We start from the raw sequence: 113,288 nt of genomic DNA on the forward strand, positions 1-113,288 counted from the left end.
ATGAACCCCGTCAAGCGCCGCGGCGCGGTCCGAGGAGTGGTCGAGGATCGTGTGGACATGTCCGTACGTCTACGTCCCCGCAGAGGGACACACGGTTGTGCGGACACCACCGACGCCAGTGACCGAAATTCATCTCCCCCCGACCGCCTTCCTCGATACACCCACTGAACTGCGGCGATAAAAAATCATCCGGACCGAAACCCGTGCAGCGCGGTTCGGTCGGTGGTTCGGTCGCCTCGGTGACCGAAAACGGCGGCTCGCGACGATGACTAGCCCGCTCGTGGCCGGCATGGCTCCAATGGGTCAAAAGAAGACGATTCCTTGACCTGATCACGGCACCGGGAGTAGACACGGATGCAGCCCGGACGCCCGGACCCGGCCAATCCCTCACCGAAAGCGACACAAAGTACAAAAATTCACTTTGCATGACAAGTTTCACAAAGTATGCTTTTTGGGTTCCGTGACTCTCTTGTGATGAATACCCTCGGTCGCGGCGGCCTACCTGAATACTCCCAGTTCAGAGCCGCTCACACCGCCCACCCCCTGCCCCGGGTGGCTCGCTGCGCCTCGCGCCGCCCCCAGCCGACAGACCTCCTGTAGCGCGCAGCTCTTCCTGTCGCCTCTCAAAGGACTCCTTGCCGTGGGCCACCACAAACCCCGCCCCTCCCTGGGCGCACGCCTCAAATCCAAGCGCGTGCTCGTCGTCTCCACCGCCACCCTCGGCGTGCTCGCCCTGGGCGGCGCGGCCGGCGCCTACGCCCTCAGCGGCCAAGGCGGCGCCCCCGAATCGGCGGTCGGCGCAATCACCATCCCCGACGCCCAGACCAGTGCGCCCGTGGCCCCCTCCTCCACCGATCCCAAGACGCGCGAGCAGGCCCGGAGCCAACGGGCCGACGCCGTCGAGCAGGCGTCCACGACCACCCAGGCCCAGGCCGAGCAGGCCAAGGAAGAACCCGAGCCCGAGGAGAGCGCCGCGGCCGACTCCGGATCCGCCGACAACCAGGGCAGCGGCTCGACCCTCACCCCCAGCGGCGAAGGCGGCCAGTGCGAGGCGTCCATGTACGGCGACCCCCAGCCCACCGCCTCGGGCGAGACCTTCGACCCCTCGGCCATGACCGCCGCGCACAAGACCCTGCCCTTCGACACGATGGTCGAGGTCACCAACACCGCCAACGGCAAGTCGGTGACCGTGCGCATCAACGACCGCGGCCCCTTCATCTCCGGGCGCTGCCTGGACCTGAGCACCGCGTCCTTCACCCAGATCGCCTCCGCCAACGCCGGCGTCGCCCAGGTCCAATGGCAGGTCGTGAGCTAGACCTCGACCGCGACGACACACGCGGTCCACTCACCGCCGGCGAGGGGACCAACTCCACCCCGACCAGGCGCGACTCTCCCTTCACCGGCCACGACACCCCCTGACGGAGCCGTCCTGCCGGTCCACGGCGGACCCGAAAACCCTTATTCATCGGCACACCCGTGCAAGAATGCCCCGCAAGTCTCGACAGTGGCGGGGGTGGCTGGTGTTCCGTACCGGGTCAGGGTGGGTGGTCTCACCCACCGACCTCGTGGACGCAATGGAGTGCGAGCACCGCAGCGCACTCAAGGCCGCCCTGTCCGCAGGAGTCGAGGGCGCACCGCTGCCCGCCGCCGTGGACCCGCTGGTGGCCCAGAACGGCGCCGTGCACGAACGTGCCGAACTTCAACGGCTGACCGACCTCTTCGGAGACGGCGTGGTCACCATCGACGCTCCCCGCCCCACGGAAACCGGCCTCGCCGCCGCGGCCGAGGCGACCCGCACCGCCATGCTCAGCGGCGTTCCCGTCGTCTACCAGGGCGTGTTCTACGAACCGGTCCGCCCCGGCGTCGCGTTCCACGGCCGCGCCGACTTCCTGATCAGCACCGCCGTCGACCCCGCCACCGGCGGGGCACGCACGGGGGCTGCTCCCGGCTACGAGCCCTGGGACACCAAACTCGCCCACCACGCCCGCCCCAGCGCCGTACTCCAACTGGCCGCCTACGCCGAAGCGCTGGGGCGCACCGGCCTGGGCGAACCCGAACTGATGTACCTGCTCACCGGCGACGGCACCACCCACCCCCTGCGCGTGGCCGAATACCTGCCGTTCCTGCCGGGCGTACGCGAACGGCTGCTGAAACGCCTCAGCAGCGACCAGGCGCTGCCCAGCCCCCTGTGGGGCGAGCCCTGCCACTCCTGTGAGGGCTGCGCCTACTCCGCGCTGTGCGCCGAAGGCCGCTCCCGGGCCCGACACCTGTCCCTGGTGGCCGGAATCCGCAGCGACCAGAGCGCCAAACTGCGCGACGCCGGCATCGACACCATCGACGCCCTGGCCGTCGCCATCGACGAGGACCGCCCCGGCCTGCTGCCGCGCCACTCCTACACGCGCCTGCGCGAACAGGCCGCCCTCCAGGTGCGCCAGGACGCCACCCGCACCGCCGACAACCCCGTGGGCACCGTCATCGCCGAGGTGTACGCCGAGGAGGGCCTGGCCATGCTGCCCGAGCCCTCTGCCGGTGACGTGTTCTTCGACATGGAGGGCTACCCCTACTACGAGGGGCGCGGCCTGGAGTACCTGTTCGGCGCCCTCACCGAAGAGGGCACCCAGGACTTCCACCCCTTCTGGGCCCACGACCGGGCCGGGGAGAAACGCGCCTTCGAAGCCTTCGTGGACTTCGTCATGGCCCGCATCGACGACGACCCCGACGCCCACGTCTACCACTACGCCTCCTACGAGGTGGACCGGCTCAAATCGCTCTCGGCGGGTTTTGGCACCAGGGAGGGCGAGGTCGACCAGCTCCTGCGCGAGCGCCGCCTCGTCGACCTCTACACCGTCGTCAAGAAAAGCCTGCGGGTCTCCCAGCGCTCCTACTCCATCAAGTACCTGGAGCCGCTCTACCTGGACGCCGGACGCACCGGCGAGGTGGTCACCGCCTCCTCCAGCATCGACGCCTACGCCGAGTACGTCGGCGCGCGCGACGCCGGCGACACCGAGCGCGCGGCCAAGATCCTCGACGGCATCGCCGCCTACAACCTCGACGACTGCGTCTCCACCGCACGGCTGCGCGACTGGCTGGAGCGCACCCGCACCGATCACGGGTTGAGCACCCGCCCGGGCGGGCAGGCGATGCTGGTGGAGGAGGACTCCGCCGAGCGCGCGGCGGAGTCGGCGCGACGCCGCGCCGAGGCCGAGGCGCGCGAACGCGCCCTCACCGAACCCCTGCTTCAGGGCGTCGCCGAGGAACCGGGCCTGCGCGACGACGAGGAGCACGCCCGCGCACTGCTGGCAGCCCTGGTGGGCTACTACCGGCGCGAGATGAACCCGTCGTGGTGGGAGTTCTTTCGCCGGCTCAGCGCCCCCATGGAGGAGCTGGAGGCCGACCCCGAGTGCCTGGTCCCGGTGCGCGCCCGCGCAGGGGAGTGGCAGGAACCCCAGGGACGGCAGAAGAAGGCGCGCCGCGAACTGGAGCTGCGGGCCGATCCGGCGCGCCCTCACCCCTTCAGTACCGGCGACAAGGTACGCCTGCTCTATCCGGGCCCCCCGGGGCGCCCCTCCGACACCGTGGACGCCGCCGTGGAGAAGTCCGGCCCCGACCGCGTCACCCTGGTGGAGACCTGCGACCCCGGCGACCTCTACGCACGCATGCCCGCCGCAGTGCTGCCGGGGTCCCCGGTCCAACCCAAACCCAAGGACCAGACCCTCATCGAGGTCGCCGAACGCGCGGTGGCCGCCCTGCCGGGCACGCCCGAACTCGCCGGCCTGGACGTACTGCGCAGGGCCGCGCCGCGCCTGCGCGGCGGCGGCACACTGCCCGACCCCGCCGACCACAACGGCGACCTGGTGGCCACGGTCATCGCGGCCGTGGACCGCCTGGACTCCTCCTACCTCGCGGTGCAGGGACCGCCCGGGGCGGGCAAGACCTATCTGGCGGCGCGCCTGATCACCCACCTGGTGGGGCGCGGCATGAGCGTGGGCGTCTGCTCCACCAGCCACAAGGCCATCGAGAACGTGCTGGAGGCCGCAGTGCGCGCGGCCTCCGCCCAGGGCGCACCGCTGGCGTGCGCCAAACGCCAGCCCAGCGGCAAGAAACAGGACCCCGAACTGCCGTGGGACCAGCCCAAACAGGTCAAGGAGTTGGTGGGTTGGCGTGCCGGGCAGGACGGCGGCTACCTCGTGGGCGGTACCGCGTGGAACTTCGCCAACGAAACCATGACCAGCGACCCCTTCGACGTCCTGATCATCGATGAAGCGGGCCAGTTCGCACTGGCCGACACCGTGGCGGTCTCGGCCGCCGCCCGCGACCTCGTCCTGCTGGGCGACCCCCAGCAGTTGCCGCAGGTGGTGCAGGGCACCCACGGCGAGGGTGCCGACGCCTCGGCCCTGGAACACCTGGTGGGCGGCTCCGAGATCATCGATCCGGCGCGCGGCTACTTCCTGGACCAGACCCGGCGCATGCACCCCCGGGTGTGCGCACCGGTATCGAACCTGTCCTATCGCGGACTGCTGCACGCCCACCCCCTGGCCGCGCAGCGGAGCCTCGCCGGCGTGCAGGCGGGGTTGTACCGGGTGGCCACCCCGCACACCGGGCGCAGCACCCACAGCCCCGAGGAGGTCGAGACGGTGGTGGCGCTGGCCGCACGGTTGACGGGCACCCGCTTCAGCGAACCGGGCGCCCCCGATCGCGAACTGACCGGTGCCGACATCCTGGTCGTAGCCCCCTACAACCTGCAGGTGCGCGCACTGCGCCGTGCCCTGGAAGAGGCCGGGCTGGATGAGGTGCGGGTGGGAACAGTGGACCGCTTCCAGGGCCAGGAAGCCCCCGTGGTGCTGTGTTCGATGACCGTCTCCAGCGCCGCGGAAGCCGCACGCGGACTGGACTTCGTGCTCTCGCGCAACCGGCTCAACGTGGCACTGTCCCGCGCCCAGGTCATGGCGGCGCTGGTCTACTCCCCGCAGTTGACCACCGCTGCGCCGCGCTCGGTGGCCGAACTCCGGGTCTTGGCGGGGTTCGCCGGCCTGTGCGCCCAGGCCGACGACTGGGCCTAACCCACGGCGGTGCGCAAAAGCGGGACGCCGGACGCGCCCCGGCCCCGGAGCAGCCGTGACGGTTGAGCCTGCTCGCACAAGGGCGGCCCCGGCCGCGAGCCGACCGGGAAAGGCGTCGTCGAGTTCGTCGCCTGCGCAGGGTGGTCGGGCGGAAGGGCGCGACGCAGCCCTGACAGGCCCTCTCCGGCCGCGACCGCCGCCACGGGGTCCGCGGTCTTCTTCCCGGGGATGCGCGCCGTGGGCGAGCACGCCGTGCCCCATAGGGCCCGGGCCGATACGCGAGACGTCCGTTCCGGTGGGCCCGGTCTTGACGTACCGCGCAGTTTTCATGCCTCCTTGATGGTGAGGACCGGCGCGGCCACATGTCTTTCCCGGCCCGTCGCCATCACCCGCGTCTTTTGCCCCTGCACACCACAAGCCCCCGGGAAAAGCCCGAACCTCGCAATGACTGCCGCTTGCACCCGAGCCGGCCCGTACCGTCCGGCGCCGTTGCGCCAACGGTCGAGTCGACCCCTTAGGGTGGCGGATCGGGGTTGGCCGCTCGGCCGCCCCCCACCCCGGCCGGAGGACCGATGGCCCCCAAGAAGAACACCACCCGCAAACCGCGCACCGCGCGCCCCCGCGAGCCCGTGGTGCTTCCCGACCCCAGGCCGCGCTGGCCCATCGCGGCCTGGACGGCGCTGGGCGCCCTGTGGGCGTTGGGGTCACTGGTGGCGTTCGTTCTGGTGCTGACCGCCGCCGGGGTCATGCCCGAGGACGTCACCGACGCCACCCGCCGCGAGGGGGCTTGGGCGCTGGTATGGCTCCTCGTCTTCGCGCTGGCCGTCCCCGCCGCGGGCACCGTCTGGGCGGCACTGCTGCGCCGCCCCGTCGCCGCGGTGATGTTCGCTTTCGCCTTCGCGCTCTCGGGTGCCGCGCTGTGGCTCATCGCCCCTCCCGCTGAGCTGTGGGCCGCACTGTCGGGAGGGTTGGGCCGACCATGACCGACGCATCGCCCCACTCCGACCCCCAGTCCTCCGCCGCCGATTCGGCCATGATGGAAGCCGTGACGACCACCCCGGAACCCGACGCCCTGCCCGAACCGGTCCGCGCCCGCCTGGAACGGGTCACCCACAGCGTCCTGGTGGACACCCGCTCCCTGGAGGCGGTGCGCCGCCGTTTCGACGACGAACAGGCCGCGTCCCTGGGCCGCTACCTGGCCGCCGCGCAATCGGCCAACACCCTTCGGGCCTACCGCTCGGACTGGGTGGCCTTCACCGCGTGGTGCGGCCAGGAGGGGCGCCAGGCCCTGCCCGCCGACCCGGTGGACGTGGCCGTCTACCTGGCCGCGGGCGCCGACGCCCTGCGCGAGGACGAGCCGGCCCGATGGGCGTTGTCCCCGGCCACCCTGGAGCGCAAGGCCGCCGCGATCGCGGCGGTGCACGGCGCCAACGGCCTTGCCTCACCCACCCGCACCGAGGTCGTGCGCATGACCCTGCGCGGCATCCGCCGCAGACGCCGCGCACTGCCCAACCGCAAACGCCCGGTGGTGCTCTCCACACTGGAAACGCTGCTGGCCGAACGCCCCCCACCCGGCCACCCCACCGGCGTGGCCCGCCGCCGCGACGCGTTGCTGCTGCTCACCGGATTCGCCGGTGCCCTGCGCCGCAGTGAACTGGCCGGGCTGTCCCTTGACGACGTGGCCGTGGACTCCGACCCCACAACCGGCGAACCGCTGCTGGTGGTGCGCCTCTCGGCGACGAAGACCGATCAGGAGGCCCGTCACGCACACCAGGTCGCCCTTCCCCGGGGCCGCCGGCCCGCGACCTGTCCGGTGTGCGCGTTCGCCCAGTGGGCCCGGGTCCTGGAGGTCCACCGCGACGGCGGGGACCCCGGCGTGCGCGCGCTCCTGGAGGGCCAGGACCCCGAAGAGACCGACCCGGTCCACCTGTGCCACACCTACACCGGCACCGATCTCGCCGACGGCAGCGCCCGCCCCCTGTTCCCCTCCGTCGACCGCCACGGCAGGATCGCGGCCCGCGCGATGTCCGGTCAGGCCGTAGGCTCCCTGGTCAAGCGCTACGCTGAGCGCGCCGGCCTGGATCCCAAGGTGTTCGGCGGCCACTCACTGCGCTCGGGGTTCGCCACCCAGGCAGCACTGGGCGGTGCCAGTGACCGCGAGATCATGCGTCAGGGCCGGTGGACCAACGCGCGCACCGTCCACGGCTATATCCGAACCGCCAACCCGTTGGAAGACAACGCTGTGACCAGGCTGGGCCTGTGACCACACCGTGCCCGATATGTGGAAGGATGCCCGGGTGATCGATGCGTTTCGTGCCGCCTTCCAGGAGCTGATCGACGCCTCCCTGCTGGGGGACCCGCAGCGTTTCGGCCCTGCCGTCGGCCAGGTTTACAACCTCGCCTCCCAAGTCCCCTCGTCCGAGCGAGAAATCGCCCTGGAAGCCCTGGGGCCGATCTTCTCGGGCCATCACACCGGCCCAGGCGCCGAGGCCGACCTCACGGTCGTGGCCGGCGCCTTCGTGGAGATGGGCACTCCTCCTGGGGCCACCGGGATCGAAGTGCTGCGCCTGGTCCGCGAGACCGGCAAGGCAGCCGGTGTGTTCCTGCACGCCTGGGACAAGACCGGAGGCGGCCCTCCGCCCGAACCCGAACGGGTGACCGCGGCCGACGAGGACCGGGTCGCCAAGGCCCTGAACGAGTCGGCCACGATGGCCACGATGTGCTGGTGGACCGCGCGGCGCTTCGGCCTGTCGGCCAAGACGATGCTGAGCAGGGCCGAGATCCGCGCCGAGATCCGCGCCGACTCCTCCATGCACGGCGACTTGTTGGCCATCGCCGGCCAACTCTCCGCCCACCTGCCCGAATACGGCGAGATCTCGGCGCTGCTTCGCATGGACGAGGTCAACAGCGCACTGGTCCTGGACCGCGCCTCCAGCCGCGCTTTTCGGGTGGGTTTCGAAGGGATCGGCGACAACTTCCAGCTGCACACCCTGCTGGCCGCGGCCCTGATCGGCGACGGGGGCCGCGGTCTTGCCGGAGAGGTCCCCGACCCGCGCTGGGTGTCGGCCTTCACCGACGCCGATCCCGATCCGCGCGCGCGGATCGTCAGCGGCTGGTGGAACCTGGTGGCCGCCGACGGCACGTGGGTGTGGAACGAGGGGGTCCCCGCCGATATCCCCGTGCTCGAAGGCGAGCGGATCCTGGTACTGGAGGAGCAGACCTACCCGCGCTCCTGGAACGCCGGACGGCTGTACCCGCTGGTTGCCGCAGCACTGTGGGTGCAGGAGGAACTGGAGTCCGAGGACGCCCGCCGGTGGTGGTCGCTGATCCAGCCCGAGGAGCGGGTGGAGGGGTTCATCTCCGACCCCGACGTGTCGGTGTTCGCCTCGCCGTCGAGCGCCGACTCCTCCCCGGTGGGTGTTTCGGTTTTCCTGCCCGAACCGGGGGACTCCTCGCCGCCGACCCCGCCCTGGGAGAAGACGTGGAGCGACGTTGCGGAGGAGCCCGCACCCCACCCCGTGGCCGAGCAGGAGCCCGCCCCCGAACCGCAGCCCGAGGTGTGGTCGGCGTGGTCGGCTCCGGCCTCCGCGCGCCCACAACCCGACCCCGCCGAAGCCGTCCCCGAGCCGGAGCCGGAACGGGCCTTTGCGCCCGCACCCGAGGCCGCCCACGACCCCGAGCCGGTGCACGTGGAGCCCGAGGTGCGTCCGGCCCCGGTGTCCATGGCGGCGACCGAGGTATTCGCCGCCATCACCGACGACGACCTCAACGGCCCGCCCCCCACCGCGCGCACCAGCCCTGCCCAACAGCCGGAGGAGGACGACGCCGAGCAGGACAAGCAGAACAAGGACACCCCGGGCGCCTCGCTACTGCCCCCTCTGCCGCCGGGCGTCTCCGACAGCTCGGGGTGGGGCCCCAGCTGGTTGTGACCCGGGCTCAGTAATCGTCGCGTGACCCGCGGCGCGGTTCGTCGTCGCGGTAGTCGGTGTCGTCGCGGTAGTCGGCGTAGCTGTCCTCGTAATCATCGTCGTCCTCGTCGGGCTCCTCGCCCTTGCCGAAGGCATGTGCGCCGCGCGGGCGGTAGCTCTGCCAGCGCGAGGACAGAAACAGCGGCAGGATCAACGCCAACGCAAGCGGCAAGTACAGGCCCAGTTCCAGCAGGGTGGTGGCCCCGGCCACTCCGGGGTAGTGCGGAATGCGCGCGACCAGATCGGGACGCACCAGGTCCAGGGCGGTCAGTCCGGCCAGGGCCAGACCCGCCGAGCCGGGCAGCAGCGGAGTGAGCCGGGGAGCGGCCAGCACCACGGCCACGAACAGGGCCAGCAGGCTCAGCGCGCCGATCGCGCTGAGCCCGGTCACGCCGACGAACGTGCCTCCCGACTCCGCGACCGCGGTGATCCGAGGCAGCGCCCAACCGGTTCCCAGCAAAATGACCGGCACCAGCACGATTCCAACGATGAAGCCGACGACATGTCGCACGGGGGTGCTCCTCTCGAATCCAGCTGCACCCTACCGACAAACCCTTCAATAAGGACATATCCCTTTTTCTTTCTGGTCCCCCGACCGGGACGCGCCCACCCCGCCCGATCGCGCATCCCGCTCGTATCGGTCTAGGCTTGCCCGGTGAGCAACACGACTCCCGACGAGCCCGACCCCGACGTCGTCGACCTGGCGACGATGATCTTCGACCTCGCCCGCACCGGCGCCACCGACTCCCTTGCGGACTACCTCGCCGCGGGAGTACCCGCCAACCTGACCAACGACAGCGGCGACTCCCTGGTCATGCTGGCCGCCTACCACGGACACGCCCAGACGGTCGAGCGACTGGCCGCCCACGGCGCCGACGTCAACCGGCTCAACGACCGCGGGCAGTCACCCCTGGCCGGTGCGGTCTTCAAGGGCGAGGACGCGGTGGTGCGCACGCTCGTCGCCCACGGCGCCGACCCCGCCGCCGGCCGCCCCTCGGCCCTCGACGCCGCCCGCATGTTCGAGAAGGAACAGTACCTACGCCTGTTCACCCAGGTCTGATGCGCGCGAGCGGCCCGCCCCCGGCCGGCACAGCGGTACCCACCGCCGTCGCGGCCTTGGCCGGCACCGCTTTGCTGCGGGTGGTATGGCGCAACGAGGCCGGCGGCCTGACGTTCGCCGCCGGGACACCGTCCGCCCGACGCTTCATCAAGTGGGCTCCGGCCGGATCGGGGCTGGACCTGCGCGCCGAGGCCCTGCGCCTGGCCTGGGCAAGCCACCACACCAGGGTTCCCCCCGTCCTGGGACAGGGGAGCACAGCGGCCGGGGAATGGCTGGTCACCCGCGCCGTCGCGGGCGAGAACGCGGTCACCGCCCGATGGAAGGCCGCCCCGGAGCGGGCCGTGCGCGGGGTCGCCCTGGGCCTGCGCGCACTCCACGAGACGCTTCCGGTGGGGGACTGCCCGTTCTCGTGGTCGGTCGTCGACCGGGTCCGCGCCGCACGCGCACACGGCGTCCTCACCGCCGCGGCGTCCGCCGAACTACTGGCCGGCGCGCCACCGGTGACCGATCCCGTGGTGTGCCACGGGGACCCGTGCATGCCCAACACCCTGCTGGACGGCAACGGCGACTGGTCGGCACACGTGGACCTGGGCAGCCTGGGGATCGCCGACCGGTGGGCCGACATCGCCGTGGCCGTGCACAACACGCGCCTCAACTACGGCCCCGGATGGGAGCAGGCGTTCCTGGACGCCTACGGCATCGACCACGACTCCGAGCGGGCGTCCTACTACCTGGAGCTGTGGCAGCACACCTGAGCCGCTTCGCGCGCTCGCCGCGCCCACGGACACGGGGGCGGCGTGTGGGCCTCGGACTTCAGCCACGGGCCAGGAGAGGGCCAAGATCCCCAAAAGGGGCCCTCGACACCGCCTCCCGGGGTAGGGAAGGCCGGGAGCGGCCCCGTTGCGGGGCGAGGCCGTACCCGGTCGGGTGACGACGCCGGGGTCCGGGGCTGCCGCGAATCGACGGCACCGATCACGGAGGTCGACGCCGCAGGAGGAACCGTGAATCTCCAGATACTTCCGCTGGCGATCACCATGATGATGGGGCCGCAGATCATCTCCGCCATCATCTTGGTGACCACCGGCCGGCCGGTGCGCGACTCCGTGGCGTTCCTGGCCGGGGTGGCCCTGGCCGCGTCGGTCGGGGTCACCATCACCCGCGGGATCTTCTCGCTGCTGGGCCACGGCGTCTCGCTGGGCGACCCCTCCCAACGGGGCTCGGTGGGCACCGTCATCCAGTTCGGGCTGGTGATCCTGCTGCTGGGCGCCGCGGTGAAGAACTACGTGCGGCGGGAGACGGTCGAACCGCCCAAGTGGTTGAGCGCGTTGATGGAGGCAGGGCCGGGAAAAGCGTTCGCGACCGGGTTCCTGGTGATCCTGTTGATGCCCTCCGACATCGTCGTCCTGTTGACGGTGGGGGCCAACCTGGAGCAGAACAAGGCGAGCGTTGTCGCGGCGCTGCCGTTCATCGGCGCCACCGTGCTGATCGCCGCGCTGCCGTTGCTGGCTCTGCTGCTGTTTCACCGGCGAGCCGCAACGGCCATGCCCCGGGTCCGGGAATGGGCGAACTCCCACAGTTGGGTGATCAACGTCGTCACCTGCCTGATCTTCGTCCTGCTCATCCTGTGACAGGGGCCGACTCCGCGGCCGGGCCGGTGCCCGCCGGACTAGGTCGTGGGACGGTAGGCGTACCCGACCCGACGCACGGTCACCAGGTGCGCGGCCACGGCCGGAAGTTTGCGGCGCAGGCGGTGCATGTGCACGTCCACGGTGCGGGTGCCCTCGGCCCGGGGATTGGCCCGGTGGCCCGGCCACACCTGGTCCAAGAGCTCGGTGCGGGTGAAGACCCGGTGGGGTGCGGCCCTCAGGTGGGCCAGGAGTTCAAATTCCTGGAAGGACAGTTCGACGTCGCGTCCGCCCAGGCGCACCGACCGGGTGCGCCGGTCCAGGACCAGGTCGTCGCCGCAGGTCGGGCCGGGCGGTGTCACGACGTGGCCCACGACGACCATGACGGCGCCGTCGTCAAGGGGGACCACTCCGAGCATCGCGTCGGAGTCGATGTGGGCGGGCAGCGGAATCGCGGCGCGCTCGCCGGGGGTCAGATCGCGCAGGAGAGCCGAGTGGGGCCACTGGTGGGTGGCGCGTTCGGTCACAGTGAGCTGATGACTCATGGCTCCATCATCCCCATAATTACCAACTAAATCAACTAGTTTAATAGGTAATTATGGTGGGGAACCCGGCGAGCGTCCACGCGGACGGGTGCACCGAGGATCAGGCACGGGTCGGGGTGGGGGGAAGCCTCCGCGCAGAGCACCGCGGGCGCTTCCCCCCACCTGAGGGGCTCGGGTGATCCCTGCGTCTGGTTGTTCCCACCAGGCCACTCACCTGACCACTGGTTTCTGGCCACGCGCACGACCGGGCGGGGGATGAGGTGGGGGCTAGGTCAAGGGCATACTACGGCGGCGGGGCGCCTTCGGGTCACGACGTCCAGGCCGCCGCGAACCCGTGTTCCAGGTAGTGGACGGCCTCGCCACGCAGACAGGCACGGATGCGGCGGGCCTGGTTGGCCGGCAGCAGCGCGCCCAGGTCCTCCGCCGTGGCCATGCGCGCGTCCGCCAGCTCCTCAGGGGGCAGGCGGACCCGATCGAAGTCACCGGGTTCCAGCTTCCCGGAAAACACGAAGATGGTGGCGGGACGCCGGTCGGGACTGACCGTGGGGGGCAGCCAGTCCACACAGACCAGGTGCTCAAGAACCGGGACGAACCCGAGTTCCTCAACACACTCGCGCCGACACGCGGCCAGGGGGGACTCACCCATCTCGATCACTCCGCCGGGCAGCCCCCAGCCCGGCCGGTAGGTGGGTTTGACCACGAGCACCCGGCCACCGTCGTCACGCAACAGCGCGCTGGCCGCGCCCCGGGTGCGCGGCAGGCTTTCGAAGAACTCCAACTCGGAATCGGCCATGGGCCGAACCTTATGGGGTACCGCCACGCAGTGTGACAGAGCGGGGGGCTCAGTCGGAGCGGCCCGGGTGCTCGCGGTCGTAGCGCTTCTTGAACTCCTCCAGCAAGGCCGCCGAACGAGCCGGATCGCCTTTCTCCTGGGCCTCGTACTCCTGCACGGTGATGGCCTGGGCAGCGTAACGCTCGTAGTCGTCGTCGCCCGGGACCAGGTTGAAACCACCGCATCCAACAGCGGTTCCGTCCGCGTCCTGGAAGGCATGGGGGACGTTGACCGTCCCATCGGGGAAGATCACCGCGGTGACGGGCTTCATCGGATCACCCCGTAGTTCTCCTGGAAGTATGCGAACACAGCGTAGGCGAGTTGCTCGTCCCCGGCCAGCATCTTGGCCAGCCCTTCCATGTCACGCTGGGCGACATAGGCGAAGCATTCGGCCCACCACTCGTGCCGGGCGTGCCAGTAGGGATTGTCCAGATGGGGCAGGCAGGAGGCGTGCAGCTCCCGCCAGTGCCGAGTCTCCGACATCATCAGATCGGCCAGGTCCAGGACATGGGCGACCTCGTGCAGGACCAGCGAAGTGGAGGCGTTGGGCAGGGTCCCCAGCAGTAACACCCCGAACCGGTAGATCCCCGCGAGACGGTCATAGGTCAGCGCGTCGGGGTCGGTGGGATCGGTGGAGACCCCGCGCAAATGCCCGTAACCGGCCAGATCCACCACCGATCCCTCACCGATGAAGATGTCGTCGACCTCGGTGATGATGCGCTCCACCAGGGGGGAGGGCAGACTGGCCAGAGTATCGATATGCGCGATGACCTGCGGGGAAGGAATGGTCCCGGCCGGCCACCGGCGGTGCAGTACAGTCTCCAGCCGCCCCAGGTGGCGCCGACCGTCCATGGGAACGGGATGCGTACCCACCGGGTGCGGGCCGCATTCGATGCGTTCGTTCACATCAGGAACGTTAGCGATCATCACGAAGTGGTCAGGTGGTTTCAGCGCACAAAGCCGCTTTGTGCGCACAAGATCCGCTTCCCCGGGGCCGGGCCGCCCCCGCCACGAACCGGGCGGGCTAAGATCTCACCCGGGGTCGCCCCCGGTCCCACCCACCAATTCTTCCTGCAACACGTAAAGGTGGACCCGTGGCCGGCGTGCGGCACCGCTCCTCAGGACTGGCCTTCGCAGCCGCCTCCGCACTGGCCTTCGGAGGCTCCGGGCCCTTCGCCCGCCCACTCCTGGACGCCGGCATGGACCCCCTGCACGTGACATGGCTGCGCCTGGCCGGCGCCGCCCTGCTCCTGGCCCCCGTGGCCATCGCCCGACGCCGTGTCCTGCGCAGCCACCCCTGGCTGCTGCTGGCCTACGGGGTGTTCCCCATGGCCGGAGTGCAGGCGTTCTACTTCGCCTCCATCTCCCGCATCCCCGTGGGAGTGGCGCTACTCATCGAGTTCCTGGGCCCCGTCCTGGTCCTGCTCTGGATCCGCCTGGTACGCCGCACCCCCGTCTCACGCGCGGCCGTCATCGGCGTGGTCCTGGCCGTGGCAGGACTGGGCTGCCTGGTGGAGGTGTGGGCCGGTGTACGCCTGGACGCCGTGGGACTGGCCCTGGCACTGGCAGCAGCAGCCTGCCAAGCCGGATACTTCCTGCTCTCCGACGCGGCCGGGGACGACATCGACCCCCTGGCCGTCATCTCCTACGGCGCCATCATCGCCACCGCCCTGATCACCGTGATCGCCCAACCCTGGACCATGCCCTGGCAGCTGATCACCGGCCCCGTCACCATCGCCGGCGTCACCGTTTCGGGCCTGGTCTCCGTGGGGTGGCTGGTCGTGATCTCCACCGCGATCGCCTACGTCGCCGGAGTGGCCGCCATCCGCCGCCTCTCACCGGTGGTCGCCGGAGCCGTGGCCTACCTGGAAGTCGTCACCGCGATCGTGCTGGCGTGGCTGATGCTGGGCGAGGCGCTCAGCCCCGCCCAGGCCATCGGCGCGATCATCGTGCTGGCCGGAGCGTTCATCGCCCAGTCCGCCGTACCCTCCGCCCCCGCACCCCCGACCACCCCCCAGATACCGGCAAGCACGCCTACCGAGGCGGATGCAGGCGAGGTGGGTGCAGGGTCAACGGCTGATCGCTGACCGGAACCCGCCCCCACCGGCGACGCAACTCATAGGCGCCCAACGCCACGACCGCGCTGGCCAACGACGCCCCCAACGCCGCGCGCTGCCCCTCGATCACCGCCATAGCCCCCAACGCCATCACCATCCCCACCAACATCACCCATGTCAGGTAGGGAAACCCCCACATCCGGAAGGTGAGGGACCGGGGCCCTTCCCTACGCGCCCGCGCCCCCAAAATCAGCTGCGACACCCCGATCACGATGAACAGCAACAAGAAGATCGCGCCGACCGAGGCCACCAGAAACGCGAACACCGTCTGGGGCCAGGCGTAGTTGGCCAGCACCGACACGTACCCCACCACCGTGCCCAACACCAGGGCACGCACCGGCACCCCGCGCCGGTTCACCCGCACCAACCCCATCGGCGCATCGCCGTGACGCGTCAAGGCGTGCAACATCCGCGACGAGGTATACATCGCGGCGTTGAGCACACTCATCACGGCGACGAACACCACGACCTCCATCACCGGCACCGCGCCGGGGATACCCACGCGCTCCAGCACCGACACGAACGGGCTCGTGGCCACCCTCGCGTCGTTCCACGGCAACACCGTCACCACCACCGCGATGGACGCCACGTAGAACAGGGCGATGCGCCACAGCACACTCGTGGCGGCCCGCGCCACATTGGCCTCGGGCTCGTCGCTCTCACCCGCGGCAATGGTCACGATCTCCACCCCGCCGAAGGAGAACAGCACCACCACCGTGGCCGCCAATACCGCCGTCCACCCATGGGGAGCGAACCCCCCGTACTGCCACAGGTTGGCCGTACTCGCCCCACCCGCTCCAGGCCACACCCCGACCGCGAACAACGTCCCAACGATCAAAAACGCCACGATAGTGACGATCTTGACCACGGAGAACACCGTTTCCGTCTCACCGAAAACGCGCACCGACACCAGGTTGACCCCCGTCATGGCCACCAGCAGCACCAACGCCAGCAGCCACTCGGGAGCCTGCACCCAACGCCCCAGGATCGCCGCGCCGGCCACCGACTCCGCCGCCACCAACACCGCGTACAACCACCAGTACAACCATCCGATCACGAACCCCGCGCGCGGCCCCAACGCCATGCGCGCGTAGTCGGAGAACGATCCGGCCGCGGGATAGGCCACCACCATCTCGCCCAGCGCACGCAACGTGAACAGGACCAGCGTCCCGGCGAGCACATAGGAAACCACCGCCGCGGGCCCGGCCGCACCGATCACCGTCCCCGACCCGATGAACAGGCCCGCCCCCACCGAGCCACCCACCGCGATCATCGCCATGTGCCGGCGGCGCAAACCGCGCGCCGGGGCCAGCGCAGCGGAAGCATCGGCGGGGCGCGGCTCTTCATGCGAAGTCACGACTACAAAGAGTAATAGTTCAGCTACCGAATTTGAGCCGATCGGCGCCGCCGCCCCTCCTCCAGCCGCACACCGATGCCCCAGTCGCTATCCTCACCACCCGTGCCCCCGCCGTGCACACCGAACACCTGCTCCTGCGGCCCTACACCCCAGCCGACGAGGAAGCATTCGTCGCGGTCCTGGGCGATCCGCGCGTCACCCGCCGGATGGACCAAGGCCCCTACTCCCACGAGGCGGTGCGCGCCCTCTTCCAGCGCGTGTTCACCCACGTCTACCCCCACAACCGCTTCGACGTGTGGGCGGTCCTGTACCAGGACCACATCATCGGCCACGGCGAGGTCAAACCCGGCACCGACGTCCCCGGCACGGAACCGGTCCACGCACTGGCCCACAGCCACTGGGGGAGAGGCCTGGGCAGCGAACTCGCCCGGGCCCTGTGCACCCACGCCTTCACCCCCCTGGGCCTGGACCACATCCACGCCACCGTGGCAGCCGACAACACCGCCTCCCTGCACGTCCTCCACCGCATCGGGTTCGTCCACGCGCGCGACATCGACGAAGGCACGACGCGCGTCCTGACCCGCACCCGCTGACCAACCCCGCAAAACACGAGCGGCGACTCGGACCGGTCCCATCGCTCACGCCCACCGGGCAGTAGGTTCACGAAGATGACACCACCACACACCCAGATCACCATCGTGCTCTTCCCCAACGTGACCCAACTGGACTTCACCGGCCCCGCACAGGTGTTCGCCAAAATGGCCAACACCACCGTGGAACTCGTCGCCGCATCCACCGACCCCGTGCCCACCGACTGCGGCTGGTCGGTGGTCCCCACCTCCACCTGGAACACCGCACCCCCATGCACGGTCCTCATGGTCCCCGGCGGCCAGGGCGCCTTCGACGCGATGCTGGAACCCGCGACACTGGACTTCGTGCGCGCCCAAGCACAAGGAGCCGACTGGATCACCTCGGTGTGCACCGGTTCGTTCGTCCTGGGGGCCGCAGGCCTGCTCACCGGCAAACGCGCGACCAGCCACTGGGGATCGCTGCACCTGCTCCGCCACTTCGGAGCACACCCAATCAGCGAACGCGTGGTCCGCGACACGACCACCATCACCGGCGCCGGTGTCTCCTCGGGAATCGACTTCGCCCTGAGCCTGGCCGCCCGACTCCACGGCCAAAGCGCCGCCGAACGCATCCAACTGGGCATCGAATACGACCCCCAGCCCCCCTTCTCCACCGGTTCGCCCGACCGCGCACCCGCCGAATGGGTCAAACAGGTCCGCGACCACGCCGACGCCAACCGGGCACCCATGGTCCGGCGCGCAGCCGACCGCCTGCGCACCGACGACCACACCTAACCGCCCGCGACCCCGCACCGGACGGGCGCCCTCGACCCCAGGACGACCGCCCACCCCAAACACCGACGCACCCCACCACCTGCCACGGAAAGAGAACCCCGCCCATGGACCACGCCACCGTCACCGGCGTCAGCCTCGACCCCGTGCACGCCTTCACCAAACCCGCCCGCACCCGAATCGAACTCCTCGCCGGCCTGGGCGTGCGCGGCGACGCCCACCTGGGCACCACCGTGCAGCACCGCTCACGCGTGGCCCGCGACCCCAGCCAACCCAACCTGCGCCAGGTCCACCTCATCCACGCCGAACTGCACACCGAACTCGCAACCGCCGGCTTCACCGTCGCCCCCGGCGACCTGGGCGAGAACATCACCACCACCGGTATCGCCCTGCTGGACCTGCCCCGCGACACCGTCCTGGCCATCGGCGCCACCGCACGCGTGCGCATCACCGGCCTGCGCAACCCCTGCGCCCAGATCAACGCCTTCCAGCCCGGCCTGCTCAACGCCGTCATCCAACGCACCCCCGACGGCGCCACCGTGCGCAAGGCAGGCGTCATGGCCGTGGTCCTCAACAGCGGCACCGTGCAGCCGGGCGACCCCATCACCGCACACCTGCCCCCGGAGCCCCACGCCCCGCTGCAACCCGTATGACCCGCCCCTGGGGTGGGTCCCGCGCACCGACGATGCACGGCACCCACCCGACGCCGGACCCGGGGGAGCAGCCACAGCCCCGGCGCACCCGCCCCGTCTACTCCGTGCGCGACGCCCGCCCCGCCACCACATCGGCGGCATCGGCCACGATGTTGGTGAACGTCTCGGGCTGGTCCAGGCTCACCATGTGCCCCGCCCGCGGCACCACCAGCAACCGCCCGTCCACGCACGCATCCAAGAACAACTTCTCGTGGATACGGAAATGATCACGCGCACCGTTGATCAGCCACACCGTCCCCGGATAGGCGGCCAACAGGTCCAACACGTTCAGATCGACGATCTCCTCGATGACCGCCCGCGCCGCCTCCATCGCCAGTCCGCCGTCCAACACCGCCTCGGCCGCACCGGCGGGCAGCGTCAACCGGTGGAACCGCTGATTGACCGCCAACCCCTTGTCGGGCAACCGGTCCAACAACGCCGCCGGAATCCGGTACATGTGCGCCAACCCGTTGGCCGGACGCGCCGAACAACTCGTGGCCACCAACGCCGCGACCCGGTCGGGGTAGGCCGCCGCCGTCGCGATCGACACGAACCCGCCCAGGCTCAACCCCGCCACCAGCGCATGGCCGCCCACCGAGTCGATGGCGTCCCGCACCACCTCGACGGCACCGCCGAGCGTGAACGCCTCGCCCCGCCGCGACCCATGCCCGGGCAGGTCAGGAGCGACCACGGTGCGCCCCTGCGCACTCAACGCCTCCACCTGCGGACGCCACATGCTCCCCGAAATCCGCAAACCGTGCACCAACACGATCGGCACCCGCATCAAACGCTCCCCACCAGCGAACCAACCAACCGGCCGACGGCGACGCCCGCCACGATCATTGTGCACGCCACCGACCCACCACCACGCACTCAGCCCGCATACACCGCGGTCACCGGCGCGTGATCGGACCAGCGCTGCTCGTGGGAGGCCGCCCGCTCCACCTTCGCCTCACGCGCCCGCCCCGCCAACCCGGGCGTAGCGATCTGGTAGTCGATACGCCACCCCGCGTCATTGTCGAACGCCTTCCCACGATAGGACCACCACGAGTAGGGCCCCTCCTGGTCCGGCAGCAGCGAACGCATCACGTCCACGTACCCCACCTCCGACAACACCCGCGACAGCCACTCCCGCTCCTCGGGCAGGAACCCCGCGTTCTTGCGGTTGGCACGCCAGTTCTTCAGATCCGCCTCGCGGTGGGCGATGTTCCAGTCCCCGCACACCACCAACTCCCGGCCCGCCGCCTCCACCTCCGCACGCCGTTTGGCCAGGTACTCGATGAAGACGGCCATGAACCGCTCCTTCTCCTCCTGACGCTCGGTCCCCACCTCGCCCGAGGGCAGATACAGGCTGGCCACACTCACCGCACCGAAATCCGCCTCGACATAGCGTCCGGAGTCCTCGAACTCCTCAGCACCGAACCCCACCCGCACCGCATCGGGGCGCACCCGCGAATACAGCGCCACCCCGGCACGCCCCTTGGCGGCAGCCGGCGCCAACACCACGTGCCACCCCTGCGGCTCGATCACCGCGCCCGGCAACTGCTCGGCCTCGGCCCGCGTCTCCTGTAGACACACCACCTCAGCCGACGTCTGAGCCAACCACTCCACAAACCCCTTCTTCGCCGCAGCCCGCAAACCATTGACGTTCACCGTTGTCACGATCATCTGCGCAAGCCTAACCACCCGGGCACCGTCCCCGACCCGGGAAAACCCCGCCCGCAATGATCACCATCCCGCCAAAGAGGGGAAGGTGAAGACCATGAGCGTCGCCCTGGACAGCCAGACCAACCACCCGTCCCCCCTGCGCACCACCGAGGCCATCGAGGAGTACCTCATCGCCCGGCGCACCGCCAAACCCTCACCCCACACCATCGCCGCCTACCGCCGCGACCTCAACACCGTCCTGGACCACGCCGCCCACATCCACCGCACCGACCCCACCGCCCTGACCATCGGCGACCTCACCGGCCCCCTCCTGCGCCAGGCCTTCGCCGACTTCGCCACCGACCGCGCCGCCTCAAGCGTCCTACGCGCCTGGTCCACCTGGAACGGCTTCTTCTCCTTCCTCGTCAGCGAAAACCTCGTCAACGGCAACCCCATGCCCGCCGTCAGCCGCCCCCGCCTCCCCGCCCGCCAACCCAAACCCCTCATGGGCGAGGACACACCAGAACGCCTCCTCCAGGCACTCGCCGACGGCTGCCGCAAAGCCCGCGACCCCTGGCCCCAACGCGACCTCGCCGTACTCGCCCTGGCGCTGCTCACCGGCCTGCGCTCCGCCGAAATGCTCAGCCTCACCATCGAATCCTTCAGCGGACGCCCCGGGGAACGCCGCGTCCGCGTCATCGGCAAAGGCGGGAAAACCCGCTCCCTCCCCGTGGAAACCCCCCTCGAAATCCTCATCGACGCCTACCTCGACACCCGCCGCACCCGCTTCGCCACCACCCTCAAAAGCACCGACGCCCTCCTCGTCGACAACCGCGGCAACCCCCTCCAACGCGGCGGCCTGCAATACCTCGTCCGCCAGTGCTACCGCCACGCCGGCGTCTACGACCGCGTCGCCCAGGGCACCCTCGTACACGCCCTGCGCCACACCTTCGCCACCCGCCTCGCCGAGGACGGCGCCTCCGTCACCGAGATCATGCGCCTCCTCGGCCACGCCTCCATCACCTCCTCGCAGTCCTACATCGACGTCACCGCACAAGCCCAGCGCGAAGCCGCCCGCGCCAACCGCACCTACGGCGTCCTGCGCCGCCTCACCGGCGCCCCCACCCCCGACACCCCACACAACACAACGGGCGAAGCGCCGACGACGCCCCGCCCGCACCCGCCCACGAACTAGGGGATACGCGTCGCCACCCACGACGACACCGCGTGCAACGGCCACTCCAACGGCCCCCGCCCCACCAGCGCCCGCCACGCGGTCGCCCCCACCAACGACCCCACCAGGATCGTCAACGACAACTGCTCACTGACGAACGACAACGGAGTCCCCTCCACCAGCCCCTGCTCATCCACCCAGATCACCAGGATGTGCCCCACATACGTCGTCAACGCCAACGCACCCACCGCCATCAGCGGATACACCAGCACCCCCAACCGCTGTGCCACCAACAGGCACACCCCCAGCACCGCCACCGCCAACCCACCCGACCCGAACACCTCGACGGGGGTCCCACTGTGCGGCGCCCCCGTCAGCAGCCACACCCAGTCCGTGGTCGGCACCGTTCCACCGAACCCCTCGTACAGGACCTCCTCCAACCCGGCAGGACCATAGGCCGCCCCCATCAACGGGTCGAACCCGCCCGCCAACCGCTCGGCGCCGCCCAGCACGTTCATCGCCAGCCACGACACCCCGTACGCCGCACCCGCGACCGCGAACCCCGAAACGACCAGCAACCACCGCACCCTCACCGACCGCAGGTCCAACCGTCCGATCGCCAACCCCGCCAACACGAACGGCATCCAGGTGATCGCCGGATAGGAACCGGTCAACAGGAAGTCCACCACCCCCTCATCGGCCAGCGCCACGAACGGGTCATAGCTGTTGATCGCCTCGACCACCCCAAAGAGCGGACCCTCGTCCTCGATCAGGCCGCGCACGACGAACGACACCACCGGCCCCACCACGCCCAGCAGCGCGGCCGTGCCCGCCACCATCTGCCACCGTTCGGTCAACAGCATCGCGGTCAGCACGAAGAACACCGCGTAGTAGGCCAGGATCACCGACACCGGGGTCCCCATCATCGTCAGCGCCGTGCCCAGCACCAACATGACCAGGCCGCGCACCACCACCCGCCACAGCGCCACCCCCAGATCCTTGTTGACCTTGCGGTGGACGCCGCCCGACAGCAGCGCGATCGACACGCCCGCCAACAGCGCGAACAACACCGAGGAGTGCCCCGCCGCAACCGGGTACAGCGCGTTGGAGCCGTCCGCCAGCGTCCAGCCCACCCCCACATGCACCACGAACATCCCCAGCACCGCCAGACCACGGGCCACGTCCACCCCCACCAAGCGGGAGCGACGCTCGGCCGGGGGAGCGGGGGAGCCCGCCCCCGAGGAGGGAACCCGGGCTTCGGGGGACACCACGTCCGGCGGCTCCAGCCCGGGAGGAGCAGAGGCGCGGTCGTTGGACTGGCGAAAACTGTTGGACACGCCTATGAGGATCCCCCTCCCCGCCCGTGATCACCGGTCTTTAACCCAGTTGTGACCACTTGTGGACGATCCGCCCCGACCGCTTGCCCTCGCCCCGACATCTCCTGCGCGCCAGGCGTCCCCGCGCCCCAACCCACCCCCGGCCACCAGCGCGCACACGTGATCAGGCACTATCGGTCACTTGATCACCAACGGTCACACTTGATACCAATTTCAACCAGCCGTGCGGGAGAGTTCCCCGCACACCCCCACGGTGCGACAGTGAAGAAAAGAAGGATTCCGTGTCCCTCCTCAGCGTCCTCGACCGACAACGGTCGGTGGCCCCCGCCAACTACAACCGGTGGCTCATCCCTCCCGCGGCCCTGGCGGTGCACCTGTCCATCGGGCAGGCCTACGCCACCAGCGTCTACAAGAGCTCCCTGGTAGAACACTTCGACACCGGCCAGACCCAGATCGGCGTCATCTTCTCGATCGCCATCGTCATGCTCGGGCTCTCCGCGGCGGTCGGCGGCACCTGGGTCGAGCGCAACGGCCCCCGCAAGGCCATGCTCGTCTCCGCCCTGTGCTGGAGCAGCGGCTTCATGGTCGGTGCCCTGGGCATCGCCACCTCCCAGTTGTGGCTCGTCTACCTGGGATACGGCTTCATCGGCGGCATCGGCCTGGGCATCGGTTACATCTCCCCGGTCTCCACCCTCATCAAGTGGTTCCCCGACCGTCCGGGCCTGGCCACGGGTCTGGCCATCATGGGGTTCGGCGGCGGCGCGCTCATCGCGACCCCGTTGTCCAACCAGCTCCTGGGCTTCTACGACCCCGCCTACGGCTCTGCCGAGGCGGCAACGGCATCGGGAAGCGCGCTGGTCGGCCTCTTCGTGACACTGGGCCTGGGCTACCTGGCCCTGATGATGCTTGGTGTCGTCCTGATCCGGGTCCCGCAGGAGGGGTGGCGGCCCAAGGGCTTCACCCCCAGCCAGTCCACCAAGTCGGCGCTGGTCACCACCGCCCAGGTCTCGGCACGCAACGCCGTGCGCACCCCGCAGTTCTGGCTGCTGTGGATCGTGCTGTTCACCAACGTCACCGCCGGCATCGGCATCCTGGAGCAGGCCAGCCCCATGATCCAGGACTTCTTCCGCGACAACGGCACGGCCGTGACCGTGGCCGCCGCGGGCGGCTTCGTGGGCATGCTGTCGCTGTTCAACATGCTGGGCCGGTTCGTGTGGTCCTCGACCTCCGACATCATCGGCCGCAAGAACGTCTACATGATCTACCTGGGCGTGGGGGCGCTGCTCTACACCCTGCTGGCCACGCTCGGCGGCACCTCGGTGGCGCTCTTCGTCCTCCTGGCCTGCGTCATCCTGTCCTTCTACGGTGGGGGCTTCGCCACCATCCCCGCCTACCTGCGCGACCTGTTCGGCACCTACCAGGTGGGCGCCATCCACGGCCGGCTGCTGACCGCGTGGTCGGCCGCCGGCATCGCCGGCCCGCTCATCATCAACTCCTTCCTGGACTCCCAGGGGGAGCCGGGCACACTCACCCAGGACGCCTACTACGCCCCGCTACTGACGATGGTCGGCTTCCTGATCCTGGGATTCGTGGCAAACCTGCTGGTCAGGCCGGTTGCCGAGCGTTTCCATGAGGCGGGCAGGCCCTCGGCCGCGCCGGGCGGCGCCCCGGAAGCAGGGGAGGGGAAGAGCACGGCCGACCCCCAGGGACGCACGCTGTGGCTAGTGCTGTCCTGGACGGTGGTGTCGGTGCTGCTGGGTTACGGGGTCTTTCGGATCATCGTGACGGCAGCGCAGCTGTTCACCGGCTAGCCCCGTATTGCGGGGGAGTAGGGGGCACGCGCCCGCGTCTCTCTCGCCCGCACGGGACGAGCCGCTGCTGCGGCGGGGAGCGCGCCCCGACGGCCTCCTGGACACCGCCGGGGCGGACGACCGACGACGGAGGGTGGTTGATACCTATCGACCACCCTCCACGCCTTTAGAGATGCTTTGACGTATTTTGTGGCGAATAATGCATAATGCACTTTATGCAGCAAATATCGGGAGACGGAGGCAACCGCGGATCGGGGGATCGTCCACGGCCCACGGGACCACCGGCCCAAAACCGCCGACCATCGCCACCGGCCGCCGTGCACGCCGCGTAGCACCGGGGCGTTGCCGCATCGCCCGCCCGCACCGCGCGAACCCAGCACCGGACGACTCGGCCCGCGCGGCTCCCTGACACATCATCGGCAGATCTGCGACCAGGCCGCCCGTCGACGCCCCGCCGGTGCGCCTCACCGGCGGCAGGCCGGCGGGCCACGGGCCGGCCCGGGCCGATACGCATCGGCCCACCGCGCGCACGAGGCCACACAGCACACGGACACCCCTTCCGGGAGAGGCCCCAAAAACGCCAACTTGACATAATGTCCATTATCGGCGTTTTCCGGAAGGCCACGAGAAGGGGCCAATCGACCCATCAGCGAGGCGATCGACCGGTCGGCGCCCCGCCCGTACCGGGCCCGGCGATATGCTCCGGCACCGCTGGACGCGGGCCGTCGGCGGCGTGTGCGCGGCGGTGTTTCCCCGTTTCCCCGCATCCGATCCGGCACGGCCGGGTCGACGCCGCCGGACACGCCGCCCAGACCTTTCGGCGGCATTGGTTCCCTTTCGTCCCCCGCATCCGCCTCCCGTTTGTCAAGGGCAGGTCAAAACCCCCGCCGAGCGGCGTTTACCCTGCCTTGACCATGGCTCCCGCCGCGACTCCCCCGCACCGCACCGGCGAGCGCCGACTGACCGCTGTCGGCCGCGGCGATTTGCGAAGTTTGCTGCGCCAGTGGCAGGGGCGCCCCTAGGGTTGGCGCCATGGTTTGGCAGCGTGACATCGACCTTGTGGTACCGCTGTGGCAGGGCGGCGACGACGTGCGCGTCGCCGCCGGCTCGGCGGCACTGGCCCGAATGGTGCCCTCCGGCGGCAATCGCTTGCACGTATCGGTTCCCGACGGACGCCGCGGTGTCGTGGAGGGCGTGGCCAACCTCGACGTACTCGCCGACACCGTGCACCAACTGGGCGTACGCCTGGCCGGAAGGGACGCACGGCGGGTCCTCACCCTGGGCGGGGACTGCACCAGCGATCTCGCGGCCATGCGCCACCTCACCGCCCGCTACCCGTCCATGGTCGTGTACTGGGTCGACGCCCACCCCGACCTCAACACCGCCGACGTCTCCCCCAGTCATCACGCCCACGGGATGGTGTTGCGCCTGCTGCTCGGGCAGGGGCACCCCCGTCTGCTGGGCGGGGCGCGGGTGGCACCGACCCAGGTGACCCTGGTGGGTGCGCGGTCCGTGGACCCACCCGAGCAGGCGCTGATCAAGGCGTCGGGAATGCCGGTGATGGGGGTGGCCGAGGTGAGAGCCGACCCCTACCGGGTGGTCGGCGGACGTGCTCAGGGCAGCCCCGCCTACGTGCACCTGGACATGGACGTGTGCGACCCCGCGCAACTGCCGGCCGTGGCGTGCCCGACCCCCGGAGGCCCCCCGGTGGAGTCGGTGGCCGCGGCGCTGGCGGCCATCCACGCCCACCACGAGGTGGTGGGCGTGGGCATCAGCGAGTACGCGCCGGTGATCGAGCACGACGAAGCGACCGTGCGTTCCCTGCTGCGCGCACTGGACCTGCGCGGCGTGACCCCCAACCGTGCGACGGCTTGACTCCCCCGCTCCAGGACGCCCCGCCTCCCGCTCCCGGTGAAGGAAAGGCCGACGGAAAAGACCTGGTCGTGCTCCGGTGCTTGCCCGGCCCTCGAAACCGTCCCCCCGCTCCAAGAACCGGGCGAAGTCGGTGCTGACGTCGCGGAGTTCGTCGACGAGGCCGGTCACCGCGGGATCGGTCGGGTAACGGGCGACAGCGACGCGGAACCTGGACGTGGCGTTGGAGGTGGCCGACACCGTCACCGTCATGGACGCCGGGCGGGTCGTGCACTCGGGCGACACCGCGTTGTCGTCCCCGCAAGGAGGCGCCCCGACCGCTCGCGGTGTGAAACACGGCGGCTAGGCGGGCGCGGGCAGGTGCAGCCACCCGGTGGGGGCCTGCCAGTGGCCGCCCCGCGCCAACACGTCCAGGGCCGCTTTTTCCAGGCGGGTGGTGGCCGTGACGGCGTCGGGCTCCACCCGGGGGCGGGTGAACACGAAACGGAACACGTCGGAGTCGCCGGGGCCGCTCTGCCCGGTGGGGGTGAAGCGGTCCTGGAAGGCGATGATGTTGGAGTCGGCCGGCAGGTACGCCTTGAGTTGGGGGTCCAGCAGCCACGACGAACACGTGGCCACCCGCGTGGTGCGCCCCAGCGCCCCCAGCAGGTAGGGGTCGAGTACGTCTGCGGCGCCGGACAGGGACTCCTGTACGGCGCGGGGCGTCAACGGCCCCGTCTGGGGGATGTGCAGGCGTACGCACAACGCGCCCGCTTCCTGGCCCATCGCCGCGGCCTCGGCCTCCCCCAGCAGCGCCGGCTCGTACTGCAGGCGCCCCGACTCGACCAGCATTCCGCGGTAGTGCAGGGCGATCCACAGCGGCAGCTCCAACCCCACCGTGTCGAACATGGTGCGGTGCTTGGCGACGTGGCGCCCCACATCGGCCAGTGTCGCCGCGCTCACCCGCGCCGGCACCCCCCAGCGGGTGTGGGACTCCAACAGCGCCGGCACGGCCGCGGCGAAGGCGTACACGGGTGCGCACCGCACCCGCGGGTCCGGCGAACCGGTCAGGTCGGGCCACTGCACCCACTCCAGGGACCCCAGGTCGGCGCGTACCCGCGCGTAGCAGGCATCCACCAGCCAGCGCGCCGCCGCCGGCCACGACTCGTCGGGCCACCAGCGCACCAGCTCGGCGGTGTCCTCAGGGGTACAGGCCAGCGGGGCCAGTGCCGTCACGGCGTGCGCGGGTACGGGCAGCGGCGCCGGGTCGGGGGTATCGAAGCCGGCCAGTACGGCGAGGGAGGCCCCGGCGGCCTCGGGCAGACCCAGCTCGCGGGCCACAGCAGCGGTATCCATCGCATCATCGTGGCAGCACCCCGCAGGCGTTTGCCAGCGCCCGGCGCAGACCGCAACCGGCCCTTTGAGGGCCACATCACATCCGGGGCATAAACTAATCAACGCACCACACCGACGTGACGCCGCAGCACTCGAAAAGGGGACACACCGCGATGGCCGACCCGGCACAGCAGGTCCGCGACTGGCTGGCCGCCTACCCCCACGCAGCCCCCGCCCACCTGTTGTGCGACCGCCACGACCCCGACCGCACCGCCCTGGTGCAGGTCGACGCCGACCTCAGCGCCCGCACCCTCACCTACGGGCAGCTGCGCGAACGCTCCCAGGCCCTGGCCGCAGGCCTGACCGGCCTGGGCGTCACCGCCGCCACGCCCGTGGCAACCCTCATGGACCGCGGGATCGACTTCGCCGTCACCGCACTGGCCGTGTGGCGCCTGGGCGCGACCCTCGTCCCCTTGACCACGGCGCTGGCGCCCTCGGCGATCTCGCTGCGCCTGGACTGGGCCAAAGCCCACATCGTGGTGTGCGAGGACACCCACCTCGCCAAGCTCCCCGCGGCCCCCGCCGCGACCGTGGTCACCACCGCCGGACGCGCCGCACCCGGCCGCCACACCCTGGACCAGTTGCACCTGCCCGGCCCCTACCCCGAGGCCGCGGCCACCGGCGCTCCCCTGGCACTGCTCTACACCTCGGGCTCGGCCGGGCCGCCCCGCGCCGTCTCCGTGCCCCAACGCGCACTCGTGGGGCTGCACTCCCACCACCGCTACGGCCTCGACGTCGGCGACGACGACGTGTACTGGTGCACCGGCGACCCCGGCCAGGCCGATGGCCTCTACCACGCCCTCATCGCCCCGCTCCTGGCCGGACACGCCCCCCTGCACCTGCGCGCAGGATTCGACCCCGAACTCACCCTCGACGTCATGGAGGTGTTCGGGGTGACGGTGTTCGTGGCCACCCCCACCGTCTACCGAGCGTTGCGCTCCACCACCAAGACCCTGCCGCCCGAGATCGTGGTGCGGAGCCTGGCCAGCACCGGCGAAACCCCCCACGCCGACGTCACACAGTGGGCCCTCAACACCTTCGGCATACCCATCAGCGACCACTACGGGCGCCCCGAGACCGGAGTGGTGGCCACCAGCACCGGCACCGAGCCCGCCCTGAGCGCGCTTCCCGGATTCGACCTGCGTGTCCTACAGCCCGGCAGCGACGAACCCGCACCCGCCGGCGAGTTCGGGCGCGTCGCCCTGCACACCACCAGCCCCGCCCTGTGGTTCGACGGCTACCCCCACGACCCCACCGCCTCGGCGCGCCGCTTCAGCCCCGACCACCGCTGGTACCTCACCGGGGACACCGGGACCACCACCGGCCATGGACGCGTGGTGCTGTCCACCCGCGACGACGGCGTCATCACCACCCGCGGGTACCGGGTGGGCCCCTATGACGTCGAAACGGCGCTGCTGAGCCACCCCGACGTCGAAGAAGCCGCCGTCTACGGTGTCCCCGACGCCACCCACGGTGCGCTCGTGGCCGCCAACATCGTCCTGATGCCCCACGCCGGCCCCAGCGAGGAACTCGTCGAGGACCTCCAGGCGCTGGTGGCCACCACGTTGGCCGCCCACGCAGCCCCCCAGCGGGTGATGTTCGTGGCGCAGCTCCCCAAGACCGCCAGCGGCAAACTGCGCCGCAACCGGTTGAGCAGCCCCAGCACCTAGCCGGGCCCCACCGGCACCGCTAGCGGGCGGCCAGTACGTCGACCTTGGCGGCGAGCGAGAAGTCCTGCTCGGTCAACCCGCCCGCGTCATGACTGGTCAACGCGAACCGCACCCGGTTGTAGCGGATGTCGATGTCGGGGTGGTGGTTGGCTTCCTCCGCGGCCTCGGCGACCGCCACCACCAGATCCACCGCCTCCTTGAACGACGCCGTCTCCACCGTGCGGGTGATCACCCGGCCATCGCGCGCCCACCCCGGCAACCGCGCCAACACCGCATCAGCCCGCGTATAGGACATAACCGTCATCATTGGCTCCCTTGCTCACCCTGCGACTCCTCAACACCCCTAGCGCTACCCGCCGCGCCTACAGGTAGTCCTGAGGCGAACGCGGCGCCTCGGGCATCTGCTCCACCTCGTCCTCACCCAACTCCACCGACGGCACCGGCGCGGGCGACTGCGACTCCCCGCCCTGATCCGACTCCTGCGGCGACGGCGACACCGACGGCGTGCCCGGCGACTCCTGCGCCCCACCCCCCGGAGACGGCACCTCCGCAGGCGTGGAATACGCCTCCTGCCTCAACCCCGACAAAAAGAAGTACAACACCACCAGCAACGCGACGAGCAACGCCACCAACACCGCCAAACCCGCCACCAGACCCCGCGACGAACGCCCCGGAGCCGCCACACCACCGCCACCGCGCCCCGACCACGCCCACCGCGGCGCCGACGCCCCACCACTGGTCGCCCAATACGGCACATACCCCGGCCCCGTCCCCCCGCGCGGCCCCCCGGCCGCCACCGGCGCCAAAAACACCCCCGCACCCGCACCCTCATCGGCAACCGCCGCCCACGCAGCCGCCGCCGACACCCCCCACCCAAGAACCGGGGGCACCGGCCCCTCCACCCCCGCCCCCTTGGACACCGCCGCCACGAACCGATCCCGCGCCGCCGCATCGGCACTGGCCCCAGCACTCAACAACGCCACACTCACCGCACGCCCCGACCCGTCGCGCCCCGCATAAACCACACCCTCGGCGCACACCCGACGACGCTCCACCAGCCGAAACGCCCCCAACTGCCGCGGATCGGCCTCACCCAACGCCATCGCACCCACCACCCGCACCCCACCTCACCCAACCGGCCGACACGCCCCAAACCCGCCACTGCACACAGAGCACACCCCACCCACCACCCCAGCCGGTAGTCTCGCCGATGCGCACCCAAACAACGTACCCGCGCCCAACGGGCGCGCGCCGAGCACGCTCCAGGGAGACCACCACCCATGCCTCACCCCTCCGACGCCGGCGCCACCCACCTCCTGCGCGCCGCCCTGCACGAGGTGTCCACCGTCATCGTCGGACAGGACCGCATGGTCGAACGCACCCTCGTCGCCCTCATCGCCGGCGGCCACTGCCTCATCGAAGGCGTCCCCGGAATCGCCAAAACCCTCGCCGTGTCCACCCTGGCCACCGTCGTGGGCGGCACCTTCAACCGCATCCAGTTCACCCCCGACCTCGTGCCCTCCGACATCATCGGCACCCGCGTCTACCACCCCTCCACCGAACAGTTCGACATCGAACTCGGCCCCGTCTTCGCCAACTTCGTCCTCGCCGACGAAATCAACCGCGCCCCCGCCAAAGTCCAGTCCGCGCTCCTGGAAGTCATGGCCGAACAACAGGTATCCCTGGGCGGCACCACCCACCCCCTGCCCGACCCCTTCATCGTCATCGCCACCCAAAACCCCGTCGAATCCGAAGGCGTCTACCCCCTCCCCGAAGCCCAGCGCGACCGCTTCCTCATGAAAGTCCTCGTCACCCACCCCCGCGCCCACGAGGAATTCGAGATCCTGCGCCGCATGAGCACCCGCCCCCCGACCCCCACCCAAATCCTGGACCCCCTCACCCTCAGCGAACTCCAAACCGAGGCCCACACCGTCCAGGTCGACCAACTCGTCGCCGACTACATCGTGCGCCTGGTCATGGCCACCCGCGAACCAGCCGAATACGGCATCCCCACCCTCACGCCCCTCATCGAGGTCGGGGCCAGCCCCCGCGCCACCCTGGGCCTCGTGTCGGCCGCCCGCGCCCTCGCCCTCATCCGCGGCCGCACCTACGTCCTGCCCGACGACATCGCCGCCCTCGCCCACGACGTCATCGCCCACCGCCTCATCCTCACCTTCGACGCCCTCGCCCAGAACATCACCCCCACCAACGTCATCGACCAAATCCTGGCCGCCGTCCCCCCACCCCGCGTCATCTGGGACGAAACCACGCCGCCCCCCGCCACCGCCGCCCGATGACCGCCCCCCCGGCCCACGCCGCCCTGCGCCACCTCAGCCTCACCGTCACCCGACGCCTCGACGGCCTCCTGCACGGCCAACACCTGGGCCTGCGCGCCGGCCCCGGCAGCGAACCCGGCGACGCCCGCCTCTACCAGCCAGGCGAAGACGACGTACGCACCATGGACTGGGCCGTCACCGCCCGCACCACCCACCCCCACGTACGCGACCCCATCGCCGACCGCGAACTCGCCACCTGGACCCTGCTCGACCTCTCACCCACCATGGACTTCGGCACCGCCCACGCCCAAAAACGCGACGTCGCCATCAGCACCCTGGCAGCCGTCGCCCACCTCACCCACCACATCGGCGACCGCAACGGCACCCACGTCCTGCGCAACGGCCACCTCACCCGCTCACCCGCAGCCACCAACCACAACGCCCACCTCGCCCACGCCCGCGCCCTCACCGCGCCCCTGCCCCCCGACCCCGGACACACCACCCTGGCCACCGCCCTCACCGACCTGGCCCGCACCCGCCCCCGCCGCGGCCTGCGCGTCATCATCTCCGACTTCCTCGACACCCCCACCACGCCCCACACCCAACCGTCCTGGCAAACCCCCCTGCACCACCTCAGCGCCCGCCACCAGACACTCGCCATCGAAATCCTGGACCCGCGAGAACTCGACCTCCCCGCCATAGGATTAGTCACCATGAGTGACCCCACAACCGGGCGCACCCGACACGTCCACCTCACCCCCGACCTCCAACACCGCTACGCCCACGCCGCCCGCCAACAACGCACCGCCATCCGCGACGCCATCCGCACCGCCGGCGCCACCCACCTCACCCTGCGCACCGACCGCGACTGGATCCTCGACATCGCCCGCCACGCCACCCTGCACCGCACCAGCCCCCACCGCCGATAACCACCCGACCCGACAAGGACACCGACCGTGACCTTCCTGTCTCCCGAGCGCCTCTGGCTACTGCTGGCCGTCGCCGCCCTGGCCACGATCTACGTCCTCGTCAACAACCGCCGCACCACCTACGCGCTGCGCTTCACCAACCTCGCCCTCCTCGACCAGATCGCCCCCCGCACCCCCGGCTGGCGCCGCCACGTCTGCGCCGCACTGTTCCTCCTCACCACCGCCACCCTCGTCGCAGGCCTCGCCCAACCCGCCATGAGCGTCCAGGTCCCCCGCGAACGCGCCACCATCATCGTCGCCATCGACGTCTCCCCCTCCATGGCCGCAACCGACGTCACCCCCGACCGCATCACCGCCGCCAAGGAATCCGCCCAGGGCTTCATCGACACCCTGCCCGCCCGCTTCAACGTCGGCCTCGTCGCGTTCTCCTCGACCGCGAGCGTCATCTCCTCACCCACCCACGACCACCAGGCCGTCGCCGACTCCGTCGTCGGACTCACCATCTCCCCCGGCACCGCCATCGGCGAAGGCGTCTTCGCATCCCTGCAAACCATCAACTCCTTCGACGAGGACGCCACCCTCGACCCGCCCCCCGCCGCCGTCATCCTGCTCTCCGACGGAGAAAACACCTCAGGACGCCCCGTCGCCACCGCCGCCCAACTCGCCAGCGACGCCAACGTGCCCGTCTCCACCATCGCCTTCGGCACCGGCGCCTCCATCATCGAGATCGACGGCCAATACGTGCCCGCCAACATCGACAAAGCCGCACTCGAACGCCTCGCCGACACCACCGGCGGCCACTTCTACGAAGCCGAATCCGGTGCCGAACTCCAAAACGTCTACGACGACATCGGCTCCTCGCTGGGAACCGAAACCGTCCACGAGGAAATCGTCACCCGCTTCGTCGCAGCAGCCCTGCTCCTGGCCCTCGCCACAGCCGCCGCATCCCTCACCTGGTTCCAGCGCCTGCCCTAAACCACCAACAACCGCAGCCGGGCCACCCCCACCCCGCACCGCCCGCTACCGTGGTCCCGTTTGCCCTACTCACCACGCAGAAGCCAAGGAACCATGCCTGAGCACACCGGCGCGCCGACCGCCATCCTCTTCGATCTCGATGACACCCTCATCGACGACCACGCCGCCTCCAGCAACGGACTGCGCGCCCTCATGCACCACCTCGGCCACCCCGACTTCACCTCCGCCCGCCAACTCTGGGACGTCCAAACCGACCTCTCCTTCAACGCCTACCTCGCCGGACGCCTCACCCTCACCCAACAACGCCACGAACGCATCCGCGCACTCGCCACCCACGCCGGCCACACCACCCTCAGCGACCACCACTGCGACGACCTCTACCAGCACTACCTCACCGCCCACCGCAACGCCTGGCGCGCCTTCGACGACACCGACACCACCCTCACCCAACTCGCCCAACGCGGCATCACCCTGGGCGTGGTCACCAACGGCACCCACGCCTTCCAACACGACAAACTCACCGCCCTCAACCTCGCCCACCACTTCAGCGCCGTCGTCTGCTCCGACACCGCCGGCGCAGGCAAACCCGACCCCCGGATCTTCCACGCCGCCTGCACCCAACTCAACACACCCCCCGACCAGACCTGGCACGTGGGCGACCAGCTCCGCGCCGACGCCCTGGGAGCACTCACCGCCGGCCTGCGCCCCGTCCTGTGCGACCGCCAATCCCGCAACCCCCACACCGACATCCCCACCATCACCGACCTCAACGGCCTCATCCCCCTGGTCGCCGACGCCGCCGCAGCCGCAGTGGGACTGCTGTGAACCCCCACGAACACGAAGGCACCCCCGACCACCAACGACGCCCACGCCGCGTCACCGCCCACCTCCTGCACACCACCCCCCAAGGAACCGTCACCGCCGCCCACTCCGTACGCGTCAACTTCGCCGACGACCCCCAAGCGCTCCTGCGCGCCCACGCCGACCTCCCCCCCACCACCGCGATCACCCCCCTCGACACCCGCACCGAACTCGCCACCACCACCGACCCCGCGACCGGCGCCCGCCTGGCCATGCACATCGACCGGCTCTGCTACACCACCCCCACCCCCGCCGGCCCCGCCATCCCCCTGGACCAGGCCCTCACCCGCCTGCACCACGACCTGCCCGCCCGTGCCCTCACCGACCACGAACCCCCACGCCCCACCCTGGCGCTGCGCCGCTTCTGCGCCTACGGCCTCGTCACCGACCCCGCCGGACGCATCCTGCTCTCCCGCATCGCCCCCGGCTTCCCCGGCGCCGGGACATGGCACCTGCCCGGCGGCGGCACCGACCACGGCGAGGACACCCACACCGCCCTCACCCGCGAAATCACCGAAGAAACCGGACAGGACGCCACCCCCGGACGCCTCATCACCATCACCCACCACCACCGCACCAACCAGACCGGCCCCGACGGCACCACCGGGGAGATCTACGCGGTGTGGGTATTCCTGAGCGCCTACGTCGCCCGCCCCTGCACCCCCCGCGTCACCGAAACCGCCGGCTCCACCGTCGACGCCTCCTGGTTCACCCCCCAAGAGCTGGCCGGCCTCACGCTCTCCACCACCGCACGCCAAGCCATCACCCAGCAGCACCGGTCCTGACCAGGCCCCGCACCACTGCCCGCTGCGTGCCCACGGCCGCGCGGGAAAACACTTCGCCCGGGCCCGCCACCCACGCGGCCCCCGCCCCGCACGCCGTGCACACACCGGCCACCCCGCCCCGGCGCGCCCCTGCCCCGCAGGCGCGCTCAAGCCAGACGGCCGGCGCATTCGGGCAGAGAGCGCTCTTCGACCTTGTTGGCCTTGTCGGCGATGGGCGCAGCCGCCTCACCGTAGAACAGCGCAGCGCCCCGCGTGTCACCGAGCACTCCGAGGAGATGGGCGCCCACGACACGTTCCCGCTGCCGGATCAGCCAATATCGTCCAGGAGCACAAGCCCCCGATCGGACCCGTAGACGCGCGACCGCGACCACCTGGATCAACCACACCGGCACGGTCGGAACCAGCCGTTACCAGCCGTTCCAGCCACACGTACAGGGCCGCGGACCCGGGGCCCTGAGCCATACGGTCGCCCCGGTCGGCATCGACCAGGACAACAGGCCCCACACGGGCCAGCTGCTGCATGACGGCTTCGGTCGTCCCGTAGACGTGCGCGACCACGACGACCACCCAGGCCACCCACCGCGCGCAGCGTGAGCACCGCTTGGGAAGTGACGCTCACGACAGGGTGGCAGCACAACAGCAGCAGGCCGAGACTGCCGTCGCTCCCCGACGGAGACTGCGCCCGACGGGCCCCGCCCCCCAAGACCGGATCGGCCGTCGCGGCCCGCCCCTCGCCCCGGCCCCGGCCCTAGAACGAAAGCGGGTGCGCCGGCACCTGAAAACAGGAATGCGCCGCACTCAACCCGACAACCACCGCCGCGCCCCGTACCCGCACGCCCCGACCCCCAACGCCACCACCCCCAACAGCACCGACTCCAACGGCAGGCAGAACGCCAACACCACACACCCCACCAAACCCACCACCGGAACAGCCAACAACGGCCGATCCTCCTGCGGTCCCAACCGCAACGCCGACGCATTGGCCACCGCGTAATACACCAACACCCCAAACGACGAGAGCCCCACCGTGGTCCACACGTCACCCACCGCCACCACACCAAGAACCACCACCGCCACCACACCAACCGCCAACCGAGGCGCCCCCGCCCCCAACCGACGCACCACCAGCGGCAGATTCCCGTCCGCCGCCATCTCCGACACCGTGCGCACCACACCCGACAACAACGACACCAACGCCGCACCACACGCCAACGCCGCCCCCACCGCAACAACCGCACCCACCACACGCCCAGCACCCGCCGCGACCACCGCATCCGCCAACGGCACCACCGAATGCCCCACCGCACGCGGACCCAACACCGCCATCACCGACGCACCCACCGCCCCGTACAGCACCAACGCCGCACCCAAAGCGACCACCGCCGCACGTCCCACCACCCGGCCATCACGCGCCCGCGCCCCAAGCGCCGTGATGCGCGCATACCCCGCAAACGCGAAGAACACCATCCCCGCCGCCGCCAACACCCCCGACAACCCGTGCCAGCGCCCCTGCAACGCCAGATTCGACACATGCGCCGCACCACTGCCCCACGCGACCACCACCACCGCGACCACCACCGCGACCACCACCACCAACAGCAGCCGCACCACCCACTCCGACAACCGCACCCCGACCACCACGGCCACCGCCGCAGCCACCACCAGCACCGCCCCCGCCACCCCCGGCGCCTGCGGCCACACATACACCCCGAACACCAGCGCCATCACCGCACACGACGCCATCTTCCCCACCACAAACGCCCACCCGGCCAAGAACCCCCACGCCTCACCCAAGCGCTCACGGCCATACACATACGTCCCGCCCGGCTCCGGGTGCCGCGCAGCCAACCGCGCCGACGACGAAGCGTTGCAGCACGCCACCACCCAGGCGATCACCAACGCCAACGGCAGCCACACCCCAGCCGTACGCGCAGCCGGAGCCCACACCACGAACACCCCGGCACCCACCATCGCGGCCAGGCCCACCACCGTGGCACCACCGGTCCCCAGCGACCGCACCGGCCGACCCAACGCATCAAAAAGAGAAGACGTACTCACGGCGCGAGTGTGCCCGATGCGGATCACGTCCGCGTGAAGACCCCCCAACTCACCGACCAACCCCACCCCACACCACCAAAAAAGAGGGCCGCCCCAGACACCCCCGACCCCCGCGACAGCCGTGCTTGCCCTCCACCGACCAACCGGCAATATGCGCCGCGCAAGGCAGGAACACGAGCGCCCCGGCAAGTCAGCCCACACCAGCCCCCAGCGTGCGCCCCCCGTCCAACGTCAGCACCTGCCCCGTCACCCACGCCGCATCCCCCGACGCCAAGAACGCCACCGCCGCCGCCACATCCTCGGGCTCGCCCAACCGACCCAACGGATACCCCGCCACCACCCCCTCCTCGTCAGCCAGCAACGCCTCCGCGAAACGCGTCCGCACCACCGCAGGCGCCACCGCGTTCACCCGCACCCCCGGCGCCAACTCATACGCCAACTGCTGCGTCAGATTGATCAGCGCGGCCTTGCTCACCCCATAAACCCCGATCCCCGGCGACGGATGCTGCCCGGCAAGCGACGCCACATTCACCACCGCACCCCCGTGCTCGGCCATCCACGCCCCGTACACCGCCCCCACCCACTGCGCCGCAACCGTCACGTTCACCTCAAAAATCTTGGCCATCGCCGCACCACCGGCCTCCAGCACCGGACCGAACACCGGATTGATCCCCGTGTTGTTCACCAACACGTCCACCCGGCCGAACTCCGCCAACGCCCGCCCGACCACCTCATCGCGATGCGCACCGTCCTGCGCCCGCCCCGCCACCCCCAACGCGACCCCCGCACCCCCCAACCCCGACACCGCCTCCGCCAACGGCCCCTCCGACCGCGCCGTCACCACCACCCGACCGCCCTCATCAACGATCCGACGCGCCACAGCCAGCCCGATCCCCCGGCTCGCACCCGTCACAACCGCGACCCTGCCCGCAAAACGCCCCACGACCGCTCCTTCGCCCACCCACGCCGACACCACCGAAACCAAACAATACCGACCAGACGGTCTGCCAATCGGAGCAACCCACCCCACCCACCCAAACCCTGGTAGCGTCACCCACCGTGACCTCGCACTACTTCAACCCCGACCCCGACACCCCCCACAAAACCGCCACCATCGACCTCGTCCTCCCCGACCTCCACCTCACCCTCACCACCGACCGCGGCGTCTTCTCCCCCGACCGCATCGACCTCGGCACCCGCATCCTCCTCGAAACCGCCCCACCACCCCCCCAACACGGCACCCTCCTCGACATCGGCTGCGGCTACGGCCCAATCGCCCTCACCATGGCCAAACGCGCCCCCGACGCCACCGTCCTCGGCCTCGACGTCAACAACCGCGCCCTCGCCCTCGCCCGCACCAACGCCACCGCCCACGCCCTCACCAACACCCGCTTCCGCCACATCACCCCCGACGCAACCCCCACCCCCGACCAAGAACCCGACACCCCCCAACTCCTCACCGGGCCCTTCGCCGCCATCTGGTCCAACCCCCCCATCCGCGTCGGAAAACCCATCCTCCACACCCTGCTCCGCACCTGGCTCGGCCGCCTCGCACCCGGCGCACACGCCCACCTCGTCGTCCACAAAAACCTCGGCGCCGACTCCCTCCAACGCTGGCTCGACACCAACAACCACCCCGCCACCCGCATCGCCACCCGCGCCGGATATAGAATCCTGCGCACCACCAACAACACCTGACCTGCCGGTAAGCTCAACACCGACCGCCACCCAACCCCAGATACGAGGAACGCACACCAGGTGAGCACGCAACTGCGCCCCACCGACGTCAAACGACTCAACCGCCAATGGCGCAGGCGCACCAATGGCCGAATCAGCCTCATCGTCGAATCGGTCACCCAACCCTTCAACCTCGGCTCCATCCTGCGCACCAGCGCAACCCTGGGAGTCGACACCATCTGGCTCACCGGCAACGCCATCACCCCCGACCACCCCCAAGTCGGCAAGACCGCACTCGGCACCGACGCCAAGGTCACCTGGGAAAAACTCGCCACCACCGGCGAAGCCGTCACCGCAGCCCGCGCAGCCGGATACCGCATCGTCGCCATCGAACTCGCCCGCGACGCCCTGCCCCTGCACGACACCCCGCTCACCGGCGACATCTGCCTCGCCGTCGGCGCCGAGGACCACGGCTGCTCACCAGCCCTCCTCGCCGCTGCCGACGCAACCGCCTACATCCCCCAGATCGGCCGCGTGGGCTCCCTCAACGTCGCCACCGCGACCGCAATCGCCATCGCCGAAACCCGCCGACGCGAATGGGAAACCCTCCCCGCCACAGCGGACGACCCGGCCATGCACTAAACCCCGCCCCGCCCCTCCCGCCAGGCACAACGCCCGCGGGAGCCCCGGCGAACCCACATCATTGGGCAAAAACCCTCAACCAGGGTTGGATAACGCCCAACATGGGAACTTCTCAGCCTCAACGAGCGTATTTCCCTACACCCGAGACATGAGAGAGGACAATGGACCCGTCCCGAAGTACGAGCAGCGTCCACACCGGACGCTGTGCTTCCGACTTAGACGAACCTCCTTCACCAAGCAGCGTGCGCACCGAGCCTGACCGCTCCGAGGCGGTGCGTGCGTCATGACCATCATCTTGAACATCCTCCTCGGAGCACTGGTGGTCTTCCTGATCACCGTCGCCACCGGGTACTTCGTCGCCCAAGAGTTCGGCTACATGGCGGTGGACCGATCCCGCCTCAAAGCCCGCGCCGCCGCCGGCGACACCGGCGCAAGCCGCGCACTTTCCATCACCAACCGGACCTCCTTCATGCTGTCCGGCGCCCAACTGGGCATCACCGTCACCGGACTGCTCGTCGGATACGTCGCCGAACCAATGATCGGCTCCGGAATCGGACAGCTCCTCGGCGGAGTCGGCGTCCCCCAAGGCGTAGGAGTCGCCCTGGGTACCGCCCTGGCCCTGCTCTTCTCCACCGTCGTACAGATGGTCTTCGGCGAGCTCTTTCCCAAGAACCTCGCCATCGCCCGACCCGAGCCCGTGGCCCGCTGGCTGGCCCTGTCCACCGGCATCTACCTCAAGGCATTCGGCTGGCTCATCTGGCTCTTCGACCAGGCCGCGATCCTGCTCCTCAAGGCAGTACGGATCGAACCCGTCGAAGACGTCCAGCACGCGGCAACACCCCGTGACCTGGAACGCATCGTCGAGGAGTCCCGCGACAGCGGCGACCTCCCCGCCGAACTCTCCACACTGCTCGACCGGACACTGGACTTCTACGAGCGCACCGCCGACCACGCCATGATCCCCAGGCCCCAGGTGGCCTCCGTCGAAGCCGACGAACCCGTCAGCCGCGTCGTGGAACTCATGGCCACCGGCCACTCCCGCTTCCCCGTCCTCGGCAACGGAGTCGACGACATCATCGGAGTCATCTGCCTGCGCGACGTCCTGGCACTGGGCGAACGCGAACTCGACACCGTCCAGGTGTCGGAGATCGCCCGCAGCGCCGTCATGGTCCCCACCTCGCTCCCCCTGGCCACCGTCCTGGCCCAGCTCCGCGAGGCCGACGACGAGTTCGCCTGCGTCGTCGACGAGTACGGCGGCCTCGCCGGTGTCATCACCACCGAGGACATCGCCGAAGAGCTCGTCGGCGAGATCGCCGACGAACACGACCCCGAGGACGAAGGCGAAGCCCGCGTCGGCGACGACGGAAGCTGGCTCCTGCCCGGCGCCATCCACGTCGACGAGGTCGAGCGCCTCCTCGGGCACGACCTGCCCGAAGGCGACTACGAGACCATCGGCGGCCTGGTCATCAACCGGTTGCGGCGCCTGCCCGCCCCCGGAGACCACGTCACCGTCGACCTTCCCCGCCACCCGGGAGCGCACGACGCCGACCCCGACCACGTCATCACCCTCACGGTCGAGAACGTGGACCGCCACGTCCCCGAGACCGTGCGGCTGGAACTGAACGAGGCCACCACGGCCTCCTCCGTCGAAGAGGAGGTGACCGCGTGAGCGACATGAACCCGTGGCTGGCCATGATCATCTCCGTGGCGATCATCGGTCTCAGCGCGTTCTTCGTGGCCATCGAGTTCGCTCTCGTGGCCGCCCGCCGATACCGCCTGGAGGAGGCGGCGGAGACCAGCGCCTCGGCGCGCGCCGCGCTCAAGAGCGCCCGCGACCTCTCGCTGCTCCTGGCCGGTTCCCAGCTGGGCATCACGCTGTGCACGCTGGCGCTGGGCGCCATCACCAAACCGGCCGTCCACCACCTTCTGGAGCCGCTCTTCCACGGATGGATGCCCGACGCGGTCTCCTATGTGGTCTCCTTCGTGGTCTCCCTCATCGTGGTGACCTTCCTGCACCTGGTCGTGGGCGAAATGGCGCCCAAGTCCTGGGCGATCTCGCACCCGGAGAAGTCGGCGACCATGCTGGCGATCCCGATGCGGGCGTTCATGTGGTTCACCCGCCCCGTCCTGGTGGTCCTCAACGGCATGGCCAACTGGTGCCTGCACCGGGTGGGCGTGGAGGCCGTGGACGAGGTCAGCGGCGGACACAGCGCCGACGATCTGCGCGAACTGGTGGAGCACTCGGCCAAGGCCGGTTCCTTGGACCCCGAACGGCGCGCACAGCTGGCCACCGCGCTGGAGGTCAACTCCCGTCCACTGCGCGACATCATCACGCCGAAGGACGAACTGGCGGGGGTGGCGCCCGACGCCGGCCTGGACACCATCAAGCGGGTAGCGCGCGAGAGCGGGCACCTGCGACTGGTGGTGGGTGAGGACGAGCCCTTCGGTGTTCTGCACGTGCGGGACGCGCTCACCAGCGGCTCGGAGACCACCGCCGCCGAGCTGATGCGCCCGGTCCTGACCCTGGACGCGGCGACCCCGATCTACGCGGCGCTGAGCATCATGCGGGAAAGCCGTACCCACCTGGCGTTGGTGGAGGAAGAGGAGAACCTGATCGGCCTGGTCACCCTGCAGGACATGCTCGACCGGCTGCTGCTGACCGGCGAGCACCCCGCAGCGGTCTGATCCGCTCGCCGTCCGACGGCCCGGCCCCTCACGGGTGCCGGGCCGTTCGCCTGTGGGGAAACTCTGCGTAATGCCCTGTACAGCGAGTGACCATCGTCGGCAAAAACACGTCCGATCCGCCCCCGATGTCGCATTTTTGGGCGCATCCTAGGAGTATCTGGTGGCTTGCCACTCGATTTGTGTAGTGGCTCTGTTGTTTGTAGAACAACACAGCCACCTTTACGGTGTAGATTTTTAAGAGTCGAGCGATACTGTTTTCCCACGGAGCGAACCATCGGAGAGATCCCTACGATCCACGGCCACGATTCTCTTGTGCCCTTCTCGGAGCAGGCTCCCCAACGCGCTTCCCCACTCCCCCGGAGCGGAGTCCGCCCACTGGGCGCACGGCTGCCCACGACCGAGCCCTCCCCTCCCCCGCCGCGAGAGGGACCGCCCGATGCGCACCTCGTCCCTTCGACGGGGACAGGCCCCACGGACCGCTCTCGATCAGTGCCGTCACGACGCCGCGTGATAGGTCGCCTCGTCGAAGTCGGCGGGCAGCCCGCCCCCGCTCAGGTCCCAGGCCCAGCGGCCCGGGATGGCGGCCAGGCGGTTTTTGGTGGTGGCCGCCGACAGGTGGCTGCCGCGGGCGGTGCGCGTGTTCTCAAGCGTGCGGCGGTAGTCGCGCACCACTCAGGCCCGTACGGAGGTGTCGGTGAGCGGGCCGCCGCACCCAGGTCGGTGGAGGCGGCCAGCTTGTCGGCGAAGGCGCGGTGTTCGTCCGCCAGGCAAGGCGAGGGTCCGACGCAGGCGACCGGTGCGTGTGTTTCCAGAAGTAGCCGCTGGCGATGAACACCTGGCCATCCCCGAAGCTACTACTCAGCGGTCACTTTGCGGCTCACCGGAGCTTCGGACGAACCAGGCCTACATGTCCGTTCGTCCCGGCTCCACGAGAACGGCGCCTACCTGGCGGCCTTCGGATCCGCGGACTGCGTGTCTCCCATCTCCACACGGAAGGGGTATGTCCTGGCTGCGGTGAACGCGCCGTGGATCGGCATGATGAGCGAGGTGAGGCGACGGACATCGGCGTCGCCGATCGGCGTCCACAGCGCCGCGCAGTGCTCGTCGGTCTCGACCTCGATCTGCTCGCGCGCCGCGACGCCGGCATCGGTAGCGGTGCCGTCGGCGTTGAGCCAGCCGCGTGCGACGAGGCGCGTCGTTGCCGCAGCCACCTCCCCGTCGTCCCACAGTCGGGTGGCACGCGCGATCGCTTCCGGGAAGTGACCTGTCGCGGTTTGCAGAACGTTGCAGTCACACGGCCCGAGGTCGTTGGCGGCGAGGACGGTGAAATGCGCGTCGCCGCGCCACTCGCGCAGCACCGTGATCTGCTGCCATAGCGCGACGAGCGGATCGGCGGGGAGGGGGACCGAGGCGTTGGCGGCGGCCAGCGTCTTCCCGGCGTAGTCGGCGCTCGCGACGACCGGGTCGATGAGCGATCGTGCCTCAGCGATCTGATCGGCGGCGAGGCTCACGTCGACGCGCTGCAACGCACGATCGACGGCTGCGAAGCGGGCGTCCTGCCACTCCTCTGGCGTCGCTGTGTCCCACACGCCTGCCATGGCCTGCACCGACCGTGGGCTGAAGTTGTAGAAGGCCGCGAGTGTGACCTGCCACGGGACCGCGCCCATCGGTGCTGACCGGAACGCGAAGTACGCCGGCCCGTACTCGGTTACGCCCAGCTTGGCGGCCTCTTCCGGCGCCTCGGGGATGAAGTAGACGAACAGGTGAGTCGCGTTGATGGTGAGGCTGACCTCGCGGACGGCATTCAGATCCATGTCAGCGCGAGCGAAGGTACTGGTGAGATGCATTGCGGTGGTCTCCCGGCAAGTGGAAGGATCAAGATCGTCTTTGGTGTATCCGGTAAGTCAGGACTGCTCTGGCGCGGTGATCTGTACGGAGATCGCGCCGAGTTCCTGCACTTCGATCCGGACCGTGTCTCCCGGTGCCAGGTAGCGGCGGCGGCCGGACAACTCCTGGATGCAGCCGGTGCCCACGGGGCCGCTGGCGATGATGTCACCGGCTCGCAGCGAGGTGCCGCGCGACGCGTGCGCCAGCATCTCGCCGAACGACCAGTGGATCTCGTCCCAGCTGCCGCCGCCGTAATGCTCATCGTTGACGTACCCGTCCATCCGCAACGCATAGCCCTTGCCCGAGCGGTAGGGCTCCAGTTCGTCGGGGGTCACGAGGAACGGGCCGAGGCTGGTCGAGGTGTCCTTGCTCTTGGACGGGCCGTACACGAACCCCATCTCGCTCGCGGAGATATCGCGTGCGCTCCAGTCGCAGTAGACCAGGTAGCCGGCGATGTGATTCTCCGCCGTGGCGGCGTCAAGGTTCGAGCAGTCCCCGGCGATCACCGCGGCGACCTCGACCTCGTAGTCCCACAACTGAGCCCCCGGGGCGAGGGGGACCTCGTCGTGCGGTCCCTTGATCGCCGCCGGGTTGGAGAAGTAGAAGAGCGGATACTCGTACCAGACCGGGCTGACCCTGCCGTCGCCAACCGCTGCCTTACCCGCGTTACTGATGTGGCGTTCGAACGCGGCGAAGTCCCGGACCGCCGGGGGCACCGGTATCGGCGCCAGCAGGTCGGCCGTAGCCAGCTCGACGACCTCAGTCGGTTCCCTGGTTGCGGCGGCCTCCAGCCCGCCCTCGGCGCGCAGCAGCTCCAACAGGCCCATGCCCACGGCGTGGATCTCGTTGTCGTGCACAACGCCGCAGCGCGTGGAGCCGTCGGCGGAGCGGTAGCTGGCCCACTTCATCGGGCAAGCACCTCCCGGGTGTAGTCGTTCGTTCCCCCGGTGATCACGACCGTCTTCATGCGGCCACCGCCCGCGCGAACTTGACGATCTCCTCGACGAACAGCTCAGGCTGCTCCAGGGCGGCGAAGTGGCCGCCTGCGGGGATGTCGTCGTTGAAGTAGCGCAGGTCGTGATAGGCGCGCTCGGCCCAGATACGCGGGGTACGCGTCAGTTCGTCCGGGAAGACGCTGACACCGACGGGAAGGTCCAGCTCAGTCAGAGCGAGCGGCTGCCGGGCGTACTCCCAGTACAGGCGGGCCGCGGAAGCAGCCGTGCCGGTGAACCAGTACAGGGAGATGTGGTCGAGGATCTCGTCGGGGGTGAGGGCATCGGGCCGGGCCCAGTCGAGGAACTTCTCGTAGATCCAGGCGGCCTGCCCGGCCGGGGAGTCGGTCAGGGCGTAGCCGATGGTCTGCGGCCGGGTGCGCTGCACGACGTGGTACCCGGAATGGACGGCGAAGAAGCGGCGGCCCTGTTCGAGTGCGGCCTTCTCCTCAGGGGTCGGGGCGTCGCCGACCGGTGGTGCGGCGAGGAACTCAGGGAAGTTGACGTGGACCGCACGCAGACCCTTCAGGCGCTGCGCCCCCATGCGGGTCGCGACGACACCGCCCCAGTCGCCTCCCTGGGCCAGGTAGGAGTCATAACCGAGGCGCCGCATGAGCACGCCGTACGCGCGGGCGATCCGGTCCGGGTCCCAGCCTGTCGAGGCGGGTTGGTCGGAGAAGCCGTAGCCGGGCATCGAGGGGACGACGAGGTGGAAACCGTGCTCGGTGAGCGGGCCGACGGTCTTGAGGAACTCCAGGAACGAGCCCGGCCATCCGTGCAGCAGCAGCAGGGGGATGGCGCCGGGTCGGGGTGAGCGCACGTGCATGAAGTGCAGGCCGAGACCGTCGATGGTCGTGCGGAACTGGCCCAGCTCATTGAGCCGCCGCTCCAGATCGCGCCAGTCGTACCCGGTGGCCCAGTACTCCAGCAACTCCTCAAGGCGCTCCCGCTGCACCCCCTGACTGCTGTCCGGCGCTGTCTCCCGGCCGGCAAGGCGCACCCGGTGGAGCCGGTCCTTCAGATCCCCCAGGGCACTGTCCGGAATGTCGATACGAAACGGTGTCACGCTGTCCGATGTCATGGTCACCACTGTGCGGCCGCGACGAGGCCGCAGTCCAATGATTGTTCCGACACACGTAATACAAGCCGCGTATAAGGCCAGCTAAAGTGAGGTTGTGTCCGAACTCTTCCCCGCACCCGTGGACCTCGACCTCCGGCTGGTGCAGTGCTTCACGGTGATCGCCAAGTACCAGCACTTCGGCCGTGCCGCCGAAGCGCTGCACACCACCCAGCCGTCGCTGAGTCGACAGATCCGCCGCCTCGAACAGCAAGTGGGCGTCCGCCTGCTCGACCGCACCACGCGCGGCACCCGGCTCAGCGAGGCCGGCGAGGTTTTCCTGCCCCAGGCCCAGGGGTTGCTGCGCGCCGCGGTCGAGGCGATGGCCCGCACCCGGGCCTCGGCCCGGCCCAGCAGCATCACCATCGGCTACACCAAGGGGCTGGCCATCACTGCGGCCGTGCGGGCCCTGCGGGGCCGCAACCCCAATGCCGAGGTCCACACCCGCCTGCTCGCCTGGAATGACTCGCGCGGCGCACTGCTGGAGCACCGCGTCGACGCGGTGGTGACGCGTCTGCCGTTCCCCACCGATCGGCTGCGCGTCACCGTCCTCTACGACGAACCGCGCGTGCTGGTCGTGTCCCGGGACCACCGTCTGGCCGGCAAGGAGTCGGTAACCCTCGGCGACATCGCCGACGAGCCGATCCCCCGCGTACGCCAGTCCGACCCGTTACTCAACGCCTACTGGCGGCTCGATCCCCGGCCCGACGGGCGGCCCGCGCCCGACGGCCCCCTGGTCGAAGCCCTCGAGGACAAACACGAACTCATCGCCGCCGGGCAGGCCGTGGCCATCGGGCCTCCCCTCGACCACGCGACCGGCCTGCATCCCAGCCTCACCACCGTCCCGTTGCACGGGGTCGAACCGAGCCAGGTCGTACTCGCCACGCGCACCGGCGACCGCAGCCGTCTGGTCACCGATTTCCGCAAGCATGCCGAAGCCCTGCTCACCGGAACCCACCCTGCAGGACCGATCCGCACCCCATGATCAGCGGCAGCTCCGCCCGCATACGCAAGCGACCATGGCCCGTGCCTGGGCTGCCGCTACAGCGTCCGACAAGATCGGGGGCTCCTCCAGGGACGTCCTACGCGCCGCTGAACCGGACGACGCCGAGCGGGCCGCGCCCGATCAAGGCATGTGCGGGCAGGGCTGCACCTCGCGCGTCGGCGGATCCTAGGGGTCGTTGCAACACCGAAGGTCAGTTGCTCGTCGCGAGCAGCTTAGCGAGGCGCTCGGCTGGGGTATCCCAGCCGAGCGTTTTGCGTGGGCGTCCGTTGAGCTGGACGGCCACTGCCTCCACGCGATGAACGCAGGTATCCCTCCGGGGATCTGACCGCCCTCGAAGTTACTCAGCGGTTACCTTACGGCTCGCCGTAACTTCGGGAGAATTAGGCCGTATCCGTTTGATCGGGGTGGCATCAGCGAAAGCGACAGGTTTACAACGTAGATTAAGAAGAACGTCAAGCGAACGCCCCTCTTCTCGATGCTAGACGCCGTCCAGGAACCGGGTTTTCTTCGTCTGAAACTCCTCTTCGGTGAGCAGCCCCTCTTTGCGCAGCCGCCACAGGGCCCGCAGGCCGGACCGCACCCGCTCCTGGGCCTACTCCCCGGCCGGCGCGGGGCCGGGCGCGGCGGTGATCGCGGCCGGTTTCCTCGCCGCCCATGCGTGGGCCAGGACGGTGGCCGCCATGATGAGGCCGCCGCGAGAGGGACAGGGGTGAGGAGGATTACCACAGGATCCGAAGACCAGATCGGCCGCGCCCACTGCTCCCCGCCCTGGAGGAATTCGAGGCCGGTGTGAGCGCCCTGCTGGCCGCCGAAGCGCGCAGCATCGGACACAAGTTCGTGGCCAAACCCGGGGCCGCCTACGACAGATCGGTCACGCGGTCGGCGGTGCTTGTTCGGCGGCCGCGATCTGCGTGTCGATCTGCTCGAACATCTCGAGGAGCCCCTTCGGCGACTCCTCATTGAAGAGCATCTCCAGGCTCTGCGCAGACTCGTGGGCCGAGGCCCCCGAGCGCGGGAACAGGTCGGCCTCGTAGCTGGCCAGCGCCGCTTCGGTGTCACCGGGACGGGCGGCGATGGCCAGAGCGAGCAGGGACCCGTCGTACATGGCCAGGTTCGCGCCTTCGCCGGCGAACGGTGACATCAGGTGGGCGGCGTCGCCCAGTAGTGTCACGCCGGGGACGCGCGCCCAGCTGATCCCGGGAGGCAGGGCGTGGATACGCCGGGGGATGAGCGGGGCGTCGGCGTGCTCGACGAGGCCCCGCAGCCCCTCGTCCCATCCGCCGAGCCGGTCGAGGACGGCCTTGCGTGCGGCCGGGGTGTCGGTGAAGTCGATGGTGTCGAGCCACTCCTCGGGAACGCGGAAGCCCAGGTAGGTGTGCAGGCTTCCGTCAGATTCCTTGTGACCGAGGAAGCCGGTGGTCCCACGGAACGCGAACAGCATCCCTTCGCCTATGACAGCCGCTTGCTCGGGGTGCCTGTCGTCCGCGTCGAACAGGTCGGCTTCGACGAACGAGATCCCGGTGTAGGCGGGCCAGGCGTCGGTGACCAGCGGCCGGACCTTCGACCAGGCACCGTCCGCGCCGATGAGCAGGTCGGTGGTGATGGTGTGTCCATTGGCGAAGGTGACCTCGTGCCGGCCGTTCCCGCCTGGCAGGGGGCGGGCGGCGGTGGCCTTGTGGCCCCAGCGGACGATGCTCTGGGGCAGGGCGTCCAGGAACATGTCGCGCAGCTGTCCGCGGTCGACCTCTGGTCGCTTCAGGCGTCCGTCGTCGGCTTCTTCGCGTAGGACGGCGCCGGTGTGGTCGAGGATGCGCATGGCCTCCCCGCCGTGGCGGATGATGTCGGCGAACGCGTCCCAGAGCTCGGCGGATCGAACGGCTTTTTGGCCGCTGGTGTCGTGGATGTCGAGCATTCCGCCCTGGGAACGGGCGTCCCGGCCGGCTTCCAGGTCGAACACGGCGGCTTCGATGCCCTTGACGTGCAGGACGCGGGCGGCCGTCAGGCCGCCGAGTCCGGCGCCCAGGATGGCGATGGGATGGTGCGTGGTCATGGTCGTCCCCTAGCCGAGGTCTGCGAGCGGAGCCGGATTCGTTCGCGGTTGCCGAGGGATCGGTGTGGCCGCGATGCCGGTGAGCAGTACGTGGATCGCCCAGGTGGAGCGTGCCGATGGCGGGCCCGCGAGCACGGCGTCGGCATGGGCGGCGACATGGGGCGCTGTGGCGGGGACCGCGGTGCGCACCGCGCGTTCGAGGGCGTGCGTCTTGGCCTCGCCGCCGACCGGTGCGTCGATGCCGTCCGAGCCGGGGTCGCCGTGTTCGGCGGCGGTCGCGGTGACCTGCTGTAGGAGCAGGTCCGTTCCCCATGCCGCACGGTCGGCCGGCACGTCGCCGTCGATGAGGAGTCCGAGAACGCGGTCGAACAGGCGGATCGTGTGGGGACCGGCGGGGCGCAGGGCCAGGGCGGAGCGCGCCAGCCCCGGATACCGGAACAGGAGGTCGCTGTAGGCGCCCAGGAGAGTGTGGATGCGCTCCTGCCAATCCCCCGGGCCGTCCTGAGGCAGTGATCCGATGAGCTCGTCCAGGACCGCCGCGTGCAGTTCGGCGGTGTTGGCGACGTACACGTACAGGGAGGCCGGGCCGGTGTCGAGGGCCTGGGCGACTCGGCGCATCGTCGCCTTCTCCAGGCCTTCGGTCCGCATGATCTTGACGGTCTCCGCGATGATCCACTTGCGCGAGAGGGCCGGCTTGGCCGGCCTGGTGCGTCGACTACGTGGTTGCTTCTCCATACCCACAAATTAACGAACAAGTTCGTTACGAACAAGTTCATTCAGGCAATCGCTTTGCAGGGGAAGGGGTACTCGGTCAGGGGCAGAGCCGGTCGGGCCCGGCGGCGCAGCGTGGACCGCTGCCCCCCGGGGCCGCCCGGTCGAAGCCATGGAAACCGCGTCCGCCAGGCGGAGTCGTGGCTTATCCGTGCCTGTTCGATAGCGTCGGAATCAACGAAAGTGCCAGGTTTACGGCGTAGATCAAGAAGAAGGTCACGCGAACGCCCCTCTTTGCGCAGCCGCCATAGGGGTCGCCGGCCGGACCGCACCCGCTCCTGGGCCGGTGCGGCGGTGATCGCGGCAGGTTTCCTCTCCGCTTCCGCGTGGGCCAGGACGGTGGCCGCGATGATCAGCGCCCGTCCCTCCCACCCCTCGCCGAGCAGGCAGACCAGGTCCTCCGTTGCTCCTTGCCCTTGGCCCGGCTGGCTTCGGAGCCCGACCAGGCCAGGGGCAGTCAGGGACCAGCGCCAACGCCCGCCGTCTGGTGCCGCCCTGATCCGGGAGACCGGGGCCGGGACGGACCTAGATGCCGTTGACCCTGAGGGTGACGTCGATGTTGTCGCGGGTGGCCCTGGAGTAGGGACACATCTGGTGCGCCTTCTCCACCAGGTCGGCCGCGGTGGCCTGATCGGCGCCCGGGATCGTGACGTCGAGCAGGACCTCCAGGCCGAAGCCGTCGCCACCGGTGCCCAGGCTCACCTCGGCGGTGACGGAGGACCCTTCGACGGACTCCTTCTCCTTGCGCGCGACCCCCTTGAGCGCGCCGTGGAAACAGGCGGCGTAGCCCACGGCGAACAACTGCTCGGGGTTGGTCCCCGGGCCGTCGTCACCACCCATCCCCTTGGGAACCGAGAGCTCTACCTCGAGGCGGCCGTCGTCGGTGCTGCCGGTACCGGTACGGCCGTCGCCCTCGGCGGTGCCCTTAGCGGTGTAGAGAGTCTTCATGGTGCGCCCTTTCCTCGTGATCATGAAACGGTCTGGGTTCGCGTGGCGTCGCGGCCGGCAGAGACGACCGATTCGGTGAGCTGGTCCAGCAGAGGCTTCAGGAGCCTCACCTGCTCCATCGACAGGCCGGTCGAGCACAGCACACGCTGCGGTACTTCTTCGGCGCGGCGACGCGCCTCGATGCCGTCCTCGGTGAGCGCGACGCGCACGATCCGCTCGTCGTTGTCGGTACGCGAACGACGGACCAGGCCGCGGAGCTCCAGCCGCCGCAGGAGCGGCGACAGGGTTCCCGAGTCCAGTCGCAACGAAGCTCCGAGCTCCTTCACCGACAGCGCGTCGTGTTCCCACAGCACCAGCATGACCAGGTACTGGGGATAGGTGAGGTCGAGCTCATCGAGGAGTTCGCGGTAGACACCGGTCAGCGCCCGGGAGGCGCTGTAGATGGAGAAGCAGAGTTGGCTGTCCAACGACAGGTTGGCGGTTGCGTCCGATCCGACCATGGCGGCCGACCCCCTCTCACGGCTACTTTCGCATTACACACAACCAGGTTGTGCACAACTTATTGTATTCGCCCCCCATCGGGAACAGTCCGGAGCCACACGCGTTGTTGACAATCGGGCAGGACCGCCGCACGGGAGCGGCGCGACACGACGAACAGACGGGGCAACGCGACCATGCCGGTGCACGAGGTGGACACGATCGTCCTGGGCGGTGGCCAGGCCGGACTGGCCACCGGCTACTACCTGACCAAACGGGGGCTGCGTCCGGAGAGCGACTTCGTCATCGTGGACCGCGGACCGCAACCCGGTGGGGCGTGGCAGCACGTGTGGCGCTCGGTCCGGCTCATCTCTCCCCCCGCCTACACCCGGCTGCCCGGACTGAAGTGGGAGCGCTTGAGCGAGGCCCCGCCCAGTGGGCCCGAGGTCGCCGCCTACTTCGCCCGCTACGAAAAGCATTTCGGCTTGCCGGTGCGGCGCCCGGTCGTGGTTCGCCGGGTCACCGACGCCGACCCCGGAGGGAAGCACGAGCGGACCGGTCCGCTCCTGGTGGAGACCGACACCGGCACCTGGCGGGCCCGCGCCGTGGTCAACGCGACCGGCACGTGGGACCGCCCCTTCCTTCCCTCGGTCAACGGAGCGGCCACCTTCGGCGGACGCCAGCTGCACGCCGCCGGCTACGACTCCCCCGAGGAGTTCGCCGGGCTGCGGGTGATCGTGGTGGGCGGAGGGCATTCCGCCCTGCAGATCCTTGCCGAGATCGCCACCGTCGCAACGACCGTATGGGTGACTCGCCGACCACCGGAGTTCCGGGACAAAGGGCTGACCGAGGCCGACCTCGTGGCGGTCACCGACGCGGTGGCCGCGCGCGTGGCCCAGGGCAAGCCGCTGCGCAGCGTGGTCAGCTACACGGGGTTGACCATGACACCGGCGGTGGAACGGGCCGCCCAGCGCGGGGTGCTGACCGCCCGGCCGATGTTCGAGCGGATCACGCCCGAGGGCGTTGCCTGGGCCGACGGTTCCACCGAGCGTGCCGACGTGCTGGTGTGGGCCACCGGGTTCCGGCCGGCCCTTGGCCATCTGGCTCCGCTACGGCTGCGCTCGGAGCTGGGCGGGATCGCGATGAAGGGGCCGCGCACCGCGGTGGACCCCCGGGTTCACCTGGTGGGGTACGGGCCCTCCGCCAGCATGATCAGCGCACACCGGGCCGCCGCCGTGGCTGCCCGGGAGGTGGCAGCGGGACGTCAGGATGCACGTGCACACTGAATGCCCGGTTGCTCCCATCGATACCGTTTTTGCTGCTCTTCAGTGATAGCGTCCCGTTCCAGGCGGCGCCCCTGGTGCAACCGGCCGCATTGGCGTGGTGGTGCGCATCCCGGAACCGGCGATCGCCGCCGGTAGGGGGTTCGCCCGATCGGCATCGCACCTGTGCAGGAGAGGCCCATGACCGTTCCGCTCGTCATCGACACCGACACCGCCCAGGACGACTGCGTCGCCCTGCTGGTGGGACTGCTGGACCCGCTGGCCGACCTCCGGGCGATCACCATGGTCGCCGGCAACGTGGGCTTCGACCGGCAGGTGCACAACGCGTGGCTGACCCTCAACGCGGCCGGGCGGCTGGGGGAGGTCCCGGTGTACCTGGGGTCGCGCCGGCCGATGATGCGGCCGTGGGAGAGCGCGGAGAACGTGCACGGCGACGGTGCGGGCGGCCTGGACATGGACGTCACCGGTCTCGCCCCTCAGGACGAGCACGCCGTGGACGCGCTGGTGCGCATGGCCGCGCAGTCGCCCGGGGAGTTGTCGATCGTGGCGATCGGCCCGCTGACCAACATCGCCGCCGCGCAGCTCAAGGATCCCGGCTTCGCCGCCAACGTCAAGACGCTCTACGTGATGGGCGGCTCCAACAACGGGCGGGGCAACATCACCGCGGCCGCGGAGTTCAACTTCTACGTGGACCCCGAGGCCGCCAAGGCGGTGTTCGCGGCCGGCTTCGAGGTGGTGGTCGTGCCGTGGGACCCGCTCACGTTGCGCCAGGCCGTCTTCGGCGACGAGCGCCTTGCCGCGATCGCGGATCTGGGCACCCCGTTGTCGGACTTCTTCACCAGGGTGTGCGCCGCGACCCTGGAGTTCGACCGCAGTGTCGGCATCGACGGAACCACACACCCCGACTCCTTGACGGCGGCGCTGCTGCTGCACCCGGAGCTGGTGCGGCGCAGTGCCGGTTACCACGTGGACGTGGAGACCTCAGGCGAGCTGACCCGCGGCTATTCGGCGATGTCGTGGGGGGTGCACGGCCTCGACGCCAATGCCACCGTGATCGAGGAGATCGACTCCGAAGGCTTCTACGGCTACCTGCGCACCCTCTTGGCCACCCCCACCACCCCGCAGCGCCCCTTCTCCTGCGCGGACTGACCAGGAGCGATACGGATCACGCCCCGCCGGCCGGAGAAGTTCCGGGGCGGGGCGTCGCCCGTTTCCGAGGCGGATCAGACGGTGGCCGGCCGGCCACCGCGGCTCTCCCCCACGCGGCGCAGCGCACGCAGTGAACGCTGCCAGTCCCCCTGGAGCGCAGCGGCCAGGGTGGTGTCGTCGAAGGGGCCGTGGGTCAGCTCCAGGCGCGTGCAGTGACCGGAGTCGAACAGGCGCCACCGCACCAGGGCGTCGGAGCGGGGCCAGGTGTGGGCGAGTTCGCGTCCGCGCTCCAGCACGCGGATTCGCCCCGGGCCGGGCCCCCAGCCGAGGTCGTAGTGTCCGCCCACTTCCGCCTGGACCGAGGCGGCCTCTCCGGCCCACTTCGCGACGGACCGCGGGTCGGTGAGGCAGGCGAAGACCGCGTCACGGTCGGCCTTGATGGGGATGCGGGCCCGGGCGACCCCGTCGGTGACGGGGGTGAGGTCGTAGCGGGGCGACAGCACCCGCCCCTCGGTGTGTTCGGCGAGCACCCCCAATGCCAGGGTCCAAAAACGGGTCAGGGCGCTTCCCGCCGGGGCCGGCTCGTGGGTGACGCGGACGTCGGTAGGTCCGGTGCCGGTTCCCTCCAGGGCGATCTCCACACGGGTGGTCGTCCCGGACAGCTCCCAGTCCAGTCGCAGCAGCCGGCCCGGGTCGACGTGCACCAGGCGCTGGGCCGGACGGGCCGGACCGGGGGTGTAGCGCCCCCAGAAGGCGTAGCGCCCCTGGTCGGGGGCGATGTCGGCGTACTCGGCGAACCAGCGGCGCATGGCGTCGGCGTCGGTGAGCGCGGCATAGACGGTGGCGGGAGGCGCGTCGATGCGAATCGACGCGCGGACAGGTTGGTGAACGGTCGACATTGGTCGTTCCCCTCGGTTTCCTGCTCGAACGGCGCGGCAGGCGCTGCTGGCACCCTAACCGCGACGGGCGTCGCGTATGCGCGGAATTGGTCACATCGGTCGGAGGGAAGACCCGTCACCAATCGGGAATGAAAACCGTTACCATTTGCTTGTACTGATCACGGGCCCGCACGGAGCCCGCGACCCCAGGAAGGCACTCCATGGCCAGAAACGACACCCGCCCGGTCATCAGGCTGAAGTCCACTGCAAACACCGGCTTCACCTATGTCACCCGCAAGAACCGGCGCACCACCCCCGACCGGATGGTGCTGCGCAAGTACGACCCGGTGGTGCGCGCGCACGTGGACTTCCGCGAAGAGCGCTGAGCACCGACCACCCCACGCACCGACCTCTTGGAGACAATCACCATGCGAACCGGAATCCACCCCGACTACCGCCCCGTCGTCTTCCGTGACCGGGTCGGCGGCCTCGCCTTCCTGACCCGCTCCACAGCCACGAGTCAGAACACCGTCGAGTGGGAGGACGGCACCACCTATCCCGTCATCGACGTCGAGATCTCCTCGGCCAGCCACCCGTTCTACACGGGCAAGGGCCGGGTGGTGGACACCGCCGGCCGTGTCGAGCGCTTCAAGCAGCGCTACAGCCGCTCCTGACCATCGACCCCGATCCGACGAAGGACCACCCATGGCCGTTCCCAAACGCAAGATGTCGCGCTCCAACACCCGCAAACGCCGTTCCCAGTGGACGGCGCATGCCCCGCACCTGGTGGAGATCACCGTGGGCGGACGAACCGGGCGCGTGCCCTTCAACCTGGTTCCCGCCTATCGCGCCGGACTCCTGAGCCTCTAGGGGAGCCCGGCGCGACCGGGTGTTCAGGGCAGGGTGCGCGAAGCGGGACCGGTGTAGCCGGCCAGCACCGAACGGGGCAGCGGCCCCTTGATACGCGCCCCGCTCTGGCGCTCCTCCCATGCGTGGGCCAGAATCCCCACCGAGCGGGACAGGACGAACAACCCTCGGCCGAGCTCGGGGGCGAACCCGAGCTCGGCGTAGATGACGGCCGTGGCGGCGTCGATGTTCATCGGCACCGGACGCGTGCGCCCCCGGGCCAGTGCCGCCTCCAGCGCCAGCGCGGCCTCCAGGGACCGTCCCTCGACCACCCCTTCCGCCACGGCCTTCTCCACGAGGTCCAGCAGCGGATCACGGCGCGGGTCACGCGGGTGGAAACGGTGCCCGAACCCGGGAACGTAGCGTCCCTGCCCGCGGTGCTCGGCCACGATCGCGCCGGCCGCGTCGTCCAGCGCCGCTCCCTCGTCGTGCCTGGCGCGCAGGTCCGCCAGCAGCTCCATGCACTGCTGCCCCGCTCCCCCGTGCACGTCACCGAGCAGGTTGACCCCCGTGGCGACGGCGTTGTTGAGGCCCACACCACAGGTGGCCGCCATACGCGCGGCCGCGATCGAGGGGGCCTGGGGGCCGTGGTCCACCGCGGCCATGAGTGCCGCCTCCAGCAGACGGGAGCGGGCGGGATCGGGAAACTCCCCGCGCAGCATCAACCAGACGGTGTCCACGAACGTGGCACGCCCGATGAGGTCCTGCACGGGGTAACCCCGCAGTTCGATCTCCCCGGGGGCGATGCGGGTCACCCCGGTCGCCCACCAGTCGCCGACCTCGCCCCGGGTCATGGGGGTGTCTGCGGCAGCGCTCATGTCGCACCGTCCTCTCTCAGTTCGCGGATCGCGGCGTCGTCCCATCCGAGCTCGCTCAGCAGTTCGTCGGTGTGCTCGCCCAGCAGCGGCGGACGGCGGGCCGGGACGGGGCCTCTGCCGTCCACGTGCACTCCGTTGCCCAGGACCCGCAGTCGGCGGTCGGGGGCGCCGGGGAAGTCCATCTCGTGGACCAGTCCGCGGTAGGTCACCTGGTCCAGGTCCAGGGCGTCGGCGACCCCCAGCACCCGCGCGGCGGGGACGCCCGCGGCGGCCAACAACTCCTCCCACTCCAGAGCCGAGCGACGGACCAGGAACTTCTCCAGTTCCGTCCGCAACTGCTCCCGGTTGCGCTTGCGGTCCTCCCGAGCGGCGAAACGGCGGTCGGTGGCCAGTTCGGGGCAGTCGGCCACCGCGCACAGGGCCACGAACTGCTCCTGTTTGTTGGCGGCGATGTTGAGGTCGCCCTCACCGGTGGCGAAGGTCCCCGAAGGGGCGGCGGTGGCGTTCTCGTTGCCGATGCGCGCCGGCTCGGCACCGGTGGTGAGGTAGTTGGACACCCCCCAGCCCATAGCGGTGATCGCGGTCTCCAGCATGGAGACGTCCAGGAAGGCCCCCGCACCGGTGCGTTCGCGGCGCACCAGTGCGGTGCTGATGGCAAAGGCCGCGGCCAGCCCGCCCATGACGTCGGCGACCGGGAAACCCGCACGCAGGGCACCGGTGTCGGGGGTGCCGGTGGCTCCCATCATTCCGGAGAGGCCCTGGATGATCTGGTCGTAGGCGGGTCGCTGCCGCATGGGCCCCGCGGAGCCGAAGCCCGAGACCGCGCAGTAGACGAGGCCGGGGTTGATCGCGCGCAGCCGGTCCCAGCCGAAACCGAGCCGCGCCAGAACGCCGGGGCGGAAGTTCTCCAGCAGCACGTCCGCCCCTGCCACCAGGCGTTCCATGACCTCCTTGCCGCGTTCGTGCTTGAGGTCGAGGGTGAGTGAGCGCTTGCCGGCGTTCTGGGCCAGGAAGGACGCCCCGACGAGGTCGGCGTTGAGTTGGGGGGAGCCGCCGAGTTGGCGGGCGAGGTCGCCCGAACCCGGGACCTCGACCTTGACCACGTCGGCTCCCATGAGCGCCAACTGGTAGCCGGCGTAGGGGCCGGCCAGCACGTTGGTGAGGTCCAGGACGCGCACTCCGGCGAGCAGGGCCTCCTCGGGGGTGTCGGTGCTCACAGCGCCCCCGCCCCGGTGGTGGGGCCGTCTCCGCCGGCGGGGTCCAGGCCGATCTCGGAAATGCGGGCCGCGGCACGGGTGACGGCCGTGGTGAACCCCTGGACGGCTTCGGGGGTGAAGCGCGCGGTGGGTCCGCCCACCGCCAGTGCCGCCACGACCGAACCACCGCCGGGAGCGAGCACGGGAGCCGCGACGCCGGAGGCGCCGGTCTCGCGTTCACCGTGGCTGACGGCGTGGCCCTCCCGCGCGGCCCGCTCCACGTCGGCGCGCAGGGTCCGCGCGTGGCCGGGGCCGTGCGGGGAGAGGGCGGCGACCCGCAGCAGCAGGGCGTCGTCGGCCTGGGCGAGCAGCACCTTGCTGGCCGCCCCGCCCCACAGCACCATCTCGTCCCCGACGTTGACCACGTGGCGCAGTTTCTGCGGGCCGTCCTGCTGGGCCACGCACAGTCGCACCGCGTCACTGCGGACGTAGAGGTTGACGGTCTCGGCGGTTTCGGCGACGAGGCCGCGCATGACGGTGCGCACGGCCTCGGGAAGCTGCCAGGCGGCCTGGGCCAGGCGGGACCAGCGCAGCAGGCCGGGGCCGACCCCGATCTGCCCGTCGGGGCGCGCCCACAGCAGGCCGCGCTGCTCCAAGGTGCCCACCAGACGCAGGACCGTGGTCTTGGCCAACCCGCTGAGCGTGGTGAGCTCGCGGATGGACCGGCGCTGGTGCTCCTCGTCGAAGAGCGCGAGCAGGTCCAGTGCGCGCAGGACGCTGCGCACGCTGCCGTCGGGTTCGGTGTCAGCCATCGGCACCCCTCCATAGTGCGGTCCGTCAGGTGGACCATTAATTCCATTTGATGGACTATTCCGTTCAGCGTAACCGACCGCACCGCCATCGAGGAAGCCACCCTCCACCAGCGGCCTTCCTTGCGGCCGTCGCACTGTTCACCACAATTTGACGAGGGCGAAACCGCCATACCATCGCGCAAGTCAGCGACAAAACGGCAAAAGTCGCGAGCAATCGCATTGACAGTCCCCGATGTGACCCGCATCATGTTCCAAGCCATTTAACGGACCCCTTGGTCCATACAGTGGACCAAGTGATCGGGAAGCAGTGACCTGATGGGCAAACAGCGGATACTCCGCTCAGCAGGAGCCCTGGCCGCGGTCGCGGTCGTGGCGGCAGCGGCGGTCAACGCCGGCCTGTCCGACGACGGCGCAGCCGAGGCCCGCCAACGGCTCAACATCGTCGTTCCCGCCGACCCCGGCGGCGGCTGGGACCTCGTGGGGCGCGAGACCCAAAACGCGCTACGCGTCAACGACCTCGTCGCCAACACCCAGGTCGTCAACATCCCCGGTGCGGGAGGCACCATCGGCCTGGCCCAGACCGTACGCCGCGCGGGCGACGCCACCAGCCTGATGACCACCGGGACCGTGATGATCGGCGGCATCGTCGTCAACGATTCCGCCCAGACCCTGGAGGACGTCACCCCCATCGCCCGCGTCGCCGACGACTACGAGGTGTTCGTGGTGCCGGCGGATTCTCCGCTGGAGGACATGGGCGACCTGGTCGAGGCATGGCGCGCGGACGCCGGAGCCGTGTCGGTGGGCGGCGGATCCCTGGGAGGCACCGACCACCTGCTGGCAGCGCTGGTGGCCAAGGATCAGGGAATCGACCCCCAAAGCGTCAACTACATCCCTTACGCCGGCGGCGGTCAGGCACTGACCTCTCTGCTGTCGCACAACATCGACGTCGGCGTCTCCGGCTACAACGAGTTCCGCGACCAGGTCGAGGCGGGCAATATCCGCGTCCTGGGCGTCTCGGCCGAGGACCGCGTGCCCGGACTGACCGAGCACCCCACCCTCGCCGAGCAGGGGATCGACGCCGTCCTGCCCAACTGGCGCGGCTTCATGGCCCCGCCCGGGATCACCGAAGCCGAGCGCGCCGAGCTGACCGCGATCGTCACCGACATGGTGGCCACTCCGGAGTGGCAGGACACCCTGGAGCGCAACCGCTGGGTCGACACCTTCCAGTCGGGTCCGGAGTTCGAGGAGTTCCTCGGAACCGAGATCACCCGTATCACCGCCATCACCGAAGACCTTGGACTGTCATGACCACCCACACCACTCCCGGCGCCACCCCGCCTGTACCGGGCGCCCGCACCGACTGGTGGCGCGGGCGCAGCGAGATCTTCGTCGGTCTGCTGACCATCGGCATCGGCGCCTTCGTGGGCGTGCAGACACTGTCGATGCGCGTCCCGGACAACACCTCCTCCCCGGGACCGCAGTTCTTCCCGACCCTGGTCACCGTTTTGATGCTGGTCGCGGGCATCGCACTGATCGTGCAGGTGGTTCGCCGCCCGGCGACCCCCGACACCGACGGGCCCCGCAGCGCCGAGGAACTGGCCCAGGAGCAGACCGGGGCCGTGGGCGCCATCATCGACGGCCACCACGAGGAATCCCGTCCCCACGCCACCCACAGCGACTGGGCGACCATCGGCATCGTCCTGGGCACCCTGGTGCTGTTCACCCTGGCACTGCAACCCGTGGGCTGGCTGCTGTCGGGGGCGGTGCTCTTCTTCGGCGTGACCTACGCCTTCGGCGGGCGGCGGATCCTTTTCGACGCCACCCTCGCCCTGGTCTTCTCCTCCGTCATCCAACTCGCCTTCGTCGCCGGACTGGGCCTGAACCTGCCCGCCGGAATCCTGGGAGGCATCCTCTAACATGGCCACCCTCGACCTACTCATGGGCGGCTTCGCCGCCGCGCTGACCCCGGCCAACCTGCTGTGGGCACTCATCGGCGTCACACTGGGCACCGCCGTGGGCGTGCTGCCCGGCCTCGGCTCGGCAATGGCCGTGGCCCTGCTGCTGCCGGTCACCTTCAAACTCGACCCCACCGGCGCGTTCATCATGTTCACCGCCGTCTACTACGGCGGCCTGTTCGGCGACTCCACCACGTCGATCCTGATGAACACCCCCGGCAACAGTTCAGCGATCGCCACCGCGATCGAGGGACACAAGATGGCGTTGAAGGGCCGCGCCTCCCAGGCACTGGCCACCTCCGCCATCGGGGCCTTCATCGGCGCCGTGACGTCCACCGCGATCGTGGCGTTCTTCTCCGGCGTGATCATCGACATCGCACTGCGCTTCGGGCCCGCCGAGTACTTCGCGCTCGCCGTGTTCGCGTTCCTGGCGACCTCGGCGGTGGTGTCGCAGTCGATGGTGCGCGGACTGATCGCGCTGTCCATCGGTCTGACCGTGGCCATGGTGGGCATCGACACCCAAAGCGGCGCCGCCCGGTTCACCTTGGGCGTGCCCTCGTTGTACGAGGGCGTCAGCATCGTCACCGTCACCGTGGGCCTGCTGGCGCTGGGCGAGGTCCTGCACGTGGCCTCGCGCATCCACCGTTCCACCGACCAGTCCAGGGAGGTCCTGCGCGGCACGGGAACCCCGTGGCTGAGCCTCGCGGACCTGCGCCGCGCACTGCCCGCGTGGCTGCGCGGCCTCGGCTTCGGCCTGCCCTTCGGCGCCATCCCCGCCGGAGGCTCGGAGATCCCGACGTTCCTGGCCTACGGCAGCGAGCGCAAACTGGCGAAGATGCGGGCCCGCCGGGGCAAGGGCCCCGACGAGTTCGGCGAGGGCGCCATCGAGGGCGTCGCCGCCCCCGAGTCAGCGGCCAGTGCAACGGCCGGAACGGCCATGGGCACCCTGCTGGGGTTGGGCCTGCCCACCTCCGCCACGGCCGCGATCATGCTGGCGGCCTTCCAGCAGTATGGGATGCAGCCCGGACCACTGCTGTTCGAACGTAACGGCGACCTGGTCTGGGCGCTCCTGGCCAGCCTCTTCATCGGCAGCGTGATGCTGCTGGTGCTGAACCTGCCCTTCGCGCCGTTGTGGGCCAAGCTGCTGTTGATCCCCAAGCGCTACCTCTACGCCGGGATCACCGTCTTCGCGGTCCTCGGCGTGTACGCGGCCGCCTACTCCATGGCCGATCTGTGGTTGCTCATCCTCTTGGGCCTGCTGGGCTTCATGATGCGCCGCTACGAGATCCCGGTGGCCCCCGTCCTCATCGCGGTGATCCTGGGCCCCCTCGCGGAGACCGAGTTGCGCCGCGCCCTGGCCGTGGGCCAGGGAGACGTGGGGGTGCTCTTCGCGGGACCGATCACGTTGGGCATCTACACGGTGATCCTGCTGGCCGTGGCGTTCGTCGGAGTGGCCAGGGCCCGGTCGCGGACCCGCGCCCGCAAGGAGGAGACGGCCCCCTCAGGCACCGTCCCCCGCTGACCATCCCGGACCCTTTGCCGGAGAACCCCCTCGGTCTCTCCGGCAAAGGGCGCCCGGCCCCGCTTACCGAACCGTCCCGGTGCGGAGGCCGGGCAGGGCCCGTTCTCCCTGTTGAAGCGGGGGGAACGGGCCCGCTCTACGCGGTGGTGCACGGCACGTGCACCACCGCTCTCCCCTCCCACCGGTTGCGCAGGAGGAGAACCGCCGAGCGGTCGGCCGGCCCCCTGGTCCGACCGACCGCGGTTCAACGGCGCGCCGTTCCCGCCTTCTTCGGCGGGAGCGGGAAGAACCCGCTGGTCCGGCGCGCGTAGTCGGCCCAGCCGGGCCGATCGCGCATGTGCGCTTCCAGGATTCGCTGACCCGACCCCTTGGTGAGCAACAGGGTCATGACGACAGGGGCGTAGATCGTGAGAACGCCGGGCCACGCCTCGGCCGCCACCAGGAAGATTCCCCACCACACGCAGGCGTCGCCGAAGTAGTTGGGGTGACGTGTCCACGACCACAGACCGCGGTCCATGATCGCGCCCTTGTTGCGGGGGTCGGCCTTGAAACGCGCCAGTTGGGCGTCGCCCACGGCCTCGAAGAGCAGCCCGATCGCCCACACCGTGACGCCCACCAGCGCCAGAAGGCCCAACGGACGCTGGCTGTAGCCCGCTACCTGCACGGGCATGGAGATCGCCAGCAGGATGGCGCCCTGGAGCAGATAGATGGAGCGCACCGCGTAGGCGGTGCGGTTCCCCGGCGCTTTGGAGAGCAGTCTGGCGTAGCGCGGGTCCTCGCCCTTTCCCGCGGAGCGGCGGCCGATGTGCAGGGCCAGGCGCAGCCCCCACACGACCGTCAGGGCGCACACGAGCCAGGTGCGGGCCGCGTCACCCTGTCCGATGGACAACAGCGCCGTGGCCAGGGCCACCACCGCGAATCCGATGCCCCATGCGACGTCGATGACGCTGTGCCGCCCCACCCGCATGGCCACGGCGAACGTCGCCACCAGCACAGCGGCCACCGCGACGACGCTGACCATGAAGTTGACGCCCAGGGCCGCCCAGTCGAAGTCCACGGGGGTCACCGGACCGGGGTGAAGTCACGCAGGGCCGGCAGGCCGCTGCGGCCGTCCCCGGTGGGACGTACCGCCAGGATCTGGTCCACGCCCATGCGGTTCTCCTCGAAGGCCAGGCCGCCCCCCACGAGGTAGAGGCGCCACACTCGCGCCATCTCCTCGCCGACCAGCGCCACGACCTCCGCGTAGCGTTCCTCGAAGGTCGCGTACCATGCGTCCACGGTGCGTACGTAGTGCTCGCGCAACCCGTGGACGTCGCGCACCTCCAGGCCGGCCTCCTCGATGAGCGCCACCGTCTCCCCCAAGGGACGCATGTGCATGTCGGGGGCGATGTAGCTCTCGATGAAGGGGCCACCGCCGGGGTAGTCGCCGCGCCGTCGCGACATCTGCTGCACCAGGACGCGACCCTGCGGACGCACCAGCGCGTACAGCCGTTGGGCGAACACGGGGTAGTTGCGCTTGCCCACGTGCTCGCCCATCTCGATGGCCGAGACCGCGTCGAAGGGCCCGTCGTCGATGTCGCGGTAGTCCTGGCGGCGGACCTCGACGAGGTCGGTGAGTCCGCGCTGGGCGACCTGCTTGCGCACGTGCTCCAACTGCTCCGCCGACAGCGTCACCGCCGTCACCCGGGCTCCCCAGTGCTCGGCTGCGCGCAGGGTCAGCGAACCCCAACCGCAGCCCACGTCGAGCAGGTGGGTTCCCGGGCCCAGGCCCAGCTTGCGGCAGACCAGGTCGAGCTTGTCGTTCTGGGCGTCGGCCAGGGTGTACCCCGGGTCGTCGCTGGTCCAGTAGGCGCAGGAGTAGGCCATGGAGTCGTCCATGAACAGCGCGTACAGGTCGTTGGAGAGGTCGTAGTGGTGGGAGATGGCCGCGGCGTCGCGGTCGGGGGTGTTGACCCCGCCCGACAGGCGTGCCTCCGACACCGGAACCGGCGGCGGGGTTCCCACCGCGCCGACCGCGAGGGCGACCCGGACTGCCGACGCCGCCTCAAGGGGGGTGAGGCGTCGGGTGCCGTGTTCGCGGACGCTGGCCCACAGCCGGCGGAAACCGTCGGCGAGGTCGCCCTCGACATCGAGGTCACCGCTGATGTAGGCGCGGGCGAAGCCCAGTTCACCGGGTGAGGCGATGACGCGGCGCAGGGCCGCGCGGTCGCGTAGCACGAGGACGGGCGCGTCGGCGGGGCCGGCCTCGCTGCCGTCCCAGGCGCGCAGTCTCACCGGCAGCACCCCGTTGAAGTAGGCGCGCGCCAACGGCTCGATGAAGTGCGCGACGCCTCGCGGGCCTGTGCCCTCGGGACGAATCGGTGCATGCGGTGTCATTAGCGGCCACGCTCCAGGATCAGCTGTTCGACGTCGATGAGACCGGATCTGAATCCGGCCTCGGAATAGGCGAGGTAGAACTCCCACATGCGCTGGAACACCGGGTCGAAACCGAGTTCCTGGATGTCGTCGGCGCCGGCACTGAAACGCTCGCGCCACAGGCGCAGCGTCTCGGCGTAGTCGATGCCGAAGGCGTGCCGGTCGACCATGCGCAGCGCGGTGCGGGCGGCGGTCTGCTCCTCGATGGCACGCACCGAGGGGATCAGTCCGCCGGGGAAGATGTACTTGTGGATCCACGTGTAACTGGTGCGCGACGCACGCATCGCCTCGTGGCCCATCGTGATCGCCTGGAGGCCGACCCGGCCGCCCGGACGGGTCAAACGGTCCAGGGTGGTGAAGTAGACCGGCCAGTACCGCTCCCCCACTGCCTCGATCATCTCCACGCTGACCACCGCGTCGTAGCTGCCGCGTACGTCGCGGTAGTCGCACAGTTCGACCTCCACCCGGTCGGCCACGCCGGCACGTCGGGCACGCTGCAGGGCGAGGTCGCGCTGTTGTGACGACAGTGTCACCGAGCGCACCCGGGCGCCGCGTTGAGCGGCTCGGATGGCCAGTTCTCCCCAGCCGGTACCGATCTCCAGCAGCTCGGTGCCCGCGCCCACCGAGGTCAGGTCCAGCAGCCGGTCGATCTTGCGGTGCTGGGCACCGGGCAGGGACTCCTGGGTGGCGGCTCCCTGGAACAGGGCCGAGGAATAGGTCATCGTCTCGTCCAGGAACCGGGAGAACAGCTCGTTGGAGAGGTCGTAGTGGCGGTGAATATTGCTGCGCGCGCCCTTCTTGGTGTTGCGCTCCGAGCGGGGCTGGAGCGGCATCGCCAGGGTGCGCAGCTTCTGTAGCGGCCGTGGGATCAGGTCGAAGTAGGAGGCGGCGAACACCTGGAGCAGCGCCGGGAGGTCGGAGGCGTCCCACTCCCCTGCCATGTAGGACTCGCCGAAACCGATGAGACCGTTGACGGAGAGCCGGCGGCAGAACGCGTCGGGGTGGTGCAGTCGCAACACCGGTGCTGCGGCGTCTCCCGCGCCGCGCATCGCGGGGTCGGGGCACTCCACTCGGATCGGCAGCCGCGACAGCGCCCGGACGACGAGTGCGCGCGCGATGGGGGCGCGCACCACGGCCGTGGGAGCGTGGGCGACGTCGGGCCAACGCTTGGCATCGATGCTCGGTGGGGGCTGGATGAGGGTCATGATCGTCTAGTTCCTTGCTTTTCCGCACGCTGTTGATCGTCTGGGGTCGCTACCCCTGAGGGCGGCCTCGGCATGATCGGAAGGCCGCGGAGGAAGAGCTTGATGCCCTGGATGCGAATGCGCGCCGCCCCGACGAGGGGGGTCACCGGATGGCGCAGCGCCAGGGCGAGGAGGGCGGGCAGCGTCGCGGCGCGGCGCCTGCCCCGCACGCTGGCGGTGAAGGGGGCCGTACCGGGGCGGTGCAGGGTGATAGTCAGGGCCAGGCGATCGCCCGGTTCGGGCAGGCTGAGGCGGTAGTGGCCGTCGACCGGGTTGAAGGGCGACACGTAGAACGTCTTGGCGACGTCGGCCCGCCCCTGGTCGTCCACCTGGAGCAGGTAGCGGTGACGCTGGCCGTAGGTGTTGTGCACCTCGGCGACCACTCGACAGAGCGCGCCGTCGGCCTGGTAGCACCAGTAGACGGTGAGCGGGTTGAACACGTGGCCCAGTACCCGGGCGTGGCACAGCATCACGACCCGTCCCCCGGTGAGGTCCACGCCTTGGTCGTACAGGTAGGAGTCGATGTCGGTGCGCAGGTCGGCGGCCGGTACGGTGCCGTGGTCCCGAGCGTCGAACCGCGCGAGCCAGCGCAGGCCGAACGGCAGCCGCGGCGGATGGTCGAGATCGACCAGCCAGTAGTAACCGCCGTAGTCGAAGGAGTTGGCCACGGGTTCGGTGCGCACGTGGCGGACGGTCGCCTCGTAGAGTGCGGCGCCCGGGGCCAGGGGGCGGCGCGGGGCGTGGTCGGTGGTCACCACTGCGCTCCCAGCGCGGCGGCTGCCTCGACACCGGATCGGCAGCCGTCCTCGTGGAAGCCCCAGCCGTGGTGGGCGCCGGCGTAGGCAAGGACGCCGTCGTTGAGGTCGGGCAGGAGACGCTGGGCGGCAACCGACTCCGGCGTGTAGACGGGGTGCTCGTAGGTCATCTCGGCGATGACGGAGTCGGGGTTGACGGTGTCGCCGGCGTTGAGGCTGACCACGTAATCGCGCTGGGCGTCGAGACTCTGCAGACGGTTCATGTGGTAGCTGACCTGGGTGTGTGCGCTGTCGGGTGCGCACGAGGACAGGCGGTGGTTCCAGGAGGCCCGCAGGTGGCTCTGGGCGGGGAGTCGGGTGGCGTCGGTGTGCAGGACGGTGCGGTTGCGGGAGTAGTCGAAGGCACCCAGCACGCTGCGCTCGGCATCCGTGGCGTCGGGCCGCATCCGCAGTGCCTGGTCGGCGTGGGTGGCGATGACGGCTCCGTCGAAAGCGTCCTGTCCGCGTTCGGTGCGCAGGAGCACTCCGCCGTCTCCCGGACGTTCGACGGCATGCACGTGGGTGCCGAGCCGAACAGAGGTGAGCTCTTTGACCACGCGTTCGACGTACTCCCGGGAGCCTCCCTCGACGGTGCGCCACTGCGGGGAGCCGAAGACGGAGAGCATCCCGTGGTTGGCCAGGAAGGAGAAGAGATAGCGGGCCGGGTAGTCCAGGGCGGTCCCGGTCGGGCAGGACCACACCGCGGAGACCAACGGCAGCAGGAAGTGCGCGACGAAGTAGTCGGAGTGGCCGCGGTCGCGGACGAACGCGCCGAGCGTGGGGCCGGCCGAGGTGTCCTCGGCAGCGAGCAGGGCGCGGGCCGCGCGGTGGAAACGCGGGATCTCGGCGAGCATGCGCAGGTAACCGGGGCGGGTGATGATCTGGGGGTTGGGCAGCAGACCGCGCAGGCCACGCGCTCCGGCGTAGACCAGTCCGCATCCCGCACAGGTCACCGACAGGCTCATCTCGGTGTCGCGTGTGGTGACGCCGAGCTCGCGAAACAGTCGGGTCAACAGCGGGTAGGTGGCGTTGTTGTGCACGATGAAACCGGAGTCGACGGGAACGAGGCGCCCGTCGGGCTCCGCCACTTCGTGCGTGTGGGCGTGGCCGCCGGGCCGGTTGTCGGCCTCGAACAGGGTGACCTCGACGCCGGACCTCTGGAGGACATAGGCGGCGCTGAGCCCCGCCACGCCGCTTCCCACGACCGCCACTCGCCTCTGCGTCATCGCGCTCCCTCGAAGATCCGTGTGCTCTCAACGGATGATTCGGGGCAGGCTGGGGCACGGATTGGTCTTTTTTGCAAAATTTTTCACGGAAAGTGTTTTGCTGACCAACCGATTCGGAGCACACCTGCACCTTTACGTCGTAGATTCGTTCACGACGCATCGGCGGCGGAAAAACATGCGGGGCCGGGGAGAGTTCTCCTTCTCCCCGGCCCCGCGCAACGCGTGCGGTCGATCAGCCCTCGAAGTCCATCGCCATGATCGGCGAGCTGGTGGGCTGATCCGAGCCGCCCTCCGGCTCGATGGTCACGGCCACCCCGTTCGCCTCGTCCAGACCGGAGGCGAGCAACGGCTGCGGAATGCCGTCGGAACCGATCGGGACGACACCGCCGGAGCGCATGGCGCCGTCGGGGTCGGCCAGCCACAGCTGGTAGTCCTTGCCCTCCAGCGGAGCGAGTCCGCTGGCGGTGAAGACCAGACCCCCCGCGCTCTCGGAGGCGACAACGGTGGCGTGGACCCCGTCGCCGGCGTCGCCGGAGACATAGGTGGCGTCGGAGGCCGCCAGCACCTGGGCGATCGCCTGATCGTGCTGGCGGGCCTGGTCGAGTTGGATCTGCTGGTTGACGGCCACTCCCCCAAGGGCCAGGGCCAGCACCAGACAGGCGGCGAGCGCCAAGAAGGACCATCGTCGGCCCCACCCCCCGGCCGGCGAGGAAAGCTGGATCGGCGCCGGTGCCAACTGCCGCGTGCGCGAGACCTCCGAGAGCACTCGCTCCCGCATGGCGGGCGGCGGCGTCAGAGCTGCGGCTGCGCCCAGCAGGGCGGTGGTCTCACTGAGACCGCGGACTTCTTGAACGCAGGATTCGCACTGGAGGAGGTGCCCCTCGAAGCGATGCAGCTCGTCGCCGCCCAACGCGTTGAGCGCGTAGGCGCCGGCCAGCGTGTGCAGATCCTGGCGGAGCTTTCTGCTCACCACTCCACCCCCAGGCAGTCGCGCAACCGGATGAGTCCGTCGCGCATCCGAGTCTTGATGGTGCCCAACGGCACCGAAAGAAGATGGGCCACATCACGATAGGTGTAGCCGCCGTAATAAGCGAGTTTGACCGACTGGCGCTGGATGTCGGTCAACGTGTCCAGACATCGGCGCACGCGTTCGCGCTCCAACCGATCGGTGGCCTCCTCTTCGACCTCGTCGTAGGGGAGGGTGGCCTCGGCCGCGGCCGCACGCGCCTCGCGGTCGGTGGACGCCTGCTCGGATCGGACGCGGTCGACGGCGCGGCGGTGCGCCAGCGTCATGATCCACGCCGAAGGGCTGCCCCGGTGCGGGTCGTAGCGGCACGCGGTGCGCCACACCTCGACCAGTACCTCCTGGGCGACCTCCTCGGACTGGGCCGGATCGCGCAAGACCCTGCGCACCAGCCCGTAGACCTGCGGGGTGACCTGGTCGTAGACGGCCTCGAAGGCGCGCTCGTCACCGCGGGCGACTCGGCTGAGGAGCTCGACGAGATCGGGCGCCTGGGGTGCAGCTTCCGCCGGCCCCGGCCCGGGCCACCTCTGTGGGGACTCCTGGTTCATCGTTCTCTTTTCACACGGGGGGACCGGGCGGACCCGGGCGGGCCGCAGGGCCCGCCCGGGGTCAGTCAGCGATGCGCGAGGACTAGCTCGGCATCAGGACCTTGTCGATGATGTAGACGGTGGCGTTCGAGGTCTGGACGTTACCGCACACGACCTTGGCGTCGCCGTTCACGGTGTAGTCCTCGCCGGAGCCCTCGGTGGTGACCTTCTTGCCCTCAAGGGAGGTGAAGTCGCCCTTCTCCAGGTCGGCGGGGGTCTGACGGCCCTCGACGACATGGTAGGTCAGAACCTCGGTCAGCTTCTCCTTGTCGGCCAGGAGCGCGTCCAGGTCCTCCTTGGGGATGGCCTCGAAGGCGGCGTTGGCCGGCGCGAAGACGGTGATGTCCTCGGCGCCGTTCAGGGTGTCGCCCAGGTCGGCCTCGCCCACCGCGGTGACCAGCGTGGACAGCTCGGGGTTGTTGGAGGCGGCGGTGGCCACCGGGTCCTGGGCCATGCCCTCGAAGCTGCCCGGGCCGTCGGCGGGGACGTCGGCACAGGCCGGACCGAACTCGCCCGACGCCATGGAGGTGCCGCCGGTCTCCGCAGGGGAGGACTGGGTGGCGTCGGGGGTGGCCTGGGCGGCGTCGTCGCCTTCGTCCATCGTGCCACCGCCGCAGGCGGTGAGGCCAAGGGCGAGGGCGGCGGCAGCGGAAGCGACGAAGATGCTACGAGTGCTCATTGTGGTCAATCCTTTACTTTGTGTGACTAACTGTGGATGCAAAGGCCGCGTCAGCAGCCTGTTTCTCGGGTCAGGTCACTCGACCATGACCTGTACCGAATGCCACCCCGATGCCCCGTTGGGGATCGGATCGGCGCGTTCGGAGGTCTGTGTGTAACCGCTGGCGTCGGTGGCCCGGACCTGGAGGGTGTGGCGACCGGGTTCGGCCTCCCACTCCCAGATCCACTGACGCCAGGTGTCGATGCCGGGGACCTCGGCGAGTTCCGCCTCGCTCCACTCCCCCTCGTCGGCCCGGACCTCGACCGCCTCGATGCCCGTGTGCTGGGCCCAGGCGACTCCGGCGACCGCGACGTTGCCGGCGGGAAGGCGTTCGAGAGAGCCGGGGACGTCGATGCGCGACATGGTCTTGATCGGCGCCTTGACCGCCCAGCCTCGCTGGGCCCAGTACGCCTCGTCGTCGCCGAAGCGGGTCAGTTTGATGTCGGTGACCCACTTGGTGGCACTGACGAAGCCGTAGAGCCCGGGCACCACCATGCGTACCGGAAAACCGTGTTCCAGCGGGAGCGGCTCGCCGTCCATGGCGAAGGCCAGGAGCGCGTCGCGGCCGTCCATGACGGTCTCGGTGGGCGTACCGCACGTCCACCCGTCCTGGGAGGTGCTGAAGATCTGGTCGGCCCCCGACTGGACACCGGCCTCGGCGAGCAGGTCGCGCAGGCTCACCCCGAGCCAACGGGAGTTGCCCACCAGGTCCCCGCCGACGGTGTTGGACACGCACGTCAGCGTGATGTCGGATTCGACGACCGTGCGGCGGAGCAGGGTGTCGAAGTCGATCTCGATGGGGCGGTCCACCATTCCGTGGATGCGCAGGGTCCAGGTGTCGGGTGCCACGCTGGGAACGGTGAGGGCGGTGTCGATCCGGTAGAAGTCCCGGTTGGGCGTGCTGAACGGCGCCAGCCCGGGAACCTTCATGTCCACCCCCGCCGGAAGCGGGGGCAGCGGGGAGGCCGGAGCGGGCAGCTTCAGGGCGGCCCTGTCGCTGCCCACCGCAGAGGACCGCGCCATGAGCTGCCCCACGAAACCCGTCCCCGCCGCCCCTACGAGGACACCGGCCGAGGCCAGCGTGAAACGTCGGGTCGGTGAGCGTTTGGCGTCGGGCAGGGGCGGCGCGGGAGAGGACTGGTCGGCCGTTGCCTGACCGTCCGGGATGACCGGTTCGGTCCCCTTCCCGGCGCCCGCCTCCATACCCTGCGACCGCGGAAGGGGGGCCAACCGCAGCAGCAGGCCCAGTACGACCATCGCGGCCAAGGCCCCGACGACTACCGGGAGAACAGTGAGCAACTGGGGGTTGCGCCCCACCAGACCGGCGAGCGCCCCCAGGACCGCGAAGGCGGCGACGCCGAGGTAACCCACGATCGGGCGGCGCAGTGCGAGAAAACCGAGAGCGACGGCGAAGAGGGCGAGTACCGCGAAGATCCCGACGATCAACACGATCTTGTCGTAGACGCCGAACGTCGCGATCGCGAACTCCTTGACCGGAGCCGGGCTGTAGTCGACGGCGGCGTCGCCCACGACCACGATCGCGCTGTTCTGCCCCACCAGGGCGGCGACGAGTTCGGCAACCCCGAGGGCGGCCCCGGTGACGGCGACTCCGAGGAGTGCACCGAGAAGCACCCTCTTGGGGGTGCCGACGCCCTCAGGCGTGCTCTGGGTGTCTCTCTTGGTGCTCACAGTGGTTATTCGGGGTGGGTGGGCACAGGGATTGGTGGATTCTGAGATTTTTTTCGAGATCCGCCAAACACTCTTTTGACCAGCGAAAACGCCGCCCACCCGCCGGTCGGGCGGGTGGGCGGCGGTGGTGGCGGGGTCAGACGTGGTCGCGGGGAATGGCGGTGGTGTAGTCCCGGGCGAACACGCGCTCGTCGCCCTCGAAGGCGTCCAGGGTCGCGTGCAGGCGGAACTCGGTGGGGGTGGAGGTCAGAACGGTTCGGGTAAGGGTTCTGGCACTCCAGTCGCCCCGGGAGAAGCCCATGGTCCACACGGTCTCGCCCCGCACCGAGTCGAAGTCGTCGCCGACCCAGCCGTAGTGCTCCTCCGAGCGGCGCTCCACCTCCAGGTCGATGTCCTCGAAGCGGACGGTCCCCAGATCCTTGACGACATCGAGCGACGCACCGTAGTCCACCAGGTCGCGCGAGACGCCCCAGCGCTGTTCACCCGGCAGCAGCTGAGTGGTGCTGATGGGCTCGGTGCCCTCCGGCTCGTCGAAGGGCACCGGGGCGACGTCGTCGTCGGCCGCGGTCGCCCGGGTCGGCAGGGACAGTGCGGTGGACTCGCCCAAAAAGACCCGCATGAGTACCGGCTCGGGCGGGGGCCAGGCCAGCGGCCAGTACGACGTCGAGATCGAGACGCGCATACGGTGACCGGCAGGGAAGGCGTGGGCGACCCCGTTGAGCGGCACCGAGACCCGGTAGCGGCGCCCCGGCTCCAGTTCTCTGGGCTCTTCGTGCCCCTCGGCGTGGGTGAGGTTGAGCAGACCGTAGCTGACCCGGGTCGCCTTGCCGTCGGGCGAGACGTCGGAGAGCCGTACCGCGACCATCGCCACGGGCCGGTTCACCGCCAGTTCCAGGTCCAGCGCGGGTGCGCCGAGGATCTCGTGCGGCTCGGCCAGGGGCTCGCTGTCGAAGACCATGGAGCCACCGTCCTCCTCGCGCTGGTCGTAGGGCAGGTCCGGCGGGGCGTTGTAGGAGCACCACTTGCCCGCGAACTGCCCCACCGACAGTGGGGACTGCACGGTGCGCTCCGCGGGGACGACCTCCTGCTCGGGCTCGGCCAGGACCCCCGCCCCCAGCAGGCGCCGCTCGGTGCTCACGTGCGGGGAGGGCCAGGACGGCTCGCCCACCCAGCGGCCCGGACGCTCCTCGTACGCGGTGGAGGGCGGCATGCTGTCCTGCATCCAGCTGCGCAGCATCGGCTCGTCCATGATGGCGTTGTCCTCGTCCTTGAGCCAGCGGTCCCACCAGCGCACCGCCTGCTGGAGGAATCCGATTGCGGGCCCGGGCTGGCCGAGGTGGGGGTACTTGTGCGACCACGGGCCGATCAGCCCGAGCCGGGGGACATCCAGTCCTTCCATCAGCCGGAAGACGGAGTTGGAGTAGCCGTCGGCCCAGCCGCTGACCGCCATGACCGGGATCTGGATCGCGGAGAGGTCCTCGCAGACCGATCCGTGCTTCCAGTAGTCGTCCCGACGCTGGTGGCGCAGCCAGGTGTCCAGCCACAGTCCGCTGCCGTCCAGCCGCTCGTGCCACATCTCGCGCCACTTCTCCCCCACCACGGCCGGGTCGGGCGGGCAGGAGTTGTAGGCGAACATCGTGGAGGCCCACGAGAGGTTGTCGCCCAGCAGGCAGCCGCCCATGTAGTGGACGTCGTCGGCGTAGCGGTCGTCGGTGGAGGAGGCGGTGATGATCGCGCGCAGGCTCTCGGGCTTGCGCGCGGCGACCTGGAGGGCGTTGAACCCGCCCCAGGAGATGCCCATCATCCCGGTCCGGCCGTCGCACCAGGGCTGTTCGGCGAGCCAGGCCAGGACCTCCTCGGCGTCGACGAGTTCCTGTTCCAGGTACTCGTCGGCCAGCACTCCTTCGGAATTGCCGCTGCCGCGCAGGTCCACCCGGGCACAGGCGTACCCGTGCCCGGCCATGTAGGGGTGGTGCACGGAGTCGCGCTGAGCGGTGAGGTCGCGTTGGCGGTAGGGGATGAACTCCAGGATCGCGGGCACCGGGTCGCCGTCGGAACCGGTGGGGCGCCAGATCCTGGCGGCGAGCCGGGTCCCGTCCTTGAGCGGAATCCACACGTGCTCGTCCTCGCGTACCGCGCTGGGCAGTGACGTCACCGTTCGCATGGTCCTCCTTTGCCTCTCTTCTCTGCGTGTGTTCGCCCCGACACCGGGATGCGGGCCGCCCCGGCCGTAGCCGGGGCGGCCCGCACGGCTCCGGTCAGCGGGGAGCGTCGATCTGGAAGGGCAGCGCCTCGACGCACGACTCGTACGTGCGGTTCAGCTCGGCCTGGTCGGCCGCACCGATGAAGACCTGGGCCAGCTCGTAGCTGTAGCTGTCCTGGGAGGGCAGGTCCGACAGGTTCTCCCCCTCGTGGGCGACGACCTTGATCGTGGTACCCGGATGATCGGCCTCAATGCGTGCGACCTCGTCGGCGGTGGGCACCCGCGAGACGAAGCCGTCCTCGAAGTGGCGCAGGAAGCACTTGCCGGCGACCGCGTACTCACCGCCTCCGTGGGTGAGTTCGGGTTCCTGCCCCAGTGCCAGACGCACCACGCACTCGTGGTTGGGCATGCCGTCGACGAACTCGAAGAGCTTGGCGTGGGACTGGGAGTGGCGCGGGTTGACCTCCAGGAGGGTGATCCGGCCGCTCTCGGAGTCGACGAAGTACTCGATGTTGAAGGTCACCGAGTCCAGGCCCAGGCGGGCGATGACGCGCCGGGAGATCTCGGCGAGGTGGTCGGTGACGTCCTCGGGCAGGCTGGAGGGGTACTGATAGCGCTGGAAGCTGGACGTACCGGGATAGCACTCGGAGTCGATGACCCCGTAGACGCGGACCTCTCCCTTGTATACGTAGCCCTCGACGGTGACCTGGTCACCGGTGGCCTCCTCCTCGGCCAGGCAGGCCGAGCCACCGGCCTGGGTCACCTTGGCCGGCATCTCCACCTGGTTCATGACGAACTCGAAGGGCTCGCCGACGCGACCCGCACCCTCGTGCACCTCGGCCAGCGCCTCGCGGAACTCGGTGTCGTTGGTCACCCGGAAGGCCAGTTCGGAGGAGAACGCCTTCACCGGCTTGAGCCACAGCGGGTAGTCGAGGTCGTTGGGCTTGCCCTTCGTCCCGGGCTCGATCTCGGCGAAGCCGGGGATCTCGGTGATGACCTCGCGCTGCTCCAGACGGCTCCAGTACTTGTGCTCGCACTTGACCACCGCTTCCAGGGGGGAGGCGGGCAGCCCGTAGCGCTGGCACAGGATGGGGACCATCGAGCTGACGGGGAAGTCCCAGTAGCCGATGATGGCGTCGATGGACCCGTCGAAGGAGTCCAGCCGCTCCTGGGCCTGCGCCAGCAGGGCGGGGATGTCGATGTCCTCGCTGTTCTGAAGCTTTTCCAGGTCCAGCAGGGGGTGAAAACGGTAGTCCGTGAAGTGCGGGAGGGCATTGAGGGTCTCGTGGTTGTGCTCGTCCAGACCTAAGACAAAAATGTTTTCCGACATGGGGGGCCTCTCATGCAGTTGTTGATTTGTCCAACGTCCCCCCAGCGGCTATCCCAAATGGAACGTTTCACTCATTTCACCGAGTCAAGCTCTTCGTTTGTGCAGCTCAGCGCGGAAGCATCGATCGTCGGTGCAGTTCGGACGGTTGACTCCCGCGGACGAGTCCGGGGTGGGGGACGGCGACGTCCCCCACCCCGGCATCCGTGTCGACGGTTTTGGCCGTCACCCTTGGCGGCGGACACGGATCCTTCGCAGCCCCGCCGCCAACGCCGTCCCGTAGACGAGATGGGCCACGAGCAGCGTGGTCGCCCGCCTCGGGTCGTCACGGTGTGCGGGGGGCTGGGCGCCCACCGCCGGGACCCATCCCTCGTACGCCGCCGCCCAGACCGCCAGGGCGTAGGCCGCGCCGGTGAACGGGCGCGGAGGGCGGTTCCCGGTGAACGCACCGAACACGGCTCCCGCCGCCGCGCCGAAGCCGAGGTGGGCGAGAAAGGCTGCGGGGTTCTCCCCTGCCCGGGGGCGGTTCCGACTGCCCTTGGGGAGGAAGACCCGCACCAGGAGTTTGGGGGGCTGACGGCTGATGCTGTTCCCGGACAGCCCCGATTTCATCACGGCACTCATCGGCAGCGTCGCCATCACGCCTGCCACGGCCCCCTGGGCGCTGGCCCTCACCACTCCCATGCTCCGCTCTCCTTTGCGCTGCGCGGGCGTGGGCACTGGTTGCCGGCCTCGCGACGGAGGGGCTACCGAGATCATCACCGGGCAAACCCTGGGGTAAGGCGCCGGTGCAGCCGTTTGCCCGGTGACCGGTTCGGTAGCCGTCCGGCGCCGGTGGCCGCCGCTCGGCCATCGTCCACTTGTCGTGAACCGGCCGATCGGAGACCACCATGCGCGCCGTCATCGTGAACTGCACGCTCACGTCCGCTCACGCCCCCTCCACCACCGAAGCGCTGGCCGAGGTGGTCGCACGTGAAATGCGGGCCGCGGGAGTGGAGGTGGAGTGGGTGCCTGCGGTGGACCGGGCAACACGCCCCGGTGTGGAGAGCGATCTGGGCGAGGGCGACGGGTGGCCGCCGATCCGCGCCCGGTTGTTGTCCTCGGAGATCCTGGTCATGGCCTCCCCGACCTGGCGGGGGCGTCCCTCGTCCGCCGCCCAGCGGGTGTTGGAGCGGATGGGCGCCCTTCTCTCGGAGACCGTCGAGGACGGCACACCGGTGGCCTGCGGCCGGGTGGCCGGCGTGGTGGTCACCGGGAACGAGGGCGGCGCCCACCACGTGATCAGTGAGATCGCCGGAGGGCTGGTGGACGTCGGGTACACGGTCCCGGGCCAGGCGTGGGTCTATTGGAACGCCGGCCCGGGGGCAGGTCCCTCCTATTGCGAGACCGCGCACGGCCACGATTGGGCCGACCACACCGCCCGGACCATGGCGCACAACCTGGTGGCCGCGGCGACCGCACTGTCGGCAGGGCCTGCCCGTCCCGCCGCAGTCGTGAGGACGTTGCGGGCGGGCCGGTTTCGACGGCTCACCCGGCGGGTGTCTCCCCCGGAGCGGGGTACTGGTTGAAACGCCGGCTCGCCCGGTCGTTGAGCGCGGTGAGCAGGCGTGCTCCCCACCGGTCCGCTCTGGGGCCGGCTTCCAGTCCGCTGACGGCGCCCTCTCCACCTGGGCGCGGAAGCATCCGATGGACCGCACGCAGGACCCCCTGGGTCGCCGCGGGGGCAACGCCGTGCGCGACGAGGGCGGTACGCGCCAGCGGGGTGAGCACGAGGTGGTGGCGTCCCGACCGGATGGCCGCCACGGTGCGCCGGGCCGCGCGTTTGGCGTCCGTCGACAGCACGGGCAGGCCGGCTGCCACGGCGAACCAGGCGTACTCCGCACCGGGGTTCCCGGCGAAGGAGGCACGGCGGTGCGAACCGGTGCGCATCAGGCCGGGCACGACGGTGAGCACGCGGATGCCCTCCGCCGCGAGTTCGGCGTCGAGTCCTTCGGAGAGGGCGACCTGGGCCGACTTCGCACAGGCGTAGGGCAGCAGGTGCGGCGGGCTCACCACGCCGCCCACCGAGGTGATGGTGACCAGCGTTCCCCCGTGACGCAGGTGCGGGCGGGCCGCCTGGGCCACGTGCAACGACGCCCAGAACATCGTGCGCATGGCGTTGTCGAAGTCGTCGATGTCCACTGCGTCGAGCGGCGCCGCCTGGATGACGCCGGCATTGTTGACCACGATGTCGAGCTGTCCGAAATGTGCGGCGGCCTCGGCAACGGCAGCGCGTGCCTGGTCGGGGTCGCGCACGTCGCAGGGAAGCCCCAGTGCGCGCGTCCCGCGCACCTCCAGGTCCCGGACCGCCCTCTTCAGTTCGTTCTCGTCGCGGGCGCACACCGCAACCCGGCATCCCTGTGCCCCGAGTTCGCGGGCCAACAGGAGTCCCAGCCCGCGCGAGCCACCCGTCACCAGGACGACTTTGCCGCGCAGATCGGTCATGCGGTACGCCTTCACGAGCGCGGCCGCCGCTACCGCCGCGGCGCCCACCGCCACTGTCGTCATCCGCATAGCGTTCCCGTCTTCTCTCACGTGTGGTCTCAAGGGGTGCCCATCCGGGGAGCGGGCCGTTGCACGGTTTCGCCTCGCCCGTCGAAGAGGGAGGCGGGGCCGACCCCGCACCGGTCGGTCTCGCCGCTTCGGCCCGCGGGCCACCGGCTCACCGGAAGCGGCCGTTGTCGCGTGCGATGGTCGTGTCCGTCCCGATCGGGCAGGGGCGGCTCAGGCCGACGTGTCGGATGCGGGCGCCCGGCAGGAACGGGGCGGTCGTCCGCGCACCGTTGCGGTCGCCTACGCGGCCGTTTCCTCGCCGGCGCTCGCCCCGGCCAGCGCGGGCTCTTCCAGCGTCTCGTCCCCGTTCTTGCCGATCCACGTGCCGGCGGGGATCGTCATCGGCGACGACCAGTACTCCTGTGCACCGTCGTCGGTGCGCACCAGGTAGGTGTAGGAGCCGCCACCGGCATGCCACGCGTCCACGACGGAGGCGGTTCCCGTGGCAAAGGTGCGCGAGGCGCGCTCCGCGGCGCCGTGCACCCTGGTGCCGCGTCTGTAGGGGTGCTGCGGAAACGGATCGATCATGCTCTCTCTCCCGATGGTGCGGTTCGATCAGTACGCGCCTCGACCTGGCCGTGTTGAGGCATCGTCATGGGTGGAGGCGGACTTCCCCCTAACCGGATTTGGCGCCTCGAATCATCGACGGGGCCGTTTCTCCGGGCGACGGGGCGACGACAACTGCCACCCATCCCACTTTTGCCTAATGTGACCTGCAAAGACTTCGCCCTTGACCGTCGAAGTCCACGGCACGGGATGCCCGGTGGATCGGGCGATCGCGATGCTGTTCGCCCGTTCCGGGCCCGCAGAACGCGGTGCAGGCGGTGACGGGCCGCTTCGCGGAGCGCGCGGCTCGCAGACCGATCCCCCGGCGGAGGCGGCCCTCATCCCGTCCCCCGATGCGTCGGGGACGGAAGAATTACCGGGCCGGCAGGGCCACATCCCTTTAGGGAGCGGGCTTCTCCACGAAGCCGGGCCAACGTGCCCGAGGTTACGCCAAAGGACTGTGACCAGGGGATTACTCGTGGGGGGAGCGTGCGTTGCACGCGGAGTGTCCCCTTCTTGGGGCTCTTCCGCGCCCAGCCGCTCGGCCCATCGGCGCAAATTTCCTTGTCTGTTCTGTGGCTCGTTCACTGTGCCCTTTGGAGTGTCCTGTGTCTTTGACCAGCCTGCGCCTGCGTCTTCCGGTCACCCGCACCACGCGGGGAAACGCCCGCGCCGATCCCGGTGTCCCCACACGATCGGTGGCCCTGCTCGTGTTCGTCCTCGGGCTGCTCTCGGCCACGAGCTCGTTGGCCACCGACCTCTACCTGCCGGCGTTTCCCGACATCGCCGAGGACCTTGGTGCCACCGAGCCCCAGGTGCAACTGACGCTGACCGCGATCATGATCGGCCTTGCCCTGGGTCAGCTCGTGATCGGTCCCATGAGCGACCGCTGGGGGCGGCGCTGGCCGCTGCTCGTTGGGGTCTCCGCCTTCACCGTGTCGTCACTGGCCTGTGCCTTCGCACCCACCGCGGAATCGTTGAGCGTTCTGCGATTCCTCCAAGGGCTGGCGGGTGCGGCCGGGGCGGTGATCTCGCGTGCGGTGGTGCGCGACACCTTCGAGGGCGAGGACGGCGCACGGTTCTTGTCCCGCCTGGTGCTGCTGGTCGGCCTGGCCCCGATGCTGGGTCCGGTCCTGGGCGGCCAACTGCTGCTACTGGGTTCGTGGCGGCTGATCTTCGTGGTGCTGGCGGTCGCCGGCCTGGTGAGCCTGTTCCTCGTCTTCTTCGCGATGCCCGAGAGCCTTCCGCGCGAGAAGCGCACGCACGGCCAGCAGGGCTCGACCCTGCGGGTCTTCGCCCGTCTGCTGACCTCCCCGGGCTTCATCGGACCGGCACTGACCATGGCGCTCAGCTTCGCCATGACCTTCACCTACATCTCGGCGTTCTCCTTCGTCTCCCAGGACGAGCTGGGCGCCACCCCACAGCAGTTCAGCATCATCTTCGGCGTCAACTCCCTGGGAATGGTCCTGGGGAACCAGTTCAACGCCGCGCTCATCGGCCGGGTGGACACCCCGCGCCGACTCCTGGCGGGGCTGCTGGGCAGCATCGCAGCGGTGCTGGGCCTGGCCGCGATCACCCTTACCGGGCAGGCGAGCATGGTCACCGTCACGGCCGTGCTGTTCGTGATGATGTTCTGCACCGGCCTGGTCTCCCCCAATGCCACAAGCCTGGCCATCGCCAGCCAGCCGGCATCGGTGGCAGGGGCCGGCTCCGCCCTTCTGGGAACCCTTCAGTTCGCCATCGGCGGCGGGTTGGCCGCCACGGCGGGCCACGGCGAAGGGTCGAGCATGTTCAGCATGACGGCGGTCATGCTGGCCACCGCGGTGGGCGCGGCAGTCGTCTTCGTCACGCTCGCCGGGTTCAGCGCTCCGCTGCGCGTGGTGCGGCGCGCCGCACTGGCCGCGCGCCTCGTCGCCGGGCAGGACCAGCGTCAGCGCATGACCGCGACGCTGAGCGGGTTGGACCTGCGGGCCCGCGACGTCCTACAGCGTTGCCACGCCGGCTACGAGGTGGTTCCCTACGTGGGCGCCTTGGGCGCGGGGCAGCGCTACGGTCTAGACGGCGAACTCTTCCCGGTGCCGGTGGAAGGCGTCGGCGCGTGGGACCTCCCCGCCGTGCGGACGCCAGGCGACACGCTGGCCGACGTCGACAGCAACATGCTGGAACTGCGGCGCGCGTGAGCGGGAGGCGACGCGCCCTCAGCCGGCGCCGACCGCGGAGTCGGCGGCCGGCTCCACCGAGAAGTGCAGTTCGCCGTGCTCGGCGTCGACGCGGACCCGGTCCCCGGGATGGATCTCGCCGCTGAGCAGCTTGGCGGAGAGCCGGTTGCCGACGGTGCGCTGGATCGTCCGGGCCAGTGGCCGTGCGCCGAACTCCGGCTGGTGGCCGTTCTCGGCGATCCAGTGCACGGCGGCGTCGCTGAACACGATGGCGACGTCCTGGACGCTGAGGCGGTGTTCGACGTCGGTGAGCAGCATCCGGGTGATTCGCACCAACTGCTCCTCCCCCAGCGGGGAGAAGACGATGATCTCGTCGATGCGGTTGAGGAACTCCGGGCGAAACTCCTCGCGCAGTCGGCGCATGACGCGTTGACGGGGTTCGTCCCCCGAACCGCTCTCCCCGAGGAAACCGATGGGGCCGCTGCCCGTGACGAGGTCGGAACCGAGGTTGCTGGTCATGATGACCACGACGTTGCGGAAGTCCACCGTGCGGCCCTGCCCGTCGGTGAGCCTGCCGTCGTCGAGCAGTTGGAGCAGCAGGTTGAAGACGTCGGCGTGCGCCTTCTCGATCTCGTCGAGCAGCAGCACGGCGTAGGGGGTGCGCCGGACCGCCTCGGTCAATTCGCCGGCCTGCTCGTAGCCGACGTATCCGGGCGGCGCCCCCACCAGGCGGCTGGCGGTATGGCGCTCCTGGAACTCGCTCATGTCGAAGCGGACCATACGGTCCTGGGAGCCGAACAGGGCTTCTGCCAGGGCACGTGCCAGCTCGGTCTTCCCCACCCCGGTGGGCCCCAGGAACAGGAAACTGCCGATGGGCCGGTCGGGCGAGGCCAGGCCCGCCCGGGAACGGCGCACCGCTTCGGCAACCGCCTCGACGGCCTCGTCCTGGCCGATCACCCGCGTGTGCAGGCGCTCCTCCAGTCGGGTGAGCCGATCACGGTCCTCCTGGGTGAGCTGGGCGACGGGGATGCCCGTGGAACGGGAGACCACGTCGGCGACGTCAAAAACCCCGACCTCGGGTACGCCGGTGGGCCCCTCTGAGCGGGCCTGGCTGATCTTCTCCCTGGTGCGGGCGATCTCGTCGCGGGCCTGTGAGGCGCGCTCGTAGTCCTCGTCACGGACCGCCTGCTCCTTGCGGGTTTCCAGGCCCCGCAGCTCCTGCTCCAGCTCACGCAGGTCCACGCTCGGGGTCTTGGTGCGCAACCGCACCCGGGCTCCGGCCTGGTCAACCAGGTCGATGGCCTTGTCGGGCAGGTAGCGGTCAAAGACGTAGCGGTCGGAGAGCCTGGCCGCGGCCACCAGGCTCTCGTCGCTGAAGCGCACCTGATGGTGGGCCTCGTAGCGGTCGGCCAGGCCCCGCAGGATCTCGATGGTGTCCTCGACGCTGGGCTCGGGAACGAGGATGGGCTGGAAACGGCGCTCCAGCGCCGCGTCCTTCTCGATGTTCTGGCGGTACTCCTCGATGGTCGTGGCGCCGATGACGTGCAGTTCACCGCGGGCCAGCGCCGGTTTGAGCATGTTGCCGGCGCTCACCGCGCCCTCCGCACCGCCCGCACCCACCAGGGTGTGCATCTCGTCGATGAACACCAGGAGTTTGGTGGCGTTGTCGCGGATCTCGGTGATGAGGCCGCGCAGCCTCTCCTCGAAATCGCCACGGTAGCGGGTACCGGCGACGATGCCGGCAAGGTCGAGTTGGACGAGGCGGCGGCCGTGCAGGGTCTCGGGCACCTGGCCGTCGACGATGCGCTGGGCGATGCCCTCCACGATCGCGGTCTTGCCCACTCCGGGGTCCCCGATGAGGACGGGGTTGTTCTTGCGCCGCCGGGCCAGGACCTCGATGGTCTGTTCGACCTCCTCGTCGCGCCCCACCACGGGATCGAGACGGCCGTCGGCCGCCAGCGCCGTCATGTCGGTGCCGTACTCGTCGAGCGTGGGGGTGGAACTGTCGCCTTGCGCGGGCCCGCCCGCCTCGGTGTTGGGCACGGCGCCCGCAGCCGCGCGCAGTGCGTCGGGAGTGACTCCGGCTCCGCCCAGGATCCGGCCGGTCGGGGAATCCTCGTTGGCGGCCAGGGCGAGCAGCAGGTGCTCAGGGGCGATGTAGGGCCAGCCGAGCGCCCGGGCGACCTGGTGGGCGTCGAGCAGGGTGCGCTTGGCCGCAGGGGTCAGCACGGGGGTGGGCGAAGGGGTGTGCGGAGCGCGTTCGGCCTCGGTCGCGGCCGACTGGGCGAGTTGCTGGGGGTCGGCCCCGGTGCGGGTGACGAGCGCCCGGGCCGGCTCGTGGCGCAGCAGCGCCCACAGCAGGTGGGCGGCGTCCAGGTCGGTGTGGTCGGCCTGGCTGGCGCGGCCGATGGCCTCGGCGACTATCTGCCGAGCGGGCTCGTCCATCAACCGGGACAGGTCCACCCGCCGGGTCGGCCCGCTGGGGCCTCCCCTGCCGAAGAACCGGGCCAGGAACTCCTCGTAGGCCCCTTGGTCGAACTCTCCGCCGGCCGGAAAATCGTGCGTCATCGTCGGCTGCCCTTCGTCGGTGCCATTACGACTTGGCAGCCCGTTGGCACCGATGTCCGGCCACGGGCAGCCGAGCCCGACGGGTCCGGCTACCCGTCCTGTCCGATCACAACCCCGTCCCGGCTGCCCGCCACTGGCGGGAAACCGGGGCCCGGTCAGTTCCCTCGAACGGTGTCGGCGGGCTCTTCCCGGTCCGCGAGATCGCCGGCGCGGGCGCGCAGGCGCGCCCGTTGGGGCACGACCGTGTACTTGGGGTCGGCCGCCGAAGCGGTTCCCGCGCAGAAGACACCGAAGCGCGTGCAGGCGGAACCGGCCAGGAGCGCAGCCCCTGACAACGCGGCGGCCAGGCGGCTGCGGCCGCCCAGGAGCACGGCGCCGGTCGCGCCGGCCACGGTCAGCGTCGTGGCGGCCTTCATGAGCCGTCCCGCCCTGCCTCGGTCGTAGGTCTGCGCGGCCAGCCCCATCCGGGCGCGCATGCGGTAAAGCGCCAGCGTCTCCAGTACCGCTCCGGCCACCGCCGCCCGTCGGGCCGACAACGCCTGGGCCATCGGCGCCGCGAGCATTCCGGCACCCCCTGCGGCTGCGGCCGCCGATCCGACGAAGACAAAAGGCATCTCACGGTAACCGTCGTGCCAGGCGGGCACAGCGGTGTCGCAGATGAGCGGCGCGGTGTAGGCGGCCACCGCTGCCCCGCCCAGGGCCGCCGCCAGGGTGGCCGCGGTGCCGGCCCTGGGCAGGAGGCCGGTGAGGTCGCTGATCGCGGCGGCGCCCGCCAGCGGACCGTAGCCGGCCAGCAGCCACGACCCCACGCTCATGGGGGACGTCGGTTTGAAGACCCGCAGCATGTTGACGAATCGTGCGGGGCGCCCCAGGTCGTGGACCAGGGCGACGACCGAGCCGGAGATGGCGGCCAGCGCGGTGAGTTTCATCGCCGTGGCCAGTGCCGGGCGGCCCGTCACGTGGGCACCGGCGGCGAGTCCGGAGGACGCGCCGGCCAGACCGCCCAGGAACAGGTATCCGGCGATGTCGGATTCGGCCCAAGGGACCTGGTTGAGGACAGGCTTTCCGTAGTAGGAACCGAACTCCGCGTCGGGGACCATGAGCTGCTCGCCCCGTCGGCGACGGCGTCGGCCGGGGCGGGTTGCGCCGGTCAGGGCGTCGCGGTCCGGGCGCGCGCCGGTGATTCCGTCTTTGGTGACGTCGGAGGTGCTCATCGTCGCCTCCCCGCGAAGGCCAGCGCCACTCCGGCCAGGAGGGCGGCCGCGGCCACGCCGGCGTGGCGCCACATCGACGCCAGGTCTCGGGTGGTCACGACGGGGTCGGGTGGCAGCCCGTAGACCTCCGGTTCGTCCAGGAGCAGGAAGAAGGCGCCGGTGCCGTCCACACCGTCGTGCGGATCGCGTCCGTACAGGCGCGCCGAGGTGATACCGGCCTCCTGTAGGCGCTCCACCCGGGCGTCGGCGCGCTGGCGCAACTCGTCGAGGTCGCCGTACTGGATGGAGTCGGTGGGGCAGGCCTTGGCGCACGCCGGCTCCATGCCCGCGCCGAGACGGTCGTAGCACATCGTGCACTTCCAGGCGCGCCCGTCGCCCTCGCGCTTGTCGATGACCCCGTAGGGGCAGGCCGGCACGCAGTAGCCGCAGCCGTTGCAGATGTCCTGCTGGACGACAACGGTGTCGAACTCGGTGCGAAACAGGGCACCGGTGGGGCATACGTCCAGGCAGGCGGCACTGGTGCAGTGCTTGCAGACGTCGGAGGACATCAACCAGCGGAACTCGCCCCGTTCCTCGGGTCCGGTGTCGGCGCCGGGTGGTCGCGGCAGGGGCATCCCCAGGTCGACGGTCGTCGTGGTGCGCCCGACCCCGGTCTCCTGGCCCCCCAGTGGCTGCCGCTGCTCGATGAAGGCGACGTGGCGCCAGGTGTCGGCGCCCAGTCCCCCGCTGTTGTCGTAGGACATGGCGGTGAAGTCCAGGCCGTCCTCGGGGACGGCGTTCCACTCCTTGCAGGCGACCTCGCACGCCTTGCATCCGATGCACACGCTGGTGTCGGTGAAGAAACCCTTGCGCGAGGGTTCGCCCCCGGTGCGCGGTTGTTCGTCGAGGGTCATGCTCACGCTTCCGTTCCGGTGGTGTCGGTGACTCCGGCACGCTCCTGGTAGGCGTGCACCATGGCGGGGCGCAGTGCGCCGCGCGGGCGGCGGCCCGGTCTGATGTCGGCGGTCAGCGCCTTGACCTCCTGGATGTGGGCGTTGGGGTCCAGTGAGATCGACGAGAGCTCGTTGGCCGCGTCGCCGGTGGCGTAGCCGTTGGTGCCCCAGTGGTAGGGCAGGCCGATCTGGTGGACCGTGCGCCCCTGGACGCGCAGCGGCGCCATGCGGTCGGTGACCAGGACCCGGGCCTCGACGGCGTTTCGGGCGGTGACGATGGTGGCCCAGCCGCCGTGGCACAGGTCCCGTTCGGCGGCCAGTTCCGGTGAGACTTCGCAGAAGAATTCCGGTTGGAGTTCGGCGAGGTAGGGCGTCCAGCGGCTCATTCCGCCGGCGGTGAAGTGTTCGGTGAGCCGGTAGGTGGTCACCACGTAGGGGTAGACGTCGGCTCCCGGGGTCTGGGCGTCGGGGTGGTAGCGGTTGTGGCGCCCCGGATAGAGGAGTCGGGTCGGGCTGTGCTGTTGGTCGTAGAGCGGGTTGCGAAACGGCGAGTCCTGCGGCTCGTAGTGCGCTGGCAGGGGCCCGTCCGTCAACCCGGCGGGCGCGTACAGCCAGCCCTTCCCGTCGGCCTGCATGATGAAGGCGTCGGTGCCGCTGAGCGCGGCCACCCCGCCTGCCTGTGGTCCGGGCCGGTAGTCGGGGTTCTTGTCGGCTTCGAAGTCGGGCACGTCGTGGCCGGTCCACCGGCCGGTCGCCTCGTCCCACCAGACCAGGGCCTTGCGGGGGCTCCACGGTCGGCCTTCGGCGTCGGCCGAGGCGCGGTTGTAGAGCACGCGCCGGTTGGCGGGCCAGGCCCATCCCCATTCGGCGGCGATCCAGTCCTGCCCCGTAGCGGGCACCCTGCGGGCCGCCTGGTTGACACCGTCTGCGTACACGCCGCAGTAGATCCAGCAGCCGCAGGTGGTGGAGCCGTCCTCGCGTAGTTGGGTGGAGGAGGCGAGGGGCACGCCGTGGGCGTCGGAGCCGTTGATCTCGGCCAGGACCGCCTCTGCGCTGGGCTCGTCTCCGTGCTCCAGGGGGTAGTCCCAGGTGAGGTCGAGGATCGGCCGGTCGACGGGATCGGTGGAGCCGGCGAGCTCGCGGCGGATGATGCGTCCCAGGTGGTACATGAACCACAGATCGCTGCGCGCGTCCCCCGCGGGTGCGACGGCCTGTTCGTGCCACTGCAACATCCGGTTGGTGTTGGTGAAGGTGCCCGACTTCTCGGTGTGGGCCGCCGCGGGGAAGAAGAAGACTTCGGTGGCGATCTCCTCGGTGCGCAGCTCCCCGGATTCGATCTCGGGCCCGTCCTTCCACCATGTCGCACTCTCGATCAGTGAGAAGTCGCGCACGACGAGCCAGTCGAGGGCGGCCATCCCCAAACGCTGTAACTTTGCGTTGGCCGATCCCACCGCGGGGTTCTCCCCCATGAGGAAGTAGCCCTTGCAGACTCCTTCCAACTGTGCCTGCACGGTGTCGTAGGTGCCGTGCGAGCCGGTGATGCGGGGCAGATGGTCGAAGCAGAAGTCGTTTCCCTCGTGGGCGGCCTCTCCCCACCATGCTTTGAGCAGGCTGACGGTGTAGGCCCTCATGTTGGCCCAGTAGCCCTTCTGCGCGGAGTCGGCGCGGATGAAGTCGTCCAGGGACTGCTCGTGGTGGGCGTGGGGCATCGGGATGTAGCCGGGCAACAGGTTGAAGAGGGTCGGGATGTCGCTGGAACCCTGGATGCTGGCGTGGCCGCGCAGCGCCATGATGCCGCCGCCGGGGCGGCCGATGTTGCCCAGGAGCAGTTGCAGGATGGAGGCGGCACGAATGTTCTGGGTGCCCACGGTGTGCTGGGTCCAGCCAACCGCGTAGCAGAAGGCGCTGGTGCGATCGGGGCCGGAGTTGGCGGTGAGCAGATCGCATACCTCTTTGAACGTTTCCGGCGCGATACCGCAGGTGCGCTCGACCATCTCGGGCGTGTAGCGGGCGTAGTGCCGTTTGAGGATCTGGAAGACGCAGCGTGGGTCCTGCAGGGTCGGATCGGTCCGGATCGAGCCCCCGACCCCGGCGCCGCCCGCGCCCTGCTGTTCGGGGCGTCCCGCGTTCCTGACGGCGGAGTCGTGTTCGAGGCGGCGACGGGCAAGCTGGTCGCGGTCGCCCGAGGCGGGCGTCACTGCCGCGCCGTCGTACTGCCAGGTGCTGACGTCGTAGTCGCGGTTGTCGGCGGAGAATCCGGAGAACAGACCGTCCAGGTCCTCGGTGTCGCGGAATTCCTCGCAGACGATGGTCGCGGCGTTGGTGAAAGTGGTGAGGTAGTCGCGGAAGTACCTCCCCTCGGTCAGGACATGGTTGATGATGGCGCCGAGGAAGGCGATATCGGTGCCGGCCCTGATGGGAACGTGCAGGTCGGCCAGTGCACTGGTACGGGTGAAACGCGGGTCGACGTGGACGACGGTGGCGCCGCGCGCCTTGGCCTCCATGACCCACTGGAATCCGACCGGGTGCGCCTCGGCGAAGTTGGACCCCTCGATGACGATGCAGTCGGCGTTTTGCAGGTCCTGCATGAACGTGGTGGAGCCGCCCCTGCCGAAGGAGGTGCCCAGCCCCGCGACGGTGGAGCTGTGGCACACCCGGGCCTGGTTCTCCACCTGCACGACGCCCAGGCCGGTGAAGAGTTTCTTGATGAGGTAGTTCTCCTCGTTGTCCAGGGTCGCGCCGCCGAGGCTGGCGATGGCCATAGTGCGCGCCGTTCGCAGTCCTTCGTGCTCGTCCTGCCAGTTGTCGCGCCGCGTGCGCACGACCCGCTCGGCGACCATCTCCATGGCGGTGTCGAGGTCGAGTTCCTGCCAGTCGCGGCCGTGCGGCGGCCGGTAGAGCACGGTGTGCATCCGGGAGGGACCGGTGGTCAACTGGAGCGTGGCCGATCCCTTGGGGCACAGACGGCCTCGGCTGACCGGGGAATCCGGATCGCCCTCGATGTGCACGACCTTGTCGTCGCGGACGAAGATCTCCTGGCCGCACCCGACCGCGCAGAACGGGCACACGGACTTGGCGACCCGATCGACCGTGGCGGTGCGCGGGATGAGCCCGCGGCTGGCGTCGGACTCGGCCGCGGCGCCTCTTCCCGAGGGGTCGCCCCCGGTGGCCTGGCGGTAGACCGGCCATGACTCGATCCAGGAGCGGACTCCCATGGGTTCTCCTTCGCTCGGTCGTCTTCTGCCAAGCGGTGGCACCCCGGGTTCCTCCGCCTTCGCCGGCGGCGGCTACCCCCGGCCCCAGCCTGCGAAACGGAGGAGTTCGGCGCTGGTCACGGGGTTCTCTGGACCCTCGGGGGTAGTGGGGCGCCAGGCCGACATACCTGGAGGACACGGTGGGCGAGGGCAAGCGTTTCGGGTTCGACTTCGATGAGCGGTACGCGCGGGTGCTGGCGGTCCTGGGGGTGCGGCCCGACCGGGCCCACGTGGATGTCGACGGGCAGGCCCTTCGCATCCGGTTCGGCCCGTGGACGGTGGACACGCCCCGCTCCAACATCACCTCGATCCAGGTCGGTGGACCGTTCGTCCCGTGGAAGGTGATCGGGGCGCGCGTGTCGCTGGCCGACGGCGGTTTGACTCTGGGCACCGCTGCCCGGCGAGGGGTGTGCGTGCGGCTTCGCACCCCGGTACGGGGAATCGAACCCTTGGGGCTGCTGCGTCACCGGGGGGTGACCGTCACGGTGGCCGATCCCGATGGGCTGGCAGCAGCGCTGGAGGCAGCACCAGAGACAGCTTGACCTGGGCCGACTCTTTTTTCGCGACGGTTCGGGCAAAGAGCGCTGAAAGTTCGCCGGAGGACGCATAACACCCGCCTTCCAGGGCTAGTCGTCGGGTGCACGCGTGGCCTGGGCGATGGCGAGGGGAGCACCGTCCGGCGGTCCGGTGACGGTGGCGCGCGGTGCGGCCGGCCGCGCCGGAACGCTCCTTGCCGGAGGTCGTGCCGAGGAGCTTGGAGGACGATGGCCGTGGCGTTTTCACCCGGAGGTCAGGAGCGGGTCTTACGCGAGATCGAAGAGCGGTTCCGCGACGACGACCCGGGTTACGTGCGGCAATTCGAGATGCTGTTGCAGGATTCTCGCGGTTGGGACCCCCCTGAGGAGGAGTGGCCCGATGCCGAGGAGGAGCGGTCCTCACTGGTGGTGACGGTGCTGTGCGGAATACTCATGGTCTGCGCGGTGCTGCTGCTGGTGGTGGTCATCGCCGGCTGGAACCCCGAGCCCCCGTCGATGACTTCGCCCCATCCGCCGCCGACGCTGAGTTCGGACCCCTAGCCTCTTCGCCTCGGCCCGAGGGCCGGGGTTCATCGGGCCCTGGCGTGCGCACCGTAGTCGACGGCTGCCGTGTAGGCGGCGAAGACGTCGTCGTAGGCCGCGCGATCGGGTCCGGGCCGCACCGGTAGGTCCAGGCCCAGAGCCGGAGCAGGCACGGAGAGCCCGACCGCGTCCGCTGCGAGCAGGGCCGCACCCAGCCCCGATGCGCTGCGCAGCGTGATGGGGACCAGTTCCACGCCGAGGACGTCGGCGAGCAGTCGCCGAAAAGCGGGGTGACGCGCACCGCCGCCGGCCAGTCGCACGCTCGCGGGCAGCCCGCCCGGGAGCGCCGTCGCGGCGTGGCGCACCGAGAGCGCCACCCCTTCGAGGGCGGCACGCAAGACGGCGGCGCGGTCGGTGCCCAGCCGCAGCCCGGACAGCACACCGGTGGCCAGCGGGTCCAGGACCGGGGTGCGCTCACCGGTCAGGTGCGGCACGAACAGCGTTTTGCCCGCTCCCGGCTCCCCGACTGCGGCCGCGTCGTACAGTTCGGTCCAGTCCGCGCCGAGGAGACCGCGCACCCATTCGAGGGCGATCCCGGCGTTCTGTACCGCCGCCATGCGGTACCAGCCGGTGGCTGCGGCTGTTCGGTAGACGTTGACTCCTTCGACGGCCGCGGGGGTGTCGGTCAGCAGGACGAGTTGGGCACCGCTGCCCACGGTCAGCTGGGCCTGCTGGGCGCGCAGACCGGTCGCGTGCAGCGCCGCGGGGGTGTCACCCGCCCCCACGGCAACGGGGGTGCCCGCGTTCAGTCCGAGTTCCGCGGCGGCCTCGGGGGCGAGTTCTCCCGAGGACTTTGCGGAGGAGCGCACCGGGGGCAGCAGTCGGCCCGGGACGCCCGCCGCGTCGATCGCGGCGGACGACCAGGTATTGGCGGGCATGTCCCACAGCAGGGTGGCCGAGGCGTCGGAGGGGTCGGTGGCTGCGTTGTTGGTGAGGTGCAGACGCAACCAGTCCTTGGGCAGCAGCGCCCAGCGTGCGGCGGCCAGGGCGGCGGGTTCGTGGCGGGCCGTCCAGGACAGCAACGGCCCCAGCATTCCGGGGGTGAGCGGGTTGGCCAGTCGGGTCTGCTCGGCGGCCGACAGGCCGCGCCAACGGACGAGTTCGCCGGTGGCGCGCTGGTCGGCCCACAGTAGCGCCGGGCGCACGGGAGTGCCGTCGGCGGACGCGAGCACCAGGCCGTGCATCTGCCCGTCCAGGCCGATCGCCACGATTCTGGGATGCCCTGCGCGGGCCAGGGCGGCGTGGACGGCGCCCACGCAGGCCGTCCACCACTCCTTCGGGTCGGTCTCGGCCCACCCGTGGGCGGGTGCCGAAACCGGATGGGCGGCGTCGGCTTCGGCCAGAACGGTTCCGTCGGTCGCGACCACCAGCGCCTTGACCCCGCTGGTGCCCAGGTCGATCCCCAACAGCGCGTCGGTGGCCATCGCGCGTCCCCCTCCGGTCGGTGGTCGTGCGCGTGTACCGGCCTCGGGCCGCTAGCACGCCGTGTCCTCGGATACGGCACTAGCATCACACGGGTGAACCGAAACGGATTCGACGGTACGCAGGCCGTGACACGACGATTGTCGCTGCGGCGACCGGAACCGAAGGATGTCGAGGCAGTTCTGGCGGTCCACAGCGACCCGCTGGCCTGCGCGTACAACCCCTTCGACGCGGTGTTCGACCTGGACGGGGCGACGGAGCGCCTGGCGCATTGGGACGAGCACTGGCAGCAGTTCGGGTTCGGCTACCGGGTGATCCGCGAGCACGGTTCGGAGCAGGTCCTGGGGTTCTGCGGGGTCAAGCTCACGATGCTGGCCGATCGGCACGTCCTCAACCTGTTCTACCGGCTGGCACCTGAGGAGTGGGGCCGGGGCGTGGCCACCGAGGCCGCGTCCTGGACTGCGTGGTGGGCCGCCGAGTACCTGCCGGTCTACCCCCTCGTCGCGCGGGTGCGGTCCGACAACACCGCCTCCCAGCGTGTTGCGCTCAAGGCCGGGTTGATGCGCGCGCCGCACCTGGACGACCCGGGCCCCGACGGCCTGGACTGGATCTTCGCGGCCCGCTGGCCCGGTGTCGAACCGGGTGTTCCCTCCCCCGGCGGGGTGCGGGTCAGATCGCCTCGACGCGTTGCAGGTGGCTGAAGGCGGCCCAGCCGGGCAGGACCGGGAGCCAGAAGGTGAGCACCCGGAACAGCAGGACCGCCGGGAGCGCCACGGCCGCCGGGACCCCGGCCACGGCGGTGAGACCACCGATCAGAGCGGCCTCCACCGCGCCGATCCCCCCTGGCGAGGGGGCCGCCGAACCGATGGCGTTGCCGGCCAGGAAGACCACTCCGATCGCGACCACCCCCGGGTCGTGGCCGAAGGCTACGACGCTGAAGTACAGGCACAGCACGAAGGAGAAGGTGAGCAGCAGGGTGCCGCCCATTCCCAGTGCGAGGCGGCGGGGCTGCTGGATCAGATCGAGCAGTTGGGGCAGGACACCCCGGAAGTAGGGTCGGGCGCGGGCCAGGAGCGCACGGCGCAACCGGGGCAGCGCCAGAACCGCGGCGACCACGAGGGAGAGGGCCCCTGCGACGATGAGCAGGGCCAGCGACGGTGCGAAGTCGCCGCCCGGGTAGGCGGTACCGGCGAGGTAGGCGAACAGCAGCAGCAGGGGGACGTGCGTGATGAGCCCGGCGAGCTGGGACACGCCCACCGCGGCGACCGCCTCGGGGGTCGTGGCTCCCGAACGCGCCAGGTAACGGGTGTTGATGGCCAGGGATCCCAGGCCCGCCGGGGTGGCGATCCGGATGAAAGAGGCCGCGAACTGCACCAGCAGGGTCCGCCACAGCGCGATGCGCACGGGGGAGAACCCGATGAGGGACAGGGCGGCGGCGAGCATGCACGCCAGCGACATCGCCAGCGCCCCCCAGGCCCACGGCGCCGAGGGGTTGCGGATGGTGCTGAGGTCGACACCGGTGAGCTGGTAGGCCAGCACCAGTCCGACGACCGTTGCCGCCACGACGCTGACCACCGCGCGGGGACGCATTCGCTCCACCTTGGCGGCCTGGGCGGGAGCATCGGGGGCCACCAGCGAGATCTCCTCGCGGATGCGGCCCAACAGGGTGCGGTGTGCGCGCAGCGCACGGCGCAACGCCAAGGGCAGTCCTGCTCCCTGGATGAAGGGGAGGGTCGCGGCGACCGTTTCGGTGCCCGCGCTGCGTACGGCCGAGGCGACGGCGCGGCGCGGCCCCACGCGCAAAGCGATCGTGGTGATGAGAGCCGCGGTGTCCAGTGAGAGGGCCAGCGGACCGGCGGCGATCGTTCCGGTGGACAGTCCGGTGAACATGACGCGTCCGTCGGCACGCAGGGCGATGGTGGCCGCGCTGAGGTTGCGGTGGGCCACGCGGTGGCGGTGCAGCAGGCGCAGCTCGTCCCAGATCCGATCCACGAACGCGTCGTCGAAGGTGTCGTCGGTGACGTCGCCGAGGGCACGGGAGCGGACGTGTTCGCGCACCAGCACAGCGGTGCCCAGGTCCAGTTCGCCCACGGCCAGCAACCGCGGGGTGGCCGCCCCCGCGGCGCCGGCCGCGTACTCCAGCAGCGCGGTGTGCTCGACCCTGCGCCGCACCCCCAACAGAACGGGGGGTGCGGCGGGGTCGCGCAGGGCGATCCGCGTGAGCAGGCGCTTCCACACGCCGTTGGCCATGTCGGCGCGCAACAGCACGACGTCCAGGCGGCGTCCCACCGTCTCCGCGACGAAGTGCTGGTTGCCCTCGGCGTCACCGCCGCGCGGGGTCAGGCTCAGCGGCTCCATGCCGAAACGGGAGAGTTCACGGTCCAACCGGGGCCGGAGGGGGGCCTGGGCGCCGCTCCCCACCAGGTAGAAGACAAGGTCGGCGCAGATCAGGCCGATGAGGAAGGTCAGCAGCAGGGAGACCACGGTGGTGTAGCCGGACAGGACCACCGAGGCGGCGGTGACCGCGATTCCCAGTGTCATGGCACCGGCCACGCGGGGCAGTTGGACGGGGCGGGCAGCGCGCAGGTAGGCGGTGACCGCGGCGAGGTAGGCGTGCAGCGGACTGCTGGCGATCCCCCCGGCGTCGGAGGCGCTGAGGAAGCCGGGAAGCATGTCGGCGGTCAGGGCGATCAGGGCCGCGTTGAGGCAGAGCACGAGGACGTAGCCCAGGGCTGCGGCGCTCAGGGCCCGCACGAGCTGCCGATAGGCACGGCGCAGCAGCCGTTCGACGACCGTGACGCTGATCAGCAGGATGACGGTGATGTTGGCCAGCCCCGCGGCGATGAACAGCAGCGATTCGGGGAGCAGCCCGCGCAGTTCCTCCGCCTCGGCCGTGCCGGGCGGCCCGGAGGTGAGGACGGCGAACAGCAATACCAGGAACAGCACCCCGCTTCCGATCACCGCCATCAGCAGGTCGGTTGGTCGGCGCGCCGTTGTGTGCAGGTCGGCGGGGCTCGCGCCGTCTGCCGATACCGCTTGTCCCGTTTCCACGTGTCCTAGATTGCCCTGTCCCCATTGGTCGTCGCGCCAGGGGCGGTCCGTGTGTCGTGGAACGGCGCGCACGACGGTCGGCGGGCGGACCGTGCACGCACCGGTGCCGGGAGGAGCGGGTCTCCGTGCGGTCAAGGCTGTGTCGCGCGTGCGCGCCTGCGCTGCACAGGTATCGCGGACCCGGTGTTCACCGGCCGGAGGGGCCCTCCTCCGGACCGGAGAAACATCGGTCGGCAGGCACCGGGCCGGGCGGGTAAATCTCCGCCTCCGCGACTCGAACGGTCGAGGGGCACGGCGGGCAGTGCAGCCGGAGCCCCCGTCCTCGTGGCCGGAAACGGTCAGGTCGGTACCGCCCCGCGCGGGCACGCCGACGCCACCGGAGCCGGCGGCCGGCGGTGGCCGCCGGAGCCGCGCAGCGGGGGATCACAGGTGGTGGCGGCGGGAGACGGAGCGGGCGTCGTACTCTGCGCGGGCGGCGACCGCGGCCGGTCGGGTGGCGGCCTGGGCGACGGGCACGTCCCACCAGGCGTTGGCTCCGGGAGCGGACAGGTCGGGATCGGTCTCGACGTAGACGGCGGCCGGGGCATCACCGTCGCGGGCCGAGCGCAGGGCGGTCCGCAGTTGGGCGACGGTCGTGGCCCGGTGCACGGCCATGCCCAGGCTCGCGGCGTTGGCCGCCAGGTCGACGGGCAGGGGCGCTCCGGTGAACGCACCGGAGGCATCCCGGTAGCGGTAGGCCGTGCCCAGGCGCTCGGCGCCGACCTGTTCGGACAGCCCACCGATGGAGGCGTAGCCGTGGTTCTGCACGATGACGACGACGATCTTGACGCCTTCCTGCACCGCCGTGACGAGTTCGGTGGGCATCATCAGGTAGGTCCCGTCGCCCACCAGTGCGAACACCTCGCGTTCGGGGGCGGCCAGGCGTACGCCGATGGCTGCGGGGATCTCGTATCCCATGCAGGAGTAGCCGTATTCCACGTGGTACTGGCGGGCGTCCCGGGCACGCCAGAGCTTGTGCAGGTCCCCGGGCAGGGAACCGGCGGCGTTGATGACGACGTCGGTGTCGGCCGCGACCTCGGCGAGCACACCGAGGACGTGCGCCTGGCCGGGGACGGCGTGCTCGTCGGGGGCACGGCAGGCCGCGTCCACGACGTCCTCCCAGGCACGGGCGGCTGCACGGTACTCCCGGACATAGGCGGGGTCCACCCGATGGTCGGCCAGGGCGTCGCCCAGCGCCTGAAGGGCGACGCGGGCGTCGCCCACGACGGCGGCGCCGGCCTGCTTGGCGGCGTCGAACCCGGTGATGTTGAGGTTGACGAAGCGCACGGACGGGTCGGCGAAGAGGGTGTTGGAGGCGGTGGTGAAGTCGGAGTAGCGGGTGCCCACGCCGATGACCAGGTCTGCCGTACGCGCGATGTCGTCGGCCGCGGCCGTACCGGTGTGGCCCACGGCGCCCAGCAGTGCGGGATGGCCGTGGGTCAGCGATCCGCGTCCGGCCTGGGTCTCGGTGACCGGGATGGCGGTGGACCGGGCCAGTTCGGCGAGTGCGGCCTCGGCTCCGCTGTGGTGCACTCCTCCCCCGGCGATCACGACCGGACGGCGGGAGGCGCGGATCAGTGCGGCGGCGTCGGCCACCGCCTCGGGGTCGGGGACGGCGCGGCGTACGTGCCAGACCCGGTCGGCGAAGAACTCCAGCGGCCAGTCGTGCGCCTCTGCCTGGACGTCCTGGGGCAGGGCGAGGGTGACCGCGCCGGTCTCGGCGGGGTCGGTGAGTACGCGCACGGCTTTGCGGGCGGCGTCGATGAGCGCTTCGGGCCTGGTGATCCGGTCGAAGAAGCGCGAGACGGGCCGCAGGGTGTCGTTGACGGTGACCCCGGGCTCTGCCGGTACTTCCAGTTGTTGGAGGACGGGGTCGGCGGGCCGCGCGGCGAAGGTGTCGCCGGGCAGCAGCAGGACCGGCAGGCGGTTGATGGTGGCCAGTGCCGCACCGGTGACCAGGTTGGTCGCACCGGGGCCGATGGAGGTGGTGACGGCCTGCACCGAGAGCCGACCGCGTTGGCGCGCGTAGCCCACGGCCGCGTGCACCATCGCCTGCTCGTTGCGTCCTTGCAGGTAGGGGAGATCGGATCCTGGCTCCAGGAGGGCCTGGCCGATGCCGGCGACGTTGCCGTGGCCGAAGATGCCCCAGCAGCCGGTGACCAGGCGGTGGCGCACGCCGTCGCGCTGGGTGTACTGGACGCTGAGGAAGCGCACCAATGCCTGGGCGACGGTGAGGCGGACGGTGGCCCTGCTCATCGGTCGGTTCCTCCGGATCCGTGGGCGGGCCGGGAGTAGAAGGGCAACCGGGGGTCGGGGGCCTGTTCGGCCCAGGTGTCGCGGACCCAGGTATGGACGGGGTCGTCGCAGATGCGCCAGGCGCGCTCGGGGTCGGGGCCGGCCATCACGTTGAGGTAGTACATGTCGTAGCCGGGCACCGCCATGGAGGGACCGTGCCAGCCGTCGGGGATGAGGACGGCGTCACCGCTGCGGACCTCGGCAAGCACGTCGGTGGCATGGCCGGCGCCGGAGGGGTAGACCCGCTGGTAGCCCATGCCGGGGCCGTCTGGCCCATCGGCGATCTCGAAGTAGTAGATCTCCTCCAGGACCGATTCGCCCTCGCGCTCGGTGTCGTGCTTGTGCGGGGGGAAGGACGACCAGTTTCCGGCCGGGGTGAGCACCTCGACGGCGATGAGCCGGTCGGCCTCGAAGGTGTCGGCGGCCAGGAAATTGTTGACCTGGCGGGTGGCCTGGCCTGCGCCGCGCAGTTCGACGGGGACGCCGGAGGCGGGGCCGTAGCGAAACTCCAGCCGGGTGGCGCAGCGGGCGCCGGTGAGGGCGAACCGCCCGCCCCCGGCGGAGGAGATGCGGGCGATGGCGTCGCGGGGGAGGTAGGCGAAGTCGGTGACACCGGAGAACACGCTTCGGCGACCGGCCAGGGTGAACGAGCGTCCGTCGCAGGAGACGTCGCAGGAGCCGGTGAGCGGGAGCACCGCCCATTCGCTGTCACCGGTGCGGAGTTCGTGCCCCTGCCCCGGGGCGAGCTCCAGCACGCGCAGGGAGGAGTAGCCCCAGCCGGCCGACTCGGGGTCGATGCTGGTGGTGTAGGCGCCGATGGCGGTGCTACCGGCGCGAAGATGCGGTGACGTGCTCATGGGGCGGGCGTCCCTTCGGGTGAGTGGGTGGTCACAGCAGGCTCACGGCGGTGTCGACGGCACCGGTGACGTCGTCGTCCGCGGGGTAGAGCAGGGTGCGCCCCACCACCAGGCCCTGGACGGAGGGCAGTTCCAGGGCGCGGTGCCAGCGTTCGAAGACGGCCGCGGACTCCCCCGTGACCTCCCCGCCCAGCAGCAGCAGGGGCAGGGTGGTGGCCGCCGCCACCCGTGCCATGTCGGTGACGTCGTCGGTGAGGGGGACCTTCAGCCAGGTGTAGGCGGAGGTACCGCCCAGCCCCGAGGCGATGGCGACCGAGCGGATGACGGCTTGGGCGGAGAGGTCGTTGCGCAGTCGGCCGTCGGCGCGGTGGGCCATGAACGGTTCGACCATCGCCATCAAACGGTGGTGGGCGAGCTCGTTGACGGCGTCGGCGGCAGCGGCCATGGTGGCCAGCGAACCGGGATCGTCGGGGTCGATGCGCAGCAGGAGCTTGCCCGCGTCGAAGCCGGCGCGTTCGATGTCGTCGGCCCGGTAGGCGGTGAAACGGTCGTCGAGCTCGAAGGCCGCTCCGGCGAGGCCGCCCCGGTTCATCGAACCGACGACGACCTTGTCCTCCAAGGCCCCCAGGAGCAGCAGGTCCTCCAGGATGTCGGGGGTGGCAAGTACCCCGTCCACTCCCGGTCGCGCCAACGCCGCCACGAGACGTTCCAGCAGGTCGACACGGCTGGCCATTGCGTCGGGGCGGCCGCTGACACCCAGCGCGCCGCGTGCGGGGTGGTCGGCCGCGATGATCATGAGGCGGCCGCCCCCGGGGGGCAGCAGCGGACGCCTGCGACGGGCGCGGGCGGCCTCCATGACGGTTTCGGGGCGCGTGGCGCGCAGCCGGGTCAGCTCACTGATGGCGGGTGTGGACACGGTCGACCTTCCAGTCGTGGTCACGCGGGCGGGGCTGCGCGGTGGGCGAGCAGTTCCTCGACCTCGGCTGCGTAGGGCATGGCCGGGGAACAGGCCAGTCGGGCGGCCACGATGGCGCCCGCGGCGTTGGCGAACCCGATGACGCGTTCCAGGTCCCATCCGGCCAGCAGTCCGTGGCACAGTGCGCCGCCGAAGGCGTCCCCCGCGCCCAGACCGTTGACGACCTCTACCGGGACGGCCGGGGCGGCGACACGTCGGGTGGGGGTGACCGCCAGCACCCCGGCGGGCCCCTGCTTGACCACGGCGAGTTCCACACCCGCGGCCAGCAGGAGGTCGGCGGCCCGGTCGGGGTCGCGGGTCCCCACTGCGCGCTCGCATTCGTCGACGTTGCCCACGGCGACGGTGGCGTGGGCGAGGGCCTGGCCGTAGAGGTCGCGGGCGAGGTCGTGGTCGCTCCAGAACATGGGGCGCCAGTCCAGATCGAACACGGCGGTGCCGCGCTTGGCGCGCTCGCGCAGTGCGGCCAGGGTCGCGGTGCGGCTGGGTTCGGCGCACAGGCCGGTGCCGGTGACCCAGAAGACCCCGGCGGCGGCGATGGCCGGATGATCGAGGTCGGCCGCTTCGATTTCCAGGTCGGGGGCCTTGGGCTCACGGTAGAAGTACAGCGGGAAGTCGTCCGGGGGGAACAGCTCGCAGAAGGTGACCGGGGTGGGGAGCGCGGCGACCGGGGTGACCCAGCGGTCGTCCACTCCGAAACCCTGGAGCGCGGTGTGCAGGAACTCGCCGAAGGGGTCGGCTCCGGTGCGGGTGATGACGGCGCTGGAGCGGCCCAGGCGCGCGGCTGCGACCGCGACGTTGGTGGCCGATCCGCCGAGGTACTTGCCGAACGTCTCCACCTCGGCCAGCGAGACGCCGGTCTGGAGGGGGTAGACGTCGACGCCGATGCGGCCCATCGTGATGACGTCGAACGCTGGGGTCATGGGGCGCCCTTCACGGCCGGAGCTACTCGGACAGTCCATCTCTACTAGGCAGGGCGAAAGCATGTCAACGATTTGTCTTGACATACTGACTTCACGACTTCCTGCACCGTTGGGTAGGGTGTGCGCGTGACGACGCCCAACAGCCCCCGGCCCTCTTCCCCGGGCATCTGGGATCCCGGCGCCGAGATCCTGGTGGACCACTCCAGCCCGATGCCGCTGTACTTCCAGATCGCCACCCAGCTGGAGAGCGCCATCGACTCCGGTGCCCTGGCCCCGGGTGCGCGCCTGGACAACGAGGTGCACCTGGCTGGCCGGTTGGGCCTGTCGAGGCCCACCGTGCGCCAGGCCATCCAGATGCTGGCGGACAAGGGCCTGGTGGTGCGCAAGCGCGGCGTGGGAACCCAGGTCGTACACAACAGGGTCAAGCGCGGAGTCGAGCTGACCAGCCTGTTCGACGACCTCAGCGCTCTCGACCAGCGGCCCGGCACCCGAGTTCTGGTCAACGTGGTCGAACCGGCAGGGGCCGCGGTGGCACGCGCCCTGGACGTCGCGGAACGAACCGAGGTATGGCGCCTGGAGCGGGTGCGGCTGGCGCGCTCCGAACCGATCGCGCGCATGTGCAACTACCTCCCCGCCGACCTCATCCCGCTGCCCGGCGACGAGGTACTGGAGACGCGCGGCCTCTACCAGCTCCTGCGCGGCGCGGGCGTGCGCATGCACGCGGCCCGCCAGAGCATCGGCGCGCGCGCCGCGAGCCGCGCCGAGGCCGAGTTGCTGGGCGAGAGCGAGGGCGCGCCGCTGCTCACCATGGAGCGCACCTCCTACACCGCCGCGGGGCAGGTCGTGGAGTACGGCACCCACCTGTACCGCGCCTCGCGCTACTCCTTCGACTTCGCGTTGCGGGGAACCGGCTAGTCCCCGCGCCCGCGGGGCGCAACCGCGCGCGGGGCGGGGGGAACTTGAAACCCCGATGCGCGGCGTGACAGCCTCAGCGTGCCCGGGGCACGACCCCGCGCGTTCGACCGTCGCGGCCACCAGTCGCGCGCCGCCCTGTCCACGAGCAATGGAGCATCTGTGACAGCCACGCCCCTGACCGTCAGTTCCGTGATCGCCGGAGAGCCGGCCCCCGGCACCGCGGGCACCTACCTCTCCACCAACCCTTCCCGAACCGAAGAGGTCGTGGCCGAGGTCCGCCTGTCCGGACGCGCCGACTTCACCGCCGCCTGCCGGGCGGCCAAGGAGGCCCAGGCCACCTGGGCGCGCACCCCCGCCCCCGTGCGTGGCCAGGTCATCGCCAACTTCGGCGACCTGGTGAGCGCGAACAAGGAGGCGTTGGCCCAGATCGTCACTCGCGACATCGGCAAGACGCTGGCCGAGGCGCGTGGTGAGGTGCAGGAGATCATCGACACCGCGGAGTTCTTCCGCGGCGAGGGGCGCAGGCTCTACGGCCAGACGGTGCCATCGGAGATGCCCGACAAGCAGTTGTTCACCTTCCGCAATCCGTTGGGCGTGGCCGCGATCATCACCGCGGGCAACTTCCCCGTGGCCGTCCCCGCCTGGTACATCATTCCCGCACTGCTGAGCGGCAACGCGGTGGTGTGGAAGCCGGCCGAGTACTCGGCCGGGTGCGCGTGGGCGTTCCACGAGCTGCTGGTGCGGGCGGGTGCGCCGCGCGGGGTGGTCAACCTGGTCTATGCCGAGGGGGAGGAGACCTTCGCCGGACTGGAGCAGGCGCTGGACGAGGGCCTGGTGGACAAGGTCGGATTCACCGGCTCCAGCGCCGTGGGCGTGCGCGTGGGCGAGCTGTGCGGGCGGCACCTGCAGAACCCGTGCCTGGAACTGGGCGGCAAGAACCCGATGGTGATCACCGAGGACGCCGACCTTGAGTTGGCGGTGGAAGGAGCCCTGTTCTCCGGGTTCGGCACCGCCGGGCAGCGCTGCACCTCGCTGGGGACGGCGATCGTGCACGAGTCGGTGCACGACCGCTTCGTGGAACTGCTGGCCGAGGCAGCGGGCAAGGCCGCGGTCGGCGACCCGACGCAGGACGTGCTGTACGGACCGATGATCAACGAGCGCTTCGCCGAGCGGTACGAGTCCTACCTGGGCTGGATCGGCGACCACCACCGGGTGCTGGGCTCCACCGGTACCGGGCGCATCGGCGCCGCCAACCCGCGCGAGGGATTCGTGGGGGACGCCGAGGCCGGCCTGTTCTACCACCCGGTGATCCTGGACGGGGTGCGCGCCGACGACCGGGTCTTTCGCGAGGAGACGTTCGGGCCGATCATCGGGGTGGCCTCCTACACGCGGCTGGAGGAGGCCGTCGAGTTGGCGAACCTGCCCGGCTACGGGTTGTCCTGCTCGATCTACACCACCGACCCGGCCAAGGCGTTCGCCTACCGCGCGGGAATCGGGGCCGGGATGGTCAGCGTCAACAACTCCACCTCCGGCGCCGAGGCGCACCTGCCCTTCGGCGGCAACGGGCGCTCCGGCAACGGCGGGCGGCTCTCCGGGGTGTGGGTGCTCGACCAGTTCACCCGCTGGCAGTCACTGAACTGGGACTACTCCGGTCGCCTGCAGAAGGCGCAGATGGAGGGCCCGCAGATCGAGGCGCAGCCGGACTTCCGGCTCTAGGCAGCGGGGCCGCGTCGTCCTCGGACCGGCCGGGGGCGACACGGCCCCGTACGCACAGCGGCTGCGTGCGGTAAAGACTCGGCGGTTTCCCTGACCGGTTCCGCGCGGTGTCCGTTGCAGGGGCCGTGATGCCGGTGCCCGGTCATGATCTGCGGCCTCGTGGCCGGGGTGGTCCTCTGGGGCGGGTGCGGGGACGACGACCGGGCGGACGTCCTTGCCTGGATCGGCTCCGGCGCGCCGCTGTTTCGCACGGACGGGCCGGCCGTAGCGCCCAGGCACCTCTTTCCACCTGTTTCGCGCTGCTGGACGATGCCGGCCGCACGGTAGCGATGGTGGACCGTGCCCCGATGGGGTGCGTACTGCTCGGGGGGGCACGTCGCCGAGGGCGGGGACCCGCGCCGGAGCGCCGAGCGGGGGCGGGAAGGGTTCGCGCTGGGCCCCGGAGTCCCATCCGTCCTTCGGGGACCGGCCGGCGAGACGGAGAGCCCGGCACCGCCCGCGGCAGCGGATCGCGACACGGAACACGGGCCCTGCCGTACTCGCCGGCCGGACGGGTCCGGGCACGGCAGGGCGACGGGCGCCTACTCCGCGGAGATCTGCACCTCGCTGCGGTCTCCCGACCAGAGGGTGTGGAAGACGCCCTTCTTGTCGGTGCGACGGTAGGTGTGCGCGCCGAAGAAGTCCCGTTGGGCCTGGACCAGCGCGGCGGGCAGGCGCTCGGAGGCCAGCGCGTCGTAGTAGCTCAGCGCAGAGGCGAAGCCGGGGATCGGGATGCCCGACAGCGCGGCGGTGGCCACGATCCGGCGCCAGGCGTCCTCGCCGTCGGTGACGGCCCTGGCGAAGTAGGGGTCCTCCAGGAGGGTCGCGATGTCGGGGTTGGCGTCGTACGCCTCGACGATGCGGTTGAGGAACTGGGCGCGGATGATGCAGCCGCCGCGCCAGATCTTGGCGATGTCGCCCTTGTTGATGTCCCAGCCGTACTCCTGGGCCCCCGCGATGATCGCGTCGAACCCCTGGGCGTAGGCGACGACCTTGGACGCGTAGAGCGCTGCGCGGACGTCGTCCTCAAAGCTGGAGCTGGGCTTTTGGATGTCGGGGCGCCACGTGATGGCGCCGCGCACGGCGGCCCGCTGGCCGGGCTTGGCCGACACCGAGCGGGCGAACACGGCCTCGGCTATACCGCCGACGGGAACCCCCAGGCCGAGGGCGTTCTGCACGGTCCACACACCGGTGCCCTTGGATCCGGCCTGGTCCAGGATGACGTCGACCAGCGGCTTCTCGGTTTCGGCGTCCTTTTGGCGCAGCACCTCGGCGGTGATCTCGATGAGGTAGCTCTCCAGGTCGCCCTCGTTCCACTGGGCGAAGACATCGGCGATCGCCTCTGGGTCGTGCCCGGCGACACGGCGCAGCAGGTCGTAGGACTCGGCGATGAGCTGCATGTCGGCGTACTCGATGCCGTTGTGGATCATCTTGACGAAGTGGCCGGCGCCGTCGGTCCCCACGTGGGTGACGCACGGTTCGCCCTCCGCGACGGCGGCGATCGAGGCGAGGATCGGGCCCAGGGTCGCGTAGGCCTCGGCGGAACCGCCGGGCATGATCGAGGGGCCCTTGAGCGCGCCCTCCTCGCCCCCGGAGATTCCGGCGCCCACGAAGTTGAGGCCGCGCTTCTTGGCCGCGCCCTCCCGGCGGATCGTGTCGTGGAAGTTGGCGTTGCCGCCGTCCACGATGATGTCGCCCTCCTCGAAGAGGTCGCTCAACTGGTCGATGACGGCGTCGGTCCCTGCTCCGGCCTGCACCATGATGATCGCGGTGCGCGGCTTGGACAGGGAGTCCACGAAGTCCTCGACGGACTCCGAGGCGATGAACCCGGCCTCGGGGTGGTCGGCGACGAGGGTACGTGTCTTCTCCGGGGAGCGGTTGTAGACGGCGACGGTGTTGCCCGCTCGGCTGGCGAGGTTGCGGGCGAGGTTGGAGCCCATGACCGCAAGCCCCACCACCCCGATGTTGGCGCGTGCCTCGTGCGTTTCACCCATGCGTGTGCTCCTTGATCCGCGGGGAGCTTCCTCCCCTGCCTGTCCCCTGCGTTCGGCGGTGCCCCTACCCAGGAGCAACCGCTCGGCCACCTTGTCCAACAGCCCGGATCGGCGTCGGCGCCGCGGAGCGGCGGAGCGATGTCCGGCGCGACGCGCACGCGGGCGCGGACCGGGCCGCGCGCGGCCCTCGTGTTGCCCGCCCCTGCCGGTGGTCGGCACCAACGTAGCGGCCTCACCAGGCCGGGGACGGGATTGGGTGGGGCGGAAGAGTTAACCAGAACGACAAAATGAGGTATTGCTCAACAATCCTTCAATACATTAAGTTTTCGGATCAGCACTGACCGGAACCGCGATCCGAAAGTGAACAATTATGGCGAGAACCCGCACGGCCGCTCGACTCCTTGCCGGAGCAGTCATGATCACCCCACTGTTGATGGCGGCGTCGCCCGCCGCGGCAGGCCCCGGCAACGGGCCCCGCGCCTGCCTGGACCACGACGGCGCCACCGTCGAGGAGGCGCGGGTGGACGAGGCCGCGGTCAAGGAGATCCTGGAGCGTTCGGGCTTCGACGCCCCCGTGCGCGAGTTCACCGCGGCGCTGTGCAAGGCGCGCACCCAGCGCGCGGCCGAGGCGCTGGTGGAGCGGCACGGGGAGCGGCTGTGGCGCTCGGCGGTGGACCGGGTCCAGGACAAGGGCAAGGGCAAGGGACCGAAGGCCGGGTCCTTGAGCGCCGGGGACGACCGTCCGCTGTACTGGGCCCGCTTGTCCATGACCGGTGCGCTGAACAACTGGTCGCCGGGCTTCGCTCTCTCCGAGGAGGCCCGCGCCGACCTCGTGGCCCGGATGGAGCGCAGCTCACGCGGCTACTCCAGCCTGGAGAAGCCGGCTCGCAAGGGCGTGACGCGCATCGTGGTGACCGGTTTCGACCCCTTCCGGCTGGACAACGACATCCGCCAGGGCAACCCTTCGGGGGCCGCCGCCCTGGCCCTGGACGGCACCCGCGTGGAGACCGGTGCGGGGACCGTGGTCATCGAGACAGCGATGTTCCCGGTGCGCTGGCGCGACTTCACCGACGGCATCGTGGAGGAGGCGCTGCTGCCGGCCTACACCGGGCGCACGACCGCCGACGCGGTGATCACCGTCAGCCAGGGCCGCGCGGGACGCTTCGACCTGGAGGCGTACAACGGCGCGTGGCGCGCTGGCTCCCCCGACAATGAGATGGCCGGCACCCCTGAGCAGGTGCCCGTCCCGCGGGGCGTACCCACCGTGCGCCCCCAGCCCCAGTGGACGGAGTCCACGCTTCCGCACGACGCGGTCATCGCCGCCTGGACCGGGGTGTTCCCCGTCTACGACAACACCCAGGTCACCGAGATCCCGGCCGGTTCCGACCAGCAGGTGGCCCGGCCCGACGGTCCCACCGAGGGCTCCACGGCGCGCTCGGGCGGCGGGGGCAACTACCTGTCCAACGAGATCGCCTATCGCAACACCCTGCTGCGCGACGGGTTCGGCAGCGGCATTCCCGCTGGGCACGTGCACACACCGATCCTGTCCTTCGGCGGGGACAACACCGACGCGGTCTCGGACCCGGTGTTCGAACAGAACCGCACCGCGATCGTCGACCAGGTCGCGGCGATCGTCGAGGTGATCGCCAACGAGACCGTCGGCGACTGACCCCTGGCCATCGACACGCGGTGGGCCCGCACAGGATCTCCTGCGCGGGCCCACCGGATCGGGACGGGCAGCCGGGTCACGGGTGCATGATCACCTTGGTGTAGCCCTCTTCCCGGCGGTCGAACCGCTCGTAGGACACCGCGGCGTCGGCCAGGGGAACCTCCTTGGTCACCACGAACGACGGAGTCGCCTTGCCCGTGGTGATGAGGTCGCGCAACTGGCGGTTGTAGCTCTTCACGTTGGCCTGGCCGGTACCCATGCGCAGGCCCTTCTCGAACATCTTGCCGACCTCGAAGAGCAGGCGGCCGTGCTTGGACTCCTCGTCGACGCCGCCGGGGTCCGAGGGCAGGTAGAGACCGGGCACGCCCAGGGCGCCCGTGGGCCGGACGGTGTGCACCAGCGCGTTGAGTACGACCGCGGGCTCCTCCTTGCCGGGGTCGGAGTATCCGCGGGCCTGGTAGCCCACGGCGTCCACGCCCTTGTCCACCCCGCCGTCGGTGGCGTCGCGGATCTGCTCGGCGGGGTCCCCTGTGGTGAAGTCGACCGGGACCGCGCCCATCTGCTCGGCGAGCCGCAGCCGCTCAGGGACCTGGTCGACCACGAACACCTGGGAGGCACCGCGCAGGAAGGCGGAGTAGGCGGCCATCAGCCCGACCGGCCCCGCGCCGTAGACGGCCACCGTCTCCCCCGGGCTGACGTCGGCGAGCTCGCAGCCGTGGTAGCCGGTGGGGAAGATGTCGGCCAGCATCGCGTAGTCGGCCTCGTGGTCGGTTCCCGGCGGCAGGACCAGGCAGTTGAAGTCGGCGTAGGGAACCCGCAGATACTCTGCCTGGCCGCCGGGGTAGGGCCCCATGGCCACATAACCGTAGGCCCCACCGGCGAACCCCGGGTTGACCGTCAGGCAGAACCCGGTCTTCCCCGCGAGGCAGTTGCGACAGAAGCCGCAGGCCACGTTGAAGGGCATGACCACGCGGTCGCCCTTGCGCAGCGTCGAGACTCCTGATCCCAGTTCCTCGATGATCCCCATGTTCTCGTGCCCGAAGACGATGCCGGGCTGGGCGTCGGTACGGCCCTCGTACATGTGCAGGTCCGAACCGCAGATGCAGGTCGAGGTCACCCGTACGAGCACGTCGTTGGGATGCTCGATGCGCGGATCGGGGACGTCTTCGACGTTGACGTCGTAGGGCCCGCGGTAGACGACTGCTCTCATGGTGTGCTCCCAGCGTCGGTCGGTGTCCGGGCCGGCCGGCCCGGACCGTTCGTGCGCGGCGCCTTCCTCACGGGGGCGGTCCGGCCTCATGGCCGGGCACCCCTGCCGTGCGGCGCCGTTCCTTCATCTCCGACTCCTGGACGTGGCGCACTCCCCCGAGCAGCGCCTCGCGGACCGTGCGCTCCGCGTCGCGAAAATGCGTGTAGTAGCCGTCGTCGTACTCTTCGACGAGCTGGTAGGTCCAACGGCCCTCGATGACGTTGCGGCCCACGAGCGAGTGCTCGATCCCGGCCGCGAGCTCCTCGTGTCCGCCGGCCCTGAGCCGCGTGACGACCTCGTCGAGTTTGAGATCGGCTTCCCCGGTGAGCCGGTGCATCGCGTACAGGTGGCCACGGGCACACTCCACGATCTCCAGCGCCTCGGTGAGCCGACCTGCCGCTTCGACAGCGGCGGCGTCCGCTCCGGGCGGACGCCGGTCGGCACCGGGACCGCCCGCGGATGCGTCCAGGTTCTCCATGCCGGGCCGCTGCCCCCGGAGGCTCCGTTCCATGCACACGCCCGGCGCGGCACCGGACCGGCGGCGATGCCGCACGAATGTGGTCAACGGCCGCGCCTCGGGTAGCCGCCGTGGCCAGAGGGACGACCCGCACACGGAGGAGGCCGGACATGGACGCCTTGACCAGGGACGAGATCGACACCGCGCTGAGCGCGCTGGGCAACTGGGAGTACCAGGCGGGAGTACTGGCCCGGCTGGCCCGCACCGACGACCCCGAAGGGCTCGGCCGCGCGTTCGACCAGGCCGCGGGCAAGGACCGCGACCACGTGGACGCGGTGGACACCCCCAACGGACTGGTGCTGCGCGTACGCACTCCGGGGACCGACACGGTGACCGCGGTGGACGTCGAGGTGGCCGCGCGCCTGGAACAGGTCATCGAACTGGGCGGTGCCGATTCCGTGCCCCCGGCCCCGCGGGAGAGGGGCTGAACCTCCCGCAGGTCTAAGGAGCGGCCGGGAAGCCCAGCGCGAGGTACTCGTATTCGCTGTTGCCGATGGCCTCGTCCGCGTCGCGGTCGACGACCACGGCCAGGTAGAGATCGTCCTCCCAGTCGGCGATCGGAACGGCGCGGTCGCGAGCGTCGTGGACGGTGTCGTAGTAGGCGGCCCGCGCACCGTCGGGCGTGTCCCGCAGGCGGGTCCCCACCAGGTGGTTGTGCCGGTCGGTACCCAGAAAAAGGATGCCGCTGCTGTACTCGGTGTCGGCGGCTCCCGTGCCCGGCGCCATGCACAAAACGTCCTCGAGTTCGGTGTCGCTGTCCAGGGAGAACACCGAGTCGTCGGTCCAGGCGCAGATCCGGACCGGGGTCTCCTCGTCCAGGTCGGGGACGCGGAGTTCGAAGGGGAGACGCTCCAAGGCGACCTGGGAGGTGCGGGAATCGCCGGAGCCCGCGTCGGCCGCCACCCCAACGGTGGTCCCGCTCTGGACGACCTCGATGCCCAGCCGAGGAGTGCGGGGCAGGCCGTCCGGGCCTCCTTGTCCCGGTTGTTCCTGCTGCGACGGTTCGGGCGTGACCGGCGCCGACGCGGACTCCCCGACCGCCCCTTGGCCGCCGGAGGCGACGATGGCGTAGATCGCGGCGACGGCGCCGGCACATGCGACCACCGCGAAGACCACGACCAGGGCGGTGACGGAAACCGCGGTGGGGTGCGGAGCGCGGCCGTGGTTTTGATGGTGGGGGTGGTGATCCATTGGGGGGTTCCTCGTCGCGGTGGAGGGGCGGTGCGGCCGGGGTGCTCCGGGCCATCTTGCCCGGTCCGCGCGGGGTGCGCCTGGGGCAATGTACTCAGGTTTACCCGGGGGACGTCCGCCCTGCCCAAGAAAACACCCGATGATGGGCCCTCCCTGTCGCCCGTGCCGACGCCTGGGCTAGAAAGGAACGATGGCCCTCCCTTTCTCCCCCGCACCCGGCTCCCGGCACGACGGCCTGCGCAGCCGGGCCTTTCGGCTGCTGTTGCTGGCCACCGTGGCGAGCTTCAGCGGGTACGCGATGTTGTTGCCGTTGGTCCCGTTGTGGGCGGTCCGGGGCGGCGCGGGTGAGATCGGGGCCGGCGCGACAACGGCGGTCTTCATGCTCACCACCGTCGCGATGCAGCTGGGGATGCCGTGGCTGTTGGCGCGCGGGGGCTACCGGTGGACGTTCGTGACCGGGTCGCTGCTGTTGGGCTTGCCCACCGCACTCGTGGGTCTGTCCTTTGACCTCGTCCCCCTGCTGGTGGTCGCGGCCGTGCGCGGCGTGGGATTCGGCATGGTGACCGTGGTGGGATCGGCGCTGGCCGCCCGGCTGGTGCCGCCCGGGCAGATCGGCCGCGCCGCGGGCTACTACGGAATGGCGGTGGGGGCCCCGCTCCTGGTCGTCCTCCCTGCAGGAGTGTGGCTGAGCCTGAACGTGGGCTTCTGGGTACCGTTCCTCGCCGCGACGCTGGCACCGCTCCTGGGCGCGGTGGCCGCGGCGGCGATCCGGCTCGACGTCCGTGGCGATGCCGACCGGGCCGGACGGGACGGACAGCGCGCCGACGGCCGCACGGTGCTGCGGCTGTGGGGGACGCTTGCCGCCCCCCTGGTGGCGATGCTGGTGCTGGCGGTCGCCTCCAGTGCCGTGGTCACTTTCCTGGCCATCCCCTTGGCGGCCGCACCGTGGGTGGCGACGGCCGGACTGCTGGGGTACAGCGCTGCCGTACTGGTGGGCCGCTGGGCGGCGGGGCTGGCCAACGACCGGGGGCCCGGGCGGTCGCTGCTGGTGGCCGGCGCGCTGGGGGCGTCGTCGGGGATGATCCTGCTGGCGTGGGCGCTGTGGCCGGCAGGCCAGGGGTGGAGCGGGCCGGGGGCCGTGGCCGTGACGTTGGTGATCGTGGGAGCGGTGCTGTTCGGTGCGGGGTTCGGCGGCGTGCAGAACGAAACCATGGTGCTGATGTTTCGCCGGTCGGGTCCGGCGGAGTACGGCACCGCCAGTGCGGCCTGGAACATCGGGTTCGACGCCGGGACCGGCGTCGGCGCCCTGGGGCTGGGGGTGGTCGCCCAGACCCTGGGCTACGGTCCGGCGTTCGCGGTGGCGGCCGTGGCCGCCACCGCCTGCCTGCCCGTGGCGCTGTCGCTTGCCCGCCGCACCGGACGCGGCGGGTCGGCACCGTCAGCGGCCGACGGCGGCGCGTACTAGCCGCAACACCTGTGCCTTGCGCCATGTAGGGGCACCGACGGGCGTCGAGCGCCCGCGCCGACGACCGCGGGCCCAGCCGGGCCGTCCTGAGCACCGGCCGTGCCGTTGCCGAACCGGCCGCTCGCCACGGTGCGACCACCGCCCCGCCTTCCGAAAGGACCGTCGGGCACCGGCCACGACACGGTCGTGCGTAAGGGGCGCGATCGCGCCGTCGAGTAGGCGGAGCCGTGAGCGGGCCGAAGCATCGAGCGTTGTGGACCGCGCATCCGGCGCCGGCCGGCGGCAGTGGTCACGCACTGGCCGACGGCGGGGTCGAGGAGTCGGCGCCTGAACCACGCAGACCGCGAGTAAGCAGTCCGACCATGTGGCGGGGGTTGTACCGGGCGTCGGTCTCGTGTCCGATGCAGAGGTTCCCGATTCCGCGCATCAATTCGTAGGCGTCCACACCGGATGCGATCTGGCCGGAGCTTTCGGCAGCGTCCAACAGCTCCGCGCACACCGGAACGAGCCGATCGAGGAAGTACGCGTGCAGTCGTTGGAATCCGGTGTCGTCCGAGCCCAGCGCGTCGGCGAGACCGTGCTTGGTGATGACGAAGTCGACGAACTGGTCGACCCACGCAAGGAGCGCGTCGAGAGGCGAAGCCGCCTCGGTGAGCAGTCGGGGGCCCGCAGCCGCACATGCCTCCACCTGGTGCCCGTACACCTCGACGACCAACTCGGTACGGGTCGGGAAGTGCCGGTAGATGGTTCCCAGGCCGACGCCCGCTTCCGCCGCGATCTCACGGATCGGCGCGTCGACGCCCGAAGCCGCGAAGACAGCGGCGGCAGCGTCGAGAAGCCTTCGCTCGTTTCGCTGCGCATCGGCGCGCCGAGCCCGACGCGGGGATGTCGCCGATCCCTGTTCTGTCATCTGGATAGTCCCTAAGGGGCCTTGGTGTCGTGGAACGCCTTCCGCACCGCAGGTTACTGGAACGGCGATCCGTTACGAGTGGAGTCGGCCGGACCTCGTCTGCCATCGGCCCATCCGACGATGCCCCGGAGAGCCTTTGACAATCCGGAACAATGTTCCGTATCGTCTTTACCGGAACACTGATCCGTTAAAGCCCGGCCGCGAGCCGGCCGCGGCGTTGCGACGGCGGCGCCGGCCGCACCACTCCACAAGAGGAACCACTTCCATGAGCTACACCGGCTACACCCGCAACCCCGTGCCCGCTTCGGCGGTACTGTCCCTTGCCCCGGTGACACTGCCGACCCCGGATCGCGCCGTCGATCTGGAACTGCGCGTCTCGGCGCCGGTGTCCGGCGCGGGCCTGCCCATCGTCCTGCTGTCGCACGGACACGGACCGTCGAACTTCCTGTCGTCGCTGTACGGCTACGGACCACTGGGGAACTTCCTTGCTGCGCACGGCTTCGTGGTGCTCCATCCCACGCACCTGGACTCGGCGACGCTCGGTCTGCGCGACGCCGACGACCCCGAAGCACCGCTGTACTGGCGCACACGAACCACGGACATGTCGTTCATCCTCGATCACCTCGACGATGTCGAGAAGGCACTGCCCCAGCTGCGAGGACGCACCGATCCAGGCAGGATCGCCGTCGTCGGGCACTCGATGGGCGGGTTCACGGCGAGCCTGCTGCTGGGCGCCCGCACCGTCGACCCGACGAACGGATCGGAACTCGATCTCGCCGACCCCCGCTTCACGGCCGGTGTCGTGATGTCCGCGCCCGGCAGGGGCGGTGACTCGCTGAGCGAGTACGCCAAGGAGCACTACCCCATCCTCTCGGGCACCGAGTTCTCCCACATGGATGCTCCCGCACTCGTCATCGGGGGTGTCGAAGACGTCTCGACCCACCTGACCGTCCGCGGCCCCGAGTGGTACACCGACGCCTACGCGCTCTCCCCCGGCCGCAAAGCGCTGCTCCGACTCTTCGGTGCGGGGCACGCCCTCGGGGGCGTGTCCGGCTACGACGCCGCCGAAGCGTCGGACGAGAACCCGGAACTGGCCGATGCGGCCCTGTGGCTCACCTGGGCTTTCCTGTGCACCGAGCTGGGCCTGGACGAACACGCCTGGGACTTCGCCAGCAACGCGCTCACAAGCGCACCCGCCCCGCTCGGACGAATCGAGTCCAGGTGACACACGACGGGCCCGCAGGCAACGAGAGGAACAAGCAATGCTCGACAACGGGACTTCCGACGACAACCGCCCCGACGGCGCACCCGGCCGCCTGGCGACGACCGCCCTGATCACCGGAGCCGCACACGGGATCGGCGAAGAGGTCGCCCGACAGCTGAGCCGGCTCGGAACACGCGTGGTCGTCTCCGCGCGCAACCCCGTCGACGCGGCTGCCGCCGTCGAACGCGTCGACGGAGCCGAGGCCCTGCCCGTGGGACTGGACATCTCCGACCAGGAGTCGGTCGACACGGCAGCCGCAGCGTTCGCCGCCCGCTGGGCGCACCTCGACATCCTGATCAACAACGCAGCCGCCCACCCCGACAGGGACGAGACGCCCTCCCGGGCGAACCTCGCGATCGCCACTGACGCTTTTCAGGTGACGCTGTTCGGAACATGGCGGACGACGCAGGCATTCCTGCCCCTGCTGCGCCGGTCGAACCATCCCCGGATCGTCAACGTCAGCTCGGGCGCAGGATCGCACACCGACGAACGGTACGGCTTTCCCGTGTTCGGCGGCACGGCTGCGACCCACGCGATCAGCAAGGCGGCACTCAACGCTTTCACCGCTGTCCTGGCGGCCGAGCTGGCCGACACTCCCGTGATCGTGAACGCGGTCTGCCCTGGCGTGACGGCGACGGTGCCCGGCGCCGAGGCGTTCGGTGCGCGCCCGGTCGAGGAAAGCGCTCCGGGGGTCGTCTGGGCCGCGACCCTGCCCGACGACGGTCCGCGGGGCGGCTTCTTCCGCGACGCCCAGCCCCTCGGCTGGTAGATCCGGTCCCGACCCCGTTCGGAGCCGGCGTGGAAAGCGCGGTCGTCGCATGGCCGCGCCTTCCCGACGATCGAGTTCCTGCCCCGGATCGGGCGGCACCGGCCCGTTTTGCGACGCGCCGACACACCCGTTCCCGCACCCCCCGGTGGTGCGCGCGGCGTGGCGTTCCGGCCCGAGCAGGTCCTTCACCCTCCAGATGATCGTCTCGATCCTCTGGCGCGGCCAGGAGGGGGACCGGCCGTCGTCGGGTTCGTCCTTGCGTG

General features: G+C 70.4%; 104 protein-coding genes and 1 pseudogene. 48 read left to right on the top strand and 57 right to left on the bottom strand.

The annotated features are described in order from the left end of the window. The first annotated feature begins 640 nt into the window (after positions 1-640). The 5 genes from QSJ59_RS13730 (at position 641) to QSJ59_RS13750 (ending at position 8,989) form a co-directional block, all read left to right on the top strand. Complete coding sequence (locus tag QSJ59_RS13730) at positions 641-1,315, top strand: septal ring lytic transglycosylase RlpA family protein (protein WP_285759917.1); 675 nt, start codon at positions 641-643, stop codon at positions 1,313-1,315. 205 nt (positions 1,316-1,520) lie between these two features. Further along, positions 1,521-5,060, top strand: a complete 3,540-nt coding sequence (locus QSJ59_RS13735) for a TM0106 family RecB-like putative nuclease (RefSeq protein WP_285760160.1) — start codon at positions 1,521-1,523, stop codon at positions 5,058-5,060. 572 nt (positions 5,061-5,632) lie between these two features. After that, positions 5,633-6,043, top strand: a complete 411-nt coding sequence (locus tag QSJ59_RS13740) for a hypothetical protein (RefSeq protein ID WP_285759918.1) — start codon at positions 5,633-5,635, stop codon at positions 6,041-6,043. Positions 6,044-6,096: 53 nt separating this feature from the next. Continuing rightward, positions 6,097-7,323, top strand: coding sequence for a site-specific integrase (locus tag QSJ59_RS13745; RefSeq protein ID WP_432707483.1), 1,227 nt, complete (start codon positions 6,097-6,099; stop codon positions 7,321-7,323). Between the two features lie 34 nt (positions 7,324-7,357). After that, positions 7,358-8,989 (top strand): hypothetical protein, encoded by a 1,632-nt coding sequence (locus tag QSJ59_RS13750; protein WP_285759919.1) that lies wholly within the window; start codon positions 7,358-7,360, stop codon positions 8,987-8,989. Between the two features lie 7 nt (positions 8,990-8,996). Here the strand turns inward: QSJ59_RS13750 and QSJ59_RS13755 are convergent, their stop codons facing one another. Beyond that, on the bottom strand, positions 8,997-9,539 hold the full coding sequence (locus tag QSJ59_RS13755) for a hypothetical protein (RefSeq protein ID WP_285759920.1): 543 nt from the start codon (positions 9,537-9,539) through the stop codon (positions 8,997-8,999). A gap of 198 nt (positions 9,540-9,737) precedes the next feature. Here QSJ59_RS13755 and QSJ59_RS13760 point away from each other — a divergent pair, with 198 nt between their 5' ends. The 3 genes from QSJ59_RS13760 (at position 9,738) to QSJ59_RS13770 (ending at position 11,716) form a co-directional block, all read left to right on the top strand. After that, a complete protein-coding gene (locus QSJ59_RS13760) occupies positions 9,738-10,088 on the top strand; it encodes an ankyrin repeat domain-containing protein (RefSeq protein ID WP_285760162.1) in 351 nt (116 codons plus the stop codon). Beyond that, complete coding sequence (locus QSJ59_RS13765) at positions 10,088-10,843, top strand: aminoglycoside 3'-phosphotransferase (RefSeq protein ID WP_285759921.1); 756 nt, start codon at positions 10,088-10,090, stop codon at positions 10,841-10,843. Before QSJ59_RS13760 ends, QSJ59_RS13765 begins: the two co-directional genes overlap by 1 nt. 246 nt (positions 10,844-11,089) lie before the next feature. Continuing rightward, on the top strand, positions 11,090-11,716 hold the full coding sequence (locus tag QSJ59_RS13770; protein ID WP_285759922.1) for a GAP family protein: 627 nt from the start codon (positions 11,090-11,092) through the stop codon (positions 11,714-11,716). A gap of 38 nt (positions 11,717-11,754) precedes the next feature. Here QSJ59_RS13770 and QSJ59_RS13775 read toward each other — a convergent pair whose 3' ends face one another. The 4 genes from QSJ59_RS13775 to QSJ59_RS13790 all read right to left on the bottom strand — a co-directional run bounded on the left by QSJ59_RS13775 (position 11,755) and on the right by QSJ59_RS13790 (position 13,996). Next, on the bottom strand, positions 11,755-12,258 hold the full coding sequence (locus QSJ59_RS13775; protein ID WP_285759923.1) for a winged helix-turn-helix domain-containing protein: 504 nt from the start codon (positions 12,256-12,258) through the stop codon (positions 11,755-11,757). Positions 12,259-12,565: 307 nt separating this feature from the next. Then, positions 12,566-13,051: an NUDIX domain-containing protein gene (locus tag QSJ59_RS13780; RefSeq protein ID WP_285759924.1), complete on the bottom strand. Its 486-nt coding sequence runs from the start codon at positions 13,049-13,051 to the stop codon at positions 12,566-12,568. Between the two features lie 49 nt (positions 13,052-13,100). After that, positions 13,101-13,361 carry a hypothetical protein gene (locus QSJ59_RS13785; protein ID WP_285759925.1) on the bottom strand — a complete coding sequence of 87 codons (261 nt, stop codon included), beginning with the start codon at positions 13,359-13,361 and terminating at the stop codon, positions 13,101-13,103. Beyond that, the gene (locus tag QSJ59_RS13790) at positions 13,358-13,996 is read right to left on the bottom strand and encodes a hypothetical protein (protein WP_285759926.1); all 639 of its coding nucleotides are present in this window, start codon (positions 13,994-13,996) and stop codon (positions 13,358-13,360) included. The genes QSJ59_RS13785 and QSJ59_RS13790 overlap by 4 nt, the downstream gene beginning before the upstream one ends. A gap of 188 nt (positions 13,997-14,184) precedes the next feature. Between QSJ59_RS13790 and QSJ59_RS13795 the strand changes: the two genes are divergently transcribed. Next, positions 14,185-15,177 (top strand): EamA family transporter, encoded by a 993-nt coding sequence (locus QSJ59_RS13795; protein WP_285759927.1) that lies wholly within the window; start codon positions 14,185-14,187, stop codon positions 15,175-15,177. On the opposite strand, the gene QSJ59_RS13800 is transcribed toward QSJ59_RS13795, so the two are convergent. Next, complete coding sequence (locus tag QSJ59_RS13800) at positions 15,125-16,486, bottom strand: amino acid permease (RefSeq protein ID WP_285760163.1); 1,362 nt, start codon at positions 16,484-16,486, stop codon at positions 15,125-15,127. The genes QSJ59_RS13795 and QSJ59_RS13800 overlap by 53 nt on opposite strands. Before the next feature lie 110 nt (positions 16,487-16,596). Between QSJ59_RS13800 and QSJ59_RS13805 the strand changes: the two genes are divergently transcribed. The 3 genes from QSJ59_RS13805 to QSJ59_RS13815 all read left to right on the top strand — a co-directional run bounded on the left by QSJ59_RS13805 (position 16,597) and on the right by QSJ59_RS13815 (position 18,578). Continuing rightward, positions 16,597-17,157 (top strand): GNAT family N-acetyltransferase, encoded by a 561-nt coding sequence (locus QSJ59_RS13805; RefSeq protein ID WP_285759928.1) that lies wholly within the window; start codon positions 16,597-16,599, stop codon positions 17,155-17,157. A gap of 75 nt (positions 17,158-17,232) precedes the next feature. Further along, positions 17,233-17,928, top strand: a complete 696-nt coding sequence (locus QSJ59_RS13810; protein WP_285759929.1) for a DJ-1/PfpI family protein — start codon at positions 17,233-17,235, stop codon at positions 17,926-17,928. Positions 17,929-18,032: 104 nt separating this feature from the next. Then, on the top strand, positions 18,033-18,578 hold the full coding sequence (locus tag QSJ59_RS13815) for an MOSC domain-containing protein (protein ID WP_285759930.1): 546 nt from the start codon (positions 18,033-18,035) through the stop codon (positions 18,576-18,578). A 97-nt stretch (positions 18,579-18,675) separates the two neighbouring features. Here the strand turns inward: QSJ59_RS13815 and QSJ59_RS13820 are convergent, their stop codons facing one another. Both QSJ59_RS13820 and QSJ59_RS13825 read right to left on the bottom strand, forming a co-directional pair. Continuing rightward, positions 18,676-19,401, bottom strand: coding sequence for an alpha/beta fold hydrolase (locus QSJ59_RS13820; RefSeq protein WP_285759931.1), 726 nt, complete (start codon positions 19,399-19,401; stop codon positions 18,676-18,678). An 89-nt stretch (positions 19,402-19,490) separates the two neighbouring features. Continuing rightward, the gene (locus QSJ59_RS13825; RefSeq protein WP_285759932.1) at positions 19,491-20,285 is read right to left on the bottom strand and encodes an exodeoxyribonuclease III; all 795 of its coding nucleotides are present in this window, start codon (positions 20,283-20,285) and stop codon (positions 19,491-19,493) included. A gap of 94 nt (positions 20,286-20,379) precedes the next feature. Here QSJ59_RS13825 and QSJ59_RS13830 point away from each other — a divergent pair, with 94 nt between their 5' ends. Then, positions 20,380-21,459, top strand: coding sequence for a tyrosine-type recombinase/integrase (locus tag QSJ59_RS13830; RefSeq protein WP_285759933.1), 1,080 nt, complete (start codon positions 20,380-20,382; stop codon positions 21,457-21,459). Here the strand turns inward: QSJ59_RS13830 and QSJ59_RS13835 are convergent. Next, the gene (locus QSJ59_RS13835; protein WP_285759934.1) at positions 21,456-22,775 is read right to left on the bottom strand and encodes a DUF418 domain-containing protein; all 1,320 of its coding nucleotides are present in this window, start codon (positions 22,773-22,775) and stop codon (positions 21,456-21,458) included. The two genes, QSJ59_RS13830 and QSJ59_RS13835, sit on opposite strands and share 4 nt — an antisense overlap. Positions 22,776-23,056: 281 nt before the next feature. On the opposite strand from QSJ59_RS13835, the gene QSJ59_RS13840 reads away from it, so the two are divergent. Further along, positions 23,057-24,586, top strand: a complete 1,530-nt coding sequence (locus QSJ59_RS13840; protein ID WP_285759935.1) for an OFA family MFS transporter — start codon at positions 23,057-23,059, stop codon at positions 24,584-24,586. 1,032 nt (positions 24,587-25,618) lie between these two features. Beyond that, positions 25,619-26,461 (top strand): arginase family protein, encoded by an 843-nt coding sequence (locus QSJ59_RS13845; RefSeq protein WP_285759936.1) that lies wholly within the window; start codon positions 25,619-25,621, stop codon positions 26,459-26,461. A gap of 153 nt (positions 26,462-26,614) precedes the next feature. Here the strand turns inward: QSJ59_RS13845 and QSJ59_RS13850 are convergent. Then, positions 26,615-26,710: pseudogene (locus QSJ59_RS13850) on the bottom strand (hypothetical protein); the annotation flags it as partial. Here QSJ59_RS13850 and QSJ59_RS13855 point away from each other — a divergent pair. Continuing rightward, positions 26,676-26,804: a hypothetical protein gene (locus tag QSJ59_RS13855; protein WP_285759937.1), complete on the top strand. Its 129-nt coding sequence runs from the start codon at positions 26,676-26,678 to the stop codon at positions 26,802-26,804. The pseudogene QSJ59_RS13850 and the gene QSJ59_RS13855 overlap by 35 nt on opposite strands. On the opposite strand, the gene QSJ59_RS13860 is transcribed toward QSJ59_RS13855, so the two are convergent. Then, complete coding sequence (locus QSJ59_RS13860; RefSeq protein ID WP_285759938.1) at positions 26,801-27,793, bottom strand: acyltransferase domain-containing protein; 993 nt, start codon at positions 27,791-27,793, stop codon at positions 26,801-26,803. The two genes, QSJ59_RS13855 and QSJ59_RS13860, sit on opposite strands and share 4 nt — an antisense overlap. A gap of 152 nt (positions 27,794-27,945) precedes the next feature. On the opposite strand from QSJ59_RS13860, the gene QSJ59_RS13865 reads away from it, so the two are divergent. Then, entirely contained in the window at positions 27,946-29,502 is a 1,557-nt protein-coding gene (locus QSJ59_RS13865) for an AMP-binding protein (RefSeq protein WP_285759939.1), read from the top strand. A 19-nt stretch (positions 29,503-29,521) separates the two neighbouring features. Here QSJ59_RS13865 and QSJ59_RS13870 read toward each other — a convergent pair whose 3' ends face one another. Both QSJ59_RS13870 and QSJ59_RS13875 read right to left on the bottom strand, forming a co-directional pair. Further along, positions 29,522-29,797 (bottom strand): 4a-hydroxytetrahydrobiopterin dehydratase, encoded by a 276-nt coding sequence (locus tag QSJ59_RS13870; protein WP_285759940.1) that lies wholly within the window; start codon positions 29,795-29,797, stop codon positions 29,522-29,524. 67 nt (positions 29,798-29,864) lie between these two features. Continuing rightward, a complete protein-coding gene (locus QSJ59_RS13875) occupies positions 29,865-30,605 on the bottom strand; it encodes a hypothetical protein (protein WP_285759941.1) in 741 nt (246 codons plus the stop codon). Positions 30,606-30,782: 177 nt separating this feature from the next. On the opposite strand from QSJ59_RS13875, the gene QSJ59_RS13880 reads away from it, so the two are divergent. From QSJ59_RS13880 to QSJ59_RS13900, 5 genes are all read left to right on the top strand, one after another. Continuing rightward, the gene (locus QSJ59_RS13880) at positions 30,783-31,799 is read left to right on the top strand and encodes an AAA family ATPase (RefSeq protein WP_285759942.1); all 1,017 of its coding nucleotides are present in this window, start codon (positions 30,783-30,785) and stop codon (positions 31,797-31,799) included. Next, complete coding sequence (locus QSJ59_RS13885) at positions 31,796-32,707, top strand: DUF58 domain-containing protein (RefSeq protein WP_285759943.1); 912 nt, start codon at positions 31,796-31,798, stop codon at positions 32,705-32,707. The genes QSJ59_RS13880 and QSJ59_RS13885 overlap by 4 nt, the downstream gene beginning before the upstream one ends. 27 nt (positions 32,708-32,734) lie before the next feature. After that, a complete protein-coding gene (locus QSJ59_RS13890) occupies positions 32,735-33,682 on the top strand; it encodes a VWA domain-containing protein (protein ID WP_285759944.1) in 948 nt (315 codons plus the stop codon). A 93-nt stretch (positions 33,683-33,775) separates the two neighbouring features. Further along, positions 33,776-34,507: an HAD family hydrolase gene (locus tag QSJ59_RS13895; protein WP_285759945.1), complete on the top strand. Its 732-nt coding sequence runs from the start codon at positions 33,776-33,778 to the stop codon at positions 34,505-34,507. Next, positions 34,504-35,328: an NUDIX hydrolase gene (locus QSJ59_RS13900; protein ID WP_285759946.1), complete on the top strand. Its 825-nt coding sequence runs from the start codon at positions 34,504-34,506 to the stop codon at positions 35,326-35,328. The genes QSJ59_RS13895 and QSJ59_RS13900 overlap by 4 nt, the downstream gene beginning before the upstream one ends. A 146-nt stretch (positions 35,329-35,474) precedes the next feature. Here QSJ59_RS13900 and QSJ59_RS13905 read toward each other — a convergent pair whose 3' ends face one another. The 3 genes from QSJ59_RS13905 to QSJ59_RS13915 form a co-directional block, all read right to left on the bottom strand. After that, complete coding sequence (locus QSJ59_RS13905) at positions 35,475-35,615, bottom strand: hypothetical protein (RefSeq protein ID WP_285759947.1); 141 nt, start codon at positions 35,613-35,615, stop codon at positions 35,475-35,477. A gap of 511 nt (positions 35,616-36,126) precedes the next feature. Then, a complete protein-coding gene (locus tag QSJ59_RS13910) occupies positions 36,127-37,386 on the bottom strand; it encodes an APC family permease (protein ID WP_285759948.1) in 1,260 nt (419 codons plus the stop codon). A gap of 190 nt (positions 37,387-37,576) precedes the next feature. Then, complete coding sequence (locus QSJ59_RS13915) at positions 37,577-38,329, bottom strand: SDR family oxidoreductase (RefSeq protein WP_285759949.1); 753 nt, start codon at positions 38,327-38,329, stop codon at positions 37,577-37,579. Positions 38,330-38,445: 116 nt separating this feature from the next. Here QSJ59_RS13915 and QSJ59_RS13920 point away from each other — a divergent pair, with 116 nt between their 5' ends. The 4 genes from QSJ59_RS13920 (at position 38,446) to QSJ59_RS13935 (ending at position 42,390) form a co-directional block, all read left to right on the top strand. Then, positions 38,446-39,084 carry a class I SAM-dependent methyltransferase gene (locus QSJ59_RS13920; RefSeq protein ID WP_285759950.1) on the top strand — a complete coding sequence of 213 codons (639 nt, stop codon included), beginning with the start codon at positions 38,446-38,448 and terminating at the stop codon, positions 39,082-39,084. A gap of 60 nt (positions 39,085-39,144) precedes the next feature. Then, a complete protein-coding gene (locus tag QSJ59_RS13925; protein WP_285759951.1) occupies positions 39,145-39,705 on the top strand; it encodes a TrmH family RNA methyltransferase in 561 nt (186 codons plus the stop codon). 283 nt (positions 39,706-39,988) lie between these two features. Continuing rightward, entirely contained in the window at positions 39,989-41,374 is a 1,386-nt protein-coding gene (locus tag QSJ59_RS13930; protein WP_285759952.1) for a hemolysin family protein, read from the top strand. Next, positions 41,371-42,390 (top strand): hemolysin family protein, encoded by a 1,020-nt coding sequence (locus QSJ59_RS13935; RefSeq protein WP_285759953.1) that lies wholly within the window; start codon positions 41,371-41,373, stop codon positions 42,388-42,390. The genes QSJ59_RS13930 and QSJ59_RS13935 overlap by 4 nt, the downstream gene beginning before the upstream one ends. Positions 42,391-42,885: 495 nt before the next feature. Here the strand turns inward: QSJ59_RS13935 and QSJ59_RS13940 are convergent, their stop codons facing one another. The 4 genes from QSJ59_RS13940 to QSJ59_RS13955 all read right to left on the bottom strand — a co-directional run bounded on the left by QSJ59_RS13940 (position 42,886) and on the right by QSJ59_RS13955 (position 46,350). Then, complete coding sequence (locus QSJ59_RS13940; RefSeq protein WP_285759954.1) at positions 42,886-43,059, bottom strand: hypothetical protein; 174 nt, start codon at positions 43,057-43,059, stop codon at positions 42,886-42,888. Between the two features lie 272 nt (positions 43,060-43,331). Then, positions 43,332-44,204, bottom strand: coding sequence for an SCO6745 family protein (locus QSJ59_RS13945; RefSeq protein ID WP_285759955.1), 873 nt, complete (start codon positions 44,202-44,204; stop codon positions 43,332-43,334). A 90-nt stretch (positions 44,205-44,294) separates the two neighbouring features. Further along, positions 44,295-45,185, bottom strand: coding sequence for a fumarylacetoacetate hydrolase family protein (locus QSJ59_RS13950; protein WP_285759956.1), 891 nt, complete (start codon positions 45,183-45,185; stop codon positions 44,295-44,297). Positions 45,186-45,240: 55 nt separating this feature from the next. Then, positions 45,241-46,350, bottom strand: a complete 1,110-nt coding sequence (locus QSJ59_RS13955) for an epoxide hydrolase family protein (protein WP_285759957.1) — start codon at positions 46,348-46,350, stop codon at positions 45,241-45,243. Positions 46,351-46,444: 94 nt separating this feature from the next. Here QSJ59_RS13955 and QSJ59_RS13960 point away from each other — a divergent pair, with 94 nt between their 5' ends. Both QSJ59_RS13960 and QSJ59_RS13965 read left to right on the top strand, forming a co-directional pair. Further along, positions 46,445-47,371 carry a LysR family transcriptional regulator gene (locus QSJ59_RS13960; RefSeq protein WP_285759958.1) on the top strand — a complete coding sequence of 309 codons (927 nt, stop codon included), beginning with the start codon at positions 46,445-46,447 and terminating at the stop codon, positions 47,369-47,371. 548 nt (positions 47,372-47,919) lie between these two features. Next, positions 47,920-48,105 carry a hypothetical protein gene (locus QSJ59_RS13965; protein ID WP_285759959.1) on the top strand — a complete coding sequence of 62 codons (186 nt, stop codon included), beginning with the start codon at positions 47,920-47,922 and terminating at the stop codon, positions 48,103-48,105. 158 nt (positions 48,106-48,263) lie between these two features. On the opposite strand, the gene QSJ59_RS13970 is transcribed toward QSJ59_RS13965, so the two are convergent. From QSJ59_RS13970 to QSJ59_RS13985, 4 genes are all read right to left on the bottom strand, one after another. Then, positions 48,264-49,442, bottom strand: coding sequence for an FAD-dependent oxidoreductase (locus tag QSJ59_RS13970; RefSeq protein ID WP_285759960.1), 1,179 nt, complete (start codon positions 49,440-49,442; stop codon positions 48,264-48,266). 9 nt (positions 49,443-49,451) lie between these two features. After that, complete coding sequence (locus QSJ59_RS13975) at positions 49,452-50,177, bottom strand: TetR/AcrR family transcriptional regulator (RefSeq protein ID WP_285759961.1); 726 nt, start codon at positions 50,175-50,177, stop codon at positions 49,452-49,454. A 561-nt stretch (positions 50,178-50,738) separates the two neighbouring features. After that, positions 50,739-51,161: an organic hydroperoxide resistance protein gene (locus QSJ59_RS13980; RefSeq protein ID WP_285759962.1), complete on the bottom strand. Its 423-nt coding sequence runs from the start codon at positions 51,159-51,161 to the stop codon at positions 50,739-50,741. Between the two features lie 20 nt (positions 51,162-51,181). Further along, the gene (locus tag QSJ59_RS13985) at positions 51,182-51,661 is read right to left on the bottom strand and encodes a MarR family winged helix-turn-helix transcriptional regulator (protein WP_285759963.1); all 480 of its coding nucleotides are present in this window, start codon (positions 51,659-51,661) and stop codon (positions 51,182-51,184) included. A 174-nt stretch (positions 51,662-51,835) separates the two neighbouring features. Between QSJ59_RS13985 and QSJ59_RS13990 the strand changes: the two genes are divergently transcribed. After that, entirely contained in the window at positions 51,836-52,924 is a 1,089-nt protein-coding gene (locus QSJ59_RS13990) for an FAD-dependent oxidoreductase (protein WP_285759964.1), read from the top strand. A gap of 177 nt (positions 52,925-53,101) precedes the next feature. Next, positions 53,102-54,070, top strand: a complete 969-nt coding sequence (locus tag QSJ59_RS13995; RefSeq protein WP_285759965.1) for a nucleoside hydrolase — start codon at positions 53,102-53,104, stop codon at positions 54,068-54,070. A 74-nt stretch (positions 54,071-54,144) separates the two neighbouring features. Here the strand turns inward: QSJ59_RS13995 and QSJ59_RS14000 are convergent, their stop codons facing one another. Further along, entirely contained in the window at positions 54,145-54,969 is an 825-nt protein-coding gene (locus QSJ59_RS14000; protein WP_285759966.1) for an SRPBCC family protein, read from the bottom strand. A 200-nt stretch (positions 54,970-55,169) separates the two neighbouring features. Between QSJ59_RS14000 and rpmG the strand changes: the two genes are divergently transcribed. Genes rpmG through rpmF form a run of 3 tightly spaced genes read left to right on the top strand, consistent with a single transcriptional unit; the run spans position 55,170 to position 55,818 of the window. Then, a complete protein-coding gene (gene rpmG / locus QSJ59_RS14005; RefSeq protein ID WP_285759967.1) occupies positions 55,170-55,334 on the top strand; it encodes a 50S ribosomal protein L33 in 165 nt (54 codons plus the stop codon). Between the two features lie 42 nt (positions 55,335-55,376). Beyond that, a complete protein-coding gene (locus QSJ59_RS14010; RefSeq protein ID WP_285759968.1) occupies positions 55,377-55,622 on the top strand; it encodes a type B 50S ribosomal protein L31 in 246 nt (81 codons plus the stop codon). A gap of 31 nt (positions 55,623-55,653) precedes the next feature. Next, on the top strand, positions 55,654-55,818 hold the full coding sequence (rpmF, locus tag QSJ59_RS14015; protein WP_285759969.1) for a 50S ribosomal protein L32: 165 nt from the start codon (positions 55,654-55,656) through the stop codon (positions 55,816-55,818). A gap of 23 nt (positions 55,819-55,841) precedes the next feature. Here rpmF and QSJ59_RS14020 read toward each other — a convergent pair whose 3' ends face one another. From QSJ59_RS14020 to QSJ59_RS14030, 3 genes are read right to left on the bottom strand one after another with little or no spacing between them, the layout of a single operon-like run. After that, positions 55,842-56,672: a citryl-CoA lyase gene (locus QSJ59_RS14020; protein ID WP_285759970.1), complete on the bottom strand. Its 831-nt coding sequence runs from the start codon at positions 56,670-56,672 to the stop codon at positions 55,842-55,844. After that, the gene (locus QSJ59_RS14025) at positions 56,669-57,889 is read right to left on the bottom strand and encodes a CaiB/BaiF CoA transferase family protein (RefSeq protein ID WP_285759971.1); all 1,221 of its coding nucleotides are present in this window, start codon (positions 57,887-57,889) and stop codon (positions 56,669-56,671) included. Before QSJ59_RS14025 ends, QSJ59_RS14020 begins: the two co-directional genes overlap by 4 nt. After that, positions 57,886-58,680 (bottom strand): IclR family transcriptional regulator, encoded by a 795-nt coding sequence (locus tag QSJ59_RS14030; RefSeq protein ID WP_285759972.1) that lies wholly within the window; start codon positions 58,678-58,680, stop codon positions 57,886-57,888. The genes QSJ59_RS14025 and QSJ59_RS14030 overlap by 4 nt, the downstream gene beginning before the upstream one ends. Positions 58,681-58,995: 315 nt before the next feature. Here QSJ59_RS14030 and QSJ59_RS14035 point away from each other — a divergent pair, with 315 nt between their 5' ends. The 3 genes from QSJ59_RS14035 to QSJ59_RS14045 are packed head-to-tail and all read left to right on the top strand — an operon-like array spanning position 58,996 to position 62,157. Then, positions 58,996-59,988, top strand: coding sequence for a Bug family tripartite tricarboxylate transporter substrate binding protein (locus tag QSJ59_RS14035; RefSeq protein WP_285759973.1), 993 nt, complete (start codon positions 58,996-58,998; stop codon positions 59,986-59,988). Beyond that, positions 59,985-60,596 carry a tripartite tricarboxylate transporter TctB family protein gene (locus QSJ59_RS14040; protein ID WP_285759974.1) on the top strand — a complete coding sequence of 204 codons (612 nt, stop codon included), beginning with the start codon at positions 59,985-59,987 and terminating at the stop codon, positions 60,594-60,596. The genes QSJ59_RS14035 and QSJ59_RS14040 overlap by 4 nt, the downstream gene beginning before the upstream one ends. A gap of 1 nt (position 60,597) precedes the next feature. Then, the gene (locus QSJ59_RS14045) at positions 60,598-62,157 is read left to right on the top strand and encodes a tripartite tricarboxylate transporter permease (protein WP_285759975.1); all 1,560 of its coding nucleotides are present in this window, start codon (positions 60,598-60,600) and stop codon (positions 62,155-62,157) included. A 244-nt stretch (positions 62,158-62,401) separates the two neighbouring features. Here the strand turns inward: QSJ59_RS14045 and QSJ59_RS14050 are convergent, their stop codons facing one another. From QSJ59_RS14050 to QSJ59_RS14105, 12 genes are all read right to left on the bottom strand, one after another. After that, positions 62,402-63,178, bottom strand: a complete 777-nt coding sequence (locus QSJ59_RS14050) for a DUF1295 domain-containing protein (protein ID WP_285760164.1) — start codon at positions 63,176-63,178, stop codon at positions 62,402-62,404. Between the two features lie 41 nt (positions 63,179-63,219). Continuing rightward, complete coding sequence (locus QSJ59_RS14055; RefSeq protein WP_285759976.1) at positions 63,220-64,533, bottom strand: SAM-dependent methyltransferase; 1,314 nt, start codon at positions 64,531-64,533, stop codon at positions 63,220-63,222. Further along, positions 64,533-65,777 carry an SAM-dependent methyltransferase gene (locus QSJ59_RS14060; RefSeq protein WP_285759977.1) on the bottom strand — a complete coding sequence of 415 codons (1,245 nt, stop codon included), beginning with the start codon at positions 65,775-65,777 and terminating at the stop codon, positions 64,533-64,535. Before QSJ59_RS14060 ends, QSJ59_RS14055 begins: the two co-directional genes overlap by 1 nt. After that, entirely contained in the window at positions 65,774-66,571 is a 798-nt protein-coding gene (locus tag QSJ59_RS14065) for a DUF1365 domain-containing protein (protein ID WP_285759978.1), read from the bottom strand. The genes QSJ59_RS14060 and QSJ59_RS14065 overlap by 4 nt, the downstream gene beginning before the upstream one ends. Then, positions 66,568-67,836, bottom strand: a complete 1,269-nt coding sequence (locus QSJ59_RS14070) for an NAD(P)/FAD-dependent oxidoreductase (RefSeq protein ID WP_285759979.1) — start codon at positions 67,834-67,836, stop codon at positions 66,568-66,570. Before QSJ59_RS14070 ends, QSJ59_RS14065 begins: the two co-directional genes overlap by 4 nt. Positions 67,837-68,068: 232 nt before the next feature. Beyond that, positions 68,069-68,806, bottom strand: coding sequence for an anti-sigma factor (locus QSJ59_RS14075; protein WP_285759980.1), 738 nt, complete (start codon positions 68,804-68,806; stop codon positions 68,069-68,071). Further along, positions 68,803-69,408, bottom strand: a complete 606-nt coding sequence (locus tag QSJ59_RS14080) for a sigma-70 family RNA polymerase sigma factor (RefSeq protein ID WP_285759981.1) — start codon at positions 69,406-69,408, stop codon at positions 68,803-68,805. The genes QSJ59_RS14075 and QSJ59_RS14080 overlap by 4 nt, the downstream gene beginning before the upstream one ends. 82 nt (positions 69,409-69,490) lie before the next feature. Beyond that, positions 69,491-70,126, bottom strand: a complete 636-nt coding sequence (locus tag QSJ59_RS14085; RefSeq protein ID WP_285759982.1) for a fasciclin domain-containing protein — start codon at positions 70,124-70,126, stop codon at positions 69,491-69,493. A gap of 75 nt (positions 70,127-70,201) precedes the next feature. Beyond that, positions 70,202-71,854, bottom strand: a complete 1,653-nt coding sequence (locus QSJ59_RS14090; protein WP_285759983.1) for a molybdopterin-dependent oxidoreductase — start codon at positions 71,852-71,854, stop codon at positions 70,202-70,204. Between the two features lie 136 nt (positions 71,855-71,990). Beyond that, the gene (locus QSJ59_RS14095) at positions 71,991-74,018 is read right to left on the bottom strand and encodes a CocE/NonD family hydrolase (protein WP_285759984.1); all 2,028 of its coding nucleotides are present in this window, start codon (positions 74,016-74,018) and stop codon (positions 71,991-71,993) included. Positions 74,019-74,112: 94 nt separating this feature from the next. After that, positions 74,113-75,387: an ATP-grasp domain-containing protein gene (locus QSJ59_RS14100; RefSeq protein WP_285759985.1), complete on the bottom strand. Its 1,275-nt coding sequence runs from the start codon at positions 75,385-75,387 to the stop codon at positions 74,113-74,115. 222 nt (positions 75,388-75,609) lie between these two features. Then, entirely contained in the window at positions 75,610-76,068 is a 459-nt protein-coding gene (locus QSJ59_RS14105) for a hypothetical protein (protein WP_285759986.1), read from the bottom strand. A gap of 206 nt (positions 76,069-76,274) precedes the next feature. Between QSJ59_RS14105 and QSJ59_RS14110 the strand changes: the two genes are divergently transcribed. Next, complete coding sequence (locus QSJ59_RS14110) at positions 76,275-76,952, top strand: flavodoxin family protein (protein WP_285759987.1); 678 nt, start codon at positions 76,275-76,277, stop codon at positions 76,950-76,952. Here the strand turns inward: QSJ59_RS14110 and QSJ59_RS14115 are convergent. Together QSJ59_RS14115 and QSJ59_RS14120 are read right to left on the bottom strand one after the other, a co-directional pair. Then, positions 76,912-77,931 (bottom strand): SDR family NAD(P)-dependent oxidoreductase, encoded by a 1,020-nt coding sequence (locus tag QSJ59_RS14115; RefSeq protein ID WP_285759988.1) that lies wholly within the window; start codon positions 77,929-77,931, stop codon positions 76,912-76,914. The genes QSJ59_RS14110 and QSJ59_RS14115 overlap by 41 nt on opposite strands. 285 nt (positions 77,932-78,216) lie before the next feature. Next, on the bottom strand, positions 78,217-78,504 hold the full coding sequence (locus tag QSJ59_RS14120) for a hypothetical protein (protein ID WP_285759989.1): 288 nt from the start codon (positions 78,502-78,504) through the stop codon (positions 78,217-78,219). 626 nt (positions 78,505-79,130) lie between these two features. Here QSJ59_RS14120 and QSJ59_RS14125 point away from each other — a divergent pair. Next, on the top strand, positions 79,131-80,702 hold the full coding sequence (locus tag QSJ59_RS14125; protein ID WP_432707479.1) for a multidrug effflux MFS transporter: 1,572 nt from the start codon (positions 79,131-79,133) through the stop codon (positions 80,700-80,702). 18 nt (positions 80,703-80,720) lie between these two features. On the opposite strand, the gene QSJ59_RS14130 is transcribed toward QSJ59_RS14125, so the two are convergent. From QSJ59_RS14130 to fdh, 4 genes are all read right to left on the bottom strand, one after another. Continuing rightward, positions 80,721-83,249: an ATP-dependent Clp protease ATP-binding subunit gene (locus QSJ59_RS14130; RefSeq protein WP_285759990.1), complete on the bottom strand. Its 2,529-nt coding sequence runs from the start codon at positions 83,247-83,249 to the stop codon at positions 80,721-80,723. Between the two features lie 155 nt (positions 83,250-83,404). After that, positions 83,405-84,463, bottom strand: a complete 1,059-nt coding sequence (nrfD, locus tag QSJ59_RS14135) for an NrfD/PsrC family molybdoenzyme membrane anchor subunit (protein ID WP_285759991.1) — start codon at positions 84,461-84,463, stop codon at positions 83,405-83,407. After that, a complete protein-coding gene (locus tag QSJ59_RS14140; RefSeq protein WP_285759992.1) occupies positions 84,460-85,356 on the bottom strand; it encodes a 4Fe-4S dicluster domain-containing protein in 897 nt (298 codons plus the stop codon). The genes nrfD and QSJ59_RS14140 overlap by 4 nt, the downstream gene beginning before the upstream one ends. Before the next feature lie 2 nt (positions 85,357-85,358). Beyond that, on the bottom strand, positions 85,359-88,610 hold the full coding sequence (fdh, locus tag QSJ59_RS14145) for a formate dehydrogenase (protein WP_285759993.1): 3,252 nt from the start codon (positions 88,608-88,610) through the stop codon (positions 85,359-85,361). 179 nt (positions 88,611-88,789) lie between these two features. Here fdh and QSJ59_RS14150 point away from each other — a divergent pair, with 179 nt between their 5' ends. Together QSJ59_RS14150 and QSJ59_RS14155 are read left to right on the top strand one after the other, a co-directional pair. Continuing rightward, complete coding sequence (locus tag QSJ59_RS14150) at positions 88,790-89,191, top strand: hypothetical protein (protein WP_285759994.1); 402 nt, start codon at positions 88,790-88,792, stop codon at positions 89,189-89,191. Positions 89,192-89,419: 228 nt separating this feature from the next. Then, the gene (locus tag QSJ59_RS14155; protein ID WP_285759995.1) at positions 89,420-89,725 is read left to right on the top strand and encodes a DUF3040 domain-containing protein; all 306 of its coding nucleotides are present in this window, start codon (positions 89,420-89,422) and stop codon (positions 89,723-89,725) included. A gap of 29 nt (positions 89,726-89,754) precedes the next feature. On the opposite strand, the gene QSJ59_RS14160 is transcribed toward QSJ59_RS14155, so the two are convergent. Next, entirely contained in the window at positions 89,755-91,191 is a 1,437-nt protein-coding gene (locus QSJ59_RS14160) for a xylulokinase (protein WP_285759996.1), read from the bottom strand. Between the two features lie 93 nt (positions 91,192-91,284). Between QSJ59_RS14160 and QSJ59_RS14165 the strand changes: the two genes are divergently transcribed. Beyond that, complete coding sequence (locus QSJ59_RS14165) at positions 91,285-91,890, top strand: GNAT family N-acetyltransferase (protein WP_285759997.1); 606 nt, start codon at positions 91,285-91,287, stop codon at positions 91,888-91,890. Here QSJ59_RS14165 and QSJ59_RS14170 read toward each other — a convergent pair. From QSJ59_RS14170 to iolC, 5 genes are all read right to left on the bottom strand, one after another. Next, entirely contained in the window at positions 91,859-94,240 is a 2,382-nt protein-coding gene (locus QSJ59_RS14170) for a lysylphosphatidylglycerol synthase domain-containing protein (protein WP_349497208.1), read from the bottom strand. The genes QSJ59_RS14165 and QSJ59_RS14170 overlap by 32 nt on opposite strands. A gap of 423 nt (positions 94,241-94,663) precedes the next feature. Continuing rightward, positions 94,664-96,535, bottom strand: coding sequence for a 3D-(3,5/4)-trihydroxycyclohexane-1,2-dione acylhydrolase (decyclizing) (gene iolD / locus QSJ59_RS14175; protein WP_285759998.1), 1,872 nt, complete (start codon positions 96,533-96,535; stop codon positions 94,664-94,666). Then, the gene (gene iolB / locus QSJ59_RS14180; RefSeq protein WP_285759999.1) at positions 96,532-97,431 is read right to left on the bottom strand and encodes a 5-deoxy-glucuronate isomerase; all 900 of its coding nucleotides are present in this window, start codon (positions 97,429-97,431) and stop codon (positions 96,532-96,534) included. The genes iolD and iolB overlap by 4 nt, the downstream gene beginning before the upstream one ends. A 31-nt stretch (positions 97,432-97,462) precedes the next feature. After that, positions 97,463-98,347, bottom strand: coding sequence for a Cgl0159 family (beta/alpha)8-fold protein (locus QSJ59_RS14185; RefSeq protein ID WP_285760000.1), 885 nt, complete (start codon positions 98,345-98,347; stop codon positions 97,463-97,465). Between the two features lie 20 nt (positions 98,348-98,367). After that, positions 98,368-99,327: a 5-dehydro-2-deoxygluconokinase gene (iolC, locus tag QSJ59_RS14190; RefSeq protein WP_285760001.1), complete on the bottom strand. Its 960-nt coding sequence runs from the start codon at positions 99,325-99,327 to the stop codon at positions 98,368-98,370. A gap of 126 nt (positions 99,328-99,453) precedes the next feature. Between iolC and QSJ59_RS14195 the strand changes: the two genes are divergently transcribed. After that, the gene (locus QSJ59_RS14195; RefSeq protein ID WP_349497210.1) at positions 99,454-100,242 is read left to right on the top strand and encodes a GntR family transcriptional regulator; all 789 of its coding nucleotides are present in this window, start codon (positions 99,454-99,456) and stop codon (positions 100,240-100,242) included. Between the two features lie 159 nt (positions 100,243-100,401). Next, entirely contained in the window at positions 100,402-101,958 is a 1,557-nt protein-coding gene (locus QSJ59_RS14200; RefSeq protein WP_285760002.1) for an aldehyde dehydrogenase family protein, read from the top strand. A gap of 581 nt (positions 101,959-102,539) precedes the next feature. On the opposite strand, the gene gndA is transcribed toward QSJ59_RS14200, so the two are convergent. Beyond that, positions 102,540-103,991 (bottom strand): NADP-dependent phosphogluconate dehydrogenase, encoded by a 1,452-nt coding sequence (gene gndA / locus QSJ59_RS14205; protein ID WP_285760003.1) that lies wholly within the window; start codon positions 103,989-103,991, stop codon positions 102,540-102,542. A 370-nt stretch (positions 103,992-104,361) separates the two neighbouring features. Between gndA and QSJ59_RS14210 the strand changes: the two genes are divergently transcribed. Beyond that, on the top strand, positions 104,362-105,660 hold the full coding sequence (locus QSJ59_RS14210; RefSeq protein ID WP_285760004.1) for a pyroglutamyl-peptidase I: 1,299 nt from the start codon (positions 104,362-104,364) through the stop codon (positions 105,658-105,660). Positions 105,661-105,736: 76 nt separating this feature from the next. Here the strand turns inward: QSJ59_RS14210 and QSJ59_RS14215 are convergent, their stop codons facing one another. Then, a complete protein-coding gene (locus QSJ59_RS14215) occupies positions 105,737-106,870 on the bottom strand; it encodes a glutathione-independent formaldehyde dehydrogenase (protein WP_285760005.1) in 1,134 nt (377 codons plus the stop codon). Between the two features lie 67 nt (positions 106,871-106,937). After that, a complete protein-coding gene (locus QSJ59_RS14220; protein ID WP_285760006.1) occupies positions 106,938-107,420 on the bottom strand; it encodes a hypothetical protein in 483 nt (160 codons plus the stop codon). 116 nt (positions 107,421-107,536) lie between these two features. On the opposite strand from QSJ59_RS14220, the gene QSJ59_RS14225 reads away from it, so the two are divergent. Then, positions 107,537-107,854, top strand: coding sequence for a hypothetical protein (locus tag QSJ59_RS14225; RefSeq protein WP_285760007.1), 318 nt, complete (start codon positions 107,537-107,539; stop codon positions 107,852-107,854). A 13-nt stretch (positions 107,855-107,867) separates the two neighbouring features. On the opposite strand, the gene QSJ59_RS14230 is transcribed toward QSJ59_RS14225, so the two are convergent. Then, complete coding sequence (locus tag QSJ59_RS14230) at positions 107,868-108,617, bottom strand: hypothetical protein (protein WP_285760008.1); 750 nt, start codon at positions 108,615-108,617, stop codon at positions 107,868-107,870. A gap of 190 nt (positions 108,618-108,807) precedes the next feature. On the opposite strand from QSJ59_RS14230, the gene QSJ59_RS14235 reads away from it, so the two are divergent. After that, entirely contained in the window at positions 108,808-110,082 is a 1,275-nt protein-coding gene (locus QSJ59_RS14235; RefSeq protein WP_285760009.1) for an MFS transporter, read from the top strand. A 289-nt stretch (positions 110,083-110,371) separates the two neighbouring features. On the opposite strand, the gene QSJ59_RS14240 is transcribed toward QSJ59_RS14235, so the two are convergent. Beyond that, positions 110,372-110,992, bottom strand: coding sequence for a TetR/AcrR family transcriptional regulator (locus QSJ59_RS14240; protein WP_285760010.1), 621 nt, complete (start codon positions 110,990-110,992; stop codon positions 110,372-110,374). A 265-nt stretch (positions 110,993-111,257) separates the two neighbouring features. Here QSJ59_RS14240 and QSJ59_RS14245 point away from each other — a divergent pair, with 265 nt between their 5' ends. Both QSJ59_RS14245 and QSJ59_RS14250 read left to right on the top strand, forming a co-directional pair. Further along, positions 111,258-112,217, top strand: a complete 960-nt coding sequence (locus tag QSJ59_RS14245) for an alpha/beta hydrolase family protein (protein WP_285760011.1) — start codon at positions 111,258-111,260, stop codon at positions 112,215-112,217. Positions 112,218-112,254: 37 nt separating this feature from the next. Beyond that, positions 112,255-113,025: an SDR family NAD(P)-dependent oxidoreductase gene (locus QSJ59_RS14250; RefSeq protein ID WP_285760012.1), complete on the top strand. Its 771-nt coding sequence runs from the start codon at positions 112,255-112,257 to the stop codon at positions 113,023-113,025. The last annotated feature ends 263 nt before the right edge of the window (positions 113,026-113,288 follow it).

The organism is Nocardiopsis ansamitocini (genome assembly GCF_030268225.1).
In the GTDB taxonomy this organism is placed as follows: domain Bacteria; phylum Actinomycetota; class Actinomycetes; order Streptosporangiales; family Streptosporangiaceae; genus Nocardiopsis_D; species Nocardiopsis_D ansamitocini.

What these genes read in the sequence shown, in the direction of transcription:
- QSJ59_RS13740 (WP_285759918.1), top strand. Translation starts at nt 5,633, where the DNA reads ATGGCCCCCAAGAAGAACACCACCCGCAAACCGCGCACCGCGCGCCCC.
- QSJ59_RS13745 (WP_432707483.1), top strand. Translation starts at nt 6,097, where the DNA reads ATGGAAGCCGTGACGACCACCCCGGAACCCGACGCCCTGCCCGAACCG.
- QSJ59_RS13760 (WP_285760162.1), top strand. Translation starts at nt 9,738, where the DNA reads ATGATCTTCGACCTCGCCCGCACCGGCGCCACCGACTCCCTTGCGGAC.
- QSJ59_RS13765 (WP_285759921.1), top strand. Translation starts at nt 10,088, where the DNA reads ATGCGCGCGAGCGGCCCGCCCCCGGCCGGCACAGCGGTACCCACCGCC.
- QSJ59_RS13775 (WP_285759923.1), bottom strand. Translation starts at nt 12,258, where the DNA reads ATGAGTCATCAGCTCACTGTGACCGAACGCGCCACCCACCAGTGGCCC.
- QSJ59_RS13780 (WP_285759924.1), bottom strand. Translation starts at nt 13,051, where the DNA reads ATGGCCGATTCCGAGTTGGAGTTCTTCGAAAGCCTGCCGCGCACCCGG.
- QSJ59_RS13785 (WP_285759925.1), bottom strand. Translation starts at nt 13,361, where the DNA reads ATGAAGCCCGTCACCGCGGTGATCTTCCCCGATGGGACGGTCAACGTC.
- QSJ59_RS13800 (WP_285760163.1), bottom strand. Translation starts at nt 16,486, where the DNA reads ATGGCGATGATCGCGGTGGGTGGCTCGGTGGGGGCGGGCCTGTTCATC.
- QSJ59_RS13810 (WP_285759929.1), top strand. Translation starts at nt 17,233, where the DNA reads ATGACACCACCACACACCCAGATCACCATCGTGCTCTTCCCCAACGTG.
- QSJ59_RS13815 (WP_285759930.1), top strand. Translation starts at nt 18,033, where the DNA reads ATGGACCACGCCACCGTCACCGGCGTCAGCCTCGACCCCGTGCACGCC.
- QSJ59_RS13820 (WP_285759931.1), bottom strand. Translation starts at nt 19,401, where the DNA reads ATGCGGGTGCCGATCGTGTTGGTGCACGGTTTGCGGATTTCGGGGAGC.
- QSJ59_RS13825 (WP_285759932.1), bottom strand. Translation starts at nt 20,285, where the DNA reads ATGATCGTGACAACGGTGAACGTCAATGGTTTGCGGGCTGCGGCGAAG.
- QSJ59_RS13830 (WP_285759933.1), top strand. Translation starts at nt 20,380, where the DNA reads ATGAGCGTCGCCCTGGACAGCCAGACCAACCACCCGTCCCCCCTGCGC.
- QSJ59_RS13845 (WP_285759936.1), top strand. Translation starts at nt 25,619, where the DNA reads ATGGTTTGGCAGCGTGACATCGACCTTGTGGTACCGCTGTGGCAGGGC.
- QSJ59_RS13860 (WP_285759938.1), bottom strand. Translation starts at nt 27,793, where the DNA reads ATGGATACCGCTGCTGTGGCCCGCGAGCTGGGTCTGCCCGAGGCCGCC.
- QSJ59_RS13865 (WP_285759939.1), top strand. Translation starts at nt 27,946, where the DNA reads ATGGCCGACCCGGCACAGCAGGTCCGCGACTGGCTGGCCGCCTACCCC.
- QSJ59_RS13870 (WP_285759940.1), bottom strand. Translation starts at nt 29,797, where the DNA reads ATGTCCTATACGCGGGCTGATGCGGTGTTGGCGCGGTTGCCGGGGTGG.
- QSJ59_RS13875 (WP_285759941.1), bottom strand. Translation starts at nt 30,605, where the DNA reads ATGGCGTTGGGTGAGGCCGATCCGCGGCAGTTGGGGGCGTTTCGGCTG.
- QSJ59_RS13880 (WP_285759942.1), top strand. Translation starts at nt 30,783, where the DNA reads ATGCCTCACCCCTCCGACGCCGGCGCCACCCACCTCCTGCGCGCCGCC.
- QSJ59_RS13885 (WP_285759943.1), top strand. Translation starts at nt 31,796, where the DNA reads ATGACCGCCCCCCCGGCCCACGCCGCCCTGCGCCACCTCAGCCTCACC.
- QSJ59_RS13895 (WP_285759945.1), top strand. Translation starts at nt 33,776, where the DNA reads ATGCCTGAGCACACCGGCGCGCCGACCGCCATCCTCTTCGATCTCGAT.
- QSJ59_RS13930 (WP_285759952.1), top strand. Translation starts at nt 39,989, where the DNA reads ATGACCATCATCTTGAACATCCTCCTCGGAGCACTGGTGGTCTTCCTG.
- QSJ59_RS13945 (WP_285759955.1), bottom strand. Translation starts at nt 44,204, where the DNA reads ATGGATCTGAATGCCGTCCGCGAGGTCAGCCTCACCATCAACGCGACT.
- QSJ59_RS13950 (WP_285759956.1), bottom strand. Translation starts at nt 45,185, where the DNA reads ATGAAGTGGGCCAGCTACCGCTCCGCCGACGGCTCCACGCGCTGCGGC.
- QSJ59_RS13955 (WP_285759957.1), bottom strand. Translation starts at nt 46,350, where the DNA reads ATGACATCGGACAGCGTGACACCGTTTCGTATCGACATTCCGGACAGT.
- QSJ59_RS13970 (WP_285759960.1), bottom strand. Translation starts at nt 49,442, where the DNA reads ATGACCACGCACCATCCCATCGCCATCCTGGGCGCCGGACTCGGCGGC.
- QSJ59_RS13975 (WP_285759961.1), bottom strand. Translation starts at nt 50,177, where the DNA reads ATGGAGAAGCAACCACGTAGTCGACGCACCAGGCCGGCCAAGCCGGCC.
- QSJ59_RS13980 (WP_285759962.1), bottom strand. Translation starts at nt 51,161, where the DNA reads ATGAAGACTCTCTACACCGCTAAGGGCACCGCCGAGGGCGACGGCCGT.
- QSJ59_RS13985 (WP_285759963.1), bottom strand. Translation starts at nt 51,661, where the DNA reads ATGGTCGGATCGGACGCAACCGCCAACCTGTCGTTGGACAGCCAACTC.
- QSJ59_RS13990 (WP_285759964.1), top strand. Translation starts at nt 51,836, where the DNA reads ATGCCGGTGCACGAGGTGGACACGATCGTCCTGGGCGGTGGCCAGGCC.
- QSJ59_RS13995 (WP_285759965.1), top strand. Translation starts at nt 53,102, where the DNA reads ATGACCGTTCCGCTCGTCATCGACACCGACACCGCCCAGGACGACTGC.
- QSJ59_RS14000 (WP_285759966.1), bottom strand. Translation starts at nt 54,969, where the DNA reads ATGTCGACCGTTCACCAACCTGTCCGCGCGTCGATTCGCATCGACGCG.
- rpmG (WP_285759967.1), top strand. Translation starts at nt 55,170, where the DNA reads ATGGCCAGAAACGACACCCGCCCGGTCATCAGGCTGAAGTCCACTGCA.
- QSJ59_RS14010 (WP_285759968.1), top strand. Translation starts at nt 55,377, where the DNA reads ATGCGAACCGGAATCCACCCCGACTACCGCCCCGTCGTCTTCCGTGAC.
- rpmF (WP_285759969.1), top strand. Translation starts at nt 55,654, where the DNA reads ATGGCCGTTCCCAAACGCAAGATGTCGCGCTCCAACACCCGCAAACGC.
- QSJ59_RS14020 (WP_285759970.1), bottom strand. Translation starts at nt 56,672, where the DNA reads ATGAGCGCTGCCGCAGACACCCCCATGACCCGGGGCGAGGTCGGCGAC.
- QSJ59_RS14030 (WP_285759972.1), bottom strand. Translation starts at nt 58,680, where the DNA reads ATGGCTGACACCGAACCCGACGGCAGCGTGCGCAGCGTCCTGCGCGCA.
- QSJ59_RS14035 (WP_285759973.1), top strand. Translation starts at nt 58,996, where the DNA reads ATGGGCAAACAGCGGATACTCCGCTCAGCAGGAGCCCTGGCCGCGGTC.
- QSJ59_RS14040 (WP_285759974.1), top strand. Translation starts at nt 59,985, where the DNA reads ATGACCACCCACACCACTCCCGGCGCCACCCCGCCTGTACCGGGCGCC.
- QSJ59_RS14045 (WP_285759975.1), top strand. Translation starts at nt 60,598, where the DNA reads ATGGCCACCCTCGACCTACTCATGGGCGGCTTCGCCGCCGCGCTGACC.
- QSJ59_RS14050 (WP_285760164.1), bottom strand. Translation starts at nt 63,178, where the DNA reads ATGGTCAGCGTCGTCGCGGTGGCCGCTGTGCTGGTGGCGACGTTCGCC.
- QSJ59_RS14055 (WP_285759976.1), bottom strand. Translation starts at nt 64,533, where the DNA reads ATGACACCGCATGCACCGATTCGTCCCGAGGGCACAGGCCCGCGAGGC.
- QSJ59_RS14060 (WP_285759977.1), bottom strand. Translation starts at nt 65,777, where the DNA reads ATGACCCTCATCCAGCCCCCACCGAGCATCGATGCCAAGCGTTGGCCC.
- QSJ59_RS14070 (WP_285759979.1), bottom strand. Translation starts at nt 67,836, where the DNA reads ATGACGCAGAGGCGAGTGGCGGTCGTGGGAAGCGGCGTGGCGGGGCTC.
- QSJ59_RS14080 (WP_285759981.1), bottom strand. Translation starts at nt 69,408, where the DNA reads ATGAACCAGGAGTCCCCACAGAGGTGGCCCGGGCCGGGGCCGGCGGAA.
- QSJ59_RS14085 (WP_285759982.1), bottom strand. Translation starts at nt 70,126, where the DNA reads ATGAGCACTCGTAGCATCTTCGTCGCTTCCGCTGCCGCCGCCCTCGCC.
- QSJ59_RS14095 (WP_285759984.1), bottom strand. Translation starts at nt 74,018, where the DNA reads ATGCGAACGGTGACGTCACTGCCCAGCGCGGTACGCGAGGACGAGCAC.
- QSJ59_RS14100 (WP_285759985.1), bottom strand. Translation starts at nt 75,387, where the DNA reads ATGTCGGAAAACATTTTTGTCTTAGGTCTGGACGAGCACAACCACGAG.
- QSJ59_RS14105 (WP_285759986.1), bottom strand. Translation starts at nt 76,068, where the DNA reads ATGGGAGTGGTGAGGGCCAGCGCCCAGGGGGCCGTGGCAGGCGTGATG.
- QSJ59_RS14110 (WP_285759987.1), top strand. Translation starts at nt 76,275, where the DNA reads ATGCGCGCCGTCATCGTGAACTGCACGCTCACGTCCGCTCACGCCCCC.
- QSJ59_RS14115 (WP_285759988.1), bottom strand. Translation starts at nt 77,931, where the DNA reads ATGACGACAGTGGCGGTGGGCGCCGCGGCGGTAGCGGCGGCCGCGCTC.
- QSJ59_RS14120 (WP_285759989.1), bottom strand. Translation starts at nt 78,504, where the DNA reads ATGATCGATCCGTTTCCGCAGCACCCCTACAGACGCGGCACCAGGGTG.
- QSJ59_RS14130 (WP_285759990.1), bottom strand. Translation starts at nt 83,249, where the DNA reads ATGACGCACGATTTTCCGGCCGGCGGAGAGTTCGACCAAGGGGCCTAC.
- nrfD (WP_285759991.1), bottom strand. Translation starts at nt 84,463, where the DNA reads ATGAGCACCTCCGACGTCACCAAAGACGGAATCACCGGCGCGCGCCCG.
- QSJ59_RS14140 (WP_285759992.1), bottom strand. Translation starts at nt 85,356, where the DNA reads ATGACCCTCGACGAACAACCGCGCACCGGGGGCGAACCCTCGCGCAAG.
- fdh (WP_285759993.1), bottom strand. Translation starts at nt 88,610, where the DNA reads ATGGGAGTCCGCTCCTGGATCGAGTCATGGCCGGTCTACCGCCAGGCC.
- QSJ59_RS14160 (WP_285759996.1), bottom strand. Translation starts at nt 91,191, where the DNA reads ATGGCCACCGACGCGCTGTTGGGGATCGACCTGGGCACCAGCGGGGTC.
- iolD (WP_285759998.1), bottom strand. Translation starts at nt 96,535, where the DNA reads ATGAGCAGGGCCACCGTCCGCCTCACCGTCGCCCAGGCATTGGTGCGC.
- iolB (WP_285759999.1), bottom strand. Translation starts at nt 97,431, where the DNA reads ATGAGCACGTCACCGCATCTTCGCGCCGGTAGCACCGCCATCGGCGCC.
- iolC (WP_285760001.1), bottom strand. Translation starts at nt 99,327, where the DNA reads ATGACCCCAGCGTTCGACGTCATCACGATGGGCCGCATCGGCGTCGAC.
- gndA (WP_285760003.1), bottom strand. Translation starts at nt 103,991, where the DNA reads ATGGGTGAAACGCACGAGGCACGCGCCAACATCGGGGTGGTGGGGCTT.
- QSJ59_RS14210 (WP_285760004.1), top strand. Translation starts at nt 104,362, where the DNA reads ATGGCGAGAACCCGCACGGCCGCTCGACTCCTTGCCGGAGCAGTCATG.
- QSJ59_RS14215 (WP_285760005.1), bottom strand. Translation starts at nt 106,870, where the DNA reads ATGAGAGCAGTCGTCTACCGCGGGCCCTACGACGTCAACGTCGAAGAC.
- QSJ59_RS14220 (WP_285760006.1), bottom strand. Translation starts at nt 107,420, where the DNA reads ATGGAACGGAGCCTCCGGGGGCAGCGGCCCGGCATGGAGAACCTGGAC.
- QSJ59_RS14225 (WP_285760007.1), top strand. Translation starts at nt 107,537, where the DNA reads ATGGACGCCTTGACCAGGGACGAGATCGACACCGCGCTGAGCGCGCTG.
- QSJ59_RS14230 (WP_285760008.1), bottom strand. Translation starts at nt 108,617, where the DNA reads ATGGATCACCACCCCCACCATCAAAACCACGGCCGCGCTCCGCACCCC.
- QSJ59_RS14235 (WP_285760009.1), top strand. Translation starts at nt 108,808, where the DNA reads ATGGCCCTCCCTTTCTCCCCCGCACCCGGCTCCCGGCACGACGGCCTG.
- QSJ59_RS14240 (WP_285760010.1), bottom strand. Translation starts at nt 110,992, where the DNA reads ATGACAGAACAGGGATCGGCGACATCCCCGCGTCGGGCTCGGCGCGCC.
- QSJ59_RS14245 (WP_285760011.1), top strand. Translation starts at nt 111,258, where the DNA reads ATGAGCTACACCGGCTACACCCGCAACCCCGTGCCCGCTTCGGCGGTA.
- QSJ59_RS14250 (WP_285760012.1), top strand. Translation starts at nt 112,255, where the DNA reads ATGCTCGACAACGGGACTTCCGACGACAACCGCCCCGACGGCGCACCC.